This window comes from Bradyrhizobium sp. F1.13.3, from assembly GCF_040548265.1.
Taxonomy (GTDB): domain Bacteria; phylum Pseudomonadota; class Alphaproteobacteria; order Rhizobiales; family Xanthobacteraceae; genus Bradyrhizobium.
The window spans coordinates 1-113,939 of the sequence record NZ_JBEPRI010000023.1; the positions used below are offsets into that span (position 1 = coordinate 1).

The 113,939-nt window shown below is 62.1% G+C and carries 102 protein-coding genes and 4 pseudogenes; 58 read left to right on the plus strand and 48 right to left on the minus strand.

Going from position 1 to position 113,939, the window contains the following annotated elements; translation table 11 throughout:
• Positions 1-23 precede the first annotated feature (23 nt).
• The gene (locus tag ABIB66_RS38045) at positions 24-194 is read right to left on the minus strand and encodes a hypothetical protein (protein ID WP_354258561.1); all 171 of its coding nucleotides are present in this window, start codon (positions 192-194) and stop codon (positions 24-26) included.
• Between ABIB66_RS38045 and ABIB66_RS38050 the strand changes: the two genes are divergently transcribed.
• The 8 genes and pseudogenes from ABIB66_RS38050 (at position 115) to ABIB66_RS38085 (ending at position 14,785) form a co-directional block, all read left to right on the plus strand.
• Entirely contained in the window at positions 115-7,011 is a 6,897-nt protein-coding gene (locus ABIB66_RS38050) for an Ig-like domain-containing protein (RefSeq protein WP_354258546.1), read from the plus strand. The two genes, ABIB66_RS38045 and ABIB66_RS38050, sit on opposite strands and share 80 nt — an antisense overlap.
• 390 nt (positions 7,012-7,401) lie before the next feature.
• Positions 7,402-7,833, plus strand: coding sequence for an IS66-like element accessory protein TnpA (gene tnpA, locus ABIB66_RS38055; protein WP_354258427.1), 432 nt, complete (start codon positions 7,402-7,404; stop codon positions 7,831-7,833).
• Positions 7,830-8,183: pseudogene (gene tnpB / locus ABIB66_RS38060) on the plus strand (IS66 family insertion sequence element accessory protein TnpB); the annotation flags it as partial. The gene tnpA and the pseudogene tnpB, both read left to right, overlap by 4 nt.
• A gap of 271 nt (positions 8,184-8,454) precedes the next feature.
• Entirely contained in the window at positions 8,455-8,700 is a 246-nt protein-coding gene (locus tag ABIB66_RS38065) for a hypothetical protein (protein WP_354258564.1), read from the plus strand.
• 874 nt (positions 8,701-9,574) lie between these two features.
• Positions 9,575-9,742 carry a hypothetical protein gene (locus tag ABIB66_RS38070; protein ID WP_354258430.1) on the plus strand — a complete coding sequence of 56 codons (168 nt, stop codon included), beginning with the start codon at positions 9,575-9,577 and terminating at the stop codon, positions 9,740-9,742.
• A 143-nt stretch (positions 9,743-9,885) separates the two neighbouring features.
• Complete coding sequence (locus ABIB66_RS38075; protein ID WP_354258433.1) at positions 9,886-10,038, plus strand: hypothetical protein; 153 nt, start codon at positions 9,886-9,888, stop codon at positions 10,036-10,038.
• Positions 10,039-12,528: 2,490 nt separating this feature from the next.
• On the plus strand, positions 12,529-12,798 hold the full coding sequence (locus ABIB66_RS38080) for a hypothetical protein (protein ID WP_354258436.1): 270 nt from the start codon (positions 12,529-12,531) through the stop codon (positions 12,796-12,798).
• 1,651 nt (positions 12,799-14,449) lie between these two features.
• Positions 14,450-14,785 (plus strand): hypothetical protein, encoded by a 336-nt coding sequence (locus tag ABIB66_RS38085; RefSeq protein ID WP_354210279.1) that lies wholly within the window; start codon positions 14,450-14,452, stop codon positions 14,783-14,785.
• 531 nt (positions 14,786-15,316) lie between these two features.
• Here the strand turns inward: ABIB66_RS38085 and ABIB66_RS38090 are convergent.
• Together ABIB66_RS38090 and ABIB66_RS38095 are read right to left on the minus strand one after the other, a co-directional pair.
• The gene (locus ABIB66_RS38090; RefSeq protein ID WP_354059478.1) at positions 15,317-15,565 is read right to left on the minus strand and encodes a hypothetical protein; all 249 of its coding nucleotides are present in this window, start codon (positions 15,563-15,565) and stop codon (positions 15,317-15,319) included.
• A 16-nt stretch (positions 15,566-15,581) separates the two neighbouring features.
• Complete coding sequence (locus ABIB66_RS38095) at positions 15,582-15,761, minus strand: hypothetical protein (RefSeq protein ID WP_354210280.1); 180 nt, start codon at positions 15,759-15,761, stop codon at positions 15,582-15,584.
• A gap of 522 nt (positions 15,762-16,283) precedes the next feature.
• Between ABIB66_RS38095 and ABIB66_RS38100 the strand changes: the two genes are divergently transcribed.
• The gene (locus ABIB66_RS38100) at positions 16,284-17,039 is read left to right on the plus strand and encodes a DUF7168 domain-containing protein (RefSeq protein WP_354210281.1); all 756 of its coding nucleotides are present in this window, start codon (positions 16,284-16,286) and stop codon (positions 17,037-17,039) included.
• Positions 17,040-17,063: 24 nt separating this feature from the next.
• Here the strand turns inward: ABIB66_RS38100 and ABIB66_RS38105 are convergent, their stop codons facing one another.
• The gene (locus tag ABIB66_RS38105; RefSeq protein ID WP_007591053.1) at positions 17,064-17,270 is read right to left on the minus strand and encodes a hypothetical protein; all 207 of its coding nucleotides are present in this window, start codon (positions 17,268-17,270) and stop codon (positions 17,064-17,066) included.
• A gap of 319 nt (positions 17,271-17,589) precedes the next feature.
• Here ABIB66_RS38105 and ABIB66_RS38110 point away from each other — a divergent pair, with 319 nt between their 5' ends.
• From ABIB66_RS38110 to ABIB66_RS38125, 4 genes are all read left to right on the plus strand, one after another.
• A complete protein-coding gene (locus tag ABIB66_RS38110) occupies positions 17,590-17,886 on the plus strand; it encodes a hypothetical protein (protein WP_354210282.1) in 297 nt (98 codons plus the stop codon).
• Positions 17,861-20,101, plus strand: coding sequence for a VTT domain-containing protein (locus ABIB66_RS38115; protein WP_354258441.1), 2,241 nt, complete (start codon positions 17,861-17,863; stop codon positions 20,099-20,101). Before ABIB66_RS38110 ends, ABIB66_RS38115 begins: the two co-directional genes overlap by 26 nt.
• The gene (locus ABIB66_RS38120) at positions 20,101-20,793 is read left to right on the plus strand and encodes an endonuclease/exonuclease/phosphatase family protein (protein ID WP_354210286.1); all 693 of its coding nucleotides are present in this window, start codon (positions 20,101-20,103) and stop codon (positions 20,791-20,793) included. Before ABIB66_RS38115 ends, ABIB66_RS38120 begins: the two co-directional genes overlap by 1 nt.
• A gap of 131 nt (positions 20,794-20,924) precedes the next feature.
• Positions 20,925-21,116, plus strand: a complete 192-nt coding sequence (locus ABIB66_RS38125) for a hypothetical protein (protein ID WP_354210287.1) — start codon at positions 20,925-20,927, stop codon at positions 21,114-21,116.
• A 54-nt stretch (positions 21,117-21,170) separates the two neighbouring features.
• On the opposite strand, the gene ABIB66_RS38130 is transcribed toward ABIB66_RS38125, so the two are convergent.
• The gene (locus ABIB66_RS38130) at positions 21,171-21,395 is read right to left on the minus strand and encodes a hypothetical protein (protein ID WP_354210288.1); all 225 of its coding nucleotides are present in this window, start codon (positions 21,393-21,395) and stop codon (positions 21,171-21,173) included.
• A gap of 236 nt (positions 21,396-21,631) precedes the next feature.
• On the opposite strand from ABIB66_RS38130, the gene ABIB66_RS38135 reads away from it, so the two are divergent.
• On the plus strand, positions 21,632-21,949 hold the full coding sequence (locus tag ABIB66_RS38135; protein ID WP_354210289.1) for a DUF1476 domain-containing protein: 318 nt from the start codon (positions 21,632-21,634) through the stop codon (positions 21,947-21,949).
• 18 nt (positions 21,950-21,967) lie between these two features.
• Here the strand turns inward: ABIB66_RS38135 and ABIB66_RS38140 are convergent, their stop codons facing one another.
• A complete protein-coding gene (locus ABIB66_RS38140) occupies positions 21,968-22,558 on the minus strand; it encodes a TIGR00645 family protein (RefSeq protein ID WP_354210291.1) in 591 nt (196 codons plus the stop codon).
• A gap of 150 nt (positions 22,559-22,708) precedes the next feature.
• Between ABIB66_RS38140 and ABIB66_RS38145 the strand changes: the two genes are divergently transcribed.
• Together ABIB66_RS38145 and ABIB66_RS38150 are read left to right on the plus strand one after the other, a co-directional pair.
• Positions 22,709-23,011: a hypothetical protein gene (locus tag ABIB66_RS38145; protein WP_354210362.1), complete on the plus strand. Its 303-nt coding sequence runs from the start codon at positions 22,709-22,711 to the stop codon at positions 23,009-23,011.
• A gap of 674 nt (positions 23,012-23,685) precedes the next feature.
• A complete protein-coding gene (locus ABIB66_RS38150; RefSeq protein WP_354210293.1) occupies positions 23,686-24,621 on the plus strand; it encodes a septal ring lytic transglycosylase RlpA family protein in 936 nt (311 codons plus the stop codon).
• Here the strand turns inward: ABIB66_RS38150 and ABIB66_RS38155 are convergent.
• On the minus strand, positions 24,615-25,571 hold the full coding sequence (locus tag ABIB66_RS38155) for an alpha/beta fold hydrolase (protein ID WP_354258444.1): 957 nt from the start codon (positions 25,569-25,571) through the stop codon (positions 24,615-24,617). The genes ABIB66_RS38150 and ABIB66_RS38155 overlap by 7 nt on opposite strands.
• 151 nt (positions 25,572-25,722) lie before the next feature.
• Here ABIB66_RS38155 and ABIB66_RS38160 point away from each other — a divergent pair, with 151 nt between their 5' ends.
• The 9 genes from ABIB66_RS38160 (at position 25,723) to ABIB66_RS38200 (ending at position 35,515) form a co-directional block, all read left to right on the plus strand.
• Entirely contained in the window at positions 25,723-26,985 is a 1,263-nt protein-coding gene (locus tag ABIB66_RS38160; RefSeq protein ID WP_354210295.1) for a D-alanyl-D-alanine carboxypeptidase family protein, read from the plus strand.
• 2 nt (positions 26,986-26,987) lie between these two features.
• On the plus strand, positions 26,988-27,674 hold the full coding sequence (gene tmk, locus ABIB66_RS38165) for a dTMP kinase (RefSeq protein WP_275172549.1): 687 nt from the start codon (positions 26,988-26,990) through the stop codon (positions 27,672-27,674).
• On the plus strand, positions 27,671-28,717 hold the full coding sequence (locus tag ABIB66_RS38170; RefSeq protein ID WP_354210296.1) for a DNA polymerase III subunit delta': 1,047 nt from the start codon (positions 27,671-27,673) through the stop codon (positions 28,715-28,717). The genes tmk and ABIB66_RS38170 overlap by 4 nt, the downstream gene beginning before the upstream one ends.
• A gap of 109 nt (positions 28,718-28,826) precedes the next feature.
• Entirely contained in the window at positions 28,827-30,824 is a 1,998-nt protein-coding gene (metG, locus tag ABIB66_RS38175; RefSeq protein WP_354210298.1) for a methionine--tRNA ligase, read from the plus strand.
• A 13-nt stretch (positions 30,825-30,837) separates the two neighbouring features.
• Complete coding sequence (locus ABIB66_RS38180; protein WP_354210299.1) at positions 30,838-31,614, plus strand: TatD family hydrolase; 777 nt, start codon at positions 30,838-30,840, stop codon at positions 31,612-31,614.
• A gap of 13 nt (positions 31,615-31,627) precedes the next feature.
• The gene (locus tag ABIB66_RS38185) at positions 31,628-32,425 is read left to right on the plus strand and encodes an MBL fold metallo-hydrolase (RefSeq protein ID WP_354210300.1); all 798 of its coding nucleotides are present in this window, start codon (positions 31,628-31,630) and stop codon (positions 32,423-32,425) included.
• Between the two features lie 165 nt (positions 32,426-32,590).
• Positions 32,591-33,184, plus strand: a complete 594-nt coding sequence (locus ABIB66_RS38190; RefSeq protein ID WP_275172554.1) for a TRAP transporter small permease — start codon at positions 32,591-32,593, stop codon at positions 33,182-33,184.
• Positions 33,185-33,186: 2 nt separating this feature from the next.
• Positions 33,187-34,500 carry a TRAP transporter large permease gene (locus tag ABIB66_RS38195; protein ID WP_275172555.1) on the plus strand — a complete coding sequence of 438 codons (1,314 nt, stop codon included), beginning with the start codon at positions 33,187-33,189 and terminating at the stop codon, positions 34,498-34,500.
• A gap of 37 nt (positions 34,501-34,537) precedes the next feature.
• Positions 34,538-35,515 carry a TRAP transporter substrate-binding protein gene (locus ABIB66_RS38200; RefSeq protein ID WP_354210301.1) on the plus strand — a complete coding sequence of 326 codons (978 nt, stop codon included), beginning with the start codon at positions 34,538-34,540 and terminating at the stop codon, positions 35,513-35,515.
• A gap of 87 nt (positions 35,516-35,602) precedes the next feature.
• Here the strand turns inward: ABIB66_RS38200 and ABIB66_RS38205 are convergent, their stop codons facing one another.
• Genes ABIB66_RS38205 through ABIB66_RS38215 form a run of 3 tightly spaced genes read right to left on the minus strand, consistent with a single transcriptional unit; the run spans position 35,603 to position 40,200 of the window.
• Positions 35,603-37,252: an acyl-CoA synthetase gene (locus ABIB66_RS38205; RefSeq protein ID WP_354059515.1), complete on the minus strand. Its 1,650-nt coding sequence runs from the start codon at positions 37,250-37,252 to the stop codon at positions 35,603-35,605.
• A 23-nt stretch (positions 37,253-37,275) separates the two neighbouring features.
• Positions 37,276-39,165: a TRAP transporter large permease gene (locus ABIB66_RS38210; RefSeq protein WP_354210302.1), complete on the minus strand. Its 1,890-nt coding sequence runs from the start codon at positions 39,163-39,165 to the stop codon at positions 37,276-37,278.
• A gap of 15 nt (positions 39,166-39,180) precedes the next feature.
• Positions 39,181-40,200, minus strand: coding sequence for a TRAP transporter substrate-binding protein (locus ABIB66_RS38215; RefSeq protein ID WP_275172559.1), 1,020 nt, complete (start codon positions 40,198-40,200; stop codon positions 39,181-39,183).
• A 456-nt stretch (positions 40,201-40,656) separates the two neighbouring features.
• Between ABIB66_RS38215 and ABIB66_RS38220 the strand changes: the two genes are divergently transcribed.
• Complete coding sequence (locus tag ABIB66_RS38220; protein ID WP_275172560.1) at positions 40,657-41,853, plus strand: M24 family metallopeptidase; 1,197 nt, start codon at positions 40,657-40,659, stop codon at positions 41,851-41,853.
• A 91-nt stretch (positions 41,854-41,944) separates the two neighbouring features.
• On the opposite strand, the gene mdoH is transcribed toward ABIB66_RS38220, so the two are convergent.
• From mdoH to ABIB66_RS38270, 10 genes are all read right to left on the minus strand, one after another.
• Positions 41,945-44,089 carry a glucans biosynthesis glucosyltransferase MdoH gene (gene mdoH, locus ABIB66_RS38225; RefSeq protein ID WP_354210303.1) on the minus strand — a complete coding sequence of 715 codons (2,145 nt, stop codon included), beginning with the start codon at positions 44,087-44,089 and terminating at the stop codon, positions 41,945-41,947.
• The gene (locus tag ABIB66_RS38230; protein ID WP_354258549.1) at positions 44,077-45,582 is read right to left on the minus strand and encodes a glucan biosynthesis protein G; all 1,506 of its coding nucleotides are present in this window, start codon (positions 45,580-45,582) and stop codon (positions 44,077-44,079) included. The genes mdoH and ABIB66_RS38230 overlap by 13 nt, the downstream gene beginning before the upstream one ends.
• Before the next feature lie 238 nt (positions 45,583-45,820).
• Positions 45,821-46,648, minus strand: coding sequence for a hypothetical protein (locus ABIB66_RS38235; RefSeq protein WP_354210304.1), 828 nt, complete (start codon positions 46,646-46,648; stop codon positions 45,821-45,823).
• A gap of 83 nt (positions 46,649-46,731) precedes the next feature.
• A complete protein-coding gene (gene fsrB, locus ABIB66_RS38240) occupies positions 46,732-48,024 on the minus strand; it encodes a siderophore utilization protein FsrB (RefSeq protein WP_354210305.1) in 1,293 nt (430 codons plus the stop codon).
• Between the two features lie 110 nt (positions 48,025-48,134).
• Positions 48,135-50,123, minus strand: a complete 1,989-nt coding sequence (locus ABIB66_RS38245) for a TonB-dependent siderophore receptor (protein ID WP_354210364.1) — start codon at positions 50,121-50,123, stop codon at positions 48,135-48,137.
• 518 nt (positions 50,124-50,641) lie between these two features.
• Entirely contained in the window at positions 50,642-51,307 is a 666-nt protein-coding gene (locus tag ABIB66_RS38250) for a methionine ABC transporter permease (protein WP_354258449.1), read from the minus strand.
• Positions 51,297-52,445, minus strand: coding sequence for a methionine ABC transporter ATP-binding protein (locus ABIB66_RS38255; RefSeq protein ID WP_354210307.1), 1,149 nt, complete (start codon positions 52,443-52,445; stop codon positions 51,297-51,299). Before ABIB66_RS38255 ends, ABIB66_RS38250 begins: the two co-directional genes overlap by 11 nt.
• Positions 52,446-52,677: 232 nt before the next feature.
• Entirely contained in the window at positions 52,678-54,150 is a 1,473-nt protein-coding gene (locus ABIB66_RS38260; RefSeq protein WP_354210308.1) for a DASS family sodium-coupled anion symporter, read from the minus strand.
• A gap of 113 nt (positions 54,151-54,263) precedes the next feature.
• Positions 54,264-55,070 (minus strand): enoyl-CoA hydratase/isomerase family protein, encoded by an 807-nt coding sequence (locus ABIB66_RS38265; RefSeq protein ID WP_354210365.1) that lies wholly within the window; start codon positions 55,068-55,070, stop codon positions 54,264-54,266.
• A gap of 32 nt (positions 55,071-55,102) precedes the next feature.
• Positions 55,103-55,861, minus strand: coding sequence for a PA4824 family protein (locus ABIB66_RS38270; RefSeq protein ID WP_354210309.1), 759 nt, complete (start codon positions 55,859-55,861; stop codon positions 55,103-55,105).
• 62 nt (positions 55,862-55,923) lie between these two features.
• Between ABIB66_RS38270 and nthA the strand changes: the two genes are divergently transcribed.
• From nthA to ABIB66_RS38285, 3 genes are read left to right on the plus strand one after another with little or no spacing between them, the layout of a single operon-like run.
• The gene (gene nthA, locus ABIB66_RS38275; protein WP_354210310.1) at positions 55,924-56,550 is read left to right on the plus strand and encodes a nitrile hydratase subunit alpha; all 627 of its coding nucleotides are present in this window, start codon (positions 55,924-55,926) and stop codon (positions 56,548-56,550) included.
• Complete coding sequence (gene nthB, locus ABIB66_RS38280; protein WP_354210311.1) at positions 56,547-57,206, plus strand: nitrile hydratase subunit beta; 660 nt, start codon at positions 56,547-56,549, stop codon at positions 57,204-57,206. The genes nthA and nthB overlap by 4 nt, the downstream gene beginning before the upstream one ends.
• Positions 57,206-57,580, plus strand: coding sequence for a nitrile hydratase accessory protein (locus ABIB66_RS38285; protein WP_354210312.1), 375 nt, complete (start codon positions 57,206-57,208; stop codon positions 57,578-57,580). Before nthB ends, ABIB66_RS38285 begins: the two co-directional genes overlap by 1 nt.
• Positions 57,581-57,699: 119 nt before the next feature.
• On the opposite strand, the gene queC is transcribed toward ABIB66_RS38285, so the two are convergent.
• Positions 57,700-58,413, minus strand: coding sequence for a 7-cyano-7-deazaguanine synthase QueC (gene queC, locus ABIB66_RS38290; RefSeq protein WP_354210313.1), 714 nt, complete (start codon positions 58,411-58,413; stop codon positions 57,700-57,702).
• A gap of 139 nt (positions 58,414-58,552) precedes the next feature.
• On the opposite strand from queC, the gene mazG reads away from it, so the two are divergent.
• Entirely contained in the window at positions 58,553-59,413 is an 861-nt protein-coding gene (gene mazG / locus ABIB66_RS38295; protein ID WP_354210314.1) for a nucleoside triphosphate pyrophosphohydrolase, read from the plus strand.
• A 191-nt stretch (positions 59,414-59,604) separates the two neighbouring features.
• On the opposite strand, the gene hflX is transcribed toward mazG, so the two are convergent.
• The 4 genes from hflX to ABIB66_RS38315 all read right to left on the minus strand — a co-directional run bounded on the left by hflX (position 59,605) and on the right by ABIB66_RS38315 (position 65,267).
• Positions 59,605-60,987 carry a GTPase HflX gene (gene hflX, locus ABIB66_RS38300; RefSeq protein WP_354258452.1) on the minus strand — a complete coding sequence of 461 codons (1,383 nt, stop codon included), beginning with the start codon at positions 60,985-60,987 and terminating at the stop codon, positions 59,605-59,607.
• A gap of 11 nt (positions 60,988-60,998) precedes the next feature.
• A complete protein-coding gene (hfq, locus tag ABIB66_RS38305; protein ID WP_007591126.1) occupies positions 60,999-61,247 on the minus strand; it encodes an RNA chaperone Hfq in 249 nt (82 codons plus the stop codon).
• Between the two features lie 238 nt (positions 61,248-61,485).
• Entirely contained in the window at positions 61,486-62,856 is a 1,371-nt protein-coding gene (gene ntrX, locus ABIB66_RS38310; RefSeq protein WP_007591127.1) for a nitrogen assimilation response regulator NtrX, read from the minus strand.
• 17 nt (positions 62,857-62,873) lie between these two features.
• Positions 62,874-65,267, minus strand: a complete 2,394-nt coding sequence (locus ABIB66_RS38315; protein WP_354210316.1) for a sensor histidine kinase — start codon at positions 65,265-65,267, stop codon at positions 62,874-62,876.
• 164 nt (positions 65,268-65,431) lie between these two features.
• Between ABIB66_RS38315 and ABIB66_RS38320 the strand changes: the two genes are divergently transcribed.
• The gene (locus ABIB66_RS38320) at positions 65,432-65,587 is read left to right on the plus strand and encodes a hypothetical protein (protein WP_275172662.1); all 156 of its coding nucleotides are present in this window, start codon (positions 65,432-65,434) and stop codon (positions 65,585-65,587) included.
• Between the two features lie 169 nt (positions 65,588-65,756).
• On the opposite strand, the gene ntrC is transcribed toward ABIB66_RS38320, so the two are convergent.
• From ntrC to dusB, 3 genes are read right to left on the minus strand one after another with little or no spacing between them, the layout of a single operon-like run.
• Positions 65,757-67,199 (minus strand): nitrogen regulation protein NR(I), encoded by a 1,443-nt coding sequence (ntrC, locus tag ABIB66_RS38325; protein ID WP_007610301.1) that lies wholly within the window; start codon positions 67,197-67,199, stop codon positions 65,757-65,759.
• A gap of 9 nt (positions 67,200-67,208) precedes the next feature.
• Positions 67,209-68,384 (minus strand): two-component system sensor histidine kinase NtrB, encoded by a 1,176-nt coding sequence (locus tag ABIB66_RS38330; RefSeq protein WP_354258455.1) that lies wholly within the window; start codon positions 68,382-68,384, stop codon positions 67,209-67,211.
• Positions 68,381-69,382 (minus strand): tRNA dihydrouridine synthase DusB, encoded by a 1,002-nt coding sequence (dusB, locus tag ABIB66_RS38335; protein WP_354210367.1) that lies wholly within the window; start codon positions 69,380-69,382, stop codon positions 68,381-68,383. The genes ABIB66_RS38330 and dusB overlap by 4 nt, the downstream gene beginning before the upstream one ends.
• 282 nt (positions 69,383-69,664) lie before the next feature.
• Between dusB and ABIB66_RS38340 the strand changes: the two genes are divergently transcribed.
• Together ABIB66_RS38340 and ABIB66_RS38345 are read left to right on the plus strand one after the other, a co-directional pair.
• The gene (locus ABIB66_RS38340) at positions 69,665-70,846 is read left to right on the plus strand and encodes a bifunctional 2-C-methyl-D-erythritol 4-phosphate cytidylyltransferase/2-C-methyl-D-erythritol 2,4-cyclodiphosphate synthase (RefSeq protein WP_354210317.1); all 1,182 of its coding nucleotides are present in this window, start codon (positions 69,665-69,667) and stop codon (positions 70,844-70,846) included.
• 3 nt (positions 70,847-70,849) lie between these two features.
• Positions 70,850-71,458: a CinA family protein gene (locus ABIB66_RS38345; protein WP_354210318.1), complete on the plus strand. Its 609-nt coding sequence runs from the start codon at positions 70,850-70,852 to the stop codon at positions 71,456-71,458.
• 17 nt (positions 71,459-71,475) lie between these two features.
• On the opposite strand, the gene ABIB66_RS38350 is transcribed toward ABIB66_RS38345, so the two are convergent.
• Positions 71,476-71,901, minus strand: coding sequence for a GFA family protein (locus ABIB66_RS38350; protein WP_354210319.1), 426 nt, complete (start codon positions 71,899-71,901; stop codon positions 71,476-71,478).
• Between the two features lie 951 nt (positions 71,902-72,852).
• Between ABIB66_RS38350 and ABIB66_RS38355 the strand changes: the two genes are divergently transcribed.
• The 6 genes from ABIB66_RS38355 to ABIB66_RS38380 are packed head-to-tail and all read left to right on the plus strand — an operon-like array spanning position 72,853 to position 78,011.
• Positions 72,853-73,560 (plus strand): c-type cytochrome, encoded by a 708-nt coding sequence (locus ABIB66_RS38355; RefSeq protein ID WP_354210320.1) that lies wholly within the window; start codon positions 72,853-72,855, stop codon positions 73,558-73,560.
• Between the two features lie 11 nt (positions 73,561-73,571).
• Positions 73,572-74,831, plus strand: coding sequence for a cytochrome c (locus ABIB66_RS38360; protein ID WP_473322917.1), 1,260 nt, complete (start codon positions 73,572-73,574; stop codon positions 74,829-74,831).
• A 7-nt stretch (positions 74,832-74,838) separates the two neighbouring features.
• Positions 74,839-75,015 carry a hypothetical protein gene (locus ABIB66_RS38365; protein ID WP_275172584.1) on the plus strand — a complete coding sequence of 59 codons (177 nt, stop codon included), beginning with the start codon at positions 74,839-74,841 and terminating at the stop codon, positions 75,013-75,015.
• Positions 75,012-75,587, plus strand: coding sequence for a cupredoxin domain-containing protein (locus tag ABIB66_RS38370; RefSeq protein ID WP_275172585.1), 576 nt, complete (start codon positions 75,012-75,014; stop codon positions 75,585-75,587). The genes ABIB66_RS38365 and ABIB66_RS38370 overlap by 4 nt, the downstream gene beginning before the upstream one ends.
• Positions 75,574-77,196, plus strand: a complete 1,623-nt coding sequence (locus ABIB66_RS38375) for a b(o/a)3-type cytochrome-c oxidase subunit 1 (protein WP_354258458.1) — start codon at positions 75,574-75,576, stop codon at positions 77,194-77,196. Before ABIB66_RS38370 ends, ABIB66_RS38375 begins: the two co-directional genes overlap by 14 nt.
• On the plus strand, positions 77,196-78,011 hold the full coding sequence (locus ABIB66_RS38380; RefSeq protein ID WP_354210323.1) for a c-type cytochrome: 816 nt from the start codon (positions 77,196-77,198) through the stop codon (positions 78,009-78,011). The genes ABIB66_RS38375 and ABIB66_RS38380 overlap by 1 nt, the downstream gene beginning before the upstream one ends.
• Before the next feature lie 134 nt (positions 78,012-78,145).
• On the opposite strand, the gene ABIB66_RS38385 is transcribed toward ABIB66_RS38380, so the two are convergent.
• A complete protein-coding gene (locus ABIB66_RS38385; protein WP_354210325.1) occupies positions 78,146-78,616 on the minus strand; it encodes a type II toxin-antitoxin system RatA family toxin in 471 nt (156 codons plus the stop codon).
• A 6-nt stretch (positions 78,617-78,622) separates the two neighbouring features.
• Complete coding sequence (gene lipA, locus ABIB66_RS38390) at positions 78,623-79,579, minus strand: lipoyl synthase (protein WP_354258461.1); 957 nt, start codon at positions 79,577-79,579, stop codon at positions 78,623-78,625.
• A 130-nt stretch (positions 79,580-79,709) separates the two neighbouring features.
• On the opposite strand from lipA, the gene ABIB66_RS38395 reads away from it, so the two are divergent.
• Positions 79,710-80,312, plus strand: a complete 603-nt coding sequence (locus tag ABIB66_RS38395; protein ID WP_275172590.1) for a DNA-3-methyladenine glycosylase — start codon at positions 79,710-79,712, stop codon at positions 80,310-80,312.
• Between the two features lie 2 nt (positions 80,313-80,314).
• On the opposite strand, the gene ABIB66_RS38400 is transcribed toward ABIB66_RS38395, so the two are convergent.
• The 5 genes from ABIB66_RS38400 to ABIB66_RS38420 form a co-directional block, all read right to left on the minus strand.
• Complete coding sequence (locus ABIB66_RS38400; RefSeq protein WP_354210327.1) at positions 80,315-83,191, minus strand: valine--tRNA ligase; 2,877 nt, start codon at positions 83,189-83,191, stop codon at positions 80,315-80,317.
• A gap of 145 nt (positions 83,192-83,336) precedes the next feature.
• Positions 83,337-84,110 carry a PopZ family protein gene (locus ABIB66_RS38405; RefSeq protein ID WP_354210328.1) on the minus strand — a complete coding sequence of 258 codons (774 nt, stop codon included), beginning with the start codon at positions 84,108-84,110 and terminating at the stop codon, positions 83,337-83,339.
• Between the two features lie 305 nt (positions 84,111-84,415).
• The gene (locus ABIB66_RS38410; protein WP_354210329.1) at positions 84,416-85,822 is read right to left on the minus strand and encodes a TolC family outer membrane protein; all 1,407 of its coding nucleotides are present in this window, start codon (positions 85,820-85,822) and stop codon (positions 84,416-84,418) included.
• A gap of 213 nt (positions 85,823-86,035) precedes the next feature.
• Positions 86,036-86,698: a protein-L-isoaspartate O-methyltransferase family protein gene (locus ABIB66_RS38415; RefSeq protein ID WP_275172594.1), complete on the minus strand. Its 663-nt coding sequence runs from the start codon at positions 86,696-86,698 to the stop codon at positions 86,036-86,038.
• A 138-nt stretch (positions 86,699-86,836) separates the two neighbouring features.
• Positions 86,837-87,016 carry a hypothetical protein gene (locus ABIB66_RS38420; RefSeq protein ID WP_007591158.1) on the minus strand — a complete coding sequence of 60 codons (180 nt, stop codon included), beginning with the start codon at positions 87,014-87,016 and terminating at the stop codon, positions 86,837-86,839.
• A 347-nt stretch (positions 87,017-87,363) separates the two neighbouring features.
• Between ABIB66_RS38420 and ABIB66_RS38425 the strand changes: the two genes are divergently transcribed.
• The 5 genes and pseudogenes from ABIB66_RS38425 to ABIB66_RS38440 all read left to right on the plus strand — a co-directional run bounded on the left by ABIB66_RS38425 (position 87,364) and on the right by ABIB66_RS38440 (position 91,369).
• Positions 87,364-88,560 (plus strand): tyrosine-type recombinase/integrase, encoded by a 1,197-nt coding sequence (locus ABIB66_RS38425; protein ID WP_354258464.1) that lies wholly within the window; start codon positions 87,364-87,366, stop codon positions 88,558-88,560.
• 96 nt (positions 88,561-88,656) lie between these two features.
• Positions 88,657-88,938, plus strand: coding sequence for a hypothetical protein (locus ABIB66_RS38430; RefSeq protein ID WP_502918353.1), 282 nt, complete (start codon positions 88,657-88,659; stop codon positions 88,936-88,938).
• 830 nt (positions 88,939-89,768) lie between these two features.
• Positions 89,769-90,034, plus strand: a pseudogene (locus tag ABIB66_RS43730) (hypothetical protein).
• Positions 90,035-90,390: 356 nt separating this feature from the next.
• On the plus strand, positions 90,391-90,585 hold the full coding sequence (locus tag ABIB66_RS38435; RefSeq protein WP_354258470.1) for a hypothetical protein: 195 nt from the start codon (positions 90,391-90,393) through the stop codon (positions 90,583-90,585).
• A gap of 199 nt (positions 90,586-90,784) precedes the next feature.
• Entirely contained in the window at positions 90,785-91,369 is a 585-nt protein-coding gene (locus ABIB66_RS38440; RefSeq protein WP_502918354.1) for an ATP-dependent DNA ligase, read from the plus strand.
• Here the strand turns inward: ABIB66_RS38440 and ABIB66_RS38445 are convergent.
• Positions 91,294-92,532, minus strand: a complete 1,239-nt coding sequence (locus tag ABIB66_RS38445) for a helix-turn-helix domain-containing protein (protein WP_354258555.1) — start codon at positions 92,530-92,532, stop codon at positions 91,294-91,296. The two genes, ABIB66_RS38440 and ABIB66_RS38445, sit on opposite strands and share 76 nt — an antisense overlap.
• A gap of 215 nt (positions 92,533-92,747) precedes the next feature.
• On the opposite strand from ABIB66_RS38445, the gene ABIB66_RS38450 reads away from it, so the two are divergent.
• Entirely contained in the window at positions 92,748-92,921 is a 174-nt protein-coding gene (locus ABIB66_RS38450) for a hypothetical protein (protein ID WP_354258473.1), read from the plus strand.
• Positions 92,922-93,046: 125 nt separating this feature from the next.
• On the opposite strand, the gene ABIB66_RS38455 is transcribed toward ABIB66_RS38450, so the two are convergent.
• On the minus strand, positions 93,047-93,247 hold the full coding sequence (locus ABIB66_RS38455; RefSeq protein WP_354258476.1) for a cold-shock protein: 201 nt from the start codon (positions 93,245-93,247) through the stop codon (positions 93,047-93,049).
• Positions 93,248-93,366: 119 nt separating this feature from the next.
• Between ABIB66_RS38455 and ABIB66_RS38460 the strand changes: the two genes are divergently transcribed.
• From ABIB66_RS38460 to ABIB66_RS38475, 3 genes and pseudogenes are all read left to right on the plus strand, one after another.
• Complete coding sequence (locus ABIB66_RS38460) at positions 93,367-93,624, plus strand: hypothetical protein (RefSeq protein ID WP_354258479.1); 258 nt, start codon at positions 93,367-93,369, stop codon at positions 93,622-93,624.
• A complete protein-coding gene (locus tag ABIB66_RS38465; protein WP_354258482.1) occupies positions 93,585-93,902 on the plus strand; it encodes a hypothetical protein in 318 nt (105 codons plus the stop codon). Before ABIB66_RS38460 ends, ABIB66_RS38465 begins: the two co-directional genes overlap by 40 nt.
• A 221-nt stretch (positions 93,903-94,123) precedes the next feature.
• Positions 94,124-94,480, plus strand: a pseudogene (locus ABIB66_RS38475) (phage integrase central domain-containing protein); the annotation flags it as partial.
• A gap of 205 nt (positions 94,481-94,685) precedes the next feature.
• Here ABIB66_RS38475 and ABIB66_RS38480 read toward each other — a convergent pair.
• Positions 94,686-96,113, minus strand: a complete 1,428-nt coding sequence (locus tag ABIB66_RS38480) for a lipopolysaccharide biosynthesis protein (protein ID WP_354258487.1) — start codon at positions 96,111-96,113, stop codon at positions 94,686-94,688.
• Positions 96,114-96,278: 165 nt separating this feature from the next.
• Positions 96,279-97,286 (minus strand): glycosyltransferase, encoded by a 1,008-nt coding sequence (locus ABIB66_RS38485; RefSeq protein ID WP_354258490.1) that lies wholly within the window; start codon positions 97,284-97,286, stop codon positions 96,279-96,281.
• Positions 97,287-97,619: 333 nt separating this feature from the next.
• On the opposite strand from ABIB66_RS38485, the gene ABIB66_RS38490 reads away from it, so the two are divergent.
• Together ABIB66_RS38490 and ABIB66_RS38495 are read left to right on the plus strand one after the other, a co-directional pair.
• The gene (locus tag ABIB66_RS38490; protein WP_354258493.1) at positions 97,620-97,799 is read left to right on the plus strand and encodes a hypothetical protein; all 180 of its coding nucleotides are present in this window, start codon (positions 97,620-97,622) and stop codon (positions 97,797-97,799) included.
• 180 nt (positions 97,800-97,979) lie between these two features.
• The gene (locus ABIB66_RS38495) at positions 97,980-98,102 is read left to right on the plus strand and encodes a hypothetical protein (RefSeq protein ID WP_354258496.1); all 123 of its coding nucleotides are present in this window, start codon (positions 97,980-97,982) and stop codon (positions 98,100-98,102) included.
• A gap of 143 nt (positions 98,103-98,245) precedes the next feature.
• Here ABIB66_RS38495 and ABIB66_RS38500 read toward each other — a convergent pair whose 3' ends face one another.
• Both ABIB66_RS38500 and ABIB66_RS38505 read right to left on the minus strand, forming a co-directional pair.
• Positions 98,246-98,866 carry an acyltransferase family protein gene (locus ABIB66_RS38500; RefSeq protein ID WP_354258567.1) on the minus strand — a complete coding sequence of 207 codons (621 nt, stop codon included), beginning with the start codon at positions 98,864-98,866 and terminating at the stop codon, positions 98,246-98,248.
• A 43-nt stretch (positions 98,867-98,909) separates the two neighbouring features.
• A pseudogene (locus ABIB66_RS38505) lies at positions 98,910-99,236 on the minus strand (acyltransferase family protein); the annotation flags it as partial.
• 334 nt (positions 99,237-99,570) lie between these two features.
• Here ABIB66_RS38505 and ABIB66_RS38510 point away from each other — a divergent pair.
• A complete protein-coding gene (locus ABIB66_RS38510; RefSeq protein WP_354258499.1) occupies positions 99,571-99,843 on the plus strand; it encodes a hypothetical protein in 273 nt (90 codons plus the stop codon).
• A gap of 1,024 nt (positions 99,844-100,867) precedes the next feature.
• Here the strand turns inward: ABIB66_RS38510 and ABIB66_RS38515 are convergent.
• Positions 100,868-101,395 (minus strand): hypothetical protein, encoded by a 528-nt coding sequence (locus tag ABIB66_RS38515; RefSeq protein ID WP_354258502.1) that lies wholly within the window; start codon positions 101,393-101,395, stop codon positions 100,868-100,870.
• Positions 101,396-101,502: 107 nt separating this feature from the next.
• The gene (locus tag ABIB66_RS38520; protein WP_354258505.1) at positions 101,503-102,210 is read right to left on the minus strand and encodes a class I SAM-dependent methyltransferase; all 708 of its coding nucleotides are present in this window, start codon (positions 102,208-102,210) and stop codon (positions 101,503-101,505) included.
• Positions 102,211-102,497: 287 nt separating this feature from the next.
• Here ABIB66_RS38520 and ABIB66_RS38525 point away from each other — a divergent pair, with 287 nt between their 5' ends.
• Together ABIB66_RS38525 and ABIB66_RS38530 are read left to right on the plus strand one after the other, a co-directional pair.
• On the plus strand, positions 102,498-103,748 hold the full coding sequence (locus ABIB66_RS38525) for an acyltransferase family protein (protein WP_354258558.1): 1,251 nt from the start codon (positions 102,498-102,500) through the stop codon (positions 103,746-103,748).
• Between the two features lie 1,891 nt (positions 103,749-105,639).
• Entirely contained in the window at positions 105,640-105,933 is a 294-nt protein-coding gene (locus tag ABIB66_RS38530) for a hypothetical protein (protein WP_354210361.1), read from the plus strand.
• 1,436 nt (positions 105,934-107,369) lie between these two features.
• Here ABIB66_RS38530 and ABIB66_RS38535 read toward each other — a convergent pair.
• Positions 107,370-108,068 (minus strand): hypothetical protein, encoded by a 699-nt coding sequence (locus ABIB66_RS38535; protein ID WP_354258509.1) that lies wholly within the window; start codon positions 108,066-108,068, stop codon positions 107,370-107,372.
• 527 nt (positions 108,069-108,595) lie between these two features.
• On the opposite strand from ABIB66_RS38535, the gene ABIB66_RS38540 reads away from it, so the two are divergent.
• The 4 genes from ABIB66_RS38540 to ABIB66_RS38555 all read left to right on the plus strand — a co-directional run bounded on the left by ABIB66_RS38540 (position 108,596) and on the right by ABIB66_RS38555 (position 111,364).
• Entirely contained in the window at positions 108,596-108,955 is a 360-nt protein-coding gene (locus ABIB66_RS38540; protein ID WP_354258512.1) for an H-NS histone family protein, read from the plus strand.
• Between the two features lie 1,111 nt (positions 108,956-110,066).
• On the plus strand, positions 110,067-110,240 hold the full coding sequence (locus ABIB66_RS38545; protein WP_354258515.1) for a hypothetical protein: 174 nt from the start codon (positions 110,067-110,069) through the stop codon (positions 110,238-110,240).
• Positions 110,241-110,946: 706 nt separating this feature from the next.
• Positions 110,947-111,117: a hypothetical protein gene (locus tag ABIB66_RS38550; RefSeq protein WP_354258412.1), complete on the plus strand. Its 171-nt coding sequence runs from the start codon at positions 110,947-110,949 to the stop codon at positions 111,115-111,117.
• Positions 111,118-111,151: 34 nt separating this feature from the next.
• Positions 111,152-111,364 carry a hypothetical protein gene (locus tag ABIB66_RS38555; protein WP_354258518.1) on the plus strand — a complete coding sequence of 71 codons (213 nt, stop codon included), beginning with the start codon at positions 111,152-111,154 and terminating at the stop codon, positions 111,362-111,364.
• A gap of 103 nt (positions 111,365-111,467) precedes the next feature.
• Here ABIB66_RS38555 and ABIB66_RS38560 read toward each other — a convergent pair whose 3' ends face one another.
• From ABIB66_RS38560 to ABIB66_RS38570, 3 genes are all read right to left on the minus strand, one after another.
• A complete protein-coding gene (locus tag ABIB66_RS38560) occupies positions 111,468-111,668 on the minus strand; it encodes a cold-shock protein (RefSeq protein ID WP_354212046.1) in 201 nt (66 codons plus the stop codon).
• Between the two features lie 944 nt (positions 111,669-112,612).
• Entirely contained in the window at positions 112,613-113,365 is a 753-nt protein-coding gene (locus tag ABIB66_RS38565; RefSeq protein ID WP_354212129.1) for an outer membrane protein, read from the minus strand.
• Positions 113,366-113,589: 224 nt separating this feature from the next.
• Positions 113,590-113,907 (minus strand): DUF1488 family protein, encoded by a 318-nt coding sequence (locus tag ABIB66_RS38570; protein WP_354212131.1) that lies wholly within the window; start codon positions 113,905-113,907, stop codon positions 113,590-113,592.
• Between the last annotated feature and the right edge of the window lie 32 nt (positions 113,908-113,939).

The window sequence follows — 113,939 nt, forward strand, 5'->3', positions numbered from 1 at the left end:
ACAACGCATGCGACCAGCTTCAGCTACCAGACCCGGATCATCGACACCGCCGGCAACATCGGCACCACCGCTAGCAAAGCGGTAACGATCGATACGACGGCGCCGACCATCACGATCTCCAATGCCGGCGGACCGACGAACCAGGCGAACCAGACCATTGCCGGTACGGTCGATGTGGCCGATGCCGGAGCCACCGTCACCATCCTGGACGGGACCACCACGATCGGCACCGCCGTCGTGCAGGGCGACGGCAGCTGGAGCAGCCTCGTCACGCTCGGCAATGGCAGCAACTCGCTGACGGCCAAGGTGACCGATCTTGCTGGCAATACGACGACCAGCAATGCCGTTGTCTATACGCTCAGCACGACCGGCCCGGCAGTGACGGAGCATCTGACCTCCGATACCGCGGCGTTTGACCAGATCACTTCGAACCCTGCGCTGACCGGGACGGGCCTGGCAAACACCACGGTGCACTTCACCATCGATGGTGTTGTCAGCTCCACCACTGTGACGACCGATGCGCAAGGGGCATGGTCGTTCACCCCGGGCGGTCTCGCTGATGGGGTGCATACCATCGTGGCGAGCCAGACCGATGGATTCGGCAACACCGGTTCGGCCTCGCTGAGCTTCACGCTGGACACCACGGCTCCGTCCGAGGCGCTGGCGATCACGGCGATCAACCAGGACACGGGCACGGCCGCGGACTTCATCACCAGCGACACCACGCTGACGGTCTCCGGCAGCAATGGCCCGCTGGGCTCTGGCGAGAAGATCCAGGTCTCCAGCGATGGCGGCGCCACCTGGGCGGACGTCACGCAGTCGACCGCGACGAGCTGGAGCCATCTCGACCCGACAACGCATGCGACCAGCTTCAGCTACCAGACCCGGATCATCGACACCGCCGGCAACATCGGCACCACCGCTAGCAAAGCGGTAACGATCGATACTACCGCTCCGTCCGCCGCGACGATCAGTACGGTGACGGATGATGTATCGCCGCTGACGGGTTTAGTTGCCGAAAACGGCTTCTCGAACGACCCGACACTAACGGTTGCAGGTACTGCGGAAGCCGGCAGCACGGTGACCCTGTACGACACCGACGGCACGACCGTGCTTGGCACGGGCATTGCGGTCGGCGGCAGCTACTCAATTACGACAGCGGGCTTAAGTCAAGGCAGCCATACGCTGACGGCCAAGGCAACCGATCTGGCAGGGAATACGGGTGTAGCCTCAAGCGCATTTCGTGTTGCGGTGGACACCTTGGCGCCAGCGGACATCATATTGTCAAACACGAGTGTCGCAGAAAATAGTGCGACAGGAACGGTGGTCGGTTCCCTATCGGAAGTTGATCCGGGTGGTACCGGGACAGCGACCTTTTCGCTGTTGGACAATGCCGGCGGCCGGTTCGCAATCAGCAATGGCAATCTGTTGCTGGCCGGGAGCCTCGACTACGAGACCGCCCAATCGCACCAGGTCACCGTGCGGGTCACCGATGCAGCCGGCAATATCTTCGACAAAGATCTCACCATCGCTGTCCTCGACGTGGCTGGTGTTACGGTGATTGGTGACGCTGGCGCCAACGTGCTTATAGGAACAATTGAGACCGATAGTATCTTCGGGCTTGCCGGGAATGATCGGCTGCAGGGGCTTGGGGGTAACGACAGTTTGGACGGTGGCGCCGGGTTTGATCGCGCGGTTTATGCGGATGCGACTGGCTCGGTCACCGTGAACCTTGCGGCTGGAAGCGGCTCCGGGGCCGGGGTCGGCAGTGATACGCTCATCAGCATTGAAGCGGCCGTGGGCGGCGACTTTGCCGACACGTTCGATGCGACCGGCTTTACGGGATCAAGCACCCAGCCCGGTGTGGCCTTGGGCCAAAGCGCTTTCGAGGGCCGGGGCGGCAACGACGTGATCTCCGGCCGCATCAACGATCTGGGTCAATCATTGACGCGGGTTGAGTATCTCAGCGCCTCGGCTGCGGTGACGGTCGATGTTGCCGCCCGCACAGGGCAGGGCACGGCGGCCAGCGATGCGGCCAATGTCGGCCACGACACGTTCACCAACGCATTGCAGGGCGTGTATGGGTCGGCCTACGGCGATACGATCTACGGCAGCAACAACGCCAACTTCACGTATGAAGTCTTTGAAGGTCGCGGTGGCAACGACTATATCGACGGCCGTGGCGGTTACGACATGGTCGCCTACAACAACGACGTGGCGACCACGTCGAGTATTACGATCAATCTTGCCGCCGGAACCGTTGTTGGCGATTCCACCATTGGCACCGACACGCTCCGTGACGTGGAGGCGGTGCGGGGTACCAACTTCGACGATACCTTCGACGCGACCGGCTACGGCCTTGCCGGCGCCCTGAACGTCTCTTCGACCAACGGCAACTTCAACGACTTTGCAGGCGCAGGCGGCAACGATACCATCATCGGCAACGGCAACACGCGCCTTAATTACTCGATCGCGCAGGCCGCCGTTACGGTTGACCTTCAGATCACCGCCGGCACGGCCATCACGGTGGCCGGCAGTGCCACGGGCGCGACCGAGGGCACCGATAGCTTCACCGGCGTCAACGCCGTTCAAGCCTCGGTCTTCGCCGACACGCTGCTGGGCAGCAGTTACAACAATACGTTCACGGGCCTGGGGGGAGACGACTACATCGACGGCCGCGGCGGGTTCGATACGGCAAGTTACAACAACCTGAACACGGTGACGGGCGGGGTTGCCGTCAACATGGCGGCTGGCACGGTGACGGGCGATGCCTCGAGCGGCACCGATACGCTGCGCAACATCGAGGGTGTTCAGGGCACCGGCTATGTCGATACCTATGATGCCACCGGCTATGGCCTGGCAAGCGCGCTGAACGTCTCGACCAGCAACGGCAACTTCAACCAGTTCGAGGGCCTTGGCGGCGATGACATCATCACCGGCAACGGCAACACGCGGGTGCTCTATAGCAATGCCACCGGCGCGGTCACGATTACGATCGGGGCGGGAGGCGCAGGTTCGGCGTCAGGCGATGCCTCGACCGGCCACGACAGCTTCACCGGCGGCGTTAACAGCGCGTTCGCTAGCAACCTTGCCGACATCTATAATGCAAGCGGGTTCAATGCCGGCTTCAACTCGTTCCAGGGCAACGGCGGCAACGACACCATCACCGGCAACGGCTCTACCCAGATTCAGTACAGCAATGCCACCTCGGGCGTGACGATCACGATCGGGGCCAGCGGGGCAGGGTCTGCATCTGGCGATGGCTCGGTCGGCACCGACAGCTTCACCGGCGTCAACAGCGCCGTCGGCGGTAACCTGAACGATACCTACAATGCCTCCGGTTTTGGAGCCGGATTGTACAATTCGTTCCAGGGCAACGGCGGCAATGACGCCATCACCGGCAACGGCTCTACTCAGATCGAGTACTTTAGCGCCACTGCCGGCGTGAACGTGAACCTGACCACCGGAGTTGCCTCGGGCAACGCTTCGGTCGGTACCGACTCGATTACTGGCGGCGTCAGTGGCGTCCAGGGATCGAACTTCGCTGACACCATCACCGGTAGTTCGGGCAACGACTCCCTGTTCGGCAATGGTGGCGACGATACGTTGTCGGGCGTCGGCGGCAATGACTATTTGGCTGGCGGCTTGGGTGCGGACACGTTCGTCTACTCCATCGGCGGGGCGGACTATATCGGCGACTTCAATCGCAGCGAGGGCGACCGGATCGACCTGTCCGGGGTGACGAGCGTCTTCACCCTCGCCGACATCCAGGCCCGTGCGACGCAACAGGGTTCCGATACGCTGATCGACTTTGGCAGCGGCAACACCATAACGCTGGCCAATGTCACGGTGGGAAGCCTGATTGCCAGCGACTTGCTCTTCGGCAACAGCATCGGCACGTCCGCCAATGACGTACTGGTCGGCACCAGCCAAGCCGATAGTATCTTCGGGCTTGCCGGGAATGATCGGCTGCAGGGGCTTGGGGGTAACGACAGTTTGGACGGTGGCGCCGGGTTTGATCGCGCGGTTTATGCGGATGCGACTGGCTCGGTCACCGTGAACCTTGCGGCTGGAAGCGGCTCCGGGGCCGGGGTCGGCAGTGATACGCTCATCAGCATTGAAGCGGCCGTGGGCGGCGACTTTGCCGACACGTTCGATGCGACCGGCTTTACGGGATCAAGCACCCAGCCCGGTGTGGCCTTGGGCCAAAGCGCTTTCGAGGGCCGGGGCGGCAACGACGTGATCTCCGGCCGCATCAACGATCTGGGTCAATCATTGACGCGGGTTGAGTATCTCAGCGCCTCGGCTGCGGTGACGGTCGATGTTGCCGCCCGCACAGGGCAGGGCACGGCGGCCAGCGATGCGGCCAATGTCGGCCACGACACGTTCACCAACGCATTGCAGGGCGTGTATGGGTCGGCCTACGGCGATACGATCTACGGCAGCAACAACGCCAACTTCACGTATGAAGTCTTTGAAGGTCGCGGTGGCAACGACTATATCGACGGCCGTGGCGGTTACGACATGGTCGCCTACAACAACGACGTGGCGACCACGTCGAGTATTACGATCAATCTTGCCGCCGGAACCGTTGTTGGCGATTCCACCATTGGCACCGACACGCTCCGTGACGTGGAGGCGGTGCGGGGTACCAACTTCGACGATACCTTCGACGCGACCGGCTACGGCCTTGCCGGCGCCCTGAACGTCTCTTCGACCAACGGCAACTTCAACGACTTTGCAGGCGCAGGCGGCAACGATACCATCATCGGCAACGGCAACACGCGCCTTAATTACTCGATCGCGCAGGCCGCCGTTACGGTTGACCTTCAGATCACCGCCGGCACGGCCATCACGGTGGCCGGCAGTGCCACGGGCGCGACCGAGGGCACCGATAGCTTCACCGGCGTCAACGCCGTTCAAGCCTCGGTCTTCGCCGACACGCTGCTGGGCAGCAGTTACAACAATACGTTCACGGGCCTGGGGGGAGACGACTACATCGACGGCCGCGGCGGGTTCGATACGGCAAGTTACAACAACCTGAACACGGTGACGGGCGGGGTTGCCGTCAACATGGCGGCTGGCACGGTGACGGGCGATGCCTCGAGCGGCACCGATACGCTGCGCAACATCGAGGGTGTTCAGGGCACCGGCTATGTCGATACCTATGATGCCACCGGCTATGGCCTGGCAAGCGCGCTGAACGTCTCGACCAGCAACGGCAACTTCAACCAGTTCGAGGGCCTTGGCGGCGATGACATCATCACCGGCAACGGCAACACGCGGGTGCTCTATAGCAATGCCACCGGCGCGGTCACGATTACGATCGGGGCGGGAGGCGCAGGTTCGGCGTCAGGCGATGCCTCGACCGGCCACGACAGCTTCACCGGCGGCGTTAACAGCGCGTTCGCTAGCAACCTTGCCGACATCTATAATGCAAGCGGGTTCAATGCCGGCTTCAACTCGTTCCAGGGCAACGGCGGCAACGACACCATCACCGGCAACGGCTCTACCCAGATTCAGTACAGCAATGCCACCTCGGGCGTGACGATCGATCTGATCGCAGGTACGGCCATCGGGAACGGCTCGGTCGGAACGGACACTATTATGGGCGGCGTCAACTCCGTCGTTGGGTCCAACTTCAACGATGTGATTTCTGGGACTAACAATGCGACCGTAACGGACGTCTATTTCGGCGGCGGGGGTAACGATACAATAGATGGTCGTGGCGGCTACGACCTCGCAAACTACAACGACAGCAGCGTTTCCGCCGCTATCAATGTCAATCTTGCAGCCGGAACCGTCGTGGGGGACGGCTCAGTGGGGACTGACATATTGCATGGCGTCGAGCTCATTCGAGGCACCAGGTTTGCAGACTCGTATGATGCCACCGGCTTCAATGGCAGCAGCACGAATGCCGGTTCCTATGATACCTTCAATACCTTCGAAGGCATGGCGGGCAACGACACCGTGACAGGAAACGGGGACACTCGTGTTGATTACTCGCATGCACTCGCCGCGGTTACTGTTGATCTAGCTGCTGGAACGGGACAAAGCGCGGCCGCAGGTGATATAGCAGGTGTCGGTGTCGATACTTTCACGAGCGGTGTAAACTCCATTCGTGGTTCAGATTTTGACGACGCACTCCTTGGCAGCAATAATGCCACTGGTGCGGAGGAATTTATTGGAGGTGCAGGCAACGACACTATCGACGGACGTGGCGGATTTGATCGCGCCATGTTTTCGGCATCGTCCAGTGATACGACAACCGGAGGAATTGTCGTTGATCTTGCAGCGGGGACGGTCGCTGGCGACGCCTCGATCGGCAACGATACATTGAGATCGATCGAATCGATCCGCGGGACCAATTTCGCTGACATATTCAATGCAAGCGCGTTCAGCGGTTCCAGCGCGAACGCCGGCAGCAATGGCACGCTCAACGAGTTCGAAGGAGAAGCCGGCAATGATGCCATTACGGGAAACGGCAACACGCGCATAGCGTTCTATCACGCCGCCAGCGGCGTGAACGTAGACCTCAGCACTGGAATCTCCACGAGCCTCACAAATGGGGACGTCGCACGTGTCGGAACCGACTCACTCACCGGGGTTGCTGCAGTGCGGGGTTCAGATTTTGGCGATCAGATTGCCGGCAAGTCAGGAAGTGTAATATTGGACGGCCGCGGAGGCGACGATATCCTCATTGCAAATGGAGGAGCGAACACTCTTATCGGGGGAGTGGGCAACGATCAATTTAAGTTCAAAGCAGCTCTTGTCAATGGTGCCACAATCTCTGACTTTGCTGGCAATGGCGCCGCAGCTGGAGACTCTATCGATTTTGAGGGTTTCGGTACGGCAGCGCAAGGTGCGACATTTACCTTCTTCAGTGCCGCGGGTGCTGATTCTATTTGGCAGATACACTCCGGCTTGGACGGTCACAACGAACTAATTACGCTGAAGGGCATCGCTACGTCCGCTGGTGTTCATAGCAGCGATTATTTGTTTGGTACGTAACTTTGGGCGCATCGATACGATAGTGGCTCTCATGCTCAGTCGAACCTACAGGAGAGTCGAACAGGTTGTGAGTCATGCCACTGAGTAGTCGCATTTCGAGGTCCGCAGCTGAGCAGAGCGCAGTGGCTGTGAGACTGGACAAGGGCACTCGCATAGCTGTGGCGCAATCAGCTGGCCCGAGGCTTGCCGGCAAGCGGGGTGTTGTCGTCGGAAATGGCGCAACCATAAACCAACTCAGGGTTCAGCTGGACAGCTCCAAGCACTGCATAACCATTCACGTGCGTTTCCTAGGCCCGGAAGCTGAACCTTAGCGTAAGCGTCGTTCCGCTCCCACCTTCTCGCGGCACATGGGATAGGCGAGTTTCACGATCTCTTTGAAGGGATGTGTCTATGCTTGACCATACGCTTAGATCGGACGTGACGGCGCGCCGGCTGGAAGTGATCACGGAGACGGGACGCCGTCGTTGGTTCTCCAAGGACGACAAGGCCCGGATCGTCGAGGAGACGCTGGTCTCGGGCGCCGTCGTTTCCGAGATTGCCCGGCGACACGGGCTGACCCCACAACAAGTGTTCACCTGGCGCCGGCAAGCACGCCAGTTGCCGACGCCGATGGCTGACGATCCACCGTTTGTACCGGCGGTGGTAGACGCCTTGGTACCGGCCGTGGCTGTTGGCCATGAGCGCAAGACAGCGCGACGCAAGGCCAAGCCGGATATCGGGGGCATCGAGATCGAAGCCGAGGGCGTCACTATCCGGGTCGGCCGAGGCGCGGATGTGGCGATGATTGCGGCCATCGTCCATGCGCTGACGGCAAGCCGGTGATCGGCCCGTCCGGAACTGTCCGGGTGATGGTGGCAACCAAGCCGGTCGACTTCCGCAAGGGAATGGAGGGGCTTGCCATATTGGTACGCGAGCACATGCAGGCTGACCCGTTCTCGCGTGCTGTTTATGTGTTCCGTGCCAAGCGCGCCGACCGGATCAAGCTGATCTTCTGGGATGGTACGGGTTTGTGCCTGTTCGCCAAGCGGCTCGAAGACGGCGTCTTCCGCTGGCCGAAGATCGAGGATGGCGTGATGCGTTTGTCGGCGGCGGAATTGTCGGCGCTGCTCGAAGGGCTCGATTGGCGGCGTGTCCACGTGGCACGGGAGACGGTCGTGCCGACGCAAGTCGGAAGCCGCAAAAGCCATGCGACGGCGCGTCAGCTCGGTGCGGCGGCAAGCCCGAGAGCTGGGGCTCCTACTCTACAAGGCGTAGGCTAACGCGCTGGAACTTCAGAACCGCCGCCGCAGTGGCTTTGATGCCCAAGGAGATCGCAATAGCGCTCTGGTCACTAGCTGCCGCCTGTGTAGTGGCGTTTAGCGTGGCGGCTCTCGTGTCTCCTCACTAAAGAACCTTTGCCCGCCTCCTGTTTTGAGATAGCTCAGGCTCAGCAGAGGACGGGCGATGACAGAACCTACACCACGTTTGCGGCGAGATCGGCTTTTACAGGCCACCCGGAAGGAGTTGGCCGAGTTTGAGCGCAAGGAGATCGAGTTCCGCAAGCAGGATCGCGAGGAGCGTGCCGCGGAGCTACAGCTTCCCGTGAAAATTCAGTGGGCCGGGCGTCATTGTCATTACAACATCATGAAGTTTTTAGGCTTCATCTCGCGACGGCCGCCGCGTCGCGCAGCTCCCCGCTTCGGCATCTAACCAGCAGATCGGCGGGCCTTTCATTCGAGGGAAAGCCGCCCGTTGCATCCGGTAGGAGCATCTTGACGCCAGTTGATGCAAAGGCTGTACTGGCCATATTCTACCGCGTTAGCGGCCTCGCAGTTTTTGTGTGTGATTATTTTAGGGGCGTTCCATGCGTAATTGTGCTCGCGCAGATGTCCTGCGCCGCCAGTATCTGGATGCACTCATCTCTGAACTTTCCGAACTCGAAGCCCTTCGCAACCGCGTGCTCGAGGCTGAGCAAAGAAGGATTGGCACGCCGCACCGACCGCGGAGAGGATCAGTCAGAAGGATAGCTAAAGTTCGCGGGCGCCTCTAACCTTCCGCGCTCCACAGACGACTAGTTGCCAGCTTCCCCTTGTCGGCCCAAGCTACATACAATTCGTGAGTCGGGGGATTCATGGAACGAAAGCCGTTCGAGGGCATGTCTCTCGAGGAACTGTGGCGACTCCACACGCTCGTCAATGACGTTCTTGCCGTGAGGCTCGTGGCCAAGAAGGAAGAGCTGGAGCGACGGCTCGGGTTTCTCAACCGAGACGACAGGACTCCTTCGCAATAGGCATTGAGCGAGCGAGGCTTGCCGCAGCAAAGGTGAGGGAGGACCCGCCGGGGCTGGCTAGCTGGCGGGCTCTCACCCCAAGCAGAAGGCCGCGTATGTCCCCCACGGCCCCGTCCCAAGCAACACGCTACGCAGCCGCCGCTAACAAAGCGTAAACCTTGTTCCGTTCATATATCCTGCATCGCAATGGTGAACTCGCTGCGACTTCCGGCTGGAAGCCCGCTAGTTAACGCACTTGGCGGGCTTTCTTCCTTTTCGCAACAAGTCTGATTCATTCATCAAAGCATTGCGCGGATGAAGAGAAACGACAAACCCAAAGAATGGACCGATGCGGAGGTGCAACTCTTGCTCGCGCTGTCGCGAGAAGGCGCCGGCGCGGTCCAGATTGCAAGTGCGTTGGAGAGGTACGTCTCATCGGTGAAGCGTGTGGCGGAAAACTTCGGCCTTGAACTGCGGGCTTAACGGGCTGGCGGGCATAGCACTCCCGGCGCTCTTATCCGCAATTAAATCAGCCTTCGTTTCCAAACTCGCTGAGGTTGTGAGTTGAAATGCGTCGACTCTGAGTGCATGATGGGCACATGCAGGTGCAATGCCCGAAATGCAAAGTGATCGTCGCCATTGGCAGAGACAAGTGGTTCTTCGACGGCGGCGAATGTAGGGAGCTTCGCGGTACCATCGCGGGCGATGCTAAGGAATATGAAAAGTGCCGGGTCCTTATCGAAGTTGTGTCGACCGTCAGGAAGAATGCCGCCACCTAGGCGAGCGCCTTAGCGTCCGACAAGTTGCCGTCCCGGGCGATCCCTCTAGGGCTCCTTAAAAGACCATTGACTATTTCATTGCATATCATTGGGCATGGAGCATCTGATCCTCGAGCTCGTGGTTGGCCTGCGGCCGCATACGTCGCTGCGTTGGCTATAAAGTCGCGCGCGAAACGCAAACGAGCGGAAAAACCCACGCAGCCCCAGCCTAGTGACTCCGCGGAACCGCGAACGCAGTTTGGGCTGCGACGGTCGTCCAACGAGTAGGAAGCCGCGGCGCGGCCGACCTCCCGAAGGGCTGACAACGGCCCCGCCTTCAGAGGGCGCTTGTGGGATGGCCGGGGCGACGGAGCGCGGATCTATAGCTCCGGTCTGCGATGGCGCGCGGCCCCAAGACTTCGTTCTCGGGGGCGCGTAGGTCAGGCGGAGCGCGAGCGTTCCGAGCTCTCTCGCGAGTTTATCAAGAGCGCTGGCGAGCAAATTGCGCATTCCAATTCCCTAGTTGCGCACGACGGAGAATCGCAACCTTAATGCGTGCTCGCGACGGGCGTTCCCAAATGGAAGATGTCGCCGACATTTTGTGCACAACCAGCGCGCATCGGCATCAAGGACATCGTCTCGTTCCTGGTGGGCCGACGACCCGCGCGAGCTACTGCGCGTCGTGGGTGCGCCGAATCACGCTGGCGTGCTCAGCGCTCCTAGGGAGTCACCAGGGAGCGCACTAGATCCCAAACCATCCGAGGGTAGGAAAAGAAATACTGGTCTATGAAACGGGGAGCGTCACGCGTCTCGCCGAAGCTAATAACAGGCTTTATTGAACCAACATGCTTTTGGAGAAGCTGATGTCTAAAGTGGCCTCGTATCACATCAAGTCACTCGAATATCCGCCCTCCCAGCGTAATGTGTATCACGATCAGGACAACTGCCAGACCGGGAAACAGATCAAATATCAGGATAGAAGGTCTGGCAGGGCTGGAAGACCGCGATGCCATGATTGCGAAATACTAGCTAGTCGATCGCGCGTTTCGTCTTCTGATCGCCTCGAAAAAGTCGCCGAGCGCGAGGAGAGCTGATGGGCCGCGCCAGAAGCCGAAACGGCAAAAGGGCGTTCGGTGACGTGCTTCATCGCTGGAATCAAAACCTCAAGCCCATGCTTGGCCTGACTTGCCCGCGACTGTCATGCCAGTTCGGGACGATATGCACAGATCCCGCGGCGCCACATGCTGAGGAGATCATGCGCAAGCCGACGCGCGCCCAAGGCTGATCTTGCGGGAGTGTGTCGAGCTGCACGTCGACCCTGCGATCGCAGCGGCCGTTCAGGCTGCTGCAGGTCACATGGCCGTCAGCCAGCCATTCAGTGGGGCTGCGGGGCGGATAGTGACCGGCCCATTTTATGTATCGACGGCGAGCGTGCATGCCGCCATCAAAGCGGCATCGTAAGTACCTCGCAAATTATCGATCCCTAGTAGGTCGAGGCGCGCGCGAGCTACTGCGCGTCGTAGGTGTAGGAGAGCCGCTTGTTATTTCTTTAGGAGCAAGCCCATCTCTCGCGCCATCCGCTTCACCGATCCGACATGCCGCCCGAGGACTGCCGCAATTTCCGACGCGGCGCGCCGACGTGCCATCGCGGCAAGCCTCTTTCGTTCGCTCTCGGTCCACTGCTTTGGCTTCGATGATTTCACTTCGCGATCATCCAGCCGGCTCGACGAAAGCGGTATTGGGAAATTTCCGGGTGGCGACTCTTGACGGCTTAGTGCACGGCGGGAGTCTGATCGGCCACATGGGGCAGCATCAGCACGACATCGACGAGCTCGCGCGCATGGAGCGGCTGTGCCGCGACTTGGCGGAGGAGAGCAGGGTGCCCGGCGAGGCCGGCGCGCTGCTCGAGATGGCGGAAAACTACGGCCGCGAAGCTGCCAAAAGAACCGTGGTCGGGACCGTAGATTGCGTGCGGCTCAGACGGAAAACCCCAGCAGTTTCAAGAATTGACGGGACACCCCTTTGGCGGCTGAGACTGAAGATCAGGTTGAGCATGCCGCGCTGCTGGAGATGGCCGACAACTACAGGAACGGCTCGCTCCGCTAGACTGAAAGAGGCCGCCCACTGGCGGCGTCACTTTATGAAGTACCACCAGATCGCTAGCCCGAAAGCATCAACTGCAAGCGCGATAAGGATGGACGCCGCGATTAGCTTCGCCCATTCCCAATATGACGGTTTACCCCTAAGCGCTTCTTTTTCGCGTTTGAGATCCATGCTCTGCATACGTAGGTTACGGCCTTGCAGATCACCCTGACAGCGTGAACCGGCGGCCCTCAACCCGTAAATTTCCCAATGTACTCGACCTTTTCTCACCCACGATAGGCAGTAGCGGGCGCGCAGCCTGACCTACTAGGAATCGACAATTTGCGAAGTACTTACGATGCCGCTTTGAAGCCGGCATGTCTCGCCCCCCTTCGACGCCACACACCTACGCATGCTGACGGCCGTCAGATGAAGATTACCTTTGGCGAGATGCGCGAGATGGGCTTGCGTGGCGTCCTGATCCACTGCCATTGCGGTCACAACATCGGTCTAAGCGCCGATCGCTGGCCGGACTACGTTCGGTTGTCTGATATTGAGCCGCGTTTTGTGTGCGCCGGGTGCGGCAACCGAGGGGCTCAGGTCAGACCGGATTTCAGCAGCGGCAAGCCGCCCCAATTTGCGACCTCGAACGTCCGCCAGAGGAACGAACGCGCAGAGGAAAAATTGGAGGTTTGCTAGCTCCCTCCTTCGAGCTGGCGGAGCGGTCCCGGCACCAGCCCCAGGCCCCCCAGCCAGCCGGGGCCGTCTCTCCGTTCGAGCTTTAGCTTTGCTCTCTATTTCGTACCGCCAATTCCTGGTCCAGCTCCTTCAAACGAACGAGTAGGTTTTCCACGATCTCCATGCAATCGGAATGCCGCAATGACCGCACGCCCCGCGAGGCCAGCTCTTGCTCCAATATAGTCGCTACGATGCCTTGGATGCTCACAATCGTCCCCCGGAAAACATTGCTCCGGCCAGATACGGCTCAACAAAGAATTAGGTTCGCTCAAGGGAAAGGCGGCAGCGTGGTTCCAGCCCCACTGCGGCCATCCCGGAAAAACAGAAATCGGTACTTAAATCTCGCCGGTGTTCTCACAGTAGAACACCCCGTTCCGAAAATGGACTCCGTGCAACTACCGGAGGTGCCGTCACCTTAGAGCGAACATGGCACGGCTGACTTTCCAGCCCCCAATGCTCCCGGCAGCCGATCCAATTGCGGATCAGAGCGCCGGAGCCTCAAAAGTGAAGGTCGCAGGAACGGCTAAAAAGCTTCTCCTGCGACCGACGCCGCGACGTTCCGCACGATCGGCACGGCACCGTGGTGCTAGCATAGTGCCCCGCCGGCGTGAACCGGCGGGCATCAGATCAGATCAGTGCGCTTACTTCTTTGTCGAGGTTGGCGGCTTCGCGGTGCCGTTGCTCGGGGTATCGTAATGCGCTGAGTTACGTCCTCCGCCGGGCTTCCCGTTCATTTTCCCCGCCGATGCGGGAGACGTGACGAACCCTGCGGCGATCACGGCGCCCCCAAATGCAACCATTGTGAACAAGGCAATAGCTCTTAGGATCGACATTTGCTGCCTCCAAATAGCTTTCCTGAATATCGCCACGTCGAAATCACGTAGCCAATGCAGCTTAGTCTAAATCGACCTTGCCAGCGAGCCTTTCCATGGCAAAGGCCCGCCAGCGTGAAACGGCGGGCCTGTCACATCAGCGTGGCATAGGCATTGCACATTTACTGGTGACTGGGATTGCTGGTCCCCAGTTTGGTACAGGGCGCCGCCGGGACGCTTCATTTCAAGCCCGGCGGCGTATCTTTCTGGAACATCAAAGGCGATGCAGCGCCTTGCTGAGCAGAGCAAGGTACATACTGCCCCTTAGGGCGTAGCGGGTCAGCCGCAATCGGTAGCGCATGAGCAGGAGCTGGATCAGGCGCATGGAGGCTCCCCATACAGGAAGCTGTAGTTGGCGGCGAGCCGCAGGTGACTATGTAGACGGCTCGATCGATCACCACCTGCTCTCTTCCAATTCTTTGGCACGACGAGGAGGGGCGGCGCGGACCCCGAACGCGCTCGTGCGAAAAACTACGGTTCTAAGGGTATCAAAATGACCGTTGTAAGGACCGTAGCTAGCGCCGCTCAGCTCGCGTAAAGTGATGTCGAAACAAAGGGGTTGACCGGACACCCCTTCCGCCATCTCCTAGTCCGATGGCGCACGGCGCGCAGGTTTTTAACGCCAGTCAAACGCGGGGAATGCGGGGATCAGAGCGGCCCTGCTGTGGTCATGCAGGACGGTGTGCTGGGAGTAGCTGCCGAACTTGTGGACTGGCCGCCCCGCCGCTACGATTTGCGGCATGGGACGGACCAAAAAGCTGATCGATTGCCACGACTGCGACCACCCGGTTTCACCGAGTGCGTCGGCCTGCCCAAATTGCGGCTCGAAGGTGCCGTTCGGTCCTCCCATTCTTCACCGCAAATGGCCCCCGATCTATAACGTCGAGGCGCGCAACGACCGCAACATGGTCGTCTTTGCCGGAACGCTGGGAGGCTTAGGCGCAGCCTATGGATTTGCGATAAGCGCGGGGCCGCTTAGCGCTGCGCTGCTGGTCACGTCGTGCAGCATGCTGGGTGTCTTGGCGGGCATCCCGCTTGCGGCGTTGTTCAACATCACGCGCCGGCTGTGGCGATAGCGACCTCCGGAGTCTGGGAAGTCCTAGCGTCGCTCCCGGCGCTCTGATCCGCAATTGATCGGCAGCCGGGAGCATGGGGGCTGGTGAGGAATCGGTGCCAGTTTTGCGCCCGAGTGACAATGCGGGCCACCTTGAATTCCGGTAGTCTTACGGAATCCTTTTTCGGAACACGGTGTTCTACTGTGAGAACACCGGCGAGATTTAAGTACCAGTTTGTAATTTGACCGGGATGGCCGCAGTGGGGGCTGGAACCACCCTGCGGCCTTTCGCTTTAGCGAAACCCATTTCTAATTTGAGCCGTACCGTCTCTGGGGCGAAGTCGGCGGAGAATTCGTGAGCATTCAAATGGCGTGCAGTCGTTGGGACATTCCGATTGCATGGAGATCGTCGAGCACCTGCTCGGGCGACTGAAAGATCTGGACCGGGAGTTAGCTGCGCGAGGCGCCAACCAGGCGGTAGGCTCATGGAGAGGCGGCCCCGGGTCGGAGGGGCCGGGGACTGGATAGACCGAGGCCGCTACGCGGGAGCCTTTTAGATCGTCTTCCGGTGTCCAATGGTCGGTGCGTATTTGTCCGCTCCAGGCTCAAGATGCTGAGGCCATTCAATTGCCGTGCAGAACAAGCCGCGTCGCTCGATTTCCCCTGCAAGAGCTTCCGCGCGCAGCCTCGCTGGCAATCCGACAAAACGCGTGCCGGCTAGCCTATCTGCTTGCACCTCTTGGCGGATGAACTCGTGCATCCGCAGAATGAACTGGTCAGATAGGCCTTCGAATTCGCTCATGCCAGCCAATCGCGCGTCAGCCAAAGATATAGGCAACCAAAAAGGTGGCTGGCTGCCAAGCGATGAACCCAATCGCCTCCAGCGAAACAGCTGTGGCCAGGAGGGCTACAGCGCTGAAGGTGAGGGGAATGACGGGATCAAAAAAGTTGTGGGGCTCGTCTGCGTCTGCAGTTTGAAATGCGGTTCTATTGGACATTCGAATATTCCTCTATTTCGAGGTCATATCGAATTCGACGCTCCCAGCAAAACGTTCGCTGGGGTTAACCTGACCGCTAAACCTTAACAGTGGGTCCAGTCCCTTCAGGAATGTGTCGCGGCACAAAACCGATCGACGGCCTTGATCAGTGCGTCTTTCAATCCACCAGGCTGCTGCCGACTACTCAGCAAGCGCAGGGATCAAAGCCGGCTGACCGCAAGCTCGAAATACTGTGAACAAGACGCAGCCGCCAATGCCAAGGCGCCAACGCAACCTCGTTCGGCTTGTGGTGGTCTGCTCCCGACAGTGATTTGTCAGCTGCGGTGGAAATAGACGAGAACGTCGATTGTAGTGAAGCCTCGTCTCTGCATTTTATGGTCAGTGCGGCGAGTCGTGCACCGCACGTAGAAGGAGTGAGGTCCGTTCGAAAAAAGTCGAAGATCAATACAGTTGACAAGACACCCCTTCCGCCAGTCTATCCGACCGGGTTCTATCCGTCGGGCTTTCCCGGACAGGTAATCAGTGCATCAGACCTCTAATCCGGCCGCGCTCGACAAGCTGAAGCTCCGCATTCAGGCGTTGCGCGCCAAGACGATCGCAAATGGCTGCACCGAGGACGAGGCGCTGTCGGCGGCCGCCAAGGTCGCCGAGCTGCTGGATCGCCACGATCTGTCGCTCTCCGACGTCGAGCTGCGGGCGTCGCCGTGCGAACGGAAGGTCTACGAGACTTTTCGCAAGAAGCGAATTCCGCTGGACGACTGCATCGGCGCGATCGCTCGTTTCTGCGATTGTCGGGTCTGGCGCGAGAAGAGCGCGGCCGGCGAGAACCGCTATGTGTTCTTCGGTCTCGGCGCGGATGTCGAGGTCGCGCATTATCTGGCCGAATTGATCGACGGCGCCGTGCGCGCTGAACTCGGCCGCTTCAAGACCTCGGTCGATTACAGCAGGTTCCGGCACCAGGAGCGGCATCTGGCCAATGCCTCCTTTGCGCTCGGCATGGTGGCCTCAATCGCGGACAGGCTGCTGGCGATCAAGGCCAGTCGCGATCAGGTCAACGAAAGCACCGGCCGCGGGCTGGTGGTTCTCAAGACTTCGGTGGTCGATGCGGAGTTCGACAAGCTCGATCTGAAGATGCGGACCCAGCGCAGCACCAGCCGGATGGTGTCGATGACGGCCTATGAAGCCGGCGGCGCCGCCGGAGCGTCGCTGGCCATCAATCCGGGGCTTGGCAAGTCCCTCGGCGCTGCGCAGTCAAGGACCACTCCCGAAGGGAGCTGAACGCCGCGTCACCGTCATTGCAGTTCAGTCGATGGACTTCTCGAGCTTCTGGGCTGCCCGGAAGTCGTCCATGTGCTGCAGGTTCGGCCCGTACGCAGCCTCCTTGGTCAGCAGGTGATAGATGCGGGCCACGACGGTTTGCAGATGTTTCATGCGTCCGCGCGGCATCGCCCGGGCTTTGCAAAGGGCTCGGACCGCATGCGCTCGGAAATAATCAAAAGCGTCTGACATCGCGGACTTAACGTCCCGCTCGATGATTGGTTCTTGGATTGGTCCTTGGATTGGTTCTTGTTCGCGCGTCCCAAAACGCCTCGAGGAACGCTGTCGAATGGGAGAACTTAGCCCGGCACGAAGCTATGGGATGGGCGAAGTATGTTCTTCTTTTTCTCGAATCGGCTGGGATGCCTCGGCTCGCTGCTGGTCTCCGGGTTGATCACTCTCGCGCTGCTGTTCATGTTTGGAATCATTCGGTTCTAAACGCCCGCGCGTTCAGGAACCTGGCCCTCGCTGGCCTGTTGTTCGCACTCTGGTCCAGCCACGGAGGGCGCCCTTGGAAAGTACGATCATCGGAGAATTCGACACGCGCCGCGGCGCCGAGCTCGCGGTTGAGCATGTCGTGCAGGAATGCGGCGTGCCGCGAACCGATGTCTTCGTCCAGGCCGTCGGTGGCGCGAACACGTCGGGGACACGCCCGGCCGGTCCTGACGCCAAGGCCGCGCCTGCGCCGGAGGGGCACCAGAAGCTGGAAGGCCGGATCGAGGTCTCCGTGGATTTTCACGGCGATGCGCCCGAGAAGATTGCAGACGCCTTGAAAGGCGCCGGTGCAAAGTCTGTCCGAACCAAGTAGCGGCAATCGTGCGCTCCAGCATACGGGCGCAGCGCACGCGAGCCCCGGTCGTGAAGACAAGGAACCCGTTCAGCGTTCAGCGCGTTTAGACGCGAATGCGAATGGCGAGGTTGACCTGCTTCAGAGCTCATCGACCCTGATCCCCGGCGACACCGTCTGGCGGCGGTGCGAGGCGCGGCGCGTGGCGGTTCTGAACGATGCGGCCGCTTATTTCGCGGCCCTGCGGCAGACCCTGCTGCAGGCGCGGGACCTCATTTATATCGTCGGCTGGGATATCCATAGTGAGACCAGGCTGGTCGGAGAGTCCGGGCGAGCGGAGGATGGCTTGCCGGAACAGCTCGGCCCATTTCTGCGCGCGCTTGTCCAACGGCGTCCCACCTTGCGGATCAACATTCTGGTCTGGGACTTCGTCTCGTTCTACGCGTCCGAGAGGGAATGGAATTCCGCGGCCAAATTTACCGCCGAAACCGATGGCCGGGTCCGTTTTCACCTGGATTCCACGCTTCCATTTGGTTCGGCCCAACACCAGAAGATCGTCTGTGTCGACGGTTCACTGGCGTTCGTCGGTGGGCTCGATCTGACGATCAGGCGCTGGGACACGAGTGATCATCGCGCTGATCACGCATCGCGCTGTGATCCCCAGGGCAAGCCATACCTTCCGTTTCATGATGTTCAATGCATGGTCGACGGGGACGCGGCGGCGTGGCTGTGCGAACTCGTGGAGCAACGCTGGCGCGCGGCAGGCCAACAGATTGACGATCGGCGCCCGCTGAAGAGCTTGCGTTGGCCGGCGAATGTGCCGGTCGAGGCGGAGCATATGCCGGTCGGTCTCGCCAGGACCGAGGTGGTCTGTCCGGCAGGTTCGACGCTCCGGGAGGTCGAACGCTCGTTGATCGCAGCGATCCGGTCCGCGACGAGCTTCGTGTACATCGAGAACCAGTTCACCAGCGCGACCAAGATCGCGCGCGAACTGGCGGAGCAGATGCTGCGCGTGCCTTCGCTTCGGGTTCTGGTCGTCACGCCAAAACTGCATTCCTCGTGGCTGGAATCCCAGGCCATGCAGAACGGCCGGGGTGACTTCATCGACTGCTTCAGTTCGGCCGGCATCGCCGATCGCATTCGCTTCGTCTATCCGGTGTCGGGGAATGGGGATACGGAAGCGGCCGTGATGGTGCACAGCAAGCTCATGATCGTCGACGATCGGATCTTGCGGATCGGTTCGGCCAATCTAAACAATCGATCGATGGGTGCCGACAGCGAATGTGACCTGATCTTTGAAGCCGCCTCAAGCGAGCACCGGGAGTTCATCGCCTCGGTCCGCCGTCGCCTGATCGCGCATTTCTGCGGTCTCGATGAACAGGCCGTCGCGGAAAACGACGATCGTCTTTTTGCGCTCCTGGACGACGTCTCGAGAGCCGGTGGGACGAAGGCGCTGCGAGACGTGGAATCCTCAGTGCTGACCAGCACTCTGGCCACAATGGTTCAGCCGGTGGCGGACCCGGAGCGGCCTCTTCATCTGGAGCGGGCGGCATCTCGCATGTGGAACACGAAGACGATCATCGGGGTGGTATCGATTGCCGTGGCGCTTTTTGGCCTGGCGATGGCCTGGTCGTACACGTCATTGAGCGATTTCGCCGACGCAGGCCGGATGTCGAAATTGCTGTCTGGCTACGCGCAGTCCATCTGGGGGCCGCCATTCGCGATTGCAGCTTTCGTCGTCGGCGGGCTGGTGGTTTTTCCGGTTCTCGTGCTCATTGCGGCAACTGCTGCCGCGCTAGGACCGTGGTTAGGCTTCGTCACCGCCATGACGGGCGTCGTGCTCAGCGCCTTTGTCCTGTTTGCGATCGGACGGGCACTCGGCCGCGAACGCCTGCAGCGATTGCTTGGACGACGTACCGCGCGCATCCAGGAACGTGTTGTCGGCAAGGGCATCCTGGCCGTCGTCGTCATCCGGATGATTCCGATCGCGCCGTTCTCGGTGGTGAATGTCGTGGCTGGCGCCAGCACGCTGCCTCTGCGTGACTTCCTGGTCGGAACGCTGCTTGGCATGACGCCCGGCATTCTCGCCATGGCAGTTTTGGGGGCTCAGATCGCAGATCTCGCCAGGAATGCGTCCTGGGTCAACATATTGCTGCTCGCACTGGCGTTCCTGGGCTGGCTCGCGATCTGCGCAGGCGCGCAATTCGTCGCGACGTGGCTCGCCGGGAGGCGCTGATGCGCTTCATGACGTGGAATGTGCACGGCACCTTCAATCTCAATCCGAAGTTCGATCTGGAGGGTATCTGCTCCATCATTCGCAAATGGGCTCCCGATGTCGTCGCGCTTCAGGAGGTGGATTCGCGATCGCGATCAGACGATCCGTTTGCCAAGCTGGCGAGCGTCGTCGGCGATCACCGTGTTCACGCCAAGTCGATCGTCACGGCGGATGGCGAATACGGCCAGACGCTCCTGAGCCGCTTTCCATTCTCCGGCCCGCCCGAGATCGTCGACGTGTCGTATCGTGAGCGGGAGCCGCGCAGAGCGATCGCCGCGGGACTACTGACGCCGGTCGGCGATGTCCGCGTGGTCGCCACGCATCTCGGCTTGAGTATCCACGAGCGCCATGCGCAGGCTCAGGCACTGGTGAGCCTGGTGAGACCTGGAAGGACCGTCGTCCTCGGGGATTTCAACGACTGGTTCTGGATCAAATCGGTGCGGCGCGTGCTCGCGCAGGCCTGTCCAAACCGTACGCGGCTGCGAACTTTCCCGTCGCATTTACCCCTTCTGCGGCTTGACCGCATCTACGCAACATCCGACAGCCCGATCGGGAAAGTCTGGACCGATGAAGGGGCGAGGGCCTATTCAGACCATTTGCCCGTTATTGCGGACATCGAGATCTCCGCGGAGCCAAATGCATCGTCAGCGTGATAAAAAAGTGCTTTCTGCAGAAGCACTTGGCTACTGTGCATGGGGTTGTTTTCGCCCATTTATGCAGTCGGCCCACAGTGCTGCCCAGCGGGACCAAGGGAACTCTTTCCTCACCGCCGCGTTATCTGGCCATGACGGAAGACATTTCCTACCGGCGCAAGCCCTTGACCCCCGAACAGCGGCAGGCGCGTGATGCGACACGCCGTATCGAAGCCGAAAAAGCCATGCGCGATCATGAAGCGGCGCAGAAGGCGTTTTATGCCAACAAGGAACGGCTGAGGGCCGAACGGTTGGCACGTGAACAGATGGAAGCGAAGGGCTGACCGCACGCGGTCGCCCCGTCAAATCAAAGATGGCCTTGTCCGCGAGCGCCGGCCTCAGTGCCGGTGAGGGACGCGCGTCACACTCAACGCCTGCTTCAGCGCCTGAACGGCACTTGCGAACGGTCTGCGCGGCGATTGCGCCTCGATCGCTTCGGCTGCGATGCGACAATCCTCTGCAACCTTGAGCAACCCGCTTCGCGCGAGGTCCATGGTGGAGAGGTCTGCCTGCTCCAGGCAGACCCGTTCAAGTCGTCGAAACTCCCGCAGCTCTTTGTTCATGCGTCAGCTCTCGATGTCCCCGCGCCATGCGGCACTGAGTCTGCTTAACGAATAGTAAACATCTCAGCCTAGCCGAGCTGGCTGTCGTAGAGCTGGGGGGTGCCTTGGACGCGCCCAGCAGGCTTGACGGCGTTTGGCTTCCGCCGGAAGCTTCACATAATCCTGACGTGAACCACGGAGACGTTCGCTCCCAGCCAGTCCGATCCCGATCAGCGAAAACGACAATGGAGCTGACCATGACCACGTTCGATAAACGCGAGCAGGGCTTTGAGGCCAAATTCGTCCACGACGAGGAGCTCATGTTCAAGGCCACGGCCCGGTCCAACAAGCTGCTCGGGCTCTGGGCCGCAAGCCAGCTCGGCCTCAGTGGCGATGCCGCGGCCGGCTACGCGACGGCGTTGGTGACGGACCATCTGGAGAACCAGACGATGGACGAGATCCTCGACAAGGTGTCAGGCGATCTTGCCGCCAAGGGCGTCGCGCGCGAGCAGGTCGCAGCCAAGCTTCAGGAATGCCTGCACCAGGCGTTGCAGCAACTCGAAGCGGACAAGTAGCAAGCCGGCCCTCGGGCCTCACTCCGCATGCTTGCGCGCCCCGGAGTCACTCAGTCGATCGACGTAGGCAATGCCGATCGCCGAGACGACGAAGGTGAGGTGGATCAGCACCTGCCACATCACACCGATCTCGGTAAAGCCGGCGCGGTCCGAGCCGAGATTGCCGGCCTCGATGAAGGTGCGCAGCAACGCGATCGAGGAGATGCCGATGATGGCCATGGCGAGCTTGATCTTTAGGACGCTGGCGTTGACGTGACCGAGCCATTCCGGCTCGTCGGGGTGGCCCTGGAGCTCGAGCCGCGAGACGAACGTCTCGTAGCCGCCGACGATCACCATCACGAGCAGGTTGGAGATCATCACCACGTCGATCAGCGCCAGAACGCTCATCATGATCTGCTGCTCGGTGAGGTCGAGGGCGTGCCAGGAGAGATGCCAGAGCTCCTTGAGGAACAGCGCGATGTAAACGCACTGCGACACGATCAGACCGAAATAGAGCGGCAGTTGCAGCCAGCGCGAGCCGAAGATGACCATCGGGATCAAGCCCAGGCGCGGCAACGGCAGGCGCGGTTCGGTGCGGAGTTCGGATTTGGGTCCAGGCTCAACCGACATTCAGGCAGCATCCTCGCATCGGGGTCATCTCGCTTGCATGTAGCCCGACAAGGTGGCGGGTGGAAGACGCGAGGCCCTCCGATGACCGTACCGTTTCGTGCTACCGTGCCGAGCGGCTATCGTGCGACGGCCGGGATCGGGAGGCGGGTGGTGTCTTGCGGGGTATCTTGGAGCAGCTTCGGCAAATGGCCCGGCGCGATTACGCTCGCGGCTGCGATCCTGCTCGGCTGCAGCGGTGCCGAGGTATCGGCCACGCCGCTGACGCCATTTCGCTACGAGGCGCAGGCGCAGCGTCATTGCCCCCACGACCGGGTCGTCTGGCTCGATTTCAGCAAAGGCGTCTACTACGGCAAAGGCCAGAAGCGGTACGCCCAGGGTTTCGACGGCAGCTTCGTCTGCCTGAGCGAAGCCCGTGACAGCCTCTATCGACGTTCGCTGCTTGGACTGCGGTAAGGGTATTTGTCGGGAAGTGCTGGGGTGCTCAGGCGAAGGCCAATGCCACGAGGCTGGAGCACAGCAGGACCAAACCACTGGCGGTCAATGCCAGGAAGCCATCGGATACGAGGTCATGGTTGCGCATGGGACACCTGCCGCTCTCGTCTTGGATGCTCGATCGGATCGATTAAAAATGGCCGAACGCGCCGTCTTGAAAGGGTGATGCTTGCCGTCCGCGCGAGTGCCTCAGGCCCTCGTGCGGTAACCTTCAAACGCATGGGCCAGGAAGATCCCCGCGCTTACCAAACCCATCAGTGCCGAAACCGTCTCGATCATCGTCTCATTCCATTCCGCCCTGCACGCGAGAAAACGCGGGCGGCCTTGCACAGTCAAAAGAATTCCAGTGAGCGGCGCGACAATGGGGGTGGAGTGAGGATTTGGCGCAACAGAATGTCCGGCCATGGCACAGAGCAGGGTGCCCGCGCTCCGTATTTCAACGGGGCGAACGCATACGCCCCGTTTACCATCCCGGCGTGATCGCTGTGGGCTCCCCATTTCCGCCGTGTTCGGGTTGCGTTATCGTTACCACTCCGACGCGGTGGTGGGCCGCCTCGGAGCAAAGGACCGGACAGCGCTGCCCCGTAGACAAAGCGGGTTAGGTACGCCTCCCGGCAAAGTGGTATTTGGGGCGAATGGGGATCCGACGGTCAGATTCGGTTTTGCAGGCCGCGCGCGGTGTTGCGGCGGTCGCGACCTGCCTTGCGCTCGCCAATTGTGCGTCCTCCAACAAATTCGCCAGCCGGGTCGATCCGAAATACGGCGTGTCCTCGAGCCCCCGGGTCGTGGCTTTGGGTGATCCGGTCCCGAAGGGCGGCGGCGCCTACCGCGTCGGCAAGCCCTATGTGGTGGGTGGCCGGACCTATGTGCCCGAAGAGGACGTCAACTACCGTGCCGAGGGCATGGCGTCGTGGTACGGCGACGATTTCCACGGCCGTCTGACCGCCAATGGCGAAGTGTTCGACATGGGTTCGCTGACCGCGGCGCATCCGACCCTGCCGATGCCGTCCTATGCGCGGGTCACCAACGTATCGAACGGCAAATCGCTGATCGTCCGCGTCAATGACCGCGGGCCCTATCACGGCAACCGGCTCATCGACGTCTCGAACAAGGCCGCCGAACTGCTTGAATTCAAAGGCAATGGCATCGCCAAGGTCCGTGTCGAATATGTCGGCCGGGCGCCGCTGGAAGGCTCCGACGACCGCCAGCTGATGGCCACCTTGCGCACCGGGACCCCGGCGCCGTCACCCTCGATGGTCCGTGTCGCCTCGGCGAGGCCCTTCGTGCCGGAGCTGCCATCATCGAGCCGCGGCGCCATGCGCGGCGAAGTTCCGACGCCGGAGGGACGGCCCTACAATCTCGGCAACACCTCCGCCGACATGGCTTCGCTCAGTGCGACCTCGGAAATGTCGGCCTCGAGCCGCAACCGGGGCCGGGCGCTCCAGAACTCGCGCGCCGTGTCCTATGACGGGGACGGCCGCTATGCGACCGAGAGCGCACCGTCCGGCGCCTACGCCTCGGACGGCGCTGCCGAGGCCCGCGGCATCCTGAGCGGTCGCGGCCTCTACTGAGCCGCGCTTTCCTTCAAGAAACTCACCAGCGCCGCATTCACCTCGTCGGGCCGCTCCTGCTGGACCCAATGGCCGGCGCCCTCGATGATCAGCTTTCGCTTCAGATTGGGCAGCACGCGCTCGAGCTCGTTGACGCGCTTGGCTCCGATCAGGCCGGTGATGACGGCGTCTTTTGAACCGGCAATGAAGAGCGAGGGCTGGTGGATTTGCGCATCTTGCCAGGGCGCCGTCAGCTCCCAATTGCGGTCGAGGTTGCGATACCAGTTCAGGCCGCCACGAAAACCGGATTTGCGGAAGGTTTCGGTGAAATAGGCAAGGTCAGTCTCGCTGAGCCAGGCCGGCAGAGGCTCCTCCGGATTGCCGTGGCCGAGGAATCCCTTGCCCTCCAGCACGAACATGGCCGCGGAGGGATCGGCAAGGCCGCGCCCGCCGAGCACGATGCGCATGGTGCGCGCGACGTCATGCTCGAACTCGGCTTCGGCAACGCCGGGCGCCTGGAAATACTGCCAATAGAAATTGGTGATGCCCCCCTGGCGCAGAAGGTCGAGCGGCTTGCCGCGGCCGCGGAACGGCGGCGGCACGCTCAGGCCGGCGACCGCCGTGAAGATGTCGGGCCGGAACAGCGCCGCGTGCCAGGCCACTGGCGCACCCCAGTCGTGGCCGACCACCATGGCCTTGGTTTCACCAAGCGCCTGCACGAGGCCGACGATATCGCCGACGCTGTCGAAGATCGAATAGGCCGTCGCCTCGGGCGGCGCTGAGCTCTGGCCATAGCCGCGCATGTCGGGAGCGACGACGCGAAACCCGGCCTGCGCCAGCGCCGGGATCTGGTGGCGCCAGGAGTAGGAGAGTTCCGGCCAGCCGTGGCACAGCACCACCAGCGGCCCCTGACCGGCTTCGCGGATGAACAGGTCGATCCCGTTGGCCTTGATCACGCGGGTGGAGGACATCGCTTTTCCGCCTTGTTTCAGGGGTTTGGTCAGAAAATCTGAGGTGCCACGATAGGGGCGGGACGAGAATCGTGCAATCTCGGGACAAGCGGCCACCCCGTGTTGTTCGCACCGGTCCCAACTGTTAGAACGCCGCTCTCAGGGCTTGGCCATGGAATTTCACCTTTCCTCGTTTGGGCGCAGCCGGTTCACCCCCGGAGCGCTGGCGCGTGGGTTGATCGCGACGGCCCTGGTGGCCGCCATTGGCTGGAGCGGGGCACTCTACGCCGCCAACCAGAGCGTCCAGGGCGCCAAGAAAACGGATGATTCCGGCTTCGACGGTGACGCCCCGACTGCGATCCTGATCGAGGCCTCCAGCGGCAGCGTGCTGTTCGAGAAGAACGCCGACGAGCTGCGTGCACCCTCCAGCATGATGAAGCTGATGACCGCGGAGGTCGTCTTCAACGCGATCAAGAAGGGCGACATCAAGCTGACCGACGAATACCGGATCAGCGAGAATGCCTGGCGCAGGGGCGGCGCGCCCTCCGGCGGCTCGACCATGTTCGCCGCGATCAACAGCAAGGTCACGGTCGACGATCTCCTGCACGGGGCGATCATCCAGAGCGGCAACGATGCCTGCATTGCGCTGGCCGAAGCCATGGCGGGCAACGAGCGGATTTTCGCCGCCGACTTCATGACCAAGCGCGCCCGTGAACTTGGCTTGACGAAGTCGACCTTCGGCAATTCCAACGGCTTGCCCGACCCCGCCAACAAGATGACGGTGCGCGAGCTCGGCATCCTTGCCCGGCACATCATTCTCGACTTCCCCGAATTCTACAAACTGTTCGGCGAGAAGGAATACACCTGGAACAAGATCCGCCAGCCCAACCGCAATCCGTTGCTCAATTCCATGGAAGGCGCCGACGGTCTGAAGACTGGCTACACCAAGGAAGGCGGCTACGGCATGGTCGGCTCGGCTGTGCAGAATGGCACGCGGCTGATCGTCGTCATCAACGGGCTGGATGACCCCGACGATCGCGCCACCGAAGCCAAGAAGATGCTGGAATGGGGTTTTCGCAATTTCGAGACCCGCACGCTGATTGCGGCCGATCAGCCCGTCGGCTACGCCAAGGTGTTCGGCGGCGAGAGCCGCTCGGTGAAACTGGTGGCGAAGACGCCCGTGAAAGTGATGGTGCACAAGAACGGAAGCGACAAGCTGATCGCGCGCGTCGTCTATAGCGGTCCGGTGCGCGCGCCGATCGAGGCCGGCCAGAAGGTCGGGCTGGTCAGGGTCTGGCGCAGCGGCAACATCGCGGTGGAGACGCCGGTCTACGCCGCTGACGCGATCGGCACCGGCTCGACCGTGCGTCGCGCGATCGACGGCGCCAGCGAGCTCGTGATCGGCATGTTCCGCGCGGGCGCCGAGAAGCTCTGATCATGAGTGAAAGCGCGGTAAAGTGGCCGTCCGGACGCGGGCGTTTCGTCACCTTTGAAGGCGGCGAGGGGACGGGCAAGTCGACCCAGATCAAGAAGCTTGCCGATCGTCTCAAGGCAGCCAGGATGCGCATCCTCGTCACGCGCGAGCCGGGCGGCTCGCCGGGCGCCGAGATCATGCGGCATCTGGTGCTGTCAGGCATGGGCAAGCTGCTCGGACCCGAGGCCGAGACGCTGCTGTTCGCGGCCGCCCGCGACGACCATGTTCGCACCGTGATCCAGCCCGCGCTCAACCAGGGCACTTGGGTGCTGTGCGACCGCTTCGCCGACTCGACGCGGGCCTATCAGGGCAGCCTCGGCCAGGTGCCGGCGGCGCTGATCAACGCGATGCAGCGGGTCACGATCGGCGATCTCAAGCCGGACCTCACCATCATTCTGGACCTGCCGGTCGAGATCGGCTTGCAGCGCGCGGCCGCGCGCCGCGGCAGCGGCACGCCAGACAGGTTCGAGGCCGAGAAGCTCGGTTTCCATCAGGGCCTGCGCGAGGCCTATCGCAAGATCGCGGCGGACGAGCCCGCGCGCTGCGTGCTGATCGACGCCAATTCCGATCCCGAGACGGTTGCCGGACGCATCTGGACCGCGCTGCGTGATCGCCTGCTTCCGACGCCTGCATCGGTGGTGTCCATATGAGCCCGCGTCAGACCGAGCGCGAAGCTGCCATGTCTCATCCGCGCGACACGAGCGTTCTGTTCGGCCATCGCGAGGCCGAGACCGCGCTGCTCGCCGCCTATCGCAGTGGGCGCATCCCGCATGCCTGGCTGATCGGCGGGCCGCAAGGCATCGGCAAGGCGACGCTGGCCTATCGGATGGCGCGCTTCGTGCTCGCTCACAGCCAGCCGCTGGCGCCTTCCGTGCAGCGCGCCGAAGACCTCGCCATCGATCCTGATAACGCCGTGGCGCGGCAGGTTGCAGCGGGTTCGCATGGTGGCTTGCTGACGCTGGAGCGCACCGCCAACGACCGCGGCGTGATGCGCACCGTGATCACAGTGGACGAGACGCGCGAGACGATTGGCTTCTTCGGCTCGACAGCAGCGGCCGAAGGTTGGCGCGTCTGCATCGTCGACACCGTCGACGAGCTCAATCCGAATGCCGCCAACGCGCTATTGAAAGTTCTCGAGGAACCGCCGCAGCAATCGCTGTTCCTGCTGGTGAGCCACGCGCCGGCTCGCGTCCTCGCCACGATTCAGTCGCGCTGCCGCAAGCTACGCCTGCGTGCACTCGCAACCGACGATGTGATTGGTGCAGCCGCAACCGCTGCCGATCTCGACCCGAATGATCCGGCGTTGCGCGAGGCGGCAGAGGCGTCCGAAGGCAGCGTCGCGCGGGCGCTGACGCTGCTCGGCGGTGACGCCCTGAAGCTCCAGCAACGCACGGCCGCGCTGCTGGCGCGACTGCCGCAGGTCGATCCGCGCGAATTGCACACGCTCGGCGAATCGCTCGGCACCAGCGACCGCGTTGCGCTTGCCGCCTTCATCGACGGCATCGATCGCTGGATCGCGGAACGCCTGCATGCCGACGAGGCCAATGCCAACCAGAATCTGCCGCGCCTTGCGCGCCTAGCTGAGGTATGGGAAAAGATCGTCCGCGCCGCGCGCGACACCGAAACCTACAATCTGGAGCGAAAGCCCTTGGTTTTCTCGGTGTTCGGCTGGCTGGCGGACGCAACGCGCTAGAGCATGATCCGGAAAAGTGTGCAGCGGTTTTCCGATGGGATCATGCTCAAGACAATAAACTAACGCAGGTTCGTTTCCAAATTTCGAGAAGCCGGTAAAGGAATTCGTCGTGGCAACGCGAGCTAAGAAAATCAACAAAGGCCAGAGCGGCAAGAAGAAGGCTGCGAAGAAAGCCGCGAAGGCCGTGAAAGCGCGGGCGCGCAAGGTTGCCAAGAAGGTCGAGAAAACCGCAAAGACCAAAAAGACGACCGCCAAGAAAGCGGTGAAGAAAGCCATGAAGAAGAGCGCTGCGACGACGGCAAAGAAGGCCGGCAAGAAGGCTGCGAAGAAGCAGGTCGTTGCAAAGAAGGCGGTGAGGACAGCGACCAAAAAGCCAGCCAAGACTTCGGCGAAAAACAAGGCTCCGGCGAAGAAAGCGGTCAAGAACGCAAGGGTGGCTGCACCGCACGTGACCGCAGCACCGGCTCCTGTCGCCACGCCGTCGAAAATTGCCAAGCCCAAAGCCCCGCGCGCACCGAAGTCCATCGCAGCGCCGCAGACCACCACGCCCGCGGTCGCCCCCGCACGCGACAACGTCTTCTACATCACGACAGCGATCGCCTATCCCAATGGCAGCCCGCATATCGGCCACGCCTATGAGGCAATCGCGACCGATACGTTGGCGCGGTTCGCGCGACTCGACGGCAAGGACGTGTTCTTCCTGACCGGCACCGACGAGCACGGCCAGAAGATGGTCCAGACCGCGGCCAGCGAAAAAATGTCCGTCTCGGAGCTCGCGGCCCGCAATGCCGGCGGTTTTAAGCAGATGGACGAGCGCCTGAACGTCTCGTTCGACCGCTTCATCCGCACCACCGAGGAGCAGCATCATCGCTCCAGCCAGGAAATCTGGCGGCGCATGGAAGCGAACGGGGACATCTATGCCGACATCTATGCCGGCTGGTATTCCGTGCGCGACGAAGCCTATTACGCGGAGGACGAGACGCGCCTGAACGACGACGGCGTGCGGCTCGGGCCGCAGGGCACGCCGGTCGAATGGGTCGAGGAGAAGAGCTACTTCTTCCGTCTGTCGACCTATCAGGACAGGCTGCTCAAGCTCTACGCGGATCATCCGGATTTCATCGGGCCGGATTCCCGGAAGAACGAGGTGGTGAGCTTCGTCAAGGGCGGCCTGCGCGATCTCTCGATCTCGCGCACGACGTTCGACTGGGGCGTCAAGGTGCCCGGCGACGAAGAGCACGTGATGTATGTCTGGGTCGACGCGCTCACCAACTACATCACCGGCGTCGGCTTCCCCGACGAGGGCGACAAGAACTGGCGTTATTGGCCTGCCGACGTGCACATCATCGGCAAGGACATCATCCGCTTCCATGCGGTGTACTGGCCGGCTTTCCTGCTGTCGGCCGGGATCCCGCTACCGAAGCGGGTCTATGCGCATGGCTTCCTGTTCAGCAGGGGCGAGAAGATGTCGAAGTCGGTCGGCAACGTGGTCGATCCCTTCAACCTCGCCGACCAGTACGGCGTCGACCAGATGCGCTATTTCTTTCTGCGTGAGGTGCCGTTCGGCCAGGACGGCAACTACAATCACGAGGCCATCGTCGCGCGCATCAATGCCGATCTCGCCAACGATCTCGGCAACCTCGCGCAGCGCTCGCTGTCGATGATCGCCAAGCAGCTCGGCGGCGTGCTCCCGGAGCCCGGCGAATTCAGCGACAACGACAAGGCGATCCTGTCACAAGCAGACGGCATGCTCGCGGCGTCCCGCGAAGCGATGGCGACGCAGCAAATCCATCACTGGCTCAATGCCGTGTGGGCCGTGGTGGCGGAAGCCAACCGCTATTTCGCGGGCGAAGCGCCGTGGGCGCTCGCCAAGACCGATCCTGTCAGGCAGAGGACGGTGCTCTATGTCACAGCCGAAGTCGTGCGCCAGATCGCGATCCTGGCCCAGCCGGCGATGCCGACGGCCTCGGGATTGCTGCTGGACAGCCTCGGTATCCCCAAAGCGGAGCGCAACTTCGCCGCGCTTGGTGGCGCAACCCGCATCGCGCCCGGTACGACGCTGCCCGCGCCGACGCCGGCCTTCCCGCGCTACATCGAGCCGGCAGCCTAGGGGCGTTCGCACCATGCTGGTCGACAGCCACTGCCATTTGGATTTTCCGGACTTTGCGGAGGATCTCGACGGGATCGTGTCGCGGGCACGAGCGGCCGGCATCGGCCGCATGGTCACGATCTCGACGCGGGTGAAAAAGCTGAACCAGCTCTTGGCCATCGCCGAGCGCTACGATGACGTCTATTGCTCGGTCGGCACCCATCCGCATAACGCCGATGAGGAAGACGGCATCGCGCCGGACGAACTGATCGCGCTGGCGGAGCATCCCAAGGTCGTCGCGCTCGGCGAAGCCGGGCTCGACTATTTCTACGACAACGGCTCGCCGGAGGCGCAGGCGAGGGGCTTTCGTGCCCACATCGCCGCCGCCCGCGTCACCGGCCTGCCGCTGGTGATCCACACCCGCGAGGCGGACGAGGATTGCGGCCGCATCCTTGAAGAGGAAGCTGCGAAGGGATCGTTTCGCGCCGTGTTGCATTGTTACACTGGCGGACGCGAGCTGGCGCTAAAGGCGGTGTCGCTCGGGCTCTATATCGGTTTCACGGGCATCCTGACCTTCAAAAAGTCCGAGGCCTTGCGCGCGCTTGCGGCCGAACTGCCGTCCGACCGTATTCTGGTTGAGACGGACTCGCCCTACCTTGCACCGGGCAAGTTCCGGGGCAAGCGCAACGAACCGGCCTATGTGGTCGAGGTCGCAAAAGTGCTTGCCGAAACATGTGGCGTGTCGTTTGACGAGATCTCGCGCCAGACAAGCGACAACTTCTTTCGCCTGTTCTCCAGGGTGAAAGCTTAGAACTGGGAGCCGCATGACGCTGACGCTGACGATCCTGGGCTGCGGCTCCTCCGCCGGCGTGCCGCGCCCGGCACTCGGCTGGGGTGCCTGCGATCCCAACAATCCCAAGAACCGCCGTCGCCGCTGTTCGCTGCTGGTCGAGCAGACCTCGGGCGAGGGCACCACGCGTATCGTGATCGACACCTCGCCGGACCTGCGCGAGCAATTGCTCTCGACCAATGTCGACCATATCGATGCAGTGTTCCTGACCCACGAGCATGCCGATCAGACCCATGGCATGGACGATCTGCGTTCGGTCGTGATGCATATGCGCCGGCGGATTCCGACCTATCTCAATCAGACGACTGCGAACGACATCATGTCGCGGTTCTCCTATTGCTTCGTCTCGCCGGCGGGCAGCGACTACCCGCCGATCCTGACGGCGCAGTCGATCGAGGCCGGTGAAAGCCAGGCCATCCTGGGGAAGGGGGGCGCGGTGACGATGACCGCCTTCCTGGTGCAGCACGGCAACATTCCCGCGCTGGGCTATCGCATCGGCGATGCCGCCTATACACCCGACCTCAACGACATCCCGCGCGAGAGCTGGGGCGCCCTGGAAAATCTGGATCTCTGGATCGTCGACGGCCTCCGCTACACCAGCCACGTCAGCCATTTCAGCATCAACGACGCGTTGTCCTGGATCGAGCGTTTCAAGCCGAAGCGCGCCGTCATCACCAACATGACGGCCGACGTCGATTATGAGGTGATCCGGCAATCGCTGCCGGCGGGAGTGGTGCCCGCGTATGACGGGCTGCGGCTGGAGACGCGCTGAACCTGCGGTGGTAATTCCGGCGAGAGCCGGCATACTCCTTGCTTGCGCTAGCCCCATCATGTTGATCTAACGTCTGAAAGACAGGCGCTGGGCAGGGGCGATATTCATGCAGAACCGGCGCGCGACGTGCGATCGCCGGGACCGTCTGAATCGCCTCGTGTGAGGATGGGGATCGCGTTGGCAGGGGACGATGTCACGAGCCGGGGACCAGTGCGACGCGCGCTGGATCTCCTTTATCTCGGTGCGGGCTACGCCGCCGGGGCCTTCATGGTTGCGATCTTTGCAATCATGATGATCATGTCGATCGGGCGCCAGTTTGCGGTCAACATTCCCGCCGGCGATGATTTCGCCTCCTGGTGCATGGCCGCGATGGCATTCCTTGGTCTCGCTCACACCTTCAAGCGCGGAGAGATGATCCGCGTCGGCCTGCTGCTGGAGCGTCTTCATGGGCGCTCCAAACAGGTTGCGGAGGTCGTGGCCCTCGGTATTGCCGCCGCTTTCATCCTCTATTTCACCCGGCATGCCGTGCAGATGACCTACGATTCCTGGCGCTTCAACGACGTGGCGCAGGGCGTCGTCCCGCTTCCGCTCTGGATTCCACAGCTCGGGTTTTCCGGCGGACTCGTGATCCTCTCGATCGCGCTCATTGATGAAATGATCAGTGTCATCGGCGGCAACCGGCCGAGCTACGAGAAGGGCTCGCCGGACGAGACCCCGGACGAATTCATCGAGCGGATCTCACAGGGCGGCGGAGGTTGACGATGGCCAATCTCGGCATGATCGAACTGTCGTTTATTCTGCTCGGCGTCATGATCGTGCTGCTGGGAAGCGGCATCTGGATCGCGGTTTCGCTCGGGCTCGTCGGCTTCGTAGCGATGGCGCTGACCACGAGCCTGCCGCTCGGCTCGGTGCTTGCGACGACGACGTGGAGCGCAAGCTCGTCATGGACACTGGCCGCGCTACCGTTGTTCATCTGGATGGGGGAGATCCTCTTCCGCACCAAATTATCCGAGGAAATGTTTCGAGGCCTGTCGCCCTGGGTTCAGTGGCTGCCCGGGCGCCTCACTCATGTGAACGTGATCGGCTGCGGCATCTTCGCGGCGGTGTCGGGCTCGTCGGCCGCGACCTGCGCGACCATCGGCAAGATCGCGCTGCCCGAGCTCGACAAGCGCGGCTACGACAAGGGCTTAAGTCTCGGGTCGCTCGCTGGCTCCGGAACGCTCGGCCTGCTGATCCCGCCGTCGATTCCGATGGTGGTCTATGCGGTCACGGCGAATGTCTCCGTGCTTCAGGTCTTCCTCGGCGGCTTCCTGCCGGGCGTGCTCGTGATGGTGCTCTATTCCGGCTACATCATCATCTGGTCGCTGCTCAATCCAAAAAAGGTCCCGCCGCGCGACCCGCCGATGTCGTTTCGCCGGAAGCTGCAAGAATCCGCCAAGCTCGCCCCATGCCTGCTTCTGATCCTGGCCGTCTTCCTGTCGCTCGTGTTGGGGTTTGCGACCGCGACCGAGTGTGCCGCCTGGGGCGTTTCCGGCGCGCTGCTGCTGGCGTGGTGGAGCCGCACGCTCACACGCAAGAACTTCCTCGAAAGCATCATGAGCGCGACGCGCCTGACCTGCATGATCATGCTGATCCTGGCAGGCGCGGCCTACACGACCGCAGCGATGGCCTATACGGGAATTCCGGCAGCGCTCGCCACCTGGGTCCAGGGCCAGCACCTCACGCCGGGCATGCTCGCGCTGTATCTGAGCATCATGTACATCATCCTGGGATGCTTGATCGACGGCATCTCGATGATCGTCCTGACCGCCGTGATCGTGCTGCCGATGGTCAAGCAGGCCGGCCTCGACCTGGTCTGGTTCGGCGTCTATCTCATCATTCACGTCGAGATGGCGCAGATCACGCCACCGGTCGGTTTCAACCTTTTCGTGCTCCAGAATATGAGCGGGCGCGATACCTTGACCGTCGCCCGGGCAGCATTCCCTTTCTTCATCCTGCTGCTCGCGGCCGTGTTCATCATCACGGAATATCCGCAGATCGTGATGTTCTTGCCCAAGCTCGCTTTCCCAGACTGAGCGTACCGTTTTGAAATTGACTGTGAGGAGAAGCCCCATGATCTCTCGTTTATTCCGCGCATCCCTGATCGCCGGCGCCGTGCTGGCCGCGACGCCCGCATTGGCTCAAACCAAATGGAATCTGCCGGCAGCGTATCCAGCCGACAATCCGCACTCCGAGAACCTCGTCGCGTTCGCCAAGGACGTCGAAGCCGCGACATCCGGCAAGCTCCAGATCACGGTTCATCCCGGCGCCTCGCTGTTCAAGGCGCCCGACATCAAGCGCGCGGTGATGACCGGGCAGGCGCAGATGGGCGAAGTCTTGCTGTCGATCCACGAGAACGAGGATCCGGTGTTCGGGGTCGACGTCGTGCCGTTTCTGGCGACCAGCTTCCCGGACGCCATGAAGCTGTATCAGGCGTCGAAGCCGTTGATTGCCAAGAAGCTCGATGCCCAGGGCCTCAAGCTGCTGTTCGTCGTGCCGTGGGCACCGCAGGGGGTCTATGTCAACAAGCCGCTCGCGACCATTGAGGACATGAAGGGCCTGAAATGGCGGGCCTACAATGTCGGGACCGCGCGCATTGGCGAACTGGTGGGCGCGCAGTCGGTCACCATCCAGGCCGCCGAGCTGCCGCAGGCGCTTGCGACCGGCGTCGTGAACTCCTTCATGTCATCAGGCGGCACGGGCTACGATGCGAAGGCATGGGAGTCGCTGAAGTACTTCTATGACGTGCAAGCCTGGATCCCGAAGGACTACACCTTCGTCAACAAGGCTGCGTTCGAGGCACTCGACAAGCCGACCCAGGAGGCCATCCTCAAGGCCGCCGCGACCGCGGAAACCCGCGGCTGGAAGGCCTGGCAGGACAAGAGCACCTGGTACATCGACCAGCTCAAGACCAAGGGCATGACGGTCGAGCCGCCGAGCCCGGCCCTGAAGGCCGGCTTCCAGAAGATCGGCGAACAGCTTACCGCCGACTGGCTCAAGAAGGCGGGAGCCGACGGCCAGGCGCTGGTTGAAGCCTACAAGAAGATGTGAGGACGGGGGGCTTGACAAACCCGACGTGGTTGAAATTGCGCAACGACTTCGCGGCGACATGCAAACGCCGCGGAGGTCGAGACAAGCTCAGGCCGAGATCGCCTTCGCCGATCCTGCTGCGTTGCGCAGCAGGAATTTCTGGATCTTTCCCGTCGACGTTTTCGGGATCGGCCCGAACACCACGGCCTTCGGCGTCTTGAAGCCGCTCATATGCGAGCGGCAGAAGGCGATGATGTCGGCTTCGCTCGCGCTTGCGCCGTCCTTCAGCTCGACGAAGGCGCAGGGCACTTCGCCCCATTTCGGATCGGGCTTTGCGACCACGGCGGCGAACAGCACGGCCGGGTGCTTGTAGAGGATGTCCTCGACCTCGACGGAGGAAATGTTCTCGCCGCCGGAGATGATGATGTCCTTCGAGCGATCCTTGATGATGACATAACCGTGCGCGTCGAGCACGCCGAGGTCGCCGGTGTGAAACCAGCCGCCCTCGAAGGCTTCCTTCGTCGCCTTGTCGTTCTTGAGGTAGCCCTTCATCACGATGTTGCCGCGGAACATGACCTCGCCGATGGTCTCGCCGTCGCGCGGCACCTGCCTCATGGTCTGGGGATCGATGACGGTGACGGCTTCCTCGAGCGGGTAGGGCACGCCCTGCCGCCGCTTCAGGCTGGCGCGCTCGGCTGCGGGCAGATCATCCCAGCCGGGCTGCTCGGCGCAGACCGAGGCGGGGCCGTAGACCTCGGTCAGTCCGTAGACGTGCGTCAGCTTGATGCCGATGCTTTCGGCGCCTTCGAGCACCGCGACAGGCGGCGCGGCACCGGCGATCAGGCCGACGACGCGGCGGGCGGCGCCGCCCTTCGGTGCATCAGGCGCGTTGATCAGCGTGTTATAGACGATCGGTGCACCGCACATGTGGGTGACGCCGTGCTGCTTGATCAGCTCGAAGATCTTCGTCGGCTCGACCTTGCGCAGGCAGACATTGATGCCGGCGGCCGCCGCAATGGTCCAGGGGAAGCACCAGCCGTTGCAGTGGAACATCGGTAGCGTCCAGAGATAGACCGGATGCTGGCCAAGTTGGCCCGCGAGGATGTTGCTGACGGCATTCAGATAGGCGCCGCGATGATGGGTCACGACGCCCTTGGGATTGCCCGTGGTGCCCGACGTGTAGCTCAGCGCGATCGCGTCCCATTCGTCCTTCGGCGGGATGGCGGTGAAATCGGGATCGCCTTGCGCGACGGCGGTCTCGTACTCGATCTCGCCGACGCGCCTGCCGCCCTTGAACGCGGCGTCGTCGACGTCGATCACGAACGGTTTTGGGCCACTCATCTGCGCGAGCGCATCGGTGATCACGCCCGAGAATTCCGGATCGACCAGAATGATCTTTGCGCCACCATGGTCGAGCTGAAATGCGATCGAAGGGGCATCGAGCCGGATGTTCAGCGCGTTGAGCACGGCACCCGTCATGGGGACGGCGAAATGTACCTCGTTCATCGCCGGAATGTTCGGCAGCATCGCCGCGACGGTGTCGCCGACGCCGATGCCCTTGCCGGCAAGATAGGAAGCAAAGCGCTTGCAGCGCTCATGCGTCTCGCGCCAGGTGAAGCTGCGGCCCTCGTAGACCGTGCTGAAATGATCGGGATAGACCGCGGCGCTGCGTGCGAGGAAGCTCAACGGGCTCAGCGGCACGTAGTTGGCGGGCGTCTTGTCGAGGCCGATATTGTACTGGTTCTGCCGCTCGCTCATCGACACCTCCCTCACGCGCCGGCTTACAGGAATCCGATCGAGATCCACGGAAAGACGGCGACGACGATCAATCCTACCAGCAGCGCCAGCAGATAGCCCCAGATCGGCCTGATGCCTTCGGCCGGATCGACGCGGCCGATGGCGCAGGCGGCATAATAGCCGACGCCGAAGGGCGGGGCGAATAGCCCGATACCCATGGCGAGAATGATCACCATGGCATAGTGCACCTCGTGCACGCCGACCGCACGCGCAATCGGAAACAACAGCGGCCCGAACAGCACGATCGCCGGGATGCCCTCCAGCACGCTGCCGAGGATGGTGAAGGCCAGGATCGAGACGGCGATGAAGGTCGCTGCGCCGCCCGGTAATCCGGTCATGGCGGACGCCAGCGAGCGCGAGAAGCCTGACTGGGTCAGGCCCCAGGCCATGCCGGTCGCCGTGCCGATGATCAGCAGGATCGCGCCCGACAACGCGGCGGTCTCGACCAGCATCGGGAACAGCCGCCGCCACTCGAACCGGCGGTAGACGAGGAGGCCGACCAGGGCGCCATAGACGATGCCGATGGTGGAGACTTCGGTGGCGGTCGCGATGCCTTCGACCACGGCGTAGCGGATCACGAAGGGCAGCGCGAGCGCGGGCAGGGCGATGACGAAGGTCTTGCCGATCTCGCCGCCCGTGGCGCGGCGGACATGGCTCATGTCCTCGTGGCGGTAGCGCCACCACACCAGCATGCACAGCGTGATGGCGAGCACGACGCCGGGCAGGAGGCCGCCGGTGAACAGCGCGGCGATCGAGACGCCGGTGACCGATCCGATCGTGATCAGCACGAGGCTCGGCGGAATGGTTTCGGTCTGTGCGCCGGTGGCCGCAAGAAGCGCGACAAGATCGCCGGGCTTGGCGCCGCGCTGCTTCATCTCCGGGAACAGCACGGGCGCGACCGCCGCCATGTCGGCCGCCTTGGCGCCGGAGATACCGGAGACCAGGTACATCGCGCCGACGAGGACGTAATGCAGCCCGCCGCGGACATGGCCGAGCAGGCTCGCCAGGAACGCGACCATGGCCCGTGCCATGCCGGTCATTTCAATCAGGAGCCCTAAAAATACGAAGAGCGGCACCGAGAGCAAAATGAGGTGGCTCATGCCCTCGTCCATCCGCCCGACCAGCACCATGACGGGCGTGCGCGTGGTCAGTGCCAGATAGCCGAAGATGGCGAGCCCGAAGCCAAACGCGATGGGAACGCCGGCAAAAACGCAGAAGCCGGCGACGCCGACGAAGAAGATGACGAGGTTGAGGTTGCCGAGCGGTCGGAGATAAGGCTGCGCCAGCCAGAACAAGCCGACGACGACAGCCACGGACACCGCGGCCGTCAGCACCATGCGGTAATCGGCTGCGCGAAGCAGCCGCAACAGCGCGAACACCGCCATCAGGCAGATGCCGGCCGGAAGCGCCGCGGCGCGCCACATATTGGAGATCTGCAGCGCCGGCGTGGTGATGAAGCTTTCCTCGTAGGCGTAGTCCCAGGACGGCCAGACGATCAGCGCGAGGAAGGCCAGCGCCGCGCAGGTCGCCACGAGATCGAGCCAGGCCCGCGTGGCCGGCTTGGTGCTGGCGACGACCGCGGTCATGCGCATGTGCTCGGAACGGCGGAACGCGACCGCCGCGCCGAGCATGGCAAGCCACAGGAACAGGATCGAGGCGAGCTCGTCCGACCAGATCAGCGGCCGGTGCAGGCCGTAGCGCGCGACCACGCCGGCAAACAGGATCGCGATCTCGGCGACCACCAAAATGGCCGCCGGGATTTCGACGAGGAGGCCGAGTGCGCGCTCCGTCGAGGCCAGCAAGGAAGGTCGGCGAGGGGACTGAACAGTCGCCTCGCCCGCCACTCCGCTCACCTGGACCTCGATATGAGCCATGACGGCTCCAACGCGTTAAGACAGCTTGCCGACGGCCTTTTCGAGCAGATCCCAGGCCTGGTCGCCATATTTGCCCTTCCACTCGGCATAGAAGCCGGCGGACCGCAGCTTGTCGCGGAATGGCGCCACCGCGGGTTGGTTGAAGGTCAGGCCCTTGGTCGCGAGCTCCTGCTGGAGATTGGCATTGAGCTTGGCGGTGTCCTCACGCTCCCTGAGCGCTGCGGCATTGATGTTCTTGGCGACGATGGTGCGCACATCCTCGGGCAGGCTGCTCCACGCCTTGCGGTTGGCCAGGAACCAGAAGCCGTCCCACATGTGGTTGGTCAGCGAGCAGTATTTCTGCACTTCGTAGAGCTTGGCGGTCGAGATGATCGCCAGCGGGTTCTCCTGGCCCTCCACGATCCTGGTCTGCAGCGCGGAATAGACCTCGGCGAAATTGATCGAGGCGGGCGCGGCATCGAACGCCTTGAACATCGAGGTCCACAGCGGCGACACTGGCACGCGGATCTTGAAGCCCTTGAGATCGTCCGGACCGGTGATCGGCTTGCTCGACGACGTGGTCTGGCGGAAGCCGTTGTCCCAGATCTTGTCCATAACCTCGAGCCCGGCCTTCTTGATCTCGCCGCGGACGAAGGCGCCGAGATCGCCGTCCATGGCCTTCCAGACCGTGCCGTAGTCCGGGAACGCGAAGCCGATGCCGTTGATTGAGGCCGCCGGCACCAGGGTCGACAGGATCAGTCCCGACAGCGTGAAGAACTCGACGCCGCCGGACCGGATCTGGCTCAGCATGTCGGTGTCGGACCCGAGCTGGTTGTTCGGGAAGATCTGGAGGTCGAACTTGCCGTTGGTCTCGGCCTTGATCGCCGCAGCCATCTCCTTGGCGCGCACGTTCAGCGGATGGGTGTCTGGCAGGTTGTTGGCGTATTTATAGGTAAACTCGGCGCTCTGGGCGCGGGCCACATGGGGCGCACTGAGGCCGCCCAGGACCGCGGTCGCGGCGGAGGCCTTGAGAAGCGTGCGGCGGGAAAAGCTCATGGGTCTGCTTCCTCGGAAAGTTTGTTGTTGTTCTGAGATGCAAACCTATACGGACGGAAGGTCAGAAGGTCATCTGCGATCTCGCGAAGCCTCGCTTATTGCAGCCGGACATCGTCACGGCAATATCGGCTTTCGGAGGCATGGACCCGATTCAAAAACGCGAAAACAACCCCATGCACAGTAGCCGTCGAAAGCCGCGACGACGTGCGACGGCTGGGCCGGAAGAGGACGTGGAACGAAGGTGCAGCGAGAGGAATTCAAGCTAAACAACTGATCTGATTGTATATAAAGATATTCCATAATATACCTTATGCGAATCATGGATATGCCTGTGCAGATCAGGCCAGATAAATCCACACCTACCCAGAACCCCTCTCTCGGCTCACACTTGCCATCAACAATCCCCGGGCAAACCGACGCAGCGGTTGAGGCCACGGCAGCATTTGGAGGTTCGTCATGCAGGAGAACGTCGCCCGCGCAGACCGCTCGCGGGCCATTCCATTCGATGCCGCCAAACTCGACCGTCTGATGGAGGCCGCCGGCCTCGACGTCCTGGTCGCGACCTCCAAGCACAATGTGCAGTACCTGCTGGGTGCCGAGCGCGCGATCTTCTTCGACTACATGGATGCGCTTGGCGTCAGCCGCTATCTGCCGGTTCTGGTCTATCCCAAGGGCGCACCGGAGCACGCGGTGTATGTCGGGCACCGGCTGGAGACCCACCAGCGTGCCGTGGCGCCGCCTTGGGTTCCGCAGGTTCGGACCGAGTCCAACGGCTCGGTCGATGCCATCACGCGGGCCGTCAGCCTGATCCGCGACGCCGGCGTGGCCCTGAAACGGGTCGGGGTCGAGATGGCGTTCCTGCCGATGGATGCGGGCCGGGCGCTCAGTGACGCCCTGCCCGGCGCCGAGCTCAAGGACGCACTGCTGGTGCTGGAGCGGCTGCGCGCGGTGAAGTCGGCGGACGAGCTCGCCAAACTCAAGACGGCGTCCGAACTGGTGATCGCCTCGATGCTGGCGGTGATCGCCGGGCACGGGCCGGGCACGACCAAGCAGCAATTGTCGGACGCTTTGCAGATCGCCGAAGCCAATCGCGGGCTGACCTTCGAATACTGTCTGCTCGCCTGCGGCAGCAGCCACAACCGGGCGCCGTCGGCGCAGCGTTGGGAGCAAGGTGACGTGCTGTCGCTGGATTCCGGCGGCAATTATCACGGCTATATCGGCGATCTCGCGCGCATGGCCGTGCTCGGCAACCCGGATGCTGAGTTGAAGGACTGTCTGGCCGAGATCGAAGCCGTCCAGCGCGCCGCCTTCGCGGCGGTCCGGCCCGGCGCCATGGGCGGTGACATCTACGTCGCGGCCGAGCGGCAGCTCGCGAAGATCAGCCAGCGCGACTGCACGGAGTTTTTGGCCCACGGCATGGGCCTCGTCAGCCACGAGGCCCCTCGCCTGACCGCCAAGGGCCCGATCCCCTACGACGACACCGACGCCCGGCTGCCGCTCGAAACGGGCATGGTGGTGTCGATCGAGACCACGATGAAGCATCCGAAGCGCGGGTTCATCAAGCTCGAGGACACGGTCGCGGTGACGGCGACGGGGTATGAGATCTTTGGCGAAGGTGGTCGTGGGTGGAATCTCGGCGGCAGCGCGCTGTAGGCTGGCACCACCCACCGCGCTCACAGCAGACATCTCGCCCTCTGCCCGAGCACCACCGGGTCGTCAACGCCCTCACCTACAACGCGATGACCTAGACATCCGCGGAAGCGGTAGCTCGCGGCATTCGCATGACTTGCTCGAGGGGGTGTCGGTGCTTCAGCACGGCAAGGGTCTCGCGTGCGCTGAGGCTGCTGACGACTTCCTCGAAATTGTCGCTCTGCTCGATCTTGGCCCGGCCGATCGCGAGATCTATGTCGATCTGGCCCGATTTGCGAGGCGGCGTTTGGAGTGACTGCATGTGCGGTCCCAGCAACGCGGGGTTCTGTCTAAGTTCGATCAGAGCCGCGCGTGCCCGGATCCGATCCAGGCCGGCAAGCTCTCTCGCCCTCTGCAGCAGTGCCGGCACGCGATTGTCCTCCGGGGTCGCAAACAGATGCGCGATTGGCGGCGCCGTCGACGTGACGAGACCGATCGGAATGGCGCAAACGAGGCCGATGATCACCGGTGACATCCAGAGCAGCAGCGGAAGCGACACAGCGTAGGCGCTTGCCGCCATGGCCAGACCGCATAGGGTCGGCACCGTGAATTTGCGATAGACTTCGTCGCGCGTGATCCTGCCATCGCTTCGCCGTTGCACTTGCCAGCCCGCATCACGGCCCAGCAGGATCTCCGCCACGGCGGTGGATTGAAAGATCATCATGGATGGGGCGATCAAGGCGGCAAGCAGGCTCTCGGCGACCACCGCCAGCAGCACGCGAAATCCGCCGCCGAATGCCTGCCGTTCCGCACGCCTGGTGAGCAAAACGAGGTAGGCCAGCAATTTGGGCACGATAAGCAGCCCCATCGTCGCGGCAAAGACCCAGGCGGCGAGCACGGGGTCCTGTGCGGGCCACGTTGGAAACAACGAGAAGCCCTTGGGAAAATACTCCGGCTTGACGAAATAGGCCTGCAAGGAGATCAGGATTCCGAGCAATAGAAACAGCAGCCACAGGGGCGCGGTGAGATAGGAGCCGATCCCGGTCAACAGGTGAAGCCTGGAGACCCAGTGCAGGCCTCTAGCCGGCAAAACGGCAAGATGCTGGAGATTGCCCTGACACCAGCGACGGTCCCGCGCCGCGAAATCCAGTAGCGACGGTGGCACCTCCTCGAAACTCCCACCGAGACCTGGAGCCATGAAAATCCCCCACCCCGCCCGCCGCATCAGTGCGGCTTCGACAAAATCGTGGCTGAGGATGTGCCCGCCGAAAGGTTTCCTCCCGCGCAATTCGGGCAAGCCCGCCTCTTGCGCAAAAGCCTGCACCCGGATGATGGCATTGTGTCCCCAGTAGTTGCCCTCTGAGGCGTGCCACCAGGCGTTTCCGGCGGCGATCAGCGGACCGTACAAACGGCCCGAAAACTGCTGAAGCCGGCTAATCAGGGTTCGCGCATTGACGACGATCGGAAGCGTCTGAATCAGCGCGGCTTGCGGGTTCGCTTCCATCGCGCCGGCCAGCCGAACGATGGTCTCTCCGCTCATCAGACTGTCCGCGTCCAGAATGATCATGTAGTCGTAGGCGCCACCGAACCGCCTCACCCATTCGGCAATGTTGCCGGACTTTCGAGCGGTGTTGTCGGATCGGTGACGATAGTAGAGATGGCCCGAACCGCAGTTTCGCTGCAGCTCCAGAAACGCAAGCTCCTCGGCAATCCAGATGTCCGGATCTGTCGTGTCGCTGAGCAGAAACCAATCGAACAACGGGGCCTGTCCGGTTTCGCCGACCGACTCGTACATAGCGCGGAGGCGCGCCATGAGATGGTGCTGATCCTCGTTATAGGTCGGCAACAGCATAGCCGTTCGGCCGGTGATCGCGGGCAGCGGACCGTGGCTGTTAATTGGCAGCACATCTGGCCGGCCCCGCAGGAGCACAAAAAAGCCGGCTACTGAAGACACGAACGAAAACGCGATCCAGGCGAGCAGCACGAGGAACAGCCCGAACACCATGCCTTCGAGGACCGTGACGCCACCAACCTTGAGAACATCGTACATCTCAACAGCGCCCGCAGCGGTGATCGCGACCGTTCCGCCAAGAATGAACAGGCGCCGCGCTGTAACGGCAGGGGCGGTCCGCAGTCGCCCCGGATCGGCACGATTGGTCGCGTCCAATCGGCAAGGCTGCATCGGGAGCGGCGTTTCATCGGGAAGATAGCGAACGCCAAGGTCAGGGCAAAGCGCAGGCGACGTCGTCAGGGCGCCCATCGGTAAACCCAGACTTCAGAGATCGGTTGGTCGCCCTGCATCAAGATCGCCCTCAACTCGATCGGCGCGTCCTTCACGGCGCACTGAAAACTAAGGCGCCACCCACCCGTTTCCGGGTTTGGTTGTGTGACGACGTTCTTGATCTCGGATTTGTCGGCGCTGACTGCACCCCTTACCTTGTTGGGATCGACCGCCTTCAGTCCGTCACCAACGAGTTCGAGCACGAACAATTTGCTGTCGTCGCCCCGCGCGCCAACGCCTGTGCGGGTGAACCGGGCCAGCGAATTGGGCTTCGGCGCGTCCGGACCCCAGTGCAGGCGGTAGGTGTAGTTGTTTTCGCTCTTGGCCGGGAGGGCAGTCTTCGGGCGCCAGAAGGCGGCGATGTTGTCGTGAACTTCCTCCTTGGTCGGGATCTCAAAGAGGACCACACTGCCCTCTCCCCAATCTCCAATCGGTTCGACCCAGAAGCTCGGGCGACGCTCAAAGCGCGATTCGATGTCCTCGTAGGCAAAGAAATTTCTCTCCCGCTGCATCAGACCGAAGCCGCGCGGATTGAGGTCATTGAATGTGCTGGCCTGCAGATCGCGTGGATTGTTGAGCGGACGCCAGAGTTGCTCGCCCTTTCCGTTGAACACGGCGAGCCCATCGGAGTCATGTACGGCAGGACGGAAATCGTCGACATCGTGTCGGTCGTTCGGGCCGAAAAAGAACATGCTCGTCATGGGCGCCAGGCCGGCATGTTGCAGCTCGATCCGCGGATAGAGCGACATCTCTACGTCGAAGACCGTCGGAGCGCCTGGCCTGATCGTGAAGCGATAGCTTGCCGTAGCGCTCTTGCTGTCGAGCAGCGCATGTACCACGACGGATGTGGCACCCGGCGCGGGCTTCTCCAGCCAGAAGGCCTTGAAGAGAGGAAATTCCTCTCCCTTGCTCTCGCCGGTATCGATCGACAGACCGCGCGCGGACAGGCCATAGGTCTCGCCTTTGGCAACGGCACGGAAGTAGCTGGCGCCGAGAAACGCGCAAACCTCGTCGTAGTAGTCGGGCCGATTGATCGGGGCGTGAATGCGAAAGCCGGCAAATCCGAGATCGGCGTCCGGTACCTGACCGATATTGTCACCGAATGCGAAATCGTCGCGTCGGTACCTGATCGGTACCGCTCGTCCGCCGGAGACCTCGTAAATGTCGACCTTGTTCTTATAGAAAAAGCCGCGGTGGAAAAACTGGACCTCGAAGGGCAGCTTCTCGCTGCGCCAAGCCGCGCGCTCTGGCAGAAAGCGAATTGATCGGTACTGATCGTAGGTGAGATCCCTAAGCGCGTCCGGGACCTTTTCCTCTGGTGGCGCAAAGGGCTTACTCGCCAAATTGCGGGCAAGCTCGCGGACATAAGAGGGGCCAAACGGCAACTCCGCCGCCGATGCCGCAGAGACTGCGCCAGGTAGCAGCGTTGCCAATGGCAATGCCGAGGCTTCCAGGAATTGTCGACGATTCAAGTGTGCTACCCGTTCGGTTCCAACCGCAGTGCAACCCCCTCGTCGCGAACGAGTTCCAGGGTCGTCGTCGAATCCGACCACGGTGTTGCCAACGACCTCGTCGATGCGGCTCGGGGTGGTTTCGCGCTGCTGGGCCTCGGTTGCATCTGCGGGACGAGCTGCAATTTCCGATTGCGCATTCTCGAGCGATGGCGCCGCGCGCAACGCTGTAGCGCTCGAAGGTAATTGGATGATCGCTCTAGCGCAGCGGCAGCAGCTCCAACTGGCTCTGCGCCTTCTTGACGGCTGCGGCGAACCAGCCCTGGCTTGGCGCTTCCTTGGCGAAGCACGCCGTGTACGCGGTCATCGCATTGTCTTCGCGTGTGATGTCGCCGCGCGGGTCCTTCTTGTCGATGGGTTTGGCCATCATCTGCTTCCAGACTTTCTCGCAGGTCGGGATCTCGGCTGTCTTCACCGCATCGCTTGCAGCGAGGAAGTAGACCTTGTCGCCTTGAATCGCGACGACGTCGATTTCTTGCGGAGGTCCCTTCAGGTCGCCATTGCCGCGCACGCCTAGCACGGCGACCGCGGCGCTCGTCCCCGCGGGCTTCGTGATCGGCAACTCGGCATATTTGGCGAAGGCGGAGTCCTGGATGGCTTGATAGTAAAAGCGGTCCGACTTGAATGCCGCGCCGATCTCCTGCGGCATGCCGTCCTCGCGGTGCTCGCGCAGCCAGTGCTTGAGCAGGGCGGTAGTGGTCACGACGGCCTGCATCTTGTCGCCTTCGGAGGCGAAGCCGAGCCCGTCGAGATGGCCGAAGCCGGAGTCGCCCTTGAAGAGCGTGTCCGCGTTCGTCTTGCCATCGGCCGGCAATCCGTTGATCGCGACGGGGCCCACCAGGCCGCGCAGGACGCCCGTCAACTCCTTGAGCGCCGCATCGTGCTGCTTATAGGTCTCGTCGTTCTCGTTGGCTTTCGAGAACTTTGCGATGTAGCGATCGCGCAGGTCGAAATAGCGCTGCTCGGGGCCAGCCGCATGGGCAGGCGCGGCCAGAACGAGCAGGCAGAGCAAGGCGAGCGATCTCATGCGATTTCCGGCAAAACGGGGTGTGATCTCCAGTCTTTGTGCCGGTGCCAGGCGGGGAGGTTCACCCGCGCCGGACAACCGCTCTACTCCGCCGGCGTCAGTTGCTGCCGGCTCAGGCGCATCGCTGCCATGTCCCGTACGCGGACACGCGCGCGGCGCTTGCGCCACCAGATCACGATTCCGGTGACTGAGAGCGCCGCCACGACCAGCCCCATGATCGAGATCAGGATGCGGCCGAACAGCCCCACGATGCGGCCCGAATGCAACGGAAATTGCGCCTGCACGAAGATGTCGGCGGCGGTGCCGACCCAGGGCAGCCGTTCGCCGATCGGACGGCCGTCCTCGCTGTCGTAATAGAGCTGCGCCGGGCCGACGCCGCCGGCGCCGTGATCGTCGCCTGGATGGAAGAAGGCCGCGGCATAGACACCATGGGCCGGGCCGTAATTGACCGAGCCGACCGGGACGGTCCACCCTCGCCCCTTGCCGTCGGCCGCCGCGCGCGCGGCGATGTCGGCGAAGCTGACCTTGGGCTCGATGGGATCGTCGAGATCGCGATACGGCCGCTGCTCATAGGGCGTCGGCGTGTAGTTCGACATCATCTTCATCAGCGGCGAGAACACCTCGAAATAGAGGTTCAGCGAGAATGCCGTGAAGGCGATGATGAACAGCACGCCCCAGGTCCACAGGCTGAAAGCGCGATGGATGTCGAAATTGATCCGGTAGGCACTGCCTGACGTCTTGATGGTCCACGCCGGCGCCCAACGCGCCCAGAAGCCGCGTTCGAGCTGGCGCGTGACCTGGGGCGCCCGGGCCGCGCTGGCACGCCGCCGCGAGGGCAGCGTCAGGTAGAGGCCGACGAAGCAGTCGATGGTCCAGATGATGGCGATAATTCCGAGCAGGCGCATGCCCCAGCGGTCGCTGCCCCAGAATTCCGGGATGTGCATGGTGTAGTGCAGCTTGTAGAGAAACGAGACGAAGTTTTCGCGCGTCACCGGCCATACCGCGCCCCAATAGCGCCGGCCGAGCTCCGCGCCGGTGTTGGGGTCGAGGAAGATCTGATTGTAGTCTAGCGCGTAGCGCTTGCCGGTCGCGGGATCAATCCGGGGCATGACGAAGAACCACAGCGAGTGGCCCTCCTCCGGCGTCATGAACAGGTAGACGACGCGCGCACGGGGATCGCGCTGCTCGATCATCTTCGCGAGATCGATCGAGGGAATGGCCGGGCCCTTGCTGCCGACGTCGAACAGATGGCTGTTCAGGACCTCGTCGATCTCATGATCCCAGGAGATGATCGCCCCGGTGATGCCGGAGAAGAACAGGAATCCGGCCGTGAGCAGGCCCGCCCAGCGATGCAACTTGCCGAATATCGCTCTCATCGTTCAGATCTCGCCAAGTACACGAGCAAAGTGTGTGAGTGCCGAAGCTTCCGCAACGTCATGCCCGGCCATGACGACCTCTCGTGGAGCCTCATCGTCCTCATTTCAACTCACCACCGATAAGTCAGCTTGCCGATGGCCTTGCGTCCTTCTGCATAGAAGCAGCCCGACAGGCTGTAGCAGGCGGCGACATAGCGGGTGTCGGCGAGGTTGGTGACGTTCAGCGACAGGCGCCAATTGTCCCTGCTGTAGGCGAGCAGCGCGTCCAGCACGGTCGAGGATCCGACCTTGAACGTGTTGGCGTCATCGCCCCAGGTCGCGCCGACATAGCGGACGCCGCCGCCGAACTGCAGGCCCGCGAGCGGCCCGGTCTGAAGCGTGTAATCGTTCCACAGCGAGGCGCGGTTGAGCGGCACCGTGACCGGCGCCTTGCCGACATTGACCGGATCCTGGGAGACCGTTGCATCGACATAGGCATAGGCCGCGCGCAGGTTCCAGCCGTCGGCGAGCGACATCGTGCCTTCGAGCTCGAGGCCGCGCGATTTTACCTGACCGGTCTGTTCGGCGATGTTGAGCGGAGGCGCAAAGGTAACGACGTTGTCGCGCGTCAGGTCGAAGGCGGCGAAGGTGAACAGCGCGTTCCAGCCGAGCGGCTGGTACTTGACGCCCACCTCGTACTGCACGCCGGTCTCGGGATTGAGCAGCTGTCCGCTCGGGCCGGTGGCGAGCACCGGCAGGAAGGATTCCGAATAGCTGAAATAGGGCGCGATGCCGTTGTCGAAATTGTACATCAATGCGGCGCGGCCGGTGAAGGCCGACGCATCCTTCGAGACGGACGTATTGAAGATGCCGCTGTCCACCTGCGTCGTCACGAAATCCTGACGCCCACTGAGCTGGAACGAGAGCCGGCCGAGCTTGATCTGGTCCTGCGCGTAGAGGCCGACCTGCGACTGCTTGACGCCGGTGTCGTCGCTCATGGCGCCCATGGTCCAGTCGTAGCTGTAGACCGGGTTGAAGACGTTGATCTCGGGCGCGGACGTCGTGACGCCAAAGGCGGTGTCGCGGAATCTGGTGTTGCGATAGTCTATCCCCACCAGCGTGGTGTGGCTGAGGAAGCCGGTGGTGAACTTGCCCTGGAGCTGATTGTCCACCGCGAAAGAGTTGATGTAGGAGTTGCTGTAGCTGCCGAAACGCGCGAGCTGTCCCGCGGCCTCGTCGCTATAGCCTCCGCCGAAAAACACCTTCTCCTCGTTGTGCTGATAGGCGTAGCGCAAATTCTGCCGGAACGTGATGTTGTCGGTGAAATTGTGCGAGAGCTGGTAGCCGGCGGTCGCGATTTCGGTGTTGAACGCGTTGAAGCTCGGCACGCCCGCGAAGAACGAGACGGGGATGGCGCGGCCGTTGTTCGGCCACACGGTGCCCGAGGCCGGCAGGAACTGGAGGCCCCACCCTGCCCGGTCGCGCTGGTAGTTGGCGAGGATCGTGATGGTGGTGTCCTCGTTCGGCTTGAACGTGACGGCCGGCGCGATGAAGACGCGGTTGTCCTTGGTGAAGTCGACCTGGGTCTCGCCGTCACGGACGACGCCGGTCAGGCGCCACAGCACAGTGCCGTCCTTGTTGGCGGGACCGCCCATGTCGAACTGGCCTTGATAGCGGTTGAAGCTGCCGCCGGAGATCGAGACCTCGCCGAATTGCTGGGCCGTCGGCAGCTTGGTGACGTAGTTGAGGATGCCGCCGGTGCCGCTGCCGCCATACATCGCCGAGGACGGACCCTTGAGGACCTCGATACGCTCGGCGCCGTAGGGATCGAGGCCGTTGAAGTGCACGTAATTGCTTGAGGGAATCCGCAAGCCGTCGACGTAGAGGCCCGACATGGTGGTGTCGAAGCCGCGGATCTGGAGGGCGCCGAAGCGGGTGTCCGAACCACCATTGACGTCGCCGCTGACGCCGGCGGTGTAGCGCAGCGCCTCGCCAATCGAGACCGCGCCCTGATTCCTGACCTGGTCGGTGGTGACGACGGAGACGGACTGCGGGGTTTCGATCAGCGGCGTATCCGTCTTGGTCGCGGTGCCGCTGCGCGTCGCAACGAAACCGCGCACCGGACCATTGGCGCGTTCACCGGTGGCACCGTTCGAGGATGCCGATTGGGTTGGCGCGGCTTGCTGCGCCGGAGAGCGACGATTGGCGCGTGCGGTGCGTGTCGCCCCTGAGCGTCGCGTTGATGCGACCGCCGCAGGCCGGGCGCGCTGAGCCGGGGCTTCGACGGTGACGGCGGGAATCTGCGTCTGCGCCTCCACGGCACCGATGGGAACGACGAGAGCAAATGTGCTGGCCGCTCCGAGGAAAAGCACCTGCATCTGTCGACGCCGCGTGTCAAAACGCGAAGCAAGTTGGAAGTCGGTCACGTCTGTCGAGGCCCCACGCACTGCCGGCTTCGCCGGTATCGTTTTTGATGCCTCGCCCTAACGCAGGCGATTTCGGAGTGCGATAGGAACTGCGTTAGAATTTCTCCAGACGCGTGCGCAACGCGTGCGACGAATGCGCTCAGTCGCGTCTGGAAGTTTGGAATGTTTCCAGACCGACAAGAACCTGCTTGTTCGAAATGTCTGAAACGGCGTCAGCGATGTCGCAGCCGGCGATTGACCCGGCGCGCGAGGTAATCGCCGGCGCTCTGGACCAGCTGCACCAGCGCGATCAACACGACGACGACGGCGAGCATCATCTCCGGCATGAAGCGCTGATAACCGTAGCGGATGCCGAGATCGCCCAGGCCCCCGCCTCCGACGGCGCCGACCATGGCGGAATAGCCGAGCAGGCTGACCACCGCGAGCGTCAGCGCCAGCAGAAGACCCGGCAGCGCTTCGGGGATCAGCACCTTGAGCACGATCTGCATCGGCGAGGCCCCGAACGAGGATGCGGTCTCGATCAGGCCGCCGTCGACCTCGCGGATCGCGGCCTCAACCAGGCGCGCGATGAACGGCGCCGATGCGATCGTCAACGGCACGATCGCGGCCGTCGATCCAATCGAGGTGCCGGCCACCAGCCGCGTGAACGGGATCATGGCGACGACCAGGATGATGAAGGGCGTAGACCGCGTCGCGTTGACGACGATGCCGAGCACGCGATTGACGAGAGGCGCCGCGAACAGCTCGCCTTTCCGGCTGGTCGCGAGAAAGACGCCGAGCGGCAGGCCAAACGCGGTGCCGATCAGCGCTGCGAGCCCGACCATGTACAGGCTCTCGCCGGTCGCCTGGACGATCAGGTTGATGAGTTCAGGCGACATAGCCGAGGCGCTCCGCGGGGAATTGATATTGTGAAAGCCAGGCCAGCGTGCGCGTCGTCGCGTCCTCGCCGCCAGCCACGCCGAGAGGGATACCAAGCGTCAGCGACCCCACATGCTGGCCGCCGATCTCGTCGATGCGGGCCGACAGCAGCGACACGTCGAGGCCGAGCTCGCGCGCGAGCCGCGCCACCATCGTGTCGCCGGCCCCTGCCCCGCGCACCTGGACGCGGATCACGGCCTGTCCGCCCGCAGGCGGCTCCGAAACGATCCGGCTCGCCAGCGACACGGGCAGGCTGTCTCCGATCGCCTCGGCCAGGAAGGATTGCGTGATCGGATGCTTCGGGTGGGTGAAGATGTCGGCGACATGGCCGCTCTCGACGACGTGGCCGGCATCGAGTACCACGACATCCCCCGCGAGCTGCCGCACCACGGACATTTCGTGGGTGATCAGCACGATGGTCACGCCCAGCTCGCGGTTGATATTCGCGAGCAGATCGAGGATCGCCCGCGTGGTCTGCGGATCGAGTGCCGAGGTCGCCTCGTCCGACAGCAGCACGCTCGGCCGCGTCGCGAGCGCGCGGGCAATGCCGACGCGCTGCTTCTGGCCGCCGGAGAGTTCGGACGGGTAGCGGTCGTGCTTGTCGGCGATCCCGACAAGCGTAAGCAGCTCCGCAACGCGCGCGCGGATATCGGCCTTGGCCCAGCCGGCGATCTCCAACGGCAGCGCGATGTTGGCGGCTGCGGTACGCGAGGACAGCAGGTTGAAGTGCTGGAAGATCATGCCGATCGAGCGCTGCGCGAGCCGCAGTTCGCGACCTGAGAGCGCTGAGATGTCACGGCCATCGACGACGACGCGGCCCGTGGTCGGCCTCTCCAGCCCGTTGATGAGCCGGACCAGGCTCGATTTGCCGGCGCCGGAACGGCCGATGACGCCGGTGATCGAACCCCGCGGGATCGCGAAGTCGATGTTTTGCAGGGCATTGACGCCGGGCTTGCCGCGATAGGCCGGATAGGTTTTCGCGATGCCTTCGAAGCGGACCATCGCGTCGGGCGCAGTCGCGGGTGAGATCGCGTCAAGCTTTCCGATCGGCGGTCCGATCGCGAGCGACGGGTGGACGTTCATGGAGGCGGCCTTCATGCACAATAGTTCCGCTTGCCCCCTTGGGGCATCCGGGAACCGGTCGCATCAAGCGACGGAGAGTGAAACCGCGATGAGGACTCGGCTGGAGCGCGCTGCACCGCAGCAGGCACCATCGCCCTTTCAGCTCTCTCTGGCAATGTCAGATATCTGCGGGGAGTTGGACGAAGTTTTCCAAATTTCTCCCCGCTGAAGAAAATTCATCTGCCGCCGTATGGGCCTCGCGCCCGGCTCAGGTGACCCGCAACCAGGGCCATACGATCAGCAGGAGCCCCGCGAAATAGAGCACCCCGAACATCAGCCCAAAACCCCAGAACTGACCCTTGCCGATATAGCCGCTTCCGAAATACATCGGCGCGGGCCCCGTCGCGTAAGGCGAGATCACCCCCATCAGGCCGAGCGAATACATGCAGAGCATGGCCAGCGTCGTGACCGGCAGGTCGGGGATACCGGATCCGACCGCGAGCACCACGGGCAGCACGGCGGCCGCATGCGAGGTGATGCTCGAGAAGAAATAATGGATCCAGAAGAACAGCGCGACCAGCAGAAGCATCGCGGTCGACGGCGACAGCCCGGCGAGCGGCTTTGCATATTCGGTGGCGAACCATTTGATGAAGCCGATCTCGTTGAGGCCCGAGGCCAGCGTCAGCAGCGAGGTGAAATAGAAGAACACCTCCCAGGCGCCCTTCTCGGCTACGATGTCGGCAAACTCGATCACGCCCGTCACCAGCATCAGCGAGATCACGATGAACACGACGGTGGTGGCGTTGACGAAATTCGAGCCCAGAAGCGGCACGCGGATGTCCGGGCTCGAGCCTGCGATCCACAGGAACATCGCGAGCAGGATCAGCGCCAGCATGATCCACTCGTTGCGCGACATCGAGCCCATCTCCGCGAGCTCCTTCGATGCCCATTCGGAAATTTCCGGGCTGCTCTTCACCTCGGGGCGGCAGACTGCGTAGCTGAGCAGTGGGACCAGCACCATCAGGAGGAGGCCGAGCGGCGCAAAGCCCAAGAACCACTGTGCCCAGCTGACGTCGATTCCGGCAGTCTTCTTGGCGATGGCCAGCGCCGCCGCATTGGGCGCGAGCGCGGTGAAAAACAATGAGCTGGTGACGGCGGTCGAGGCGAATGCGGTCCACATCACGTAGGTGCCGATCCTGCCGGCGGTCGGTCCAGGCTCGGAGCCGTAGATGCGCGGGATGTTGCTGATGATGGGATAGACGATGCCGCCGCTGCGCGCGGTGTTGGACGGTGTCGCCGGCGCCAGCAAGAAGTCCGACATCGCCACCGCATAGCCGAGGCCGAGCGTGTTGCGGCCGAGCTTTTGCACCAGCACGAGCGCGATGCGGCGGCCCAGCTGGCTCTTGCGATAGCCGATCGAGAACACGAAGGCGCCGACGATCAGCCACACCGTGCTCTCGGCAAAGCCCGCCAGCATCCAGCGCAGCGACTTGGTCGGGTCGGGATCGATATAACCGCCGACACCGGCAACCGTCAGCCCGATCAGGCCGACCGCGCCGACCGGCATGGATTCCAGGATGAGCCCGGTGATGACGGCCGCGAAGACGGCAAAATAGTGCCACTGATTGGCGTTGAGCCCTGCCGGCACCGGCCACAGATAGATCACCAGCCATACCGCGAGCGGCGCGATCAGCTTCCAGCGAAACCCTTTCGCCTCAGGCGCCTGCGAGCTAGTGGTCATGGGCCCTCCCCCTCGATTGCCGTCATGTTCTACCGGCCCGTGACCGAACCGCTTTTGTCCCAGCGCGGCGTATACGTTTTGTCTGCGGCGCAATCAATGGACTGCGCCGGCTTCTACCGCCCTCTGAACTTCGGTTTGCGTCGCGTCAGGAACGCCTCGACGCCCTCCTTGTGGTCGTCGCTAAGGCTTGCCAGGGCGAACTGGTCGACGTCCATATGGCTGGCGAGATTATCCAGCGCATGCGCCAGCCGATTGACCGTGAGTTTCGTCATGGCGACGGAGAGCGGCGGCTGCGCTGCCACCTTGCGCGCGAGGTCCATCGCGGCATCGAACGCATGGCCGGGATCGACCACCTGCTCGACCAGGCCCCACTCGAAGGCCTCATCCGCGCTGATGCGCTGATCGGCCAGGATCACCGCCTGCTTGGTGCGAGCCGGGCCGATCAGGTGCAGCATGCGGGGAATGCTCTGCCAGCTCATGTTCATGCCGAGCCCGATCTCGGGCACGCGTAGATGGCCATCGCGTCCCATGACACGGAAGTCGAGGGCGACAGCCAGCGCCACGCCGCCGCCGACGCAAAAGCCCTCGATGGCGGCGATCGTGATCTGCTCCATCTCCTGCCAGGCGTGGGTCAGGCGCGGCCCGAGCTTGAGATGCCGCCGCAGCGTGCCGAGGTCCATGTCCTTGCGCGAGCGGCCTTCGGCATCCTTGAGGTCGAAGCCGGCACTGAACGCCTCCGCGCTGCCTGTCAGCACCACGACAGAGGTTGCGGCGTCATCCTCGAAACTGCGCGCGGCCGCGGTGAGCTGGCGCAGCGCCTCCGGCGACAGCGCGTTGATGCCGTCGCCGCGGTCGAACCGCACCACCGCAATCCGCCCCTCCGGCCCGAGGCCCTTCTCGATCTTCACATAGTCAGGCAACGCAATCTCCCTGGTCTTGGTCTTCTTGGTGCTCACAGATGCCCGGTACGTCGATGTTCGGGTTCGCTTCCATGGACCGGAAACCCGACCGTGGTCCCGATGGTGATCCAGTTGGCATTTTCGCCGGTGATGTTGCGGCCGTAGATCACATCGAGGGAGAATATCTCGTTCGGACGGTAGCGGACACCGGTCTGGAAACGCGGCTGCACGACGCTTGTGACCGCGGAGGCGCCGGCCTGGCCGTACGCCTCGATCGTCCATTGCAGGGTGTCGGTGAATTTCCAATCGAAGCCGACGCCGTAGGTCAGGTAATGGCGATCCACCGTGCGATCCCAGAGCCAGCCGCCGTTGACGTTGATGCGTGTGGTCTCCGACAGGCGGAAGGTCGCGGGGATGACGACAAAGGCGGACAGGGCATCGCCGGTCGACGCGTCGAATGATCCGCCGCCATAGGCCGACAATCCCCATCGGCCTATTCCGGTCGGGACGAAATTCGTCTTGGCTTTTGGAGCGAGCGTCGTGCTCCAGTCGCCATCGCTCCGGGCCCGGATGGTCTGCAGGCTCAGCTCGATCGGCCTGAAGGGATCGACGACACAGGAGGGATTGGCGACCGCCGAAAAATCCGTGTTGGAAGCCGTCGACAGCCAGCTTTCCACCTTGCAGGAGCCGACGTCGGAAATGTCGGCGGCATCGACCGCATAGGCGCCATTCGCGGCGCGCGCATCCTGCCCCGCGAATGCGCCAAGGGCCGCGATTGCGGCGGTTATTCCGGTTCTTGCAGCCCAGCCCATGGTGGGATGTTAGCAGAGTCTTCGCCTCGACAACGCCCGGATTCTGGGACTATCTTCGCCCCATGAGCGACCATCATCATCACCACGATCACGACCATTCCGAGCTGTCGGAGACCGAGCTGCGCGTGCGTGCGCTCGAGACGATTCTGACGGAAAAAGGTTATGTCGAGCCCGCCGCGCTCGACGCCATCATTCAGGCCTACGAGACCAAGATCGGCCCACATAACGGCGCCCGCGTGGTCGCCAAGGCCTGGACCGATCCGGCGTTCAAGCAGGCACTGCTGGAGGACGGCTCCAAGGCGATCGGCACGCTCGGCCATGTCAGCCGCGTCGGCGACCACCTCGTCGTGGTCGAGAACACGCCGCAGCGTCACAACATGGTCGTGTGCACGCTGTGCTCCTGCTATCCCTGGGAAATGCTGGGGCTGCCACCGGTCTGGTACAAGGCCGCGCCCTATCGCTCCCGCGCGGTGAAGGACCCGCGCGGCGTGCTCGCCGATTTCGACGTGCAGGTGCCCAAGGACGTTGAAATCCGGGTGTGGGATTCGACCGCCGAGACACGCTTTTTGGTGCTGCCGATGCGCCCCGCGGGGACTAAAGGCTGGAGCGAGGAGCAGCTCGCAGAACTCGTCACGCGCGATTCCATGATTGGCACCGGTTTCCCCAAGACGCCCGGAGCGCCATCATGAACGGCGTGCACGACATGGGCGGCATGGACGGGTTCGGCAAGGTCGAGCCCGAACCGAACGAGCCGGTGTTCCACGAGGAATGGGAGTCGCGTGTTCTCGCCATGGTGCGCGCGATGGGCGCGGCCGGCGCTTTCAACATCGACACCTCGCGCTTCTATCGCGAGACGATCCCGCCGCACGTCTATCTCTCAAGCTCCTACTACAAGAAATGGTTTCTTGGGCTCGAGGAGATGCTGATCGAGAAAGGGTATCTCACCCGGGAGGAAGTCGCCGCCGGCCACGCGATGCAGCCGGCCAAGGCGCTCAAGCACGGCAAGTTCGATCTCGGCCAGGTCGAACGCATCATGGTGCGCGGCAAGTTCGCCCGTCCTGCCCCGGCGCCGGCCAAATTCAAGATCGGCGACCGCGTGCGTGCGAAGAACATTCATCCCGCGACCCACACCCGCCTGCCGCGCTACGTGCGCGGTCATGTCGGCGTGGTCGAACTGAACCATGGCTGCCACGTGTTTCCGGATTCGGCGGCGATGGAGCTCGGCGAGAATCCGCAATGGCTCTACACTGTCGTGTTCGAGGGCCGCGATCTCTGGGGCGCGGACGGCGATCCGACCTCGAAAGTCTCGATCGATGCGTTCGAGCCCTATCTGGACGCGGCCTGATGAGCAGCACGGCTGCTGCCGCGACGGCGGCGATCCCGAGCATTCCGCGCGACGATGACGGTCCGGTGTTTCGCGCACCCTGGGAGGCGCACGCCTTCGCGATGGCGCTGACCCTGCACGAACGCGGCGTGTTCACCTGGCCCGAATGGGCGGCAGCCCTGGCCTCCGAGATCAAGCGCGCGCAGGCGGCCGGCGATCCTGACACGGGCGAGACCTACTATCTCCATTGGCTCGCCACGCTGGAGGGCCTCGTCGCAGGCAAGGGCGTTGCGTCTGCGGAGACGTTGCACCGCTACCGCGACGCCTGGGACCACGCGGCGGATCGCACCCCGCACGGCAAGCCGATCGAGCTGAAGGCGGAGGATTTTCGCTAAGCTGCCTCGACATATTCCGTCATTGCGAGCGTAGCGAAGCAATCCAGAATCCCTCCGCAGAGACAGTCTGGATTGCTTCGTCGCAAGAGCTCCTCGCAATGACGGCGGAGTGAGGCGTGTCACCGTCCCGCCACGTACTCCCGCCACCCTCTCGCCCGCAGGCTGCACGCCGGGCACTCGCCGCAGCCATATCCCCAATCATGCTGCGCGCCGCGTTCGCCGAGATAGCAGGTGTGGGACTGCTCGCGGATGAGATCGACCAGCCCGTCGCCGCCGAGGTCATGGGCGAGCTTCCACGTCGCCGCCTTGTCGATCCACATCAGCGGCGTATGCAGCTCGAATTTGCGGGCCATGCCGAGCGACAACGCGGCCTGCATGGCGCGGACGGTCTCGTCGCGGCAATCGGGGTAGCCGGAATAGTCGGTTTCGCACATGCCGCCGACGATGTGACTGATGCCGCGCCGGTAGGCCAGCGCCGCGGCGAATGTCAAGAACACCAGGTTGCGGCCGGGCACGAACGTGTTCGGCAGGCCGTCAGCGCCCATCGCAATCGCAACGTCGCGCGTCAGCGCCGTCTCGGACACCGCCGCCAGCGTCGGGATTGACAGCGTGTGGCTCTCGCCAAGCCTGGAAGCCCAATCCACGCGCAGGCCCTTGATGCCGTCGAACAGCCGGTCGCGGCAGGCCAGCTCGATGGCGTGGCGCTGGCCGTAATCGAATCCCAGCGTCTCCACGCGTGCAAAGCGGTTCAGCGCCCAGGCGAGGCAGGTGGTGGAATCCTGGCCGCCGGAAAACAGCACCAGCGCGGTTTCGGATGAAGATGCGTCATTCATGGCCCGCGCTTTAGCACTGCGCACACGGCTCGCCAATCTGGCCCGCCAACCGGTGGAAATCACCTTGTTCCGCCGCGCTGCGCTGGGAACGGGGGCCCGCTTTTGGCATAAGGCTTGGGAGCCAGGAGACTGCCCCGCAATGACCCCTTCCCGCGACATTTCCCGCCTGATCGAGATCATGGCGGCGCTGCGCACGCCGGTGACCGGCTGCCCCTGGGACCTCGAGCAGAATTTTGCGACCATCGCGCCCTATACGATCGAGGAAGCCTATGAGGTGGTCGAGGCCATCAGCCGCGGCGATCTCGACGACCTCTGCGAGGAGCTCGGCGACCTGCTGCTCCAGGTCGTCTTCCACGCCCAGATGGCCTCGGAGCAGAACGCGTTCGCGTTTGGAGATGTCGTCGAGGCCATCACCCGCAAGATGATCCGGCGCCATCCTCACGTTTTCGCCGACAAGGACGGCAAGCTCGCCTCCTCCCACGTCAAGGACGTCTGGGATCGCATCAAGGCCGAGGAGAAAGCCGAGCGCGCCGCGCGCCGGCCGCCCCAGGAAGCGCCGTCCCACAAATCGCTGCTGTCAGAGGTGAAGGCTGGCCAGCCCGCCCTGACGCGCGCCATGGAGCTGCAGCGCAAGGCCTCCACCGTCGGCTTCGACTGGAACGATCCGCGCGCGGTGCTGGCAAAAATCCGCGAGGAAGCCGACGAGATCGAGGCCGCACTTGATCGCAACGACGGCGAGGGCCTGGCGGAAGAGACCGGCGACCTGATGTTCGCGCTGGTCAACCTCGCCCGTCATGTCGATGCCGATCCGGAAGCCGCGCTGCGTGCGACCAACGCAAAGTTCGAGCGGCGGTTTGGGTTCATCGAGCGGGCGCTGGAAGCACAGGGCCGCACGCTGGAGCAGGCGTCGCTCGCGGAGATGGACGCGTTGTGGAACGAGGCGAAGGGTGAGGAGCAAAAGGCTCCAGCGGCGGAGAGAAGCAACCAAGCCCGCTCCTAGCTCAAGCGTCGTCCTGGCGAAAGCCAGGACCCATTACCCCGAATGGACATTGCAGGAGCCGGCTGGAGCTACCAGCGTGCCAATTCCAACCGCTTGTGGTTATGGGTCCCGGATCTGCGCTTACGCTTGTCCGGGACGACAGCGTTGCTTGAGGCAGCAATTGGCTCAACTCACTGGCTGGGCGACGGCGTCTACGCGGACAGTCGCGGCACGGCATCGAACCTGGACACCACGATATCCCGCTTGGTCTCATCCACCCGTACTGTCATGGCGAAGCGGCCGTCGTGCAGCTCTTTCGCCAGCACTTCGGCATTCCGGTGCAGCCAGCTGATGCCGGCGCCGTCGGAGGCATCGATGGAGAGGTCGAGCGTGATGCGCTTGGCGGCCAAGCGCTCCTCGATCGCGGCGAGCAGTGCGTCGACCCCCTCGCCCGACACGGCCGAGACAAGCATCGCGGGATGATCTTCGGGGCGGCGCGCGGCGATGTTCAAAAGTTCTTCGCGCTGTTCGGGACCATAACGGTCGATCTTGTTCCAGACTTCGATGATGCGGCCTGAGTCATCGGGATTGATGCCGAGCTGGCGCAGCACGGCGTCGACGTCGCTCTGCTGCGCTTCGGCGTCGTCGTGCGAGATGTCGCGCACATGGAGAATGACGTCGGCTTCCAGCACCTCCTCCAGCGTGGCGCGGAAGGCGGCGACGAGCTGTGTCGGCAGGTTGGAGATGAAGCCGACGGTGTCCGACAGCATCGCCTTGCCGCCATGCGGCAGAGTGAGCGCGCGCAGGGTCGGATCCAGCGTGGCGAACAGCATGTCGGCGGCCTGCACGTCGGCGCGGGTCAGGCGGTTGAACAGCGTCGACTTGCCGGCATTGGTGTAGCCGACCAGCGCTACGACGCGATACGGCACGCGCTGGCGGCCTGCGCGATGCAGGCGGCGTGTGGCCTGCACTTTCTTCAGTTCGCCCTCGAGCTTGGAGATGCGCTCCTGGATCAGGCGGCGGTCGGCTTCGATCTGCGACTCGCCGGGGCCGCCCATGAATCCAAAGCCGCCGCGCTGGCGTTCGAGATGGGTCCATGAGCGCACCAGGCGCGAACGTTGATAATTGAGATGCGCGAGCTCGACCTGGAGCGAGCCTTCCTTGGTCTTGGCGCGACGTCCGAAGATTTCCAGGATGAGCCCGGTGCGGTCGAGCACCTTGGCCTGCAACTCCTTCTCGAGATTGCGCTGCTGGATCGGCGCAAGCGCGCAATCCATCACCACGAGCTCGACGTCGAGGCTCTTGGCGAGCGCGGCGATCTCTTCGACCTTACCCTTGCCGATATAGGTCGCGGGACGGATCTGGCTGATCGGCGTGATGATGGCGTCGGCAACGACGAGATCGATCGCGCGCGCGAGGCCGGCGGCTTCGTCGAGCCGGGCCTCCGCGTCACGCAGGACATGAGTTTCCGATTGCGCGTCGGCACCGCCTGCGCGCACCCGCAAATAGGGACCGATGACAAGCACCCGCCCCGTCTGCTTATCCCTTGCCGACCGCGGACGGTCGGCATCCCCGTCGAAATTCCGGGGTTCCAATCAGATCACTCTCAAGCCGGCTGATCCTCGCCGCCTTCGAACAGCTGGATCGGAGCGCCCGGCATGATGGTCGAGATCGCATGCTTGTAGACGAGCTGCGAGTGACCGTCGCGCCGAAGCAGCAAACAGAAATTGTCGAACCAGGTCACGATGCCCTGGAGCTTCACTCCGTTGACCAGAAAGATCGTCAGTGGCGTTTTGGTTTTGCGAACGTGATTTAGGAAGGTGTCCTGCAGGTTTTGTGCGCGGTCTGCCGCCATTGTTTTTTTCTCGCTTTGAGTTTCTTTTTATTGCGCCGGTTGCGGCCCTCTTTTGAAAATTCGGGGTCCTCGTCCGGTTGCCGTCCCTCATGAGATCCCCCTCGGAGGGACAGCGGTTCAATTAGAGGACAGGTGGGCTTATTAGGCAAGCCGCTTCACGCGGCAGGCCATGCCGTATTGCCCCGAAAAACTACGGAAATCGATGATTTTCCTCACCTATCCCCGCGACGTCGCGGCCTTAGCCGACGCCCAGCGCCTTCAATTTCCGATGCAACGCCGACCGTTCCATGCCAACAAACTCGGCCGTGCGAGAAATATTTCCTGAAAAGCGGCTGATCTGTGCAATCAAATAGTCGCGCTCGAACACTTCGCGCGCTTCGCGCAGCGGCAGGCCCATGATGTGCTCGCCATTGTTGCTGGTCGGCATCGCCGGCACCATGGAGCCAACGTCCTGCGGCAACATGTCGGCAGTGATGATGACCTCCGGCCCGCCCGCGGCCAGAATCATGACTCTCTCAACGTTGTTACGGAGCTGGCGCACATTGCCCGGCCAGACATGCGACTGCAGCACCGCCATCGCGTCCTGCCCGATCTGCCGCTTGGGCAGGCCGCTGCCCGCCGAGATCTGCTCCATGAAGTAGTCGATCAATTCCGGAATGTCCTCACGCCGCTCCGACAGCGCGGGTACACGGATCGGCACCACCGAGAGCCGGTGATAGAGGTCCTCGCGGAAATGGCCGGCCGCGATCTCCTCTTCCAGGTTGCGCGCGGTGGAGGAGATGATGCGCACGTCGACCTGCACCTTGCCGTTGCCGCCGACGCGCTGGAACGACTGCTCGACCAGCACGCGCAAGATCTTGTTCTGGGTCTCGCGCGGCATGTCCGCGATCTCGTCGATGAACAACGTGCCGCCATGGGCCTCTTCGAGCGCGCCGGGCTTGCGCGCGTGCTCGCCGTTGGATTGCTCGATGCCGAACAGCTCGTGCTCCATCCGCTCGGGCGTGATCGCAGCGGCGTTGATGACGACGAAGGGGCCGTCGGCGCGGCCCGAGGCTGTGTGCAACGTGCGGGCGGTCAGTTCCTTGCCGGCGCCTGCGGGGCCGACGATCAGGATGCGGCTGTTGGCCTTGGCCGCACGCTCGATGGTCTGGCGCAGCTGGTTCATGCTGGGCGAGCGGCCGACCAGCGAGCTTGCGCTCGGCGCGAGCTGCTTCAGCTCCTTGACCTCGCGCTTGAGCCGCGAGTTCTCCAATGCACGGTTCGCGACCAGGATCAGCCGGTCGGTCTTGAACGGCTTCTCAATGAAGTCGTAGGCGCCACGCTTGATCGCGGCGACCGCGGTCTCGATGTTGCCGTGGCCGGAGATCATCACGACCGGCAGATCTGGGTTGTCCTTCTTGACCTGCTCCAAGAGCTGCAAGCCGTCGAGCTTGGAGCCCTGCAGCCAGATGTCCAGGAACACCAGATGCGGCCTGCGGTTGGCGATCTCAGCGAGCGCCGTATCGCTGTCGCGCGCGGTCCGGGTCACGAAGCCCTCGTCTTCGAGGATGCCCGCAACGAGATCCCGAATATCGGCCTCATCATCGACAATCAGAATTTCACTTGCCATGGGTCGCGCCTGTTTTCTCAGCTGCCTGTTGAGGCTTCGATCTTCGTTGAATCATTGGTCTTTTCAGCCGGCTCTTTGGTTTCGGCGGCCGCCTGCTTTGTTTCCGGATCCTTGACGGATTGTGTGGCCGTTTCGCCGATTTCCGGCCTGGCCGTTGCCGCGGCCGACGGTTCGGCCCCCTCGCTTTTCGCGGGAGCCCCGGAGATCGCAAAACGCATCCGCATCCAGGCGCCACGCTGGCCCTCGCGGAAGTCCGAGGCATCCTTCAGTTCGATGCGCCCGCCATGGTCTTCCAGCACGCGACCGACGATCGCGAGCCCAAGGCCGGTGCCCTTGGCGCGTGTCGTCACATAGGGCTCGAGAAGGCGCGAGCGCGCCACCTTGGGCAGGCCGATGCCGTTGTCGACGACGTCGATCAGCACGTCCTCGCCCTCGCGCGAGACCACGACGTCGATCCGGCCCTTGCCGAGCTCCTCGAGGGGGACCTGCTCGATCGCCTCGGTGGCGTTCTTGACGATGTTGGTGACGGCCTGCGAGATCAGCCGCCGGTCGAACTGGGCGCGCAGCGGGTCTTCCCTAAACTCGGCCTCGATATCGATCTCGGGGTGAGCGACCTTCATCAGGAACACCGCCTGCCGCACTGTGTCGGCGACGTCCTCACCTTCCATCACCGGCTTCGGCATCCGCGCAAAGCGGGAGAACTCGTCGACCATGCGGCGGATATCGTCGACCTGGCGGACGATGGTGTCGGTGCACTGTTCGAAGATCTGCTTGTCCTTGCCCTCGGTAATGTCCTTGCCGAATTTGCGGCGAATACGCTCGGCGGAGAGCTGGATCGGGGTCAGCGGGTTCTTGATCTCATGCGCGATGCGGCGCGCGACGTCGCCCCAGGCCGAGGTGCGTTGCGCCGAGACCAGTTCGGTGATGTCGTCGAGCGTGATGATGTAGCTGTCGTGCGGCTGGCTGGTCTTCTCGGCGCTGACGCGGACCGACAGATTGCGTTCCTGCCCATCACGCGTGATCGTGATCTGCCCCTGCACCAGGCGCTGGGTCCCTTCCCGCGCTGTCTTCATCATCTCTTCGAGCTCGGGCAGCACATCGGAGAGCGGATGGCCGAGCGTCTCGGCTTCGGAGTGCCCGATCAGCTTTTCGGCGGAACGGTTGAGAATGCCGACGCTGCCTGAATTATCCACGCCGATGATGCCGGCGCTCGCGGACGACAGCACCGCCTCGATGAAGCGGCGGCGGCTGTCGATGAGGTCGCTGGCGTTGACGAGCTCGTCACGCTGGCTGCGCAACTCCTCCGTCATCTTGTTGAAGGTTTCACCCAGCTGGGCGAGGTCGCCTTCCGACTGGTGCACCGGCACTTTCACATGGAGATCGCCGGTCGAGACCGTCTGGGCCGCATTCATTAGCCGCCGGATCGGCGAGACCAGCGAGTTGGCGAAGTTGAGGCCGATCAGTACCGACGCCATCAGGATGGTCAGCGCGATCACCGCGAACATTAGCGCGAACGCGACCTGGATGCCGAGCCGGCGCGACTCGATCTGGGCATATTCGGCGACGCTGACCTCGGTCTGCTTGAGCTGCTGGACCACGTTGGGATCGAGCGGCCGCGCGACATACAGGAAGGTGTCGCTGAAGGCGCGCAAGCGGACCACCGCGGCGACGAAGCTCGCATCGGGCAGCACCGCGATCTCGGGCTCGGCTTCGTTGACGTTGCTGAGGAAGTCCGGCGCCGGCGGCGAATAGGCCAGCCGCATGCCGGTGTCGGCGGATTCGAGAATGTTGGTGTTCTTGTCGATGATCATCGCGCCCGGCAGGTTGCGGGAGGCGGCGCTGGACGTCAGCAATTCGCGAAAAGAGCGGCGATCCTGGTCGTAGAGCGGCCGCGCGTGGGCGATGTCGTTGGCCATGCCGAGAATGTCGCCCCGGATCAGCTGCGCGTGGTCCTGCATGTAGGCCCGCGCAATCGTCAGCGAATTCTGGATCACCTCCTTGGTCGGGCCGGAGAACAGGCGATCGAGGCCGCGCTCGATGGTGACGTTGGCGACGACGGCGACCAGCACCGCCGGCAGCACCGCCACGATCGAGAACAGGCTGACGATCTGGACATGGAGGCGCGCCGCCGCCCTGCCCCGCCGGCGCGCCAGGATCAACTGCCAGAGCTCGCGGATGATGATGCCGACCAGCAGCAGGATGGTGGCTGCGTTGCTCAGATAGAACGAACGGACAACTTGCGGCGTCAGTTCGATGCTGGTGAGGCCGGTCAGGACCAGGAAGGTGAGCAAGGCCGACAGCAGGGCCAGGGCCACGGCGAACGGCGCCAGCCAGCGTCGCGCCGACCAACGCCGGGGCTCTTCTGCTGGGGCCGTGTCAAAGGATGCGGCCGAGGTGTCTGCGCTGGTCATTCCGGCAATGGGTGCTGAAAACGGGGTCCGCGGCGGGCGGATACTGATGTATTCGTACCACATTGTTGCCGAATTGCGACAATTCCGCGGCGCCTCCGCCGCGACCGACCCGCGCATCCACAGCGATATGCCGGAGGACGGGAACGGATTTCGGCCCCGGCGGCTTGACCACCATGCACAAATTCTTTCTCGCAATGATGGTGTCGGCCGTGCTGCTGCTGATCGTGGCGGCGGATCTGCTGGTCAATGGTCTCGGGGTGCACGAGCCCAATGCGAACGTCGCCAGCGCGATACAGGTAGCAGGCCGATTTGTCAGATAGGTGTGAGGCCGCGTCCCGCGGCTGAAATCACCATTTGAATGTTCCGGCGGAACATTTCGGTCCGATCGGGACTTCTGCTCACCGCGTCAGCCACAACGGCCAGCGCGATCCGGACAGGCTCAGCTCCGCTTGGTAGGGGGAGCTGAGCCACCGTCCGTTGCGGCGAAGGCTAGCCCCCGCTCCGATACACCTGGATATCGAGATCCCGGATCTTCTTCCGCAGCGTGTTGCGGTTGAGGCCGAGCAGATCGGCCGCGCGGATCTGGTTGCCGCGGGTGGCGGCAAGCGCGGCCGTGAGCAGCGGCACCTCGATCTCCTTCAGGATGCGGTGATAGAGGCCCGGCGGCGGCACGCCGTTCGGGAAGCCCTGGAAGTGCGAGGAGAGATACGCTTCCACGGCGCCGCCGAGATTGTCGACGCCATGCTGGACTGCGGCACCCGGGCTGACCGTGGGTGGCGCCAGCTCGCCGTCGATGACGGAGCCGGTGATCACGTCCTGCGGATAGAGCGCCGCGAGGCGGCGGGCGAGGTTCTCGAGCTCGCGCACGTTGCCCGGCCAGCGGTGCTGCTTCATCCGCTCCAGCGCCAGCGTGTCGAGCTTTTTCGGCGGCAGTCCGTCCTTCTCGGCGAGCGCGAAGAAATGACGGATCAGATCGGGCAGATCCTCGATGCGCTCGCGCAAGGGCGGCAGCCGCAGCGGCACCACGTTGAGGCGGAAGAACAGATCTTCGCGGAACAGGCCCTGCTGGATCAGGACGCGCAGATCCTTGTTGGAGGCCGCGACGATGCGCACGTCGGTCTTGATCGGGGTGCGGCCGCCGACCGTGGTGTATTCGCCCTGCTGAAGCACGCGCAGCAGGCGGGTCTGGGCCTCCATCGGCATGTCGCCGATCTCGTCCAGGAACAGCGTGCCGCCCTCGGCCTGCTCGAACCGGCCGGAGGCGCGGGTGTTGGCGCCGGTAAAGGCGCCGCGCTCATGGCCGAACAGTTCCGACTCGATCAGGTCGCGCGGGATCGCCGCCATGTTGACCGCGACGAACGGGCCGTTGCGGCGCTTGCCGTAGTCGTGCAACGCGCGCGCCACCAGCTCCTTGCCTGTACCGGACTCGCCCGTGATCATCACGGTGAGGTCGGTCTGCATCAACCGCGCCAGCACGCGATAGATTTCCTGCATCGCCGGCGAGCGGCCGACCAGCGGGATCGCCTCCATCTCGGCGTCCTCGTTCGGCGTCGAGACCCGCTCCTTCGGCTCGGCCAACGCGCGGCCGACGATGGCGATCAGCTCCTTCAGGTCGAAGGGCTTCGGCAGATATTCATAGGCGCCGCGCTCGGAGGCGCGGATCGCCGTCATGAAGGTGTTTTGCGCGCTCATGACGATGACGGGCAAATTCGGCCGCATCTTCTTGATCCGCGGCAACAGGTCGAACGCGTTCTCGTCGGGCATCACCACGTCGGTGATGACGAGATCGCCCTCCCCCTGGCTGACCCAGCGCCACAGCGTCGCGGCATTGCCGGTCAGCCGCACTTCGTAGCCGGCGCGGGATAGTGCCTGGTTCAGAACCGTGCGGATGGCGGTGTCGTCATCAGCAACGAGAATGCTACCTGCGGGCATCGTTAATCCTCATTTTGCCCCCTGTGACGCAGACGACGACTTCCCGGCAGAGCCGTCGCGACTGCTTTGATCGGCATGTTTCACCGATGTGGAATACATCGGCATCAGCACGCGGAAGGTGGTCTTCCGCGGCTGAGATTCGCATTCGATGATGCCCCCGTGATCCCCGATGATCTTTGCGACCAACGCGAGGCCCAGACCCGAGCCGGTCTGCTTGGTGGTGACGAAGGGATCGAACAGGTTGGGTAGAAGATCGTCCGGCACGCCTGGTCCGTTGTCCTTCACGCAGAATTCGAGCGGCAGGGATACACGGGATTTTTGACCGGGGACTGACAGGCGCACGCCGGGGCGGAACGCGGTGGTGAGCTGGATTTCGCCGTCGGGAACGTCGATCAGCGCTTCGGCGGCGTTCTTCACGAGATTGAGGAACACCTGGATGAGCTGGTCCTGGTTCGCCAGCACCGGCGGCAGCGAGGGATCGTAGTCCTCGACGAAGCGGATTTTGCGGGCAAAGCCGGACTGCGCCAGCCGTTTGACGTGATCGAGCACCGAATGGATGTTGACGGGGCCGCGCACCACGGGGCGCTCGTCGCCGAACACCTCCATGCGGTCGACCAGCGTCACGATGCGGTCGGCCTCGTCGCAGATCAGCCGCGTCAGCATGCGGTCTTCCGAGGAGGCCTGCTGCTCCAGGAGCTGCGCCGCGCCGCGGATGCCGGAGAGCGGGTTCTTGATCTCATGCGCCAGCATCGCGGCGAGCGCGATCACGGAGCGCGCGGCGCTGCGATGGGTGAGCTGGCGGTCCATCTTGTCGGCGATGGAGCGCTCTTGCAGCATCACCACGATATGGCCGGGCCGTTCCGTGACGGGGGCAACGTGCAGATCGACCTGGCGGTCTCCGCCCATGCGTGGCGTGCCCAGATCGACCTTGTACTCGTTGACCGGCGCGTTCGACGAACGCACCTGGTCGATCAGCGCCAGCAACGGGCTGCCGAACGGCACCAGCTCTTTCAGCGACTGCCGCTTCAAAAACTGCGTCGAGATATCGAAGAAGGCCTCGGTTGCGATGTTGGCGGCGACGATCTTGCCGTCCGGCCCGATCATGAGCATGGGATTGGGCAGTGCGTCCAGGATGGCATCGCTGTCGGACGGAAACGGCCGACGATGTTCAGCAACTGAGCTCATGCAGCGGCGCTCCATGCGAAGTCGTCGAAGGCATCTTGCAGTGACCGGTGGACAAGGCGCGGATCCTCCGAGGTGAGGATTTTCTGGCGCCAGGATTTCAGCTTCTCGGCCGGCGCACGGCTCACATCGGCGGCGACGTCGAGGGCCCAGCCCAGATGTTTTCGCGCGTGCCGCAGTCCGACGCGCAGGCCGTAGAGCGCGCAGACGCCTTCATAAAGCGTGCGAACATAATGCAGCTGCGTCTCGAGCGACGGCGTGGCTTCCGCCGCCCCACCCTTGAGGCGGCGGCCGATCTCACCGGGCAGCCAGGGCTGGCCCTGCGCGCCGCGGCCGATCATCACCGCGTCCGCACCGGAGGCCTCTAACGCCGCGAGCGCCTTCTCGTAAGTTGTGATATCGCCATTGACGACGAGCGGAATGGTGATGGCCTCGCGCACGGCGCGGATCGCATCCCAATCGGCCTCGCCCTTGCAGAACTGGCAGCGGGTGCGGCCGTGCACGGTGACGAGCTTGATGCCTGATGCCTGCGCGCGCCGCGCCAGTTCCGGCGCGTTGCGGGTACGATCGTCCCAGCCGAGCCGCATCTTCAGCGTCACCGGCACCTTCACCGCCGCGATCGTCGCTTCGATCAAGCTGACGGCGTGGTCGAGGTCGCGCATCAAGGCGGAACCGGACTGGCCGCCGGTGACGTGACGGGCCGGACAGCCCATGTTGATGTCGATGATGTCGGCGCCGTCGGCTTCGGCGATCCGGGCGCCCTCCGCCATCCAATGCGCCTCGCAACCGGCGAGCTGGACCACGTGCGGACCGATCCCGGTGGCTTCGCAGCGCAACCGGGACATCCGATGGCCGCTGGCGAGTTCGTCGCTGGCCGTCATTTCGGAGACGACGAGACCGGCGCCCAACTCCGCGGCCAGCCGGCGGACGGGCGAGTCAGTCACCCCCGACATCGGCGCCAGGAAGACCGGGGTGGCGACGTCAATATCGCCTATCTTCAATGGCTTAAAGCCTGATACTGCCGAGCCGGTCACAGGGGTCTCGTTACGTTGGCAGCGCCTCATCGCGCCTGCCATGACCTATCTTGCGCACAATTCTTGTGCAGTCAAGCGTCATGCCTACAGTTTAGACAGTTCTGCCAATCTTTCAAGTGCAGTGCAGCAAAATGCTGTTTCCCACAATCCGGGGAAACCCCCTTTTTTTGCGGGCCTGCCGTGCTAGAGGCATGCGGCAATCACCCCACACCCCGACTCTCTTCATCACCAAATGAGTATTTGAGTCCTATGGCGAAATCACAGCGCACCGCAGTCGTCCTCGTTGCGGCCGGACGCGGCCTGCGCGCAGGCGCCGGTGGCCCCAAGCAATATCGCGAGATCGGCGGCGTGCCGGTGATCTATCGCGCCATGGAGGCCTTCAGCCGTCATGCGGACGTGTTCGCGGTTCAGCCGGTCGTGAACCCCGACGACAGCGCCATGTTCACGGCAGCGGTCGCAGGGCTCAGCCACGAGGCGCCGGTCAGTGGCGGCGCGACCCGACAGGCCTCGGTGCTAGCGGGTCTCGAAGCGCTCGCCAGGCACAAGCCCGACATCGTCCTGATCCACGACGCCGCGCGCCCGTTCGTTTCCGAAGGCGTGATCACCCGCGCGATCGATGCGGCCAGCCGCACCGGCGCCGCGATTCCCGTTGTTCCCGTCACCGACACCATCAAGGTCACCGGCGAGAACGGCAATGTCGAGGACACGCCGGATCGGGCGCGGCTGCGAATCGCACAGACGCCGCAATCCTTTCGTTTCGACGTCATCCTCGAAGCGCATCGTCGCGCCGCCAAGGACGGGCGCAGCGATTTCACCGACGATGCCGCGATTGCCGAATGGGCGGGATTGACGGTTGCAACCTTTGAAGGCGATGTTGCCAATATGAAGCTCACCACTCCCGATGATTTTGTGCGCGAGGAAGCGCGGCTGGCGAGCCTGCTCGGCGACATCAGGACCGGCACGGGATACGACGTGCACGCCTTCGGCGAAGGCGACCATCTCATGATCTGCGGCGTGCGCGTGCCGCACACCAAGGGCTTCCTGGCCCATTCCGACGGCGATGTCGGCCTGCATGCGCTGGTCGACGCCATCCTCGGCGCGCTCGCCGACGGCGACATCGGATCGCACTTTCCGCCGAGTGACGCGAAGTGGAAGGGCGCTTCCTCCGACCAGTTTTTGCAATACGCCATCGAGCGCGTCACCCAGCGCGGCGGCCGCATCGCCAATCTCGAGGTCACCATGATCTGCGAGCGGCCAAAGATCGGTCCCTTGCGCGACACCATGCGCGCGCGCATCGCCGAGATTTCCGGCGTCGACATCTCCCGCGTAGCGGTCAAGGCGACCACCAGCGAGCGGCTCGGGTTCACCGGCCGCGAGGAAGGCGTCGCGGCCACCGCGAGCGCCACCATCCGCCTGCCCTGGAGTGTCTAGGCCATGGCCGGCAGCGACGCACGCGCACTCTCCCGCTCGCTGCTCGATTTGTGCCGGATGCGCAAGCTGACGATCGCGACCGCCGAATCCTGCACCGGCGGCCTGGTTGCCGGCGCGCTGACCGACATCCCCGGTTCGTCCGACGTCATCGATCGCGGCTTCGTCACCTATTCCAACGACGCCAAGCGCGCGATGTTAGGGGTCGAGGCAAACACGCTCACCAACTTCGGCGCCGTCAGCAAGGAGACCGCGACCGCGATGGCGGTCGGCGCGCTGGAGCGTGCCGGCGTTGATCTTGCGGTCGCCATCACCGGCATTGCCGGACCCGGCGGCGCCACGCCGGGCAAGCCGGTGGGCCTCGTCCACTTCGCTGCCGCCGCGCGCGACGGACGTATCGTTCACCGCGAGCATCGCTTTGGCGCCATCGGCCGCACCGCCGTGCGTCAGCGCTCTGTGGTCGAGGCGCTGCGCATGCTGATGGATCTCGCCCGCGGCCCAGTCCAGGCCAAGCCGCGCCGTGAAGCCGCCGTAACCCGCCTGCGCCCCCGCGTGACACGCTCGCCGCGCCGGCATGCCGTCAAGCGCAGGACTCCGCGGTCGCCGCGCGGCTGAGCTAGGCAACCCCGCCTTCAGTCAGCCGGAATGAAGCGGAGCGTGCCGGCCCGCCGCGTCGGCTGACCAGTGTCGTTGGTGTGATTGATGCCATCCATGACCGGCACCTCGGTGAAATCGAATGGGCTCACCCCGTCCAGGCAGGCGACGTTGACGGCATAGAGAGATTGGTCGGATCGTCGCTGATGGTGCGTGTAGATTCCGCAGCGGGAGCAGAAGAAGTGCTGCGCTGATGCGGTATGGAAGCGGTAGCTTGTGAGCACATCCTCGCCCTGGAGGAACTTGATGCCGCCCATCTCCGCCATGACGACGACGGCGCCGCGCATGCGGCAGTAGGAGCAGGTGCAGCGGCGGATCGAATTGAAGCCGTCGCTGAGCGTGGCCTCGAAACGCACGGTGCCGCAATGGCACTGGCCAGCCCGAACGTTCGTGTCGCCCAACATCACGCCCAAGTCTCCTGTTTAGACTCTCCTGTTCGGATCGCTTCTACGATATCCCGCGCAGGATCACCAAGCCCTCATCACGCCGCCGCGAGTCCCGTAGCCCGGATGGAGCGAAGCGCAATCCGGGATTCTTCCGCGGAGACAGGGGCCGGGATTACGCTGCGCTCCATCCGGGCTACAAGACCTTGCGTCGCCTGTCGAGCAAAACACCCAAACGACGGGTCAATCCGCTCGCGCGAAAATATTCGCCTTTACAGAAATTCTGATTTCTCGCATCTTGTCGCCACCTCACCCCGGTCAGAGGGGCGTATCGCGATCGTCACGAAACGTGGGGTGAGCTGCGGTGGACGCGGGCAGCATCGGCGCGAAGGGCCTCGCAGGGCGGGAAACCGTGAGCGATGGCGTCGCGCACACGACCGGTGTTGACAGCGTACGGCAAAACCGTGTCGTCCTGACGCCCGGGGTCTGTGCGTCAAGTCTTGTGGTGATGTCGCTGCCCGACCGGGCACGCAGCATCAGCCATCCACAAGGCGACGGGGGCAATAGTGCATCGCTCCCCGGGGAGAGCTCGGCATAAGCCGTCAAACCACTGCGCAGGGAAGGCCGTGTGTTGGGCTTCACCTGTATGCCGCTGTGCAGCCTCTTGTAGTGCAACCTTCGCACAGTGGACCGTGGGTGCCAGCCGGCACCCGGCCTTCCCTGCGCCCTCTGACGAGGAGGGCGACACGCACACGCAGACTCGGACAGGAACTGTCGCGAGGCCGCAGCGTTATGTCCAGTTTTCAAAAAGCACGCAAACTTTGTCGAAACCGATCGGGATCGCAGATATCAGCCGCGGCCAAACGTCGTGGCTTCTGTCTGAACTTGGCGTGGGAAAATTATTGGCGCAATAATGATGCTCTACGTTGCGGCCGGGAATCAACCCGGTCCTGTTTTCTGGAGGGCGACGGCGTGTTCGCTCGCTTCACTGCTCCGGCAATCGCCATTGCTATCCTGAGCGCCTTTGATGGTGCGGCCGCGCAACCCGCCAACCAGCCCCCGGATACGATGGCGGCGCGGGTGGAGGCCTGCACGCCCTGTCACGGCAACAAGGGCGAAGGCACCAGCGACGTCTATTTTCCGCGTCTTGCTGGCAAGCCGGCTGGCTATCTCTACAACCAGCTCCTCGCCTTCCGCAGCGGCCGGCGCAAATACCCGCCGATGAATTATTTGTTGGAATTCCTGCCCGATCCCTATCTGGAGGCGATGGCGGAATATTTTGCCAGCGAGCACCCGCCCCTGCCACAGCCCGCGCCCAGCGAAGTGAGCAAGGACGTCCTGGCGCACGGTGAGCTGCTCGCCACCAGCGGCGATGCCGGCCGCAACATTCCGGCTTGCGTGAGCTGTCATGGCCCGGGACTGACGGGCATGCAGCCGGGCATCCCCGGCCTGCTGGGCTTGCGCGCCAACTACATCAGCGCCCAGCTCGGCGGCTGGCGTTATGGCACCCGCACCGCGAAATCGCCTGATTGCATGCAGCTCGTGGCCGGGCACCTGACCGAGGCTGACGTCACCGCCGTCGCAGCCTGGCTTGCGACGCGGCCTGCCCCCGCGAACCCAGCCCCCGTGCCGAAAGGCACCTACGCGCTGCCATTCGGCTGCGGTAGCCAGCCCAACTGACGAGGCGGATGATGGGCTTCAGATTTTCGATCAAGCTCCTGTCCATCGAGTTGCTCGCCCTCGCCGCGTTCACCACGGCAGCAGCAGCGCAGGACAAGGACAAGACAAGCGACATCATCGCACGCGGCGAATATCTGGCCCGGGCCGGCGACTGCACCGCCTGCCACACCGCACCGGAAGGACGTCTGTTTGCCGGCGGCCGTGCCATGCCGACCCCGTTCGGCACGCTGTACACCTCCAACATCACGCCCGATCCGGAGACTGGCATCGGCAAGTGGAGTGCCGACGACTTCTACAAGACCATGCACAGCGGCCGCTTTCCCGATGGCGGGCTGATCTACCCGGCGATGCCGTTTGCGTCCTACACCAAGGTCACGCGCGCCGACAGCAATGCGATCTTCGCCTATCTGCGCTCGGTTGCGCCGGTGAACCAGAAGAACAAGCCGCACGAATTGCGTTTCCCTTACGACAACCGCCAGCTCATCCTCGGCTGGCGCACGCTGTTCTTCAGCGAGGGCGAGTTCAAGCCCGATCCGAAAAAATCGGCGGAATGGAATCGCGGCGCCTATCTGGTCGAGGGCCTCGGCCATTGCGGCATGTGCCATTCGCCGATCAACGCGCTCGGCGGCACCTCGCAATCGGACGCCTTCAAAGGCGGCCTGATCCCGATGCAGAACTGGTACGCGCCCTCGCTGACGTCAAACCGTGAGGCCGGGCTCGGCGATTGGAGCATCAAGGACATCACGGATCTGCTCCAGACCGGCGTCTCCATGCGCGGCGTGGTCTACGGCCCGATGGCCGAGGTCGTGCACAACAGCCTGCAATATCTCAACGACGAAGACACCAGGGCGATGGCGGTCTACCTCAAGGGTATCGCGGAGCCCTCGCCTCCGCCGGCCGCGAGTTCGGCGCTGCCGACCAGCGAGAGCAGCCTTCTGATCAGCCTCGGCAAGACCGTCTACGACAAGAATTGCGCGAGCTGTCATGGCACCCAGGGCGAGGGCAAGCCGCCGCACTGGCCGCCACTTGCGAACAACCAATCGATCGAGATGCAGTCAGCGGTCAACCCGATCCGCATGGTGCTCAATGGCGGCTATCCGCCTGGCACCAAGGGCAACCCGATGCCCTACGGCATGCCGCCCTTCGCCGGCCTCCTCTCCGACAACGAGGTCGCCGCCGTCGTCTCCTACATCCGCACCGCCTGGGGCAATCGCGGCACGCCGGTCTCGGCGCGCGAGGCCAACGAGCTGCGCTCGGCACCGCTGAACTGAGGGCCCCATGTTCAACTCCGATCCGCCGACCAGCCCAGCCGCCGCCGACCAGGCGATCGAAGAGGTCGTGGCGCAGGGCCCCTCCGGTGCGATCGTGGTCGCGGGCATCGCCACGGCCTGCGTTGTCGCGATGTGGTTCGCCTTCTATCTGTTCGTGTTCCTGCCGCGCGGCTCGCTGCAATGAGCGTCGAGGGAGCCCACAGCAACGGTAGCGCCAGCGCCGAGGTCGCAGCCCGCGTCGAGCGGCGCTGGGCCACCATCGCCGTGATCATCGTCGTGATGATGGCGTTGCTGGCGGCATTCGCCGGCATCCATCGCGCGACCATGCCGCAACCGCGCGTCGAGACCACCGATCCCTCGCGCCTGCATCTCTCGGGCGAGTTCGTTGAAAGCAATCTCGGCAGCGTGCTGGAAACCAATGGCAATGTGACCGTGCGCGCGATCGGCCAGCAATATTCCTTCACGCCGGCCTGCATCGTGGTGCCCGTCGACACGCCGATCACCCTGCGCGCCACCAGCGCCGACGTCGTCCACGGCATCCTGATCCAGGGCACCAACGTCAACACCATGCTGGTGCCGGGCTACATCTCCGAGCAGCTCATGCGCTTTACCAAGAGCGGCGACTATCTGATGCCCTGCCAGGAGTTTTGCTCCTTCGGCCACGAGGGCATGTGGGGCAAGGTCAAGGTGATCGACAAGGCGGACTTCGCGAACCGCGCGAAGGGTGGCGGGAGGCTGAGCTGTGTTGGTCAATAGAAAGCTCATCCTCGCCCATTTCTGGCTGGCTTTCGCCGTGTTCGGCATCGCGCTCACGCTCGGCGCCTGGCAAATGTTCATCCGCAGCCCGATCGGCACCTGGCTGTCCAATCCCGAGCTCTATTACCGCTCGCTGACCGCGCACGGCACGGTGATGGGCTACGTCTTCCCGACCCTGGTCGCGATGGGCTTCGGCTACGCCATCAGCGAGTCTGCGCTGGAGCAGCGTCTTGTCGGCGTCCGCTGGGCCTGGGCGGGATTCTGGCTGATTGTGGTCGGCGCGATCATGGCGATGGTCCCGGTCGGGCTCGGCCGCGCCTCGGTGCTCTACACCTTCTATCCGCCGCTGATCGGCAACGTCTTCTACTATCTCGGCGTCGTGCTGGTCGTGGTCGGCTCCTGGATCTGGGTCGCGCTGATGTCAGTCAATCTGCGCGTCTGGCGCAAGGCCCATCCCGGCGCGCCGGTGCCGCTGGCGATGTTCGCCAACGTCGCGGGCTCGTATCTGTGGGCCTGGACCGCGGTCGGCGCCGCGCTCGAGCTGCTGCTGCAGATCATTCCGGTCGCGGCCGGGCTGAAGGCCACCATCGACGCCGGCCTTGCCCGCGTGTTCTTCTCCTGGACGCTGCACGCCATCGTCTATTTCTGGCTGATGCCGACCTACATCGCCTATTACACAATCGTGCCGCGCGCGATCGGCGGCCGCATCTATTCCGACAGCATGGCGCGGATTTCCTTCATCCTGTTCCTGGTGGTCGCGATGCCGATCGGCATGCACCACACCTTCGCGGATCCGCAGGTCGGCGCCGGCTTCAAGTTCATTCATTCGGCCTTCACCGCGCTGGTCGCGCTGCCCACGCTGCTGACCGTGTTCACGATCTGCGCCTCCGTCGAGATCGCGGCGCGCCTGCGCGGCGGCCGCGGCATGTTCGGCTGGATCAGGGCCCTGCCCTGGGACAATCCGATGATGCTGGCCCTCGCCTTTTCCTTCGTCATGCTCGGCTTCGGCGGCGCCGGCGGCCTCATCAACATGAGCTATCAGCTCGATGCGTCGATCCACAACACGCAGTGGATCACCGGCCACTTCCACCTGATCTTCGGCGGCGCCATCGTGATCATGTATTTTGCGATCGCCTATGATCTGTGGCCGCATCTGACCGGGCGCGAGCTGATCGATCTCCGCCTGATCCGCACCCAGCTCTGGCTGTGGTTCATCGGCATGATCGTCACGACCTTTCCCTGGCACTGGGTCGGCATTCTCGGCATGCCGCGCCGCATGGCCTATTTCGACTTCGGCGATCCCGCGATCGCGCCGCAGGCCCTCTCGGTCACCCTCTCGGCAATCGGCGGCTTCATCCTGCTGGCGTCGGGCATCATGTTCATCGTTATCCTGGCCCGCGGCATGCGTGCGCCGCTGGTCGACGCCGGCCCCTATCGCTTTGCGCTGGCCGTGCACCAGCCCACAACGGTCCCGGTCGCGCTCAACACCCACGCGCTGTGGGTGGCGCTGATGATCGCGCTGACCCTCACCAATTACGGCTATCCGATCCTGAATCTGGCGCTGAGCGAGGGCACGTCGGTGCCCGCCGTCTATGTGGGAGCGCAGTGATGAGTGCGCGCGAGCTCTTCACCCTCACCAATCGTTATTTCAAGACGAGTGTCGGCATCACGGCCGCGTTCTTCGTCGTGACGGCGATGGCGGGCTTTATCGTGCTGCCTTTCGCACAGCCCTGGGTTCAGTTCGCCAATGTCTGGGACGCGATCTGCAGCGCGGCCGGTGTGCCGCAACGCGCGGCAAGCGTGACTGCGCCGGAGCAGATCAAGCGCCTGTCGGGAGTCGTGCTGACGTCGAACACGCTGTCGCGCCCGAGCCAGGAGGCGATCGGCCGCGGTGCCACGTTGGCGCAGCGCTGCGCGATCTGTCATGGCCCGACGGGTGTCAGCCGCGCGGACTCGCCCAATCTTGCGGGTCAATATGCTGCCGTGATCTACAAGGAGCTGCACGATTTCCGCACGGGCGCGCGCACCAATGCCGTAATGTCGCCGTTCGCCGTCAATTTGACGGACCAGGAGATCGCAGATCTCTCGAACTATTACGCTTACCTGCCGCGGCTGCCGGCCTATCATCCGACGCCGCAATTGCCCAAGCCAAACATCGTGATCTACGGCGCGCCGATGCGCGGCATCGCGCCCTGCGGCGCCTGCCATGGCAGCCTCGACAACAAAACCGGCAGCCCGTGGCTCGAAGGCCAGTCCGAGGCCTACATGAAGGCACAACTGCAGGCCTTCGCCACCGGTGAGCGCCGTAACGACATCAGCCAGCAGATGCGCAACATCGCGCGTGCGATGACGCCGCAGGAGATCGAGCAGGCCGCAGCGTACTATGCCTCGCAGCCACCGGATGTCGTGAAGGCGGTGGATTGAAATTTTGGCACGCCTGCCTCCCCATCGTCATTGCGAGCGCAGCGAAGCAATCCAGAGTCTCTCCGCGGAGGGATTCTGGATTGCTTCGTCGCAAGGGCTCCTCGCAACGACGGTGGAGAGAGCGTGCCCGTCCACTACGACGACGCCAGCTTCCGCCGTCCGTAGATCGCATCCGCCCGCTTCTCGAACGCGATGGAAAATCGCGCGAACGCGGCGTCGAACATCGAGCCCATCAGGAGCGCCAGCATGCGGCTCTTGAACTCGTAGGCAAGGAAGAAGCCGACGTCGCAAACGCTCTCGCCTTTGGACTCGAACGTCCAACGGTTTTCCAGATTGCTGAAGGGACCTTGCAGATATTCGACCAGGATCTTCAAATTGGCGCGGTCGAGCGTCACGCGGCTGGTGAAGGATTCCCTGACCAGCTTGAACGACACCGTCATGTCCGCGACCAGCACCTCGGTGCCGTCGGGTTTCGCCATGCGCTGACGGACCTTCAGCGCGCTGCACAGCGGCACGAATTCCGGGTAGCGCTCGACGTCGGCGACCAGATCAAACATCTCGGACGCGCTGTGATCGACACGGCGCTTGCTCGAAAAATTGGGCATGGCGATTCAGCGGGCGCTTGCTGCCCGCGCGGCCTTCAGTTTCGCAAAATCCTCGCCGGCATGATGCGACGAACGGCTGAGCGGGCTCGCCGACACCATCAGGAAGCCCTTCGTGTAGGCAACCTTCTCGTAGGACGAAAACTCGTCCGGCGGCACGTAACGCATCACGGCGTGATGCTTGCGGGTCGGCTGGAGATATTGCCCGATGGTCAGGAAATCGACGTCGGCCGAACGCAGATCGTCCATCACCTGCTGCACCTCGTGGCGCTCTTCCCCCAAGCCGACCATGATGCCGGACTTGGTGAAGATGGTGGGATCGAGCTCCTTGACCCGCTGCAGCAGCCGGATCGAATGGAAATAGCGCGCGCCCGGCCGCACCGTGAGATAGCACGACGGCACGGTCTCGAGATTGTGGTTGAACACGTCGGGCTTCGCCGCGACGACGATTTCCAGCGCCCCCTCCTTGCGCAAGAAATCCGGTGTCAGGATCTCGATCGTGGTCGAGGGGCACGCGGCGCGGATCGCGCGGATGGTCTGGGCGAAATGCGCGGCGCCGCCGTCGGCGAGATCGTCGCGGTCGACGGAGGTGATGACGACATGGGCAAGGCCCAGCTTGGCCACGGCCTCGCCAACGTTCTGCGGCTCGGCCGCGTCGAGCGCGTTCGGCATGCCGGTCTTGACGTTGCAGAACGCACAGGCGCGGGTGCAGGTGTCGCCCATGATCATGAAGGTCGCGTGCTTCTTGTCCCAGCACTCGCCGATATTCGGGCAGCCCGCCTCCTCGCACACCGTGTGCAGGCCGTTGGCGCGCACGATGTTGCGGGTGTCGGCATAGCCGCGGGTGTTGGGCGCGCGTACGCGGATCCAGTCCGGCTTCGGCGGCGAAGCGGAATCGGGCCGATTCACCTTTTCGGGGTGACGTGGGCGCAGCGGGTTCGAGATGGTATCGACAATAACGACCATGGGGTGTCCGGTCTGACCAAGTCCTACCTAGTCGGTCTGGCCGGGCATCGCAACCCGGCTCGCCCCGCTTCAGGGAACATGGCAGATATGGGCAATATCCTGCTCTGTTCTCTGGCGATTCTCACCTCGAATGGCTCCAGTCTCGAAGACCTCTACTCCCCGGCTCGGCAAAGCGCTGAAGCGTGCCTTTTTCGCACGCAGCGTCCACGAGGTCGCGCCCGACCTGATCGGTGCGACCATGCTGGTCGATGGCGTCGGCGGCCTCATTGTCGAAGTCGAGGCCTATCATCATACCGAGCCGGCGGCGCACTCCTATCGAGGCCCGACGCCGCGGAACCAGGTGATGTTCGGCCCGCCCGGCTTTGCCTATGTCTACCGCTCCTACGGCATCCACTGGTGCGTGAACTTCGTCTGCGAGGAGGAAGGCTCGGCCAGCGCCGTGCTGATCCGCGCGCTGGAGCCGACCCACGGCATCGCCGCGATGCGTCGGCGGCGCCATCTCCAGGATTTGCACGCGTTGTGCTCGGGCCCGGGCAAGCTGACCGAAGCGCTCGGCATCACCATCGTGCACAATGCCTTGCCGCTGGACCGTCCGCCGATCGCGCTGCATGCGCGGACGGAGGATTTGGAGGTCGTGGCCGGAATCCGGATCGGCATCACCAAAGCCGTCGAGCTGCCCTGGCGCTATGGCGTCAGGGGCTCGAAGTTTTTGAGCAAGCCGTTCCCGAAATAAGCTTAGGACGCCTGCTTGAGCCGCTCCAGCGCCTCGAGCAGCTTGGCCTTGCGGGCGAGCGCAGCCTCGCGCTTCTCGCGCTCCTCCTCGACCACCTCCTCGGCCGCGTTGGCGACGAATTTCGCGTTCGCCAGCTTGGACTCGGCGCGCTTGATGTCGGCGTCGGCTTTGCCGATCTCCTTGTCGAGACGCGTGCGCTCGGCGGCGACGTCGATCACGCCCTTCAGCGGCAGCGCAGCCACCTCGCCGCGCACCAGGAGCTGAACCGCGCCGTCGGGCGCACGGTCGGCGAAGGAGATGTCCGACAACCGCGCCATGCGCTTGATGACGTCGCTCCAGCGCGGCGCGCGCTCCTTCGTCTCGGCCGAGGCGCCGGCGAGCACAAGCGCCGTCAGGGTTGCCGGCGGGATGTTCATCTCGGCGCGCACCGAACGGATCTGCGTGACGAGGTCGATGACCCAGCCGATCTCGGCCTCGGCCGCGGGATCGGTGAAATCGGCATGGTCGAAGATCGGCAGGACCCAAACCGGCGAGACGAGCGCATCTGTCGGCCCCGTCGTCGCCGCGAGCATCGCAAGCTGCTCCGGCGTCGGTGCGGCCGGCTTCAGCGGCCACGGTGCCAGCGCGAGCAGACCGTCGCGCTTGGCCGTCACCTCCCACAGCTCCTCGGTGATGAAGGGCATGAAGGGGTGCAGCAGTTTCAGGATCTCGTCGCGCGCCCATGCCACCATGGCGCGGGTCTCGGCCTTGGCAGGGCTGTCGGGACCGAGCAGCACGGGTTTTGCGAGCTCGAGATACCAGTCGCAATAGACGTTCCAGACGAAGCGGTAGATGCTGCCGGCGGCGTCGTTGAAGCGATAGGCCTCGATCGCCTCGGTCACCTCCCGCGTGGTGTGCGCGCTCTCATGCGCGATCCAGCGGTTCAGCGTCTCCTTGACCTTGGCCGGCTCGAAACCCTCGGGCACGGCGCAGTGGTTCATCTCCGCGAAGCGCGACGCATTCCAGAGCTTGGTCGCGAAATTGCGATAGCCCTCGACACGGCTGGTGGCGAGCTTGATGTCGCGTCCCTGTGCGGCCATCGCGGCCAACGTGAAGCGCAGCGCGTCGGCACCATATTGGTCGATCAGGCTGAGCGGATCGATGACGTTGCCCTTCGACTTCGACATCTTGGCGCCCTTCTCGTCGCGGACGAGGGCGTGGATGTAGATCGTGGAGAACGGCACCTCCTTCATGAAGTGGAGGCCCATCATCATCATGCGGGCGACCCAGAAGAAGATGATGTCGAAGCCGGTCACCAGCGCGTTGGTCGGGTAGTAACGCTGCACTTCCGGCGCGTCTGCGGGCCAGCCGAGGGTCGAGAACGGCCACAGCGCCGAGGAGAACCAGGTGTCGAGCACGTCTTCGTCGCGCGTGATGAAGCCATCACGCTTGTTGCGGTCGAGCGCCATCTCGCGGCCCTGCTCGACCGTGATGACTTCCTGCTCGACGTAATAGCCGAGGGCGTGGCTGACGGCCTCCTCCTCGGTCTCGGCGACGAACACCTTGCCGTCGGGACCGTACCAGGCCGGGATCTGGTGGCCCCACCACAGCTGGCGCGAGATGCACCAGGGCTGGATGTTCTCCATCCACTCGAAATAGGTCTTTTCCCAGTTCTTCGGCACGAAGGTGGTTTCGCCCGAACGCACGGCGGCCATCGCGGGCTTCGCCAGCGTCTTGGCGTCGACATACCATTGGTCGGTCAGATAGGGCTCGATCACCGTGCCGGAGCGGTCGCCATGCGGCACCATGTGGGTGTGCGGTTCGATTCGCTCGACGAAGCCGAACGATTCCAGCCGCTCGACGATGCGCTTGCGCGCTGCAAAGCGATCGAGCTTGTTGAACTCCTCGGCGAACTGCGCGGCACCTTCCGGCAGGTCGCGCAGATAATCCTCGTTGTCGAGGAGATCGAGGCAACCTTCCTTGTCGATGACGCTGATCCGGGCGAGGCCGTGGCGATTGCCGACCTCGAAGTCGTTGAAGTCGTGCGCCGGTGTCACCTTCACCGCGCCCGAGCCCTTCTCCGGATCGGAATAGTCGTCGGCGACGATCTGGATCTTGCGGCCGACCAGCGGCAGGATCACGTTCTTGCCGACCACCTTCTGATAGCGCTCGTCTTCGGGATGCACGGCGACGCCGGTATCGCCGAGCATGGTCTCCGGGCGCGTGGTGGCAACGACGATGAAGCTCGAGGGATCCTCGGGGCTGAACGTCGTGCCCTCGATCGGATAGCGCAAGTACCAGAGGCTACCCTTGACCTCGGTCTGTTGCACTTCGAGATCGGAGATCGCGGTGAGCAGCTTGGTGTCCCAGTTCACCAGCCGCTTGTCCTTATAGATCAGGCCGTCGCGGTGCAGCTCGACGAACACCTTGACCACGGCCTTGGACAGGCCCTCGTCCATGGTGAAGCGTTCGCGCGACCAGTCGCAGGAGGCGCCGAGCCGCTTGAGCTGGTTGATGATGGTGTCGCCGCTCTCGGCCTTCCACTGCCAGACCCGCTCCAGAAACTTCTCGCGGCCCATCTCGCGGCGTCCGGGCTGCTGGCGCTCCATCAGCTGCCGCTCCACCACCATCTGGGTGGCGATGCCGGCATGGTCGGTGCCGGGCTGCCACAGCACGTCGCGGCCGCGCATGCGCTCGAAGCGGCACAGGATGTCCTGAAGCGTGTTGTTGAGGGCGTGGCCCATGTGCAGCGAGCCCGTCACATTCGGCGGCGGGATCACGATGGTAAAGGGCACTGCGTCGCGGCGGTCGGGGCGGCCGGCCTTGAAGGCAAGGCTGTCCTCCCACACGACGGACATGCGGGCTTCGATATCGGCGGGTTGGTAATTTTTCTCGATCATGGCGCTGTTAGAAAGCCGCGCACGGGGTCCAAGTCAACGGACAAGTCAACGGAAAGGTCAGGGACAGCCAGGCGGCAACAGGGCTTTCCGGTCCGGTCGGAATATGACGCACAAGCAGGGCTTTATGAGGGCTCTGCGGCCCGATCTACCTGCCGCCGCGCGATACCCGCTCGATTTCGGCCTTCACGATGCGTTCAACGAGGCCCGGCAAATTGTCGTCCAGCCAGGATTTCAGCATCGGACGCAGCATCTCCTTGACCAGATCCTCCAGCGTACGCGCATTGCTGCTGAGCACTGTGTGGGCCAGGGAATTGAAGGCGGATTCGACCGCGGAGACCGTCGATTGCGCCAGCATCGGCTGTTGGGGCGGCAGTGGGGGCGCATCGAAATCCACCGGCGCATAGGATGCCGGCGTCGGACGCGGCGGCGGCGATTCGGCGAATTCGAGATCGTCGCGGGGCTCGACCTTGCGGAAGCTCGGCGGCGGCGGAGGTGGCGTCGGCTCCATCGCCAGCGCCATATCGTCGGTCAATTCCAGCACGTCCGGCTCAGGTTCGGGCTCTGGCTCGGGAACGCGGATTTCCGGCGCAGCCGTGGCCGTGTCGAGGCCCGCCAGCAGCGCGTCGATATCGTCCTGATTGTTGGATGCATCCGCCTCGGGTGCGGGGGCCGGCGGCGGCGCCGGCTTTGCGGCCGGAGTCGGTGCGGGCTTCTCGGCGGCCGGTTTGGGCGGCGCGACCTTGGACGGCGGAATATCGCTGATCGCCTGCGGCTTCGCTGGCGCGGCGGGGGCGGCAGCTTTCTCGGGCTTGGCTGCATCCGCCGGCGGCGGCTTGGCCTCATCGTCGGCAATGATGCGCCGGATCGAGGCCAGAATCTCCTCCATCGAGGGTTCTGTGACCTTTGCAGGCTGCGTCATCTCCGACTCCACATCATCAACGCCCTCGCATGCGTTGTTTTACACCAAGCACGACAGGATTGGCCGGTTCCGGATGGGTGGCCCGACATTTTCGTCGCGGCAGCCCGACTTGTCCCCAGATGACGGCTCAACGTGCAGCGGTGCGCCCCTGCCCTCGGCACTCATGCTTTACGCACACGGCATCGGATGCAGAGCGAATCGGCCCGCATCTTCTTGGCAAGGCTATGTCAGGGATTTTGATGATTGCAAGCAAAGCACCGGTCGGCTTCGGCTATTCGCGAGGCCGACCGGATGATTACGGGACTCTAGCGTCCGTCTGGCGTGCGTACGCCGGCCCAGCTGTCGCGAACCTGTTGGTAGTGAACGCTGGGATCGTAGACCGTGGTGTTGAGGCCGAGGACCTGCGGCGCGAGACGACCGACCGCATTGAGCACCGAATAGGACGCCACCACGCGGTCATGCTGGGCAGTGACGAGCGCAACGCGTGCGTTCACCAGCGCCTGCTGCGCGTTGAGCACGTCCAGCGTGGTACGCTGGCCGGCCTTGGCTTCTTCGCGCACGCCGTTCAGCGCGATCTCGGAGGCCGTGACCTGCGCCTGCGCAGATTGTACCTGCGCCTTGCCGGCTTCCAACTGCCCCCAGGCCTGCACGACGTTGGCGCGGGTCTGATCGCGGGTGGTTTCGAGATTCAGGCGCTGCTGCGCCAGGTTCTCTTTGGACTGCCGGATCAGCGAATATTCTGCGCCGCCCTGATAGATCGGTATGGAAGCTGTCGCGATGGCGGACGCGGTATTCGTTCGGAAGACATTCAGAGTCTGCTGGTACGACGTGCTGACAGCAGCCTGGACGGTGACCGTCGGCAGCAGCGCGCCCTCGTTGATCTTGACCTGGAGATAGTTGACGTCGATCCCGAACATCGAAGCCGTGACGTTGGGGTTCTCCACCAGGCTGAGACCGACGGCGGAGGCGAGCGTCGCGGGCAGAAATCGATCGACCGGCGAGCCCGGTGCCAGGTTCGTCGGCTCGTTGCCGATGATCCGGCGAAAATTCGCGCGCGTCGTCGTGAGATTCGATTCGGCAGTCAGGGCCTGGGTCCTGCCGGCCGCGAGCTGCGCTTCGGATTGCGCCACGTCCGTGCGCGTCACTTCGCCGACATTGAAGCGATCGCGGGTTTGCTTGAGCGTCTGTTCGAGCACGCGCACGTTGCTGCGCTGAACTTCGAGAGTCGCCGAATCACGCAGGAAGTCCATGTAGGTCGTGGCAGCCTGCAGCAGGACCGTCTGCTCAAGCACACGCAACGCCTCGCGGGACCCCGAGACCTGACTCTCCGCCGCACGCGTCCTGTTGGCGGTCTGATTGCCGTTGTAGAGCGTCTGGTTGACCGTCAAGCTGGCGCTGTTGGGCTGAAGCGGCTGCGTGGAAAGGGGGTTGTTGCTATGGATCGTTGGGCCCTTCTGCGTCTGTTGGATATCCTGATATTGATAGCCGGTGCCGAGGGTCACGTTGACCTTGGGGCGGTAGCCCGACAGCGCCTGCGGCACGTTCTCGTCGGTCGAGCGCGCCTGGGCGCGCTGCGCGTTGAGCTGCGGATTGTTCTGATAGGCGCGCACCAGCGCAGCCTCGATCGTATCCGCCAAGGCAGGCGTAGGCGCGGTAAGCGCCAGCAGCAGGACCGAAACCGCTGCTCCGGTGAAGAGCTTCACCCCATGCATCCAAAAATTCCGTTCATTCTAACGCCCGGCTCGTGCCCGCGAGCTGGGTTACCGTCTACGAGTGGAGTCGTTGCCCCGTCGCAACATAGGACGCGGTCAAGCGCGACGGAACTACCTGAAAGGTGTCCGCAGTGGAAACTCTTCACGTGCAGCATCCCGGCCACACTTCTGATTCAGAACGGGATTTTAACGGGCTAAAGCCGCTATCGGCCGTCAGAACACGAAGGCGGCGGCCCGTTCCAGCCCGGGAAGGACCGGGGCCGCGGCATCGAACAGCGCCCGATGGCCGAATTCGCCGTGGGTATGGGTCACGATCATGGCTCGCGGCGGCCTGGATTCGGCCGAAACCCCCAACAGGCGCCCACCCTCCTTGAGCTGCCCGAGCAGCCCTGCCGGCGTCACCTCGGTGGCGCCGTTGAGGACGATCACATCATAGGGGCCAGCAGCGGGATCACCCTCGGTACAGGCCGCGGCCTTGCAGGCCACGTTGGCGAGCCCGAGGGCGGCGAAGACGTCATTGGCCTTCTTGGCCAGGGCCGAATCGCATTCCGTCGCGGTGACCTGGCGGGCGAGCTTGGCGGTCAGCGCAGCGAGATAGCCCGTGGCGCAGCCGACGACCAGCACGTTGTCACCCTCGCCGATCTCGGCGGCCTGGAGCAGCTTGCCGGTCAGCTGCGGCTTCATCAGGAACCGCTTGCCGCCCCCCTCGCTGACGTCGAGATCGAGGTCGAGATACGCCAATGCCTGCCGGCTGGCCGGCACGAAGGCCTCGCGCGGAACCGTGAGCATGGCGTCGAGAACACGACGGTCGGTGACGTCACTGGTGCGCACCTGGCCATCGACCATTTTTAGGCGCGCCGTCGAGAAAACGGACATTTGCGGACCCTGCAAGGCGGACGATGCCGCGGACGAAAGTTGGCGGCATCTTTGGAACAGGCCCTGCGAAAACGCAACATGGCTTTGGCCCCCGCGAACCGGGCCCAACCGCAACTCGCAACGTCGAGAGGGCGAGGCCTATTCGATCGTGACCGCGAGACGGCCGATCAATGCGGCGACTTCATCCAGCCGTGCCGAATCGTGGGTCTCGACCGCGCGCGCCAGACAGGCGAGGCATTCGTCGTCGCTGAGTTCGGGGATGTCCGCCGGCAGAATGGAGGGAGCCAGCGGGGAACGGTCGACCTGGATGTCTCGCATGGGAATCAGCTCCGTAAAGGACCGGTCTTTGGAAGCTCGATTTCAATTGAGTCGTTTTGGCGTCACCGCGGAGGATGCCGGCTCGCCCCGGTACACATCTAATTGAGAATTTGCCGCAACGAGATCGCACGCCAGATCAGAGTCTCGGCGCAAGTCACTGAAGATGAAGCGGAATTTGGCTCCCCGGGCTGGATATTTGTTCTTGTCCAAGCCGTCCCATAATGGCAACCTACAAGCCGATAACCGCTTTGATTTCAACGGCTAGTTCGCCCATGTTGACCATAGCGGTTACTGCTAGCGCACACCCCAATAGCGGGGAAAAAGCGGGGAAGATAGTAGGAATCCGAATGGGGACCCATACTAGAAACATCCTCACGGTTAAGGCGATCGAGGCCCGCAAGTCCGCGAAGCTCCGCGACGGCGGCGGCCTCTGGCTGGTGACCAAGGGCAGCGGCCGGTACTGGACCCTCGACTACAGGTTCGGCGGCAAGCGCCGCGAAATGGGCATTGGCCCGCTCCACACAGTCGGACTGGCCGATGCGCGCCAGAAGGCTGAGGCAGCCCGCGCCCTACTCCGACGCGGTATCGATCCAATCGACCACCGCGCTGTTGAGGCGATCGAGGCAGCCAAGGCCGCGGCCGGCGTGAATACTTTCGGCCAATATGCGGACTCTTATATAGACGAAGCCGTGAAGGCTGGCCGGTGGCGCGGCGCCAAGACCGAGGCGGGCTGGCGGAACACCCTCACCAACCACGTCAAGGCAATGCGGGACAAAGCCTTAGCCGACATCGACATCCAGGACGTGCTGGCGGCTGTGCGTCCGCTCTGGGGCACCAAGCAGGAGACCGCGGAAAAGCTCCGGTGGCGGATTGAGCGCGTCTTGGACGCGGCCAAGGTCGAGGGCCTGCGCAGCGGCGACAACCCGGCCGCGTGGAAAGGCAATCTGGAACATGTGCTCCATAAGCCGGACGAGTCCACGCGCGGCCATCACGAGGCGCTGCCCTACAAAGATGTGCCAGACTTTATGAATCGGCTACGCGGCACCGACGCGATCACGGCCCGAGCATTAGAGTTCCTGATCCTGACGGCCACCAGAAGTGCCGAGACCCGCCTGGCCGTGTGGGATGAATTCGAATTCGACCTTGAGGGAGCGACGTGGACGCTTCCACAGGAGCGCACTAAGGAGCGCAGAGAGCTTCGTGTCCCGCTGTGCGAGCGCGCGGTTGAGATCGTGAGGCAGATGAAGGCGCAGTCCTTCAATCACTTCGTATTCCCGGGCGCGCGCGCCAACCGTCCCATCTCCGATATGACCTTCGGCAAGGTAATCGGCGCCCATGGGGGTGGTGGCGCGACCACGCACGGATTTCGGTCCTCCTTTAAGGATTGGGCCACCGAAGAGACAGAACACGAGAACTACGTCTCCGAGGCAGCGCTCGGCCATTCCGCAGGTGATACCGTTGAGCGCGCTTACCGCCGCGGGGACGCCCTGAAGAAACGCAGGGGGCTGATGGTGGATTGGGGGGGCTATTGTGTGGGGAAGTAAATCGCTCGCCCTCCCCCCAATAAGCAGTAGCTCTCTCAAGCACGGATCTACTAGGGATCGATAATTTGCGCGCTACTTACGATGGCGGATGATGGCATGTCCCGTCCTGTCCGACGCCATACACCTACCCCCGCCGACGGCCGACAGATGAAGATCACCTTTGGCGAGATGCGCGAGATGGGCTTACGGCGCATCCTGGTCTTCTGCCATTGCGGTCACAACGTTGCGCTCAGCGCCGATCGCTGGCCGGACGATGTTCGCCTGTCTGACATCGAGCCTCGTTTTTTGTGCGCTGGTTGCGGCAACCGAGGGGCTCAAGTCAGACCGGATTTCAGCAGCGGTAAGCCGCCGCAATTTGCGATCTCGAACGTCCGCTAGAGGAACGAACGCGAGAGGAAAGCTTGGAGGTTTTGCTAGCTCTCTTGTTCGAGCTGGCGGAGCGGCCCCGGCCTTGACCCCGCGGGCAATCCAGCCGCGGTCGTCTCTGAGTGTCCCCGGGCAGAATGTCGGCCCCCCGTGCCTGGAGGTCCGCACCTAATCCGAGGCACGGGAGCCGAGCGCCGGTGCCGCCACCGACAGGGCTCCCATGAAGCACGAGCCTCCTAAACGGACCAGTACTCAGATAGTCGCAAACAGGGAAAAGCCGCAGTGCGGTCCAGCCCCACTGCGGCTTCCTCCACTCCAATAGCTTTGGTGCTCAAATCTCATTCAAGTGTTCGTCCAGTAGAACGCGGCGTTCCGAAAATGGGAGTCCGTAATAGTACTGACCCCCCTGTGGCAAATAGCCCGCGCCACCGATGGGGCTGGCAAGCCGCTCCGCTAGTTCTCACACGCCAATACGCAGGATCTCGCGCGCGTCTGGAGCTACCAGATATCGATAATTTGCGATGTGCTTACGATGCCGCTTTGATGGCGGCATGCGCACTCGCCGATACACGAAATGGGCCGGCCATTATCCCCCCCAGCCGCGCTGAATGGCTGGCTGAGGGCCACGTGACCTGCAACATCCAATGCCTGAACGGCCGCTGCCATCGCAGAGTTGACGTGCGGCTCGAGACACTCCCGCAGGATCAACCGTGGTCGCAGGTCGGCTTGCGCCTGGTCTGCTCATCATGCGGCGCCGCAGGATCTGTGCATATCGTGCCCAACTGGCATGACAGCCGTGGGCAAGTCAGGCCAAGCATGGACTTGAGGTTTTGATTCCAGCGATGAAGCACGTCACCGAACGCCCTTTTGCCAATCCGGAGCCGCCGCCCGCCAGCTCGTTCAGCTAGCTTCGGGAATCGAGGCGGTACAGGACGGCAGAATCCATATCGAGAAGATCAACTACCCCTTCCTCTATACGCTCAAGGCAAGCGGCGCAGAGTTTGGCGCCGGCATCAAGTATGCAGTCGAGCGCGGCTGGCTCGACCTGCACGAGAGCGGTACCTACGTGCGGCTGCTGACGCCGGGCGAGGATTTGTTGGCGCCTTAAGGAACCTGCCGGGGCGCTTCCGCTTGAATCCGCGCTGGCTCGCCGCCCGAGCTGGCGGAGCGGCCCCGGCCTAACCTCAAAAGCCCCCCTGAAGCCGGGGCCGTCTCTCCGCTGGGCCGCGAACAGTTGCGACGAACTCATGAGAATACCGAGAGGCAAGTTCATCGGGGAGCGCACTGATAGTCCCCCGGCAGATGAAACGGAGCATTTCATCAAGTGCCCGACATGCGGGGGATGGATCGATATGCGAGACCTCGGATCGGTTTTCGACCATGAGGGGCCGTTGCCGCATCCCGGTCAGGATCATGCACAATAGTCGCTTCGTTTGCTCCTGAAGCGAGTGGACGGAGAGACGGATGCCGATCGAGGTCTACCAAGGCCATGTGCTCGAGCCGGATCAACTGGAAGAACTGCGCATCCGGCTTGAGATGTTCGACACAATCGAGCAAGTCGATCCCGAGATGCGCGGCATCATCGAGCGCAACTGGCCCCACCTGCTACCGAAGCTCCCTCCGGAGGACTTTGAAGGGATCGGTGATCCAGCTTCTTGAAAGCCGGCCAGCGCGAACAAGGCAGAACTCCGCTGGGGACCTGAAAGCCGGCCCCGAAGGAGGATGAGCCCCTTGAGGCCGGAAGTTTACTCTATGCTGCTCCGAGCACTGCCCGAAGCTGAAAAGGAAACGCCGCCCGATTGCCGGTTGTTCCCGACTCGCAAAATACCGCGAGACGCTTATCTTTTTGCACATGCGGATGGCGTACGAGCTCTGTCTGGCGACCGCCGGCAAGCAGGTCCCATCAGGACCGGACTGGATCCACGAGGTAAAGCACGATGGCTACCGGATGCTGGTCATCCGGGAGAACGAGCGCGTGCGGCTGCTTTCCCGTAACGGCACCGATTGGACCAAGCGTTATCCCTGGATCGCTGAGGCCGCGCTGAAGAACCGGCAGAAGCATTTCGTCGTCGATGGCGAGGCCGTGATCCTCGGCATTGACGGTGTTTCCGATTTCAACGCGCTGCACTCCCGCAAGCATGAGCACGAGGTACAGCTTTATGCGTTCGACGTACTGGCGCTTGGCGGGGATGATCTTCGCGACCTGCCGCTACACCTGCGGAAGACAAACCTACAGAGACTCCTAGCGCGCCAGCCTGACGGGATCACCGTCGCGCCGTTCGAGCGTGGCGAGATCGGTCCTGAGCTGTACAGCGCCGCCTGCCGCATGGGCCTGGAGGGGCTGGTCTCCAAGCACCGCGAGCGGCCTTACCGGGGCGGACGGCAGAAGCACTGGGTCAAGGTGAAGAACCGGACGCATCCGGCGATGTCGCGGGAGCTATGACGGTCCAAACAAATCTGGCAGCACGCCCGCCGGCTTACCAAGTCAAAGCGGAAATCTCCCGCCTTGGGCGTAATCGGCGCTTGTGACCCCATAGCGGGCGTTGCACCGGCGCCGAACTCAATGAGTTCAAACCCGGCCTCGTTCTTATCCGGCAGACGATGTAAGCGTTGAGGACGATCTGCTTTCGTCGTTACGTCGTGGGGCGGACGACGGAGAGTGGCGAGAGGAGACTCGCCAAACGTTTCGCGGTACGCGACTGAAAAGCGGCCCAGCTCCCAAAATCCGTGCGTGGTTGCGATCTGCGTAACAGTCGCGGAGCCAGGTAGCGCGCGCGTCAATGCTCGGCGGGCGAGATGCATTCTCCGCAGTGTGAGGTAACGGACCGGTCCCATCCCTAAATGGTCCTCGCAGATGGCCCGTAACGTTCGCTCGGCGACTCCGATGGCTACACAAACTTGATCGAGATACAATGGCGTGTTTGGGTGCGCCTCGATGAAAGCTTCGAACCGGTCCATAACAACCCTGTTCCGCAGCGTGGCCTCCATTACTTTCGAGGGGTTGCAACCAACGACACAGGCGAGGAAGGCGTGGGTCAGCTTATGCTCAACCGAACGGACGAGTTCAGGAATTGTTAGAAGCTCAGGGGTGGTCTTCGCGAGGGCTGCCACCAATGCATGCAGCTCCAGAAAACGCTTCATCAGTTCTGGCGGGGGCCGAAGGACGCCATTGCATTGCTCCGCGCGGAGCTCGACACCCAACATCGATTCACACTTCGCAGCAAAGTCCTCTAGCTTGAGCGAAATTCCGCCAAAACGATAATGCCCAGTCGTGACCACATGCTGCATGTCGTTGTCGTTGGCGCACAACTCGCCTACCGACAACAGCTTGCCGCGGTTGTAAACCTCGGGCTGATCTTCGGTGAGGAAGGTGAATACCTTGCGGTCGAGCCTGATCGCCCCGCGGTGAATGCGCGGGAGGTTTTCCTCGGTGCGTTGCATCCATTGTTGGTCAAAAGTGACTTGCGTGAGCTGTGTCCTGAATTCCCCTTTGGTTGTCGGGAATACCTCAATATCGGCAGCGCGGATATGGGCCGCATACTGCAATGGATCAACGAAACTGAATACGTTACTCCGCGACACCTCGGCCTCGCTAAGCAAGCGCATGTACAAGCGCAGGCTCTATGAAACCAACCTGTGTTAAGTCTGAAGGCATCGCTATGCGGAAACGGCAGAGGGAGAACTTTCCTGAGTGGCGCGCCGGAAACGCATAGGCTTTATGACAGAAATGTGACAGCATTCCCAACGGGCGCACCAACAAGCATCCGGAGCGCCCCGGCCTGAATTCGTTCAATCGATGAAATCCGCTCGGAGGGGACCCGATGTGCGAACAACCATTGACCGCAGCTCAGTGCGACGAGGTTGAGAAGGCGATGCGCGAAGACGCTGCCGCGCTGCCGCCGGGCTCGCCTATGAGGGAGAAACTGTTGCAGATGGCGAATGACTACCGCCTTTTGGCAGACTTCAAAAAAACAGTACTGCGACGAGTGCACTGATCAGGACTAGGCGTGCGGTTGATCGCTTATTGAGCCCATCTGCGACCTCGGCGGCCATCCGCTCTTCGGCCGAAGTTGGCGGTAAACCGGACATTGGGCAACCAGCCGCTCGATTAGTAGAGGCTTTAGACGAGCCGGATGTTCGTCGCCATCGGCTTGCCGGTGCGCTCGTTCAGACCAATCTCGAAGCCCACGTGCTGTCCGACTTCAAGCGCTCGCGTGCCAAGCGGGAGAGCTGAGGCATGGCAGAACACGTCATGACCATCCACGCGCAGGAAGCCGAAGCCGCGCTCGCCATTCCAATTCTTTACTTCGCCCATTTTCATTTTCATCGTCCTTCGAAAAAGCGTGCCCGCTGCTTATTAGGCGAAGTCGCCGCCGGTCAGGTACTCGATGTCTGCAGTGACGCCGAAGTTGCCGCCAGTGCGTTGAATCACCAAAAGAGATGGACCCCGAAATTCTCAGAGCGGCGGCTGCGGCCATCACCATAATTGCGGCCACAATGGTGGCGGCTAATTTGAACGCGCGGATTACCGTGTGCGGCTTCGCCATCTTTATTGTGGCTTCGATTGCGTGGAGTGCGGACGGCGTGCTTGAAGGCAAAACCTCGCTTGTCGTCCAGAACGTCGTGCTTCTCCTGATCAACCTTCTGGGCGTGTGGCGTTGGCTGCCGCGCGCCGGCAAGGAAGCCGGCGCGATCTAAACCTGCGCGCTTTCAACCGTCAGCCTTGTTTTGTATCGGCGGTCGCAGCGGGCAACCCCAGCTTTGACCAACAGCCAGGCGTCAAGGGCCGCATCTACTCTCTCCACGTTCCTTACAAGGGTGTCGAATACAGCTTCAGCGACGCGCACATCAACGACGCGATCGTTAGCGGGATCGCGGCTGGCCTGAAGCTGTTCGTCATCAGCCCCTATGCGCTCAAGGCCCTGCAGAACGACCATCGAAATTGGCAGCGCCAGACCCGCGCTCATCGGGTATAACCGCGCTCGCCTAACGCTGATCCCAGTTGATAGGCGACTTGATGAACGTACTCGGCTCGCGATGCACCTTCAACGCCTACTGGTCAGCTCCCACTTACCCACACCGGGCGCTGAGCGACTCGCCGCTCCAACTCTGGCAATAGCTCCGGAACTTCATCATATGAGTCGATCTCGACAGGCCATATCTCTGCAAGTCGTCTGCCCAAAGATTGTGTTGGGTGAAACACAAGGCCCGATGGAAATCGACGCTGGAGACGTACGCCGCCCCGCTGCGTGCCAAACCGGTCGACACAATCGGCACCGATGACGTGCTCGCGGCCTTAAAGCCGAGTTGGACCACAAAGGCGGAAACCGCCTCACGGGTGCGCGGGCGAATTGAGAAGGTTCTTGACGCCGCCAAGGCCAAGGGCTTCCGAGACGGCGAGAACCCTGCCCGCTGGCGCGGTCATTTGGACCATCTGTTGCCAAAGCCCTCCAAGCTGGCGCGTGGCCACCATGCGGCGATGCCCTATGAGCAGGTAGCTGCCTTCCTCGCCGATCTGCGGCAGCGGGAGGCAACGGCAGCGCTGGCCTTGGAGCTTTACCGTCGGAGCGACGCTTTGGAGAAGCGCCGCAAGCTGACGGAGGCGTGGGCAGCTTATTGTGAGCCGGCCGAGACGGCCAGATAATCCGGCTCAGGTCAGTCCGTTGAGCGAGACCGTTCAAGTCGACCGACCATAAGAGTGGGAGCTTTCGAGAGTTCGGGATGCCAAAGCCCCCATTGGTCGTGCCGGTCGGGGCTCTTTATTGAAAATGGCGAAAACCGGACAAATCACGCCTCAGTCGCTTCAGTTGCAGCAGTCCGCCAAGAACAATCAAAGCCGGCACAAGGAAAAATGCGCCCAGTAGACGCATCAGATCGTCCGGTGCCACGGTCGCATCCAGGAACAAATACAGCGCGACCCCAGCGATAGTCACAAGCAGCGGTATCAGCATGGTCGCCAAATATTCGCGCCGCGAGCAGCCGATGCCGGACAGAAACATCCGGGAAAAGCGCGGGAAGTACAAGAACCAGGATATCGTATAAAAAACCGGGACCGCGAAAACGCTGATGCTGACCGCGATGAAGAGACAGCAAAGCCAAATGATGGTGAATTCCACCGTAAATCGGATCTGCACTTGGGTGCGGCCGGTCGCCATCATCACGCCGCCATTTAGACCGGTGACTGCTTGAATGGATGCGACCGCGGCAAACAACATGAACAATACTCCGCTGTCTGCCCATTTCTGGGAGAGCACAGTTCGGAATATCGGGGCGTGCGCGACAGCGACGATGCCCATTGTTGGGAACACCAAGATGGAAATAAGCCTGCTCGCGAAAAGCAATCCAGTTTTGATCTGATCATTGTTCGCCGCCCGCGTCACGACGTGGGTATAGAAGATGCTGCTGATCGGACCAGTTACAATCACGCTCGGCAACCGCATGAGCTGATACGCGATTGTATAGCTTCCGACCGTCGCCGCGCCGAACACCTTGCCGATGACGAGGGGGTCGAGAGAACGCGCAAAAAAGTTTATGACATTGAATGCAATGACATCCCGGCTGAAGCCAAGGTGATGATGAATTCCAGCAAAATCAAATCGACGCAGCGGCACGAACCCCGATGTTGTCCATGCGATCGTCAGGCCCGTAGCTGCTGCCACAATTTGTTGGCCGACAAGCGCCCAGGCGCCATAGCCGTCAAAGGCCAGCAGCAACGCAGCCCCCGCCCCGATGGCTGTGCTAAGGGTGTTTGAAACGGCGATCGTTGAGAACCGCTCTGCCCGCTGTAGCATTGCCGATGGTACGACGCCGAGCGATTGCGCCACGCAAACCGACGCCAAAGTCGCAACGATCGGGCGCAGTTCCGGTTGGTTATATTCGGCGGCGATCAGGGGCGATATGCAGATCAGGATTAATGCTGCGGTGCTGCCGACAGCGAGAATGAGCCAGAAACTCGTCGACCAGACAACCCGTCGATCCGGGCTTTCCTTGACTAGGGACTGCCCGACACCGCCATCGGCAAATATCTGGGCGAACAGCACGAATGGCATGGCGATGGCCACGACCCCGTATTGGACCGTGTCGAGCAACCTGGCCAGAACCGGAAGCATTGCAAACTGGATTAGCAGGCGAAACACATTCGAAAACGACAGAAGAGCAGCCCCGATGGCCTTGTGCTTTAAGGCCATCAGCACCCTCCACGGCATTCATCTGCCAGTCGCGCTTCGACATATGGTGCAACAACCAAGCGTCGGATCTCCAGCTCGTTTCGGCTTCGCCGCAATGTAACGATCCCAGTGCCAATCTTGCGCTCCTCAGAGATTCGGGACCGGTTGAATGTGCCTCGAACAGCGCTACGCGTGAAGACTTCTTATGAAGCCGCTCAGATCATCTCCAACCCGCGTCCAACTGAAAGCGGATAGGTCGCAGTATTGTTGCTGCTTTCGAATTCGAAGCCATTCGACAAACTTGCCGACGATCAGGTGATCGATCTCGCCGTCATAAAGGTACAACCAGTCCTCGCCTATCTGATCTCGCATTTCAGGGAGGCTTCCCAACCTCGGCGCTAGAACGGGCCGGTTCCTGGACAAGGCAAGAAAAACCGAACCGCTGTTGAGAATATTCCTGTAGGTCAGCACGACTCCGTCCGCATCGTCGATATGCCTCTCCAAATCGGAATCCGCAATATAATGATCTGTGATGTTGATCCGAACGGATTTTGATTTCTCCGCCAGCAACCGAATCTGTGCGATGTAGTCGACATCATCCCCTCGTCCCACCACGTCGAGACGGATATCCTTTTCGGTTAATGCCGTTACCGCCTCGACCAGTTTTTCGACATTCTTGTACCGCCTGATCTGACCGAATTGGACGAGACGTACGGCGCCTGACAGAGCCCTTGCGGGTTCTGGGCTACTAACCATGTTTTCACGGTAATTGCCATGGACAGTGACGAGGACCTGCAAGTCAGCGGGAAGCTGGTGCAAATCGCGCACGGCGCGTTCCGAGAAGTGTGAAAGGAAAATAATCCCGTCGAGGGATTTCAAGAACGCCGTGGTCCTCCACGAGATCCAAGGATTCTCATGCGGCTGCACATTGTGCGCCACCCAGATGAACCGGCTCCCACGCACCGCTCGGCCAAGCCTCATCAACAGCAACTTCACGACACAACCCAAGGCCTGCCGAAAGCTGAGCTTCTTGAAAAACTCATCGGGCCAGTGAAGGATTACGGTCTTGGCCTGGTAAAAGCTGCGCCATTCGAAACGTCCGACCGAATAACCGTTGCGCTGCAGGCAATTCGCAAAATTTCCGACAAAGTGATTTGCCTCCGATCGCAGCGGCTTAATGGCTATATCTACCATTTATCTAACAACCTCATATGCAACACTCGTTTTAAGAACGTTCACAGTCATAAGGAACTTTGCTTTTCGCCGCCACGCGGAATCGACGCGAATGGCCGATTTCATGCGATATGGTTCACGCGCCAGAACGCGCGAGATCGGATCGTATTCGCCGCAACGGCAAACGAGAGGACACTGCTATCCTCCCGAATTGCTCAGCCCAGGGTCTACGCTCGGCCGCCCCCACGCGCTTGGCAGATTACCGCGCGACCGCGCACCAGCTGATGTCTTGGTTTGGCTAGCGCACCCTCGATCGGAATGAACGCAGAGTTTGATCCGTCTGGAGGCTCGCCCATGATTTCAGCCGACGAGAACACCGATGTCCCTACGCAGTTGCCGAGCGCGGGCAATTGGCACCTCCCCGAGTGGATTTTGGGAGTGAGCTTTTTCCTCAGCATCATGCTGGCGACGGCGGGATGGCTCTACGTGCTGGGCACGCTTTCCATCAAAGTTGTCTATTGGCTGGGTTCCTAGCAGCTTCGCGCGATGCGCCCATCGCCGTAAAGATTACCATTAGCATTTTGACCGACATATTAGAACCGTCCTTCAGCGGTCTTCCGGTGCGCTGTTTGAACATTCATCAGTGGAGGCACTCATGAGATATCTACCTGACCATGGCCTGCCCCTTGTTCAACTCAAAGAGCGACGCCGCGAATGGTTGTGGCGCTGCAGAGCCGCATCGGCCCGATCAGCGACGACGAACTGCAGAAGATTGCAGCCATACAGCAGACCATCTCCGCGTTCGAGGATGGCTGTCTTCCCCAAGGGGCAGCCTAAAGACAGCCCCAGCTTCAGCGCCCTGAAGCTGGGGTCCTCTTGCTATCTCAATCGCCTCAGGAGTGGACGGTGACGCATGCTGACCTGAGGCGAGTGAGCCGACCTCCCTGACGGAGTGACCGGTCGCTAAAAGCGCATTGCGGCTAAGGCATCTGGGCCCGTAGAGCGGGTCGACCGATCGGTCCAGAGAGACGATTCCGCAAGGGACGGTCGACAAAGACCATCGCGATCCAAGCCACAGCTAGGCACGCAAAAAACTCGATGCCGATCGACATCCAAAGCACGAGACCCGACAATTTGCCCCTCTCTTGAAGAAAGAGAAAAACTCTCATGACTGGGTAGTGCGTTGCATACAGGGCGTAGGAAATCTCGCCAAGGAAAGACATGCCCGGAATAGCGACCGCAGGAATTGATCCTCTGATGCCCAAGAACATCAGACTCGGGAATACCGCCAGTACACAGAATAAATCGAACGTCGCATTGCGAACCGGCAGTGGCAAAACCAGCACCACTCCAAGAAGCCCTGTCAGGCAGAGCCCTGGCAACGAAGGGCCGGGCATGCGCCCTTCGATCCGCGAAAGAAGTATGCCCGCTGAGAACGAGAAACCAACGCGGGAGATACCACCAATCACTTCCCATAAACTCTTGCCGGAGCCCACCTCTAGGTGGCCAATGAAGAATGCGAGATAGACCACACCGACCGCAGCGGCCGTCATCATGGGGATGAGCACCGCAAGTCGTAATGTGTCGAAATAAGACACCATACAAAAGGTTCGAGAGACCCTCGTAAAATAGCGACCACAACGGCCCGTTGAGGGGAAATATGAAGCCTGTCGACGGGAGCGTTCCGAACGGCAGCAGCAGCACTCCGAATATGAAAGTAAAGGCAAACTCGGACAAATCGAAGGTATGGGTTGACGCAAGGCGAACCAGCGACACCACGCCTCCAAGCACTGTTCCTAAAATAATCAACGGCCAAAGCCGCACTACACGCGTCTTCAGAAAGCTTTGGGTGAACCGACCCGACGCCAACCGTCGAAAATAAGCGCGATCGACAACAAAGCCGCTGAGCAGAAAAAAGAAATCGACTGCCAGATACGCGTGCGGCCCAATCAAGTCTACATGAAGCGGCACAAAAACGTGAAAAAAGAGAACCGAGATGGCCGCAACACCTCTATAGGCATCCAAAATCGGAAAACGCTTTTCTTGTCCCGCAGACGAACATTCTGATTCCAAGAAGGCATTCCAAGTTCTTGAGTCCAAGTTGTTGGTCTCTTAATGTAAGACTGCCGAGCCGTAAACGGCTAACGGTTAGACCTTGGTATTTACCTTACCGTGAGAACGCAGCCAGACGATCCGCTTCTGGCGTCGCATGGAGACGGGCGGAAACCCTGAGGGAGAGACCGTTGCTAGCTAGGTAATGCAGCGCTAAACTCCGCGCAGATGCATAGAATTCGGGATAATTGCCATGCGAGCAATCTCGATCGTCGCTGTCGCGCTGATTGTACCGGCGTCCGTTCTGGCCCAGGAAAAGGAGAAACCGTCCGATCCGCCGCCATGCTCATACTCATTGATGACAGGTCAGTATGTTGAGGTGCCAGTTGGCTCAACTGTTTGCCGCCGCGCCCCAGCACCGTACCAAGATTTGTACGGGCTGCTGCAATGCATTCCTCCACTGAACGAGGTCGAACAAGTAAAGCGCGGCGATCCACGCTGTGAGAAATACGATGATCGGCCATAGCGGGAGCCTCGCGGCGATACTCGCAATTTTCGACTGGCGAGGCTGCGACAGTTAGGCCATTCCATCTTCCCGCCGCAGGCGTCAACGCCTAGGACGCTCCGCCCATTGAAGGGCATGGACCTAGCACCAGAGGACAGCGAACCAGCGTCCCTAAGGGAGTGAACTTGAGGGTTTAGGAACGAAGCCAACAACCTGGTGCTGTCGGACTGAAATCGTCTTGGAATGCCCTCTCCGCATGCGCCGCTTGGTGATAATTGCTCTGGAAAACCTATCGATCAAACTTGGCACGCTGGCTCTCCGCCTAGTTTACACCCCGCCACGAACCAAACCCAAGAGGCGGTTTAGGCAACGCTTAGAAATAGGAAAGCCGAGGAAGCCGGCCGGTTAGCGCACACCTCTGGGGCGATAGCTTCCTTGAAGGGAGCGGACAAGGCGCGCGAAGAGAGACACTCATTGGATTTGTATCTGATGTTACTTTCGATGTCGGCAGCGGCTGGCATCACTATTGCATTGCCGTAGCCAACTTTTTGAGGAGCCTATGATCGGCCTGCTCGTGTTATCTCTCGCCATATACGGATCGGGCGTTGCCACAGGTTACGGCATCCGCGCTCGTATCTCTCGCCGAAGGCGTCAACGCCTAAGCCGCTCTGCACTAAGGGAGGGAGCGGACAAGGCCATTAAGGTTGACTGGTCAGGTTAATTTCGCACAGCTGAACATCAATCTAAGCCAACCGCTGGACGGCAATCCAGGGTTATCGCTATAGAGATGCTTTGCTGTTGAGGTTCTGTTTTGAAGCCCTCGCTTGCTTGCGCTGCTATTATCTCGTTCATTACTGTCAGTGCAGCGGCTGCTGACGACGGGATGACGCTTGACTTTTCGTTCAACGGAACGAGAGGCTGCATCACTCTCTATGCCAATCCTGAAATTCGGATCCGGAACGTACCTCCGGGTGCCACAAGGGTCTTGCTTCGGTTGATAGGGCCAAACGGCAGGGACCTTGGAGGTCAGGAGACGGCGCTCCTGTCAAGCGGCATCATTTCTGCAGGATCGATCCGCACATTCGCTCCGTGCGATCCAGGTCTCTACATGTACCAGGCGATTGTCAAAGCAGACGATGGTCGCACGATTGCCGTAGGAGAGATGCAGCGTTTGTTCGGGCGTGAGTGAGGGTTGCACAAAAACGACGGCGGCTCCTATGGAGAGGCGCCTGATCGGAATACGCCTCAACAACGGTATTCTCTGCAGGACCCACGCTGTTGAACCGACGTCACTCAGCGCAAGCCTGAGTGCCATCGCCAACGCGGCGAAAGGCCGTTGCTTCAAATGCTTCCCAAACACGTCCCGAAAGTAGAAGGCGGTCGCAGCATCCTTGGCAATCCCTGCACTCCCGACTTTTAGCCACAGCAAAGGAGGCCCGATCGACTTCTGCTTCGAAACGCGATTGGGATCTTCTTCGTTCCAGCAGGTTGCTAGGGGCTCATGACAATAGGCGAACTTGGCACCATTTTTGATCAACCTGAAAACGAAATCCCAGCCTTGATGACGCTTCAATCCGTCGAAGCGAATGGTCCTTGCGAAGAGCGTTGGGACCAAAAGTGTTGACGTCTGCAAGGTGCAGCAGTGTATCAGCGTGTAAACGACGCTCCTTGTCCCTGGTTTTAAAAGACGTAGAGCTCCGTTCGAATGATGCCTCCATCACTCGGAACCTCGCACAAGACGCGACGTTCTTTTGCTTCTATCTGGAACGGCGGTTCGGTCAAAACAATCCCGGAGCCTAAGTGTGCGCGGTAGTGTGGCCCCGTCTCTTTGTCGAGGTTCGGCACGAAATCTCCTGATGGAACGTGCTCCGTGATGATTGCCTCGCGATAGGCCCGAAGCTTCGGCAGAATGGCAGTGATGTGCGCGTTGCTTAAGTGCTGCAACACCTGTCGGATGATCACGATATCCGCGAGCGGCAAATTATCCACAATCGCGTCTAGGACTCTGAATTCGACGTGCTCTAGATCGGAATTGCGCCGATGATGTTCGATCAGGTCGGGAACAATGTCGCACGCGGTGCAGTGGGAGGCAAATGGAGCTAGCTGACGACCGACATTAAAGTCACCGCATCCAATCTCGACGATCGACGGTCGGCCCACTTGCTGAAGATGCGCGGAAACCGCTTCAATATAAGGATCAACGATAAGCGGATCGCGGCTCCCCCAGCCTGAATAAAATTCGTGTCGGCGGCCACCCCATACATTCTTTCGATAGATAGTCGAGAAAACTTCCGCGGCCGGCTTGTCAGCTAGCTTTTTTTCGTAGTGCTCCAGCGCATTAAGCGACGGAATAATCCGGGTGATGATTTTACGAAGTATCGATTTCAAAAGAGTCCCCCCTTTTTTTGAGATGGTATATAGCAACCATCGCGTGCGTCTACCCACTCGCCCCACTGTCCCTGAGGCAGCGCCATTGCTAGTTCCCGCAACCCAGGGTAAAGCCCCACTTTTGCTTGGGGTATTTCCGTGGTGCAAGTGCTCTTGGACGCCGGGGCGTTTCTCGTGAACGCTCCGATGCTGATCATCATTATTAGGATCGTTGGTCTTTTGCTGGCGGGCTACAAGATGAGCTAGTGGAAATCTCCAGAACCGCCATTGTTGCCGCACCGCAACCAGTGCTAGAGACCCCCGTCAATTGCTGGGGGCCTAAATTGCACAAGAGAGTAGAACCGACTTCGGAGAACGACGCGCCCACAATTCAACGAGCCCTTGATCAGACCCACCATCGGCCGACCGGCTTTGACTATCTGCGCATTACGCTTGCGACGTCTGTTATCGCCATTCACGCAGTCGGAGTTCCTTACGGCCAATCGGCCTTGAATGCGTTCGCGACGGGGCCCGCACGACCTCTAGTCGCGTCAGTCATGCCAATGTTCTTCGCGCTCAGTGGGTTCCTGGTCGCAGGCAGCCTGCTCCGGTCAAAAACCTTGATCGCGTTCATGGGCCTTCGAGCAATTCGCATCTTCCCAGCGCTAGGTGCTGAAGTCGTGCTCTCGGCGCTAATCTTGGGCCCACTCCTCACTGTGTTGCCTATCAAGGAATATTTTTCTGACCCTCTCTTCGCTCGCTACCTCTTTAACCTGATCGGTCATGTTCAGTTTGTTCTGCCCGGCGTTTTCTCGAATAATCCGATACCGAATGTGATCAACAGCCAACTCTGGACCATACCGTTCGAGCTGTTGTGCTACATTTCCCTAGGAGTGCTCGCCATAATTGGCGCGAAAAAACGGCGCTGGATCATATTGGCGTCGGCCCTCGTTCTTGAAATTACGATCTTCATTCGTGACCAGCCGGGCTCTTGGCTCTGGAAAAACACTCCTGACGGCCATGTGAGTGGCAAGCAACTGGTTGTCGCATTTTTGCTTGGCGTCGCGCTCTATCTCTATCGAGACCAGGTTAGACTACGGGGATGGCTGTTTCTCCTTTGCGGCGCATCGAGCCTGATACTCCTGTGCTGGCCGTTCGGCGACTACGTCGCCGCATTTCCCATCGCATACGTCACAATCTACATTGGACTTCTGAACCCGGCAAAGTTGAAGATTCTCGCGGGAGCTGATTTCTCCTATGGCGTTTACTTGTATGGGTTTCCGATCCAGCAGACCTACGCCCGTCTTGGCATCCTGAATGTTGGTACTAACCTCGTTCTCTCTTTAGTAACTACCGCCGCCGTCGCTGCACTGTCGTGGAATTTGATCGAAAAGCCCGCCCAGGGTCTCCGAGAGCCCCTGAAGCGCCTTGAACGCTTGTGGCTCAGTCTAATTCGCCAGACGACCGACAAAGGCCACGCTGAAGACGCGGCCGGCACAGCATCATTGCCCCTTCAACCACCCTCCGAGGACTACGTCCGTCCCATCGCCGAGATATAATTAGCGACCGCAGTGTTGATGGCCGCCGCGATATCGCCCATGTAGCCGGCAACGCGAAAGAAAGGCTGGCCGCCCGGCGCGCAAACCCGATAAACCGCACGCTGATTTAGTCGGCATGCCCCGAGTCAAAAATATCCAAATACCCAATGTGAAGTGTGAGCGGCTGTTTGGAACCGTCTAGGAGCACACGTACCCGGTTGCGCGTGGCGCCTAGCCCAAGGACAACGCCGAACTTGCCGGACAATCTTCGACCAGCCGCCTCAGCCAACACGATGCGAGAACCCGGTGCGACCCCATCCCTGATGAGGGACAATTCTGAGATGGGCGGACCGTACTTGTGGTCGGACATGCAGGCAAACATATCGTAAAATTCGTCCAAATAAAAGCCGCGCGAGGCTCCATAAGGGACAACGGGAATAACGATGCTTACCCTACTCGCGGCTAATCCCGCCTCGGGTTCGGTGCCTCAATCTCCTTTAGCAGCTGCGCCCGAAGCCCGAGCACGACTTCAACAGGCTCGCGGTCGCAGCCGAGCAAGGATCGCGGTTCGCGATCCAGCGGACCGGCCCGGAATTTCGACCGGCCGAGCGCTGTGGCCAAGGCAATTTTCAGGTCGCGCAACTCGTGCGGACCGTGCTCGCGATTGCCTAGCAATTTAGACCCATATTCTGATTTGCAGATGTGCGTGAAACGGGAAAGCCGCGGTCTGCGATGGCGGATTGCGTCCGAAAACTGCCACGCCCCTCCCCGTACCGGCCTACAGCATGCCCTCACACGCATGGCTTCACGCCTTGCGGCGATGCCGCGTTGGATCGCGCGGGCGCGCGGTTTGTGAAAGCCAAGATGCAACTCGGCCGAGGCCAAGCATGCAGCGGCTTCAATACGGTCCCACTTGAAGCTAGGGACGCGCGTCAACAAAGACGTGGGTCAGTTCAGAAACTTCACAGCGAGACGGCGCTCATCACGCCATACAACGGAGCAATCAATATCCAAGCCAGCACCTGGAACGCGCAGCCCAAATGCCGCGGGCACGAAAGGCGCGTTATCGATTTGGACGATCGCAGAGGAATCCGTGAGGTGGCGGACCTTGCACCGCACAGGACTGCCGTCGACCAATATCTGCGCAGCATAGACGCTACGTCGCCGCTCGTTCGCCACGTCTCGCAGTCTCCCCGCTCTAGCGCGGGAGATATATTGATCTACGATTCCAGTCTCAAATGAGGCTAGACCATGGTTTCATATCGGACAAGAGCCAGCTCAGTTCACTGGTGGAGGAGCTTTTGAAGCATGGGGCAAGGACCTTGCCCCGGTGGCAATTTGAATCCCTGGACATCGCTGCACTATCTAACCTTGGAAGATTAGCCTCCACGCCGTGAGAACCGCCGGCCTCAACAGCCGGCGGAGCCTTGCGGTGTGAGGCCGAGGCACCCAATCGTACTCTGCTCGGATTGCCCGGATCGGAATTAGCGATATCCTTTTCTTCACCCAGGACGCGCAGTAGCTCGCGCGCTTTCGCCTCCTTCTCGTAGTTGTGAGGCCGGCACAGATTGTGAGGGAACAGTCGGAGTATCAGATAGGGGCGGTTGCGGAATTGGAGCTGACCTATGCGCTCGGTTTTGGCGGTGAGTTTCTTGATGCTCCTGTGCACCTCGGCCGACGCTGCAAAGGTGCGTCACTCTCGGGCGCGCCAACCCGCGGCGGAACGTCCGAGCCCGGATGTCAATTCTCGGGTGCGCTTCGCGGTCCCCGGATGGAGTGACGACGCAACGCGGCGATGGCTGGATAATGCTTCCTCCAATGTCGGCCGCGGTGGCTAACAACCGACGATCGGTTGCGGGCACTAGGCCCGCGACAGACATTTCGTACCGCGTTCGAATGGAAAGGAGGCCGAATGCGTACTCTCATAATCGCCGGCATCGCCCTTGCTTCGCTAGTTTCAGCCGGGGCGGCCTATGATGGTCCCGCAGACAAACCCAAGAAAATCGACAGCTGCAGCTACATGCTGATGGATGGCCAGTTGGTCCATCTACCGGTTGGCGCGAACGTTTGCGTCCGCTCACCTGCGCCATATACCAACGAATACGCCCTGCTTCACTGTTATCCGCCCCTTCAAGAGGTCGACCTCGTAAAGCGCGGTGATTTCCGGTGTAGTGAAAAGTACGAAGATCGCGAGCGAAAAAAATAGAGTGGCGTGAACCCGAGCTGTTCGCTCTGGTCCGAGTCACGGCTCGACGAAAAAGCCCTAGCATTGCTTGGATGCGCTAGGGCCCCATTTTGCACCGGCCAACTCGCTGTTAAGACCGATGCTCGTATCATCGCCCACAAACGTTCAGAATGGTTAGTTGGAGGCTTCTGCTGTTCTAAAATAGTTCGACGAGTTGCAGAAACTCGCAGGCGGCACAAACAATCATTCCCCACAGCGCAAAGTTTATCTGCAGAGCTGCTACCATGCTTCCCTCCCCGTCGGCCGAGCTTGGTGCTACGGTTGATGGTGCACTTGCATTTTCACCATTTCCCCGAATCTACACCAATTCGAACGCCTCAACCGCCCGCAAGAATACTGGGTCGGACTCTCGATGAAACACGGCAGAACTTCGGGTTATGCGCCCGTCCTCTTCCGCATCAGGACAAGACGTTGCGCAGGCGCAACAGCCTCCCATGTTCCGCTTCGGAACAGATGTTTTGGACTCAACCCGCCAACCAGGTTCTGCAATCATCGCCAACAGCCGGGGCTGGAAGGTCCATTACGTAAGCACTCAATTTTCCCGGGAAAATAAAGGCCGCAGGAGATGAGCTGATCCTGCGGCCTTTTTCATCTCAGCGGCGGATGTGGCAATCTGAGGAGCAGAGGGCGCGGAGAGTGTTGCGTGCTTGAAAGGAAAAGCTCCCCGAGCAACTTGGAGCTACCGACGGCGCCGATCAGCGAAGCGATATCGAGCGCCAGCTTGGCCGATGCTTCGCCTTGGAGTTCTCCCAGGCGACCTTGAAGCGGCGCGCTTGGCTTCATCGAGCGAGCCAGCTTCCCCGAACGGTGGACCGGGAAGCGTCACGATGAAGGCCAGTGCGGTAGCGCACGACGTCCTTATTCGCCCCGTACAGAAGAGCTGGCGAATACATTAGAGGAAATGAACCGCGCGAGCAGCGAGCGAACGCTCCCCTGGACTTTAGCTGTGGACATCCTGAACAGGTCGATAAGGCGCTACAGTTCCTGGGCGAAGGCGTGAACAAGTCGGCGGCCGTCTATTCCGGACAGGGCGGTTGCACCGATTATCCGTTCGATGTTGCACCTTGAGAAGTAGCAACGAGCCGATCGCCTTCCCAAAGCTCCACGTCGTGCTCGCCATGCATTTGCTAGGCTCGACGTCTCGCCGCCTGCTCGTCAATACAGTCAAGCTTTGCTGCGCAGATCACTCGCCGGCTGCTGTCCACCACAAACGCTTTGTACCGCATGATGGCAGTGCCATCCGAAAGGGGGACCGCCATGTTAATCGAATGTCCCTCCAAGGCAGCGCTAAACTGACGGCAGGCGTGTGGAACCTTGTACGTGTGGCATTCAGCTATACCGCCGTGAACTCATCGATCGCGGCCGCCGCGTCACCTAACTTGCCAGTGTAGCGCGCTTCACTGACTTAATCTCACCGTCTGCCGAAGCGTCCGGCTCGAGCTTAACATCGAAAAGCCCCCCAGCGTCATCAGCAACACACCTAGCCAGGTGACCGTCCAGCTGCGCGGCTCGTCGCGCACCTCTTCATTGCGCGCGCCCAGCGGCATAGCTGGAGGTGAGACGGCTCGCGCGGCCGCGGCAAGCTTCTCCACGTCAACTTGGGGCGGCCCGCGGTGCTCGGGCGTGAGCTGGCTGGTGGGAAGATCCGCGGCGGGTGCCGCCGCCATCAGGGCCGGCGTGCCCGCATCGAAAACAGAATTTGCATCGGCCACCTTGACTTCGCGTGCCGGCCTCGGCTGAGCCCCCTCGGCCGGCGATGAGCTTGGCGACTCCGCGCGCGCATCGATCACGGGGTTCGCCCTTTGCTGCTCGGTCTCGTTCTCGACAGACCTGGCGCCGCGGTTGGCCACACGACCAGCGATGCCCTCGGCCAAAAACCAGCATTTGCGATGACCGTCCCGCCGATACACCCAGTGCTGGCCGGCGGCGGGCGAGCTGCCGGGTCGCGGCAAACATTCCGCCTGCGCCGAAGAGGTTGCAGCGGGCTCGCGCGGAGCAATATTGAACAAGGCGGTAAAAGAGTCGGAGCACGCTGGTGTCGGAAGGCCTCCGACAAGGACCAAACCGGCGAAATAAAATCGCAAATGACGGGACATCGAAAACTCCCGGTGTTGCGCCCCCTACTTGGCACGAACCTTCGCGGCGACATGGGCCCCCATGCGGCTTAAATCTGGCAACGTGATGGATTAATTGTGCCTCTACGCATCCGAGTTAACAGGCCATCCAACACTCTTCAGTTGTAAAGCGGCAGCGCGTTCGATTAAATCGAGCCACACGCGTTGCTTTTGGGCGTCGGTCCCGCTCGCGATCCGTGGCGCGGCCGCCCGGTTGATCACTCGCTGCGGTGTTTGCGCTCACCTTCGCAATGGCAATGGCAATGTGAAAGAGCAACTGGTCGAGCGGTAGGTTGTGGATGATACGATGCCGGTGTGCGGGCCGGAGTGAGGATTCGCCTCGCACCAAATTAAATGCTCCGTCACGATATTACCGCCGTCGCGCCTTTCTCCCGTTCTACCTCCTCATTTAAATGTGGATTGTACGACGACTATTTAACTGACGGCTTGTCTGCTCCTTCATTCCCGACTTGTCTGCCTGGGCCCTCCCCCAAGAATTGGATCGAGCGATGAACACCGAGCATTTCAATTCGCTTTCCCTTGACGAGCTTTGGAGACTTCACCAACAGGTCGCCGCCACCCTCAATCAGAAAATTTTGGTGCAAAAAGCACGGTTGGAGGAGCGGCTCCGCAAAATTGGACTGGCCGAGAAAGCTGTACGGCTCGATCGTAAGCGCCGTCCATACCCGCCCGTTCGCCCCAAATATAGCAACCCAAAGAACCCGGCGGAGACATGGTCCGGCCGCGGCAGGCTGCCTCGATGGCTGCGGCCGCAGCTTCGAGGTGGCCGGAAGCTGGACGATTTTCTAATCGACGCTCCGCGAAATCTAACTCTGGAAAAGGAGTACGCGCGAGCCCATACCCTCTAAGGGACGACGACAGAGTAGGCGCGAGCCGATCGGCCCCGGGAAGCTATTGGCGACGCTCAACGCGGGAAGCGGGATCGGGTCAGCGACGATCTGGACGCACGTGGAGGGGGACAACTTTATCCATGTCGCTGTGACCGGAGCGCCGGCTTTGCAGCTTCACCACCTGCTCGAGCTCGAGAGCCTCTATGGCGAGCTCATCTGCCAAGCGTTCGAAAAGTGCGCGCTTTTGCGGGTCGCTCGATCGCCTGCTCATAAGGGCCAAATCCGCGGCATCCGCACGGAGTTTGTCCAATTTTTCCCTTAGGTCCGCCATGGGATCGGCCCCGTCCTAGACCCACCTCGTCATGCGTGACGAGATGCAGGTCAACGGCGGAACACGCTAGGGGTTCTTCGTTAACCGATTGTTAGGCCGACATTCGTGATGGCCGAGATGTATGAACGAGCGCCCGCTAGCTTTGCCGAGCGCGTCTGCGGCTATCCGATCAATGCTTCAGTGCGCACACGTGGTCACGAGCAGCATGGTCCGGCTGCATTGCCACTCGGACCCCAGCATTGGTTCATGGACTCCACGAGGAGTACCGACGGCCATGGTAGTACCAGCCGCCACCAGAACAGCGGCCGTCAGCGCGAGCATTCGATAGCTTGCCAAGTTCCACTTCATTGCGCTTCCCTCCAGTGGAAGCGCGCACGCTAGGCTCAGGAATACCTCCCGCTTGTGAACTACTTCACAGGGTATTTCCTAACAGTCATCACAGTCGCGTGCAGCAAGCACGCTGCGTCAACCGGCGGCCCCTCGAGGCGCTAGGCCCCCGAGGCGCAGTCATACGTGATGCTGCAGTCCCCAGAAGGCGATCAGCAGAAGGGCTGCGGCCCCAATTCCCAGCAATAGGAGAATGGCTTCCAGCATGACGAATCAAGCCCGCCCAAGGGAATCATACACATGGGTGAAACTTAGTCATCGTGGACTGGCCTGCCCCGGTTCGATCTGATCAAAGAAAAACCCGCCGGCCTTCCCTATCGTGAGCACCGCATCATCAACCGGCAATTAAGGGATCTGGAACTATCTTACACGTAAGTTCTTCCGTTCTGAAGGGCCACTGGAGGCTAACAGATGACGGATGAACAGCTAGCTCTTCGAGCTGTTAGTGACGCCCAGCGCATTTTGGAAGAATACTTAGAACCGAGGCCCCGGAATAACGAGCGCATCATCTTGGACAAGCTGGTGGAAGTGCTCGAGCGGCCAGATCTTCTGGTCGCTGTTCATCGGATGCAGCGCGGCTCGTAAGCGCTCCGTTGTCCCGCCGTTGCTGGTCGGCTCGTGCGAGTTCGAGCCAGTCCTTAGCAAGCTTTAGCCACGGCTCCGCGTCGACGGACTGACGGGCTTGCGCCGCCCGTTCCCTGCACACCTCAGCTAACTGGTAGAAGCGAAGTACATCTTCCGACATGCAAAATGACGCGGCTACGCCCATCATCCCGCCTCAAGAGTATCGCCTCTTCCGACACTGTCTGTCGAGTATCTCACATATCATCCCTGATTGGGGTGAATCCTCGCCACTGTGCTAAATGGGCAACCCCACCGGCCCGCAGACGCTTTCAGGTGCCGGCTTTGCCGGTTGCCAGCACCATAGAGGCAGACGCCGCGTCATAACTCAGCAGGTGGCGTACCAGCCATCAGGAAACGGTAGCAGAGGCCATTCGCCCGCGGTGTCATTCGCGGCCTCCGGCTCGGCGACGATTGGCCCACTTGCCGAAGGACACCACGCAGCAGGCGCCCCCGGCGCGCGATCATAGGGGTGCTGGTCGGAAGGCTCTGTGCTGCTTAAGTGCATAGACTCGATCGAGGGCATAAGTGCACCCCGCGCTCTTAATATCTCACAATTAATCAGTTAATGTAGCTATTAAATATTAAATATTTGACTTGTTCAATCACGAAATGGTTGAATAGGTTTGTTCTACCGCCGCCCGTGCGCGGTATTTTGAGGCCAGCGACCATGTCCTTGGCATTCCCGCACTGGCTGATGATCGCAGGGGCCCTACTGGTGGGTGCCGGCTATATTGGTGTCCTCGTCAGCGGAAAGAAAGCGAACCGGGTTGATCGACCTCCAGGCGAGCCGATCGATCTGCCGGCTTTACCGCTCCTCAACTCGCATGACGCGCAGTAGCTCGCGCGCGTTTCCCCAAGAGCGAGAGTTAGCAGTGGCTGTCAGAATTGAATGGGGTCCGCTTGAGGCGATAACGAACGTCCGCAACGAAGCGTGCAAGGCCCGAGACTTCATCATCCACTCCCATGATGGACATGTGCAGGGGCAGATTGTCGTGCCTGACGACGCCGATCAGTTCGTCATGGGGGCATGTGAAATCCGGCTTCTCGAACTGCTAAAGGAGGCCGTCAAGGAACTGGAGCGGTGAAAGCGCCGAAGATCGCAGCACCAAAGCGTGTACTCAATTTCGATACACGTGACCAAAGCGCCCGGCCGCCGGCGCGAACTGGCGGACCCTGTCCCAGCCACGCCTACAGTCTCAGATTACCTGCGGACTGCTTGCCCCGATCGCTCACGATCTCGTAGTTCACCTTTGCACCTTCTGCCAAACCACTGAAGCCAGCCTTCTCCACCGCTGATATGTGGACAAAGACGTCCTTCCCGCCGTCGTCGGGCTGAATGAAACCATAGCCTTTGGTCGCGTTGAACCACTTCACAATCCCTGTCGCCACGGACGTCTCTCCTGAAAAATGAACGTCGTAACATGACAGAAGCTGATAAAAACGAAAAGCCAGCATCTCACGATTCTAATGCACCTTTATCCTCGCTTCGTTCTGAAGCTCCAACGAGTTGCGTCACTCGGTCGACGAAGCTCAGGTGCAGCGTGATCGGTCCCCTGGACCCGTCGAGCAACACTCGAAGCCTGCTTCGCGTAGCGCCGAACCCGAGAATAACTCCTTGTTTGCCGCTGAGACGCGGTCCCGCCGCATCGCAAACGACCACGCGTTCTCCGGCTGTCCATTTGTGGCGCGTTCCTTCGCCGATGCATGCCACTGCGAGCGTCCCGACCTTAGAACACTCGTCCGGGTGCGAGGATTGCGCCTTGGTCAGCACAGACAATGTCCATCCGCCGCAAGCCGCTTTAGAAAGATCTCGTCGCTCCGCTGGCGATCGTCCGCTGTGCGCGCCGTCAGCAGTCGCCTGCTTGAGCAATGAACGAGCATGGCAGCCTTAGTTGCGTCTCACAAGAAGAGAGAAAAACCCGCGAGCGTGAACCTCGGCAGAAGGGACCCGTTTGCGGCTCGGTCACTGTCGATCTCCTTTCGGCGTGTCCGACGGACGTTTGCTACAGCCTCCGGGGCTGTTCCAGTCTTACTCGGCGCTGCCGGCGCACCGCTTCGCTCGCGGGGTTTTCGACTTGAGCCACCTCTCCGATAGTCCCCGCGATAGCGCGCATCCGGGAAGCGGTCGGCGCAATCACAATCCGTGCGTGTGAAGCATCGAATGCGCTGACCACCGCGGCGGATCACCAGCCGGTGCAGGCGGGCACAGGTGGCCCGAGGGCTCGATTGCGGGTGGCGGGTCTGAGAGACTTCTTTAGATATATACCCTCCAACAAAAAAGGCCGGCATTTCTGCCGACCTTGGTTTGCTGGAGAGGTCTAAATAACGCGAGATCAGTACTTCGCGACGACCGGGCTGCCGTAATTGCCGAAGCGGTAGTTCACGCGCACCGTGAGCATGTCCACGTCCTGCGTGATCCGGTCGTTCACAAATCCAGCAAGAGCGGGAGGGGCCGTGAACGAATTATTGCGGTGCCCCATGAACAGATGGTCGTACTCAATACCGGCTGACCAATTCGGCGCGAAGCCATACTCCCAACCAACACCCACGGTGCCACCCCAGCGGGTCGCGCTTTGCGCCACGAGTTCAGTGCCGAAAGCGTTTTCGAGGACGCTGAAGCGGTTGTCCGTCACCGCCGCGCCGCCCTTCACGTAAAACAGTGACGCATTCCAAGCGTAGCCGATCTGACCGGTGAAGAGGCCGATGGCACTGGTTTTGGTACGAGTTGAGAGCGCAGGATTGATGAGGCTGACGCGCTGGTTGCTGAGATCCGCCCAATCACCCTGCGCTTCCAGACCAAACACCCACTGGCTGGATTGCCAGCGATAACCGAGCTGGCCACCAATGACGCCACCGGACCGATCGCGGCAGCCAGAAGCGAAGGCTACGCCAGCCGCGTCAAGGAAATCCACGCAATTGTGGTTCTGCGCCCAGCCGCCATTGCCGCCGATATAGAAGCCGGTCCAGTTGTAGATCGGGGCAACGTAGGGAGCCGGCGCAGCCTTCATCGGCATGTCGGCAGCCGAGGCTGGCACAGCCATTCCGAGCGCAAGCACGCCTACCGTGCCTAGTAAAAACTTCTTCATCCCTAATTCCCCACTTGTTATGCGCTTCAGGCGAAGCGGTCATTGGCACGACTGCCGATCGAACTGTGGAAGCACGATAGGCGCAAATCTCCCAAAGACCTGTATCCGATGGACAACACTCAAGACCAAAATGAGCAATCGTGTAAGCCGCTGATTTGTTTACCCTTTCGGATAAGGCAAATTCATCCGGCAGAAATCGCGGCGGATGGGCGCTATCCGACCCTTCAGCTCCGTCCCGGCACTATCGAATGACCTCTGCCGAAACGGCTGATCGGAATGTGTTTCGAAAAAATACTAACCACCGTTGTTTTCTCATTGGATGATTGGTCGAACAGTGCGGACGCTATGGCTTCGATCAGCACGCGATGGGCCTTAAATTCAGCAAGCAAGTCCCCTTTCGAGCCTCTCCGACGATCAGCCAAGTCGCTAAGCGCGGCAGTGCTAATTTGGCATCGCACAATTTGCTGTCCATTCCTCATCGTAAACTTGAACGCCATCAGGTCGGCATCATACCCAATGGGCTTTCCTCGCGTCAGCGGCATGAGCCCGGTCCCTTTCCAATGACCCGTTAAAG

What these genes read in the sequence shown, in the direction of transcription:
- ABIB66_RS38570 (WP_354212131.1), bottom strand. Translation starts at nt 113,907, where the DNA reads ATGCCGCTGACGCGAGGAAAGCCCATTGGGTATGATGCCGACCTGATG.
- ABIB66_RS38340 (WP_354210317.1), top strand. Translation starts at nt 69,665, where the DNA reads ATGGCGAAATCACAGCGCACCGCAGTCGTCCTCGTTGCGGCCGGACGC.
- ABIB66_RS38535 (WP_354258509.1), bottom strand. Translation starts at nt 108,068, where the DNA reads ATGTCCCGTCATTTGCGATTTTATTTCGCCGGTTTGGTCCTTGTCGGA.
- ABIB66_RS38095 (WP_354210280.1), bottom strand. Translation starts at nt 15,761, where the DNA reads ATGTCCAATAGAACCGCATTTCAAACTGCAGACGCAGACGAGCCCCAC.
- ABIB66_RS38315 (WP_354210316.1), bottom strand. Translation starts at nt 65,267, where the DNA reads ATGACCAGCGCAGACACCTCGGCCGCATCCTTTGACACGGCCCCAGCA.
- mdoH (WP_354210303.1), bottom strand. Translation starts at nt 44,089, where the DNA reads ATGGGCGCCCTGACGACGTCGCCTGCGCTTTGCCCTGACCTTGGCGTT.
- ABIB66_RS38565 (WP_354212129.1), bottom strand. Translation starts at nt 113,365, where the DNA reads ATGAAGAAGTTTTTACTAGGCACGGTAGGCGTGCTTGCGCTCGGAATG.
- ABIB66_RS38085 (WP_354210279.1), top strand. Translation starts at nt 14,450, where the DNA reads ATGGGACGGACCAAAAAGCTGATCGATTGCCACGACTGCGACCACCCG.
- ABIB66_RS38360 (WP_473322917.1), top strand. Translation starts at nt 73,572, where the DNA reads ATGGGCTTCAGATTTTCGATCAAGCTCCTGTCCATCGAGTTGCTCGCC.
- ABIB66_RS38385 (WP_354210325.1), bottom strand. Translation starts at nt 78,616, where the DNA reads ATGCCCAATTTTTCGAGCAAGCGCCGTGTCGATCACAGCGCGTCCGAG.
- fsrB (WP_354210305.1), bottom strand. Translation starts at nt 48,024, where the DNA reads ATGAGAGCGATATTCGGCAAGTTGCATCGCTGGGCGGGCCTGCTCACG.
- ABIB66_RS38480 (WP_354258487.1), bottom strand. Translation starts at nt 96,113, where the DNA reads ATGGCCTTAAAGCACAAGGCCATCGGGGCTGCTCTTCTGTCGTTTTCG.
- ABIB66_RS38160 (WP_354210295.1), top strand. Translation starts at nt 25,723, where the DNA reads ATGGAATTTCACCTTTCCTCGTTTGGGCGCAGCCGGTTCACCCCCGGA.
- ABIB66_RS38330 (WP_354258455.1), bottom strand. Translation starts at nt 68,384, where the DNA reads ATGAGCTCAGTTGCTGAACATCGTCGGCCGTTTCCGTCCGACAGCGAT.
- ABIB66_RS38460 (WP_354258479.1), top strand. Translation starts at nt 93,367, where the DNA reads ATGGACCCCGAAATTCTCAGAGCGGCGGCTGCGGCCATCACCATAATT.
- ABIB66_RS38195 (WP_275172555.1), top strand. Translation starts at nt 33,187, where the DNA reads ATGGCCAATCTCGGCATGATCGAACTGTCGTTTATTCTGCTCGGCGTC.
- ABIB66_RS38155 (WP_354258444.1), bottom strand. Translation starts at nt 25,571, where the DNA reads ATGTCCTCCACCCGCGTGATCAAGGCCAACGGGATCGACCTGTTCATC.
- ABIB66_RS38395 (WP_275172590.1), top strand. Translation starts at nt 79,710, where the DNA reads ATGGCTCCAGTCTCGAAGACCTCTACTCCCCGGCTCGGCAAAGCGCTG.
- ABIB66_RS38255 (WP_354210307.1), bottom strand. Translation starts at nt 52,445, where the DNA reads ATGAAGGCCGCCTCCATGAACGTCCACCCGTCGCTCGCGATCGGACCG.
- ABIB66_RS38435 (WP_354258470.1), top strand. Translation starts at nt 90,391, where the DNA reads ATGCCGATCGAGGTCTACCAAGGCCATGTGCTCGAGCCGGATCAACTG.
- ABIB66_RS38210 (WP_354210302.1), bottom strand. Translation starts at nt 39,165, where the DNA reads ATGGCTCATATCGAGGTCCAGGTGAGCGGAGTGGCGGGCGAGGCGACT.
- ABIB66_RS38490 (WP_354258493.1), top strand. Translation starts at nt 97,620, where the DNA reads ATGATTTCAGCCGACGAGAACACCGATGTCCCTACGCAGTTGCCGAGC.
- ABIB66_RS38150 (WP_354210293.1), top strand. Translation starts at nt 23,686, where the DNA reads ATGGGGATCCGACGGTCAGATTCGGTTTTGCAGGCCGCGCGCGGTGTT.
- mazG (WP_354210314.1), top strand. Translation starts at nt 58,553, where the DNA reads ATGACCCCTTCCCGCGACATTTCCCGCCTGATCGAGATCATGGCGGCG.
- ABIB66_RS38425 (WP_354258464.1), top strand. Translation starts at nt 87,364, where the DNA reads ATGGGGACCCATACTAGAAACATCCTCACGGTTAAGGCGATCGAGGCC.
- ABIB66_RS38070 (WP_354258430.1), top strand. Translation starts at nt 9,575, where the DNA reads ATGAAGAGAAACGACAAACCCAAAGAATGGACCGATGCGGAGGTGCAA.
- ABIB66_RS38080 (WP_354258436.1), top strand. Translation starts at nt 12,529, where the DNA reads ATGAAGATTACCTTTGGCGAGATGCGCGAGATGGGCTTGCGTGGCGTC.
- ABIB66_RS38410 (WP_354210329.1), bottom strand. Translation starts at nt 85,822, where the DNA reads ATGCATGGGGTGAAGCTCTTCACCGGAGCAGCGGTTTCGGTCCTGCTG.
- queC (WP_354210313.1), bottom strand. Translation starts at nt 58,413, where the DNA reads ATGAATGACGCATCTTCATCCGAAACCGCGCTGGTGCTGTTTTCCGGC.
- ABIB66_RS38170 (WP_354210296.1), top strand. Translation starts at nt 27,671, where the DNA reads ATGAGCCCGCGTCAGACCGAGCGCGAAGCTGCCATGTCTCATCCGCGC.
- ABIB66_RS38545 (WP_354258515.1), top strand. Translation starts at nt 110,067, where the DNA reads ATGACGGATGAACAGCTAGCTCTTCGAGCTGTTAGTGACGCCCAGCGC.
- ABIB66_RS38260 (WP_354210308.1), bottom strand. Translation starts at nt 54,150, where the DNA reads ATGACCACTAGCTCGCAGGCGCCTGAGGCGAAAGGGTTTCGCTGGAAG.
- ABIB66_RS38270 (WP_354210309.1), bottom strand. Translation starts at nt 55,861, where the DNA reads ATGGGCTGGGCTGCAAGAACCGGAATAACCGCCGCAATCGCGGCCCTT.
- tnpA (WP_354258427.1), top strand. Translation starts at nt 7,402, where the DNA reads ATGCTTGACCATACGCTTAGATCGGACGTGACGGCGCGCCGGCTGGAA.
- ABIB66_RS38345 (WP_354210318.1), top strand. Translation starts at nt 70,850, where the DNA reads ATGGCCGGCAGCGACGCACGCGCACTCTCCCGCTCGCTGCTCGATTTG.
- ABIB66_RS38220 (WP_275172560.1), top strand. Translation starts at nt 40,657, where the DNA reads ATGCAGGAGAACGTCGCCCGCGCAGACCGCTCGCGGGCCATTCCATTC.
- ABIB66_RS38235 (WP_354210304.1), bottom strand. Translation starts at nt 46,648, where the DNA reads ATGAGATCGCTCGCCTTGCTCTGCCTGCTCGTTCTGGCCGCGCCTGCC.
- ABIB66_RS38205 (WP_354059515.1), bottom strand. Translation starts at nt 37,252, where the DNA reads ATGAGCGAGCGGCAGAACCAGTACAATATCGGCCTCGACAAGACGCCC.
- ABIB66_RS38140 (WP_354210291.1), bottom strand. Translation starts at nt 22,558, where the DNA reads ATGTCGGTTGAGCCTGGACCCAAATCCGAACTCCGCACCGAACCGCGC.
- lipA (WP_354258461.1), bottom strand. Translation starts at nt 79,579, where the DNA reads ATGGTCGTTATTGTCGATACCATCTCGAACCCGCTGCGCCCACGTCAC.
- ABIB66_RS38200 (WP_354210301.1), top strand. Translation starts at nt 34,538, where the DNA reads ATGATCTCTCGTTTATTCCGCGCATCCCTGATCGCCGGCGCCGTGCTG.
- ABIB66_RS38130 (WP_354210288.1), bottom strand. Translation starts at nt 21,395, where the DNA reads ATGAACAAAGAGCTGCGGGAGTTTCGACGACTTGAACGGGTCTGCCTG.
- ABIB66_RS38190 (WP_275172554.1), top strand. Translation starts at nt 32,591, where the DNA reads ATGGGGATCGCGTTGGCAGGGGACGATGTCACGAGCCGGGGACCAGTG.
- ABIB66_RS38285 (WP_354210312.1), top strand. Translation starts at nt 57,206, where the DNA reads ATGAGCAGCACGGCTGCTGCCGCGACGGCGGCGATCCCGAGCATTCCG.
- ABIB66_RS38370 (WP_275172585.1), top strand. Translation starts at nt 75,012, where the DNA reads ATGAGCGTCGAGGGAGCCCACAGCAACGGTAGCGCCAGCGCCGAGGTC.
- ntrX (WP_007591127.1), bottom strand. Translation starts at nt 62,856, where the DNA reads ATGGCAAGTGAAATTCTGATTGTCGATGATGAGGCCGATATTCGGGAT.
- ABIB66_RS38125 (WP_354210287.1), top strand. Translation starts at nt 20,925, where the DNA reads ATGACGGAAGACATTTCCTACCGGCGCAAGCCCTTGACCCCCGAACAG.
- ABIB66_RS38380 (WP_354210323.1), top strand. Translation starts at nt 77,196, where the DNA reads ATGAGTGCGCGCGAGCTCTTCACCCTCACCAATCGTTATTTCAAGACG.
- nthA (WP_354210310.1), top strand. Translation starts at nt 55,924, where the DNA reads ATGAGCGACCATCATCATCACCACGATCACGACCATTCCGAGCTGTCG.
- ABIB66_RS38510 (WP_354258499.1), top strand. Translation starts at nt 99,571, where the DNA reads ATGCGAGCAATCTCGATCGTCGCTGTCGCGCTGATTGTACCGGCGTCC.
- ABIB66_RS38415 (WP_275172594.1), bottom strand. Translation starts at nt 86,698, where the DNA reads ATGTCCGTTTTCTCGACGGCGCGCCTAAAAATGGTCGATGGCCAGGTG.
- ABIB66_RS38105 (WP_007591053.1), bottom strand. Translation starts at nt 17,270, where the DNA reads ATGTCAGACGCTTTTGATTATTTCCGAGCGCATGCGGTCCGAGCCCTT.
- ABIB66_RS38215 (WP_275172559.1), bottom strand. Translation starts at nt 40,200, where the DNA reads ATGAGCTTTTCCCGCCGCACGCTTCTCAAGGCCTCCGCCGCGACCGCG.
- ABIB66_RS38540 (WP_354258512.1), top strand. Translation starts at nt 108,596, where the DNA reads ATGAACACCGAGCATTTCAATTCGCTTTCCCTTGACGAGCTTTGGAGA.
- ABIB66_RS38365 (WP_275172584.1), top strand. Translation starts at nt 74,839, where the DNA reads ATGTTCAACTCCGATCCGCCGACCAGCCCAGCCGCCGCCGACCAGGCG.
- ABIB66_RS38065 (WP_354258564.1), top strand. Translation starts at nt 8,455, where the DNA reads ATGACAGAACCTACACCACGTTTGCGGCGAGATCGGCTTTTACAGGCC.
- ABIB66_RS38430 (WP_502918353.1), top strand. Translation starts at nt 88,657, where the DNA reads ATGTCCCGTCCTGTCCGACGCCATACACCTACCCCCGCCGACGGCCGA.
- hfq (WP_007591126.1), bottom strand. Translation starts at nt 61,247, where the DNA reads ATGGCGGCAGACCGCGCACAAAACCTGCAGGACACCTTCCTAAATCAC.
- ABIB66_RS38120 (WP_354210286.1), top strand. Translation starts at nt 20,101, where the DNA reads ATGCGCTTCATGACGTGGAATGTGCACGGCACCTTCAATCTCAATCCG.
- ABIB66_RS38420 (WP_007591158.1), bottom strand. Translation starts at nt 87,016, where the DNA reads ATGCGAGACATCCAGGTCGACCGTTCCCCGCTGGCTCCCTCCATTCTG.
- ABIB66_RS38485 (WP_354258490.1), bottom strand. Translation starts at nt 97,286, where the DNA reads ATGGTAGATATAGCCATTAAGCCGCTGCGATCGGAGGCAAATCACTTT.
- ABIB66_RS38250 (WP_354258449.1), bottom strand. Translation starts at nt 51,307, where the DNA reads ATGTCGCCTGAACTCATCAACCTGATCGTCCAGGCGACCGGCGAGAGC.
- ABIB66_RS38400 (WP_354210327.1), bottom strand. Translation starts at nt 83,191, where the DNA reads ATGATCGAGAAAAATTACCAACCCGCCGATATCGAAGCCCGCATGTCC.
- ABIB66_RS38445 (WP_354258555.1), bottom strand. Translation starts at nt 92,532, where the DNA reads ATGCGCTTGCTTAGCGAGGCCGAGGTGTCGCGGAGTAACGTATTCAGT.
- ntrC (WP_007610301.1), bottom strand. Translation starts at nt 67,199, where the DNA reads ATGCCCGCAGGTAGCATTCTCGTTGCTGATGACGACACCGCCATCCGC.
- nthB (WP_354210311.1), top strand. Translation starts at nt 56,547, where the DNA reads ATGAACGGCGTGCACGACATGGGCGGCATGGACGGGTTCGGCAAGGTC.
- ABIB66_RS38180 (WP_354210299.1), top strand. Translation starts at nt 30,838, where the DNA reads ATGCTGGTCGACAGCCACTGCCATTTGGATTTTCCGGACTTTGCGGAG.
- ABIB66_RS38550 (WP_354258412.1), top strand. Translation starts at nt 110,947, where the DNA reads ATGTCCTTGGCATTCCCGCACTGGCTGATGATCGCAGGGGCCCTACTG.
- ABIB66_RS38530 (WP_354210361.1), top strand. Translation starts at nt 105,640, where the DNA reads ATGCGTACTCTCATAATCGCCGGCATCGCCCTTGCTTCGCTAGTTTCA.
- ABIB66_RS38500 (WP_354258567.1), bottom strand. Translation starts at nt 98,866, where the DNA reads ATGGTGTCTTATTTCGACACATTACGACTTGCGGTGCTCATCCCCATG.
- ABIB66_RS38440 (WP_502918354.1), top strand. Translation starts at nt 90,785, where the DNA reads ATGGCGTACGAGCTCTGTCTGGCGACCGCCGGCAAGCAGGTCCCATCA.
- ABIB66_RS38090 (WP_354059478.1), bottom strand. Translation starts at nt 15,565, where the DNA reads ATGAGCGAATTCGAAGGCCTATCTGACCAGTTCATTCTGCGGATGCAC.
- ABIB66_RS38495 (WP_354258496.1), top strand. Translation starts at nt 97,980, where the DNA reads ATGGTTGTGGCGCTGCAGAGCCGCATCGGCCCGATCAGCGACGACGAA.
- ABIB66_RS38135 (WP_354210289.1), top strand. Translation starts at nt 21,632, where the DNA reads ATGACCACGTTCGATAAACGCGAGCAGGGCTTTGAGGCCAAATTCGTC.
- tmk (WP_275172549.1), top strand. Translation starts at nt 26,988, where the DNA reads ATGAGTGAAAGCGCGGTAAAGTGGCCGTCCGGACGCGGGCGTTTCGTC.
- ABIB66_RS38185 (WP_354210300.1), top strand. Translation starts at nt 31,628, where the DNA reads ATGACGCTGACGCTGACGATCCTGGGCTGCGGCTCCTCCGCCGGCGTG.
- ABIB66_RS38450 (WP_354258473.1), top strand. Translation starts at nt 92,748, where the DNA reads ATGTGCGAACAACCATTGACCGCAGCTCAGTGCGACGAGGTTGAGAAG.
- ABIB66_RS38405 (WP_354210328.1), bottom strand. Translation starts at nt 84,110, where the DNA reads ATGACGCAGCCTGCAAAGGTCACAGAACCCTCGATGGAGGAGATTCTG.
- ABIB66_RS38455 (WP_354258476.1), bottom strand. Translation starts at nt 93,247, where the DNA reads ATGAAAATGGGCGAAGTAAAGAATTGGAATGGCGAGCGCGGCTTCGGC.
- ABIB66_RS38350 (WP_354210319.1), bottom strand. Translation starts at nt 71,901, where the DNA reads ATGTTGGGCGACACGAACGTTCGGGCTGGCCAGTGCCATTGCGGCACC.